This is a genomic window from Sorangium sp. So ce145 (assembly GCF_051525985.1).
In the GTDB taxonomy this organism is placed as follows: Bacteria; Myxococcota_A; Polyangia; order Polyangiales; family Polyangiaceae; genus Sorangium; species Sorangium cellulosum_B.
Window position 1 is genome coordinate 11263570 of sequence record NZ_CP150315.1, and the last position, 115343, is coordinate 11378912.

At 70.3% G+C, this 115343-nt stretch carries 79 protein-coding genes and 1 tRNA gene (2 of these 80 only partly in view); 37 read left to right on the forward strand and 43 right to left on the reverse strand.

What is annotated here, in order from left to right:
* The 8 genes from WMF34_RS41940 to WMF34_RS41975 all read right to left on the reverse strand — a co-directional run.
* Positions 1-1550, reverse strand: the 5' portion of a protein-coding gene (locus tag WMF34_RS41940; RefSeq protein ID WP_437991301.1) for a UvrD-helicase domain-containing protein. It extends 817 nt beyond the left edge of the window; only the first 1550 of its 2367 coding nucleotides appear in the window; the start codon lies at positions 1548-1550; its stop codon lies beyond the left edge, outside the window.
* 69 nt (positions 1551-1619) lie between these two features.
* The gene (locus tag WMF34_RS41945) at positions 1620-1883 is read right to left on the reverse strand and encodes a hypothetical protein (RefSeq protein WP_437991302.1); all 264 of its coding nucleotides are present in this window, start codon (positions 1881-1883) and stop codon (positions 1620-1622) included.
* A gap of 244 nt (positions 1884-2127) precedes the next feature.
* A complete protein-coding gene (locus tag WMF34_RS41950; RefSeq protein WP_437991303.1) occupies positions 2128-4389 on the reverse strand; it encodes a glycosyltransferase family 2 protein in 2262 nt (753 codons plus the stop codon).
* Entirely contained in the window at positions 4386-5420 is a 1035-nt protein-coding gene (locus WMF34_RS41955) for a hypothetical protein (RefSeq protein ID WP_437991304.1), read from the reverse strand. Before WMF34_RS41955 ends, WMF34_RS41950 begins: the two co-directional genes overlap by 4 nt.
* A gap of 89 nt (positions 5421-5509) precedes the next feature.
* On the reverse strand, positions 5510-7081 hold the full coding sequence (locus tag WMF34_RS41960) for a carbamoyltransferase C-terminal domain-containing protein (protein ID WP_437991305.1): 1572 nt from the start codon (positions 7079-7081) through the stop codon (positions 5510-5512).
* Positions 7078-7899, reverse strand: coding sequence for a M20/M25/M40 family metallo-hydrolase (locus tag WMF34_RS41965; protein ID WP_437991306.1), 822 nt, complete (start codon positions 7897-7899; stop codon positions 7078-7080). Before WMF34_RS41965 ends, WMF34_RS41960 begins: the two co-directional genes overlap by 4 nt.
* Positions 7896-8828, reverse strand: coding sequence for a polysaccharide deacetylase family protein (locus WMF34_RS41970; RefSeq protein WP_437991307.1), 933 nt, complete (start codon positions 8826-8828; stop codon positions 7896-7898). The genes WMF34_RS41965 and WMF34_RS41970 overlap by 4 nt, the downstream gene beginning before the upstream one ends.
* Positions 8825-9361 carry a TIGR00725 family protein gene (locus tag WMF34_RS41975; RefSeq protein WP_437991308.1) on the reverse strand — a complete coding sequence of 179 codons (537 nt, stop codon included), beginning with the start codon at positions 9359-9361 and terminating at the stop codon, positions 8825-8827. The genes WMF34_RS41970 and WMF34_RS41975 overlap by 4 nt, the downstream gene beginning before the upstream one ends.
* A gap of 285 nt (positions 9362-9646) precedes the next feature.
* Between WMF34_RS41975 and WMF34_RS41980 the strand changes: the two genes are divergently transcribed.
* Positions 9647-9925 (forward strand): hypothetical protein, encoded by a 279-nt coding sequence (locus WMF34_RS41980; protein WP_437991309.1) that lies wholly within the window; start codon positions 9647-9649, stop codon positions 9923-9925.
* Between the two features lie 2 nt (positions 9926-9927).
* Here the strand turns inward: WMF34_RS41980 and WMF34_RS41985 are convergent, their stop codons facing one another.
* Positions 9928-11700: a DEAD/DEAH box helicase gene (locus WMF34_RS41985; RefSeq protein WP_437991310.1), complete on the reverse strand. Its 1773-nt coding sequence runs from the start codon at positions 11698-11700 to the stop codon at positions 9928-9930.
* A gap of 4 nt (positions 11701-11704) precedes the next feature.
* Positions 11705-15394 carry an AAA family ATPase gene (locus tag WMF34_RS41990; RefSeq protein ID WP_437991311.1) on the reverse strand — a complete coding sequence of 1230 codons (3690 nt, stop codon included), beginning with the start codon at positions 15392-15394 and terminating at the stop codon, positions 11705-11707.
* 399 nt (positions 15395-15793) lie between these two features.
* Between WMF34_RS41990 and WMF34_RS41995 the strand changes: the two genes are divergently transcribed.
* Positions 15794-16240 (forward strand): HNH endonuclease family protein, encoded by a 447-nt coding sequence (locus WMF34_RS41995; RefSeq protein WP_437991312.1) that lies wholly within the window; start codon positions 15794-15796, stop codon positions 16238-16240.
* Here WMF34_RS41995 and WMF34_RS42000 read toward each other — a convergent pair.
* Positions 16221-18170 (reverse strand): ParB/RepB/Spo0J family partition protein, encoded by a 1950-nt coding sequence (locus WMF34_RS42000; RefSeq protein ID WP_437991313.1) that lies wholly within the window; start codon positions 18168-18170, stop codon positions 16221-16223. The two genes, WMF34_RS41995 and WMF34_RS42000, sit on opposite strands and share 20 nt — an antisense overlap.
* 389 nt (positions 18171-18559) lie before the next feature.
* Here WMF34_RS42000 and WMF34_RS42005 point away from each other — a divergent pair.
* Positions 18560-18656: transfer RNA gene (locus WMF34_RS42005), tRNA-Ser, on the forward strand.
* A gap of 143 nt (positions 18657-18799) precedes the next feature.
* On the opposite strand, the gene WMF34_RS42010 is transcribed toward WMF34_RS42005, so the two are convergent.
* From WMF34_RS42010 to WMF34_RS42020, 3 genes are read right to left on the reverse strand one after another with little or no spacing between them, the layout of a single operon-like run.
* Positions 18800-20599, reverse strand: a complete 1800-nt coding sequence (locus tag WMF34_RS42010; protein ID WP_437991314.1) for a hypothetical protein — start codon at positions 20597-20599, stop codon at positions 18800-18802.
* Positions 20600-20609: 10 nt separating this feature from the next.
* Entirely contained in the window at positions 20610-21026 is a 417-nt protein-coding gene (locus WMF34_RS42015; RefSeq protein ID WP_437991315.1) for a PAAR domain-containing protein, read from the reverse strand.
* A 34-nt stretch (positions 21027-21060) separates the two neighbouring features.
* Positions 21061-21858 (reverse strand): hypothetical protein, encoded by a 798-nt coding sequence (locus WMF34_RS42020; RefSeq protein WP_437991316.1) that lies wholly within the window; start codon positions 21856-21858, stop codon positions 21061-21063.
* Between the two features lie 628 nt (positions 21859-22486).
* Here WMF34_RS42020 and WMF34_RS42025 point away from each other — a divergent pair.
* The 8 genes from WMF34_RS42025 to WMF34_RS42060 all read left to right on the forward strand — a co-directional run bounded on the left by WMF34_RS42025 (position 22487) and on the right by WMF34_RS42060 (position 36340).
* Entirely contained in the window at positions 22487-23494 is a 1008-nt protein-coding gene (locus WMF34_RS42025) for a hypothetical protein (RefSeq protein WP_437991317.1), read from the forward strand.
* 465 nt (positions 23495-23959) lie between these two features.
* Positions 23960-26386 (forward strand): DEAD/DEAH box helicase family protein, encoded by a 2427-nt coding sequence (locus WMF34_RS42030; RefSeq protein ID WP_437991318.1) that lies wholly within the window; start codon positions 23960-23962, stop codon positions 26384-26386.
* A gap of 398 nt (positions 26387-26784) precedes the next feature.
* Positions 26785-29427, forward strand: a complete 2643-nt coding sequence (gene tssI / locus WMF34_RS42035; RefSeq protein ID WP_437991319.1) for a type VI secretion system tip protein TssI/VgrG — start codon at positions 26785-26787, stop codon at positions 29425-29427.
* Positions 29428-29438: 11 nt separating this feature from the next.
* Positions 29439-31823, forward strand: coding sequence for a hypothetical protein (locus tag WMF34_RS42040; RefSeq protein ID WP_012240806.1), 2385 nt, complete (start codon positions 29439-29441; stop codon positions 31821-31823).
* Positions 31804-33141 (forward strand): tetratricopeptide repeat protein, encoded by a 1338-nt coding sequence (locus WMF34_RS42045; RefSeq protein WP_157907287.1) that lies wholly within the window; start codon positions 31804-31806, stop codon positions 33139-33141. Before WMF34_RS42040 ends, WMF34_RS42045 begins: the two co-directional genes overlap by 20 nt.
* 39 nt (positions 33142-33180) lie before the next feature.
* Positions 33181-33915, forward strand: coding sequence for a hypothetical protein (locus WMF34_RS42050; RefSeq protein WP_012240808.1), 735 nt, complete (start codon positions 33181-33183; stop codon positions 33913-33915).
* A 197-nt stretch (positions 33916-34112) separates the two neighbouring features.
* Complete coding sequence (locus tag WMF34_RS42055) at positions 34113-34529, forward strand: PAAR domain-containing protein (protein ID WP_044967090.1); 417 nt, start codon at positions 34113-34115, stop codon at positions 34527-34529.
* Between the two features lie 11 nt (positions 34530-34540).
* On the forward strand, positions 34541-36340 hold the full coding sequence (locus WMF34_RS42060) for a hypothetical protein (RefSeq protein ID WP_437991320.1): 1800 nt from the start codon (positions 34541-34543) through the stop codon (positions 36338-36340).
* A 151-nt stretch (positions 36341-36491) separates the two neighbouring features.
* Here the strand turns inward: WMF34_RS42060 and WMF34_RS42065 are convergent, their stop codons facing one another.
* The 9 genes from WMF34_RS42065 to WMF34_RS42105 form a co-directional block, all read right to left on the reverse strand.
* A complete protein-coding gene (locus WMF34_RS42065; RefSeq protein WP_437991321.1) occupies positions 36492-37694 on the reverse strand; it encodes a 5-methylcytosine restriction system specificity protein McrC in 1203 nt (400 codons plus the stop codon).
* Positions 37691-39412: a winged helix-turn-helix domain-containing protein gene (locus WMF34_RS42070; protein ID WP_437991322.1), complete on the reverse strand. Its 1722-nt coding sequence runs from the start codon at positions 39410-39412 to the stop codon at positions 37691-37693. Before WMF34_RS42070 ends, WMF34_RS42065 begins: the two co-directional genes overlap by 4 nt.
* Positions 39413-39415: 3 nt before the next feature.
* Positions 39416-41965: a DEAD/DEAH box helicase family protein gene (locus WMF34_RS42075; protein ID WP_437991323.1), complete on the reverse strand. Its 2550-nt coding sequence runs from the start codon at positions 41963-41965 to the stop codon at positions 39416-39418.
* Between the two features lie 567 nt (positions 41966-42532).
* On the reverse strand, positions 42533-43126 hold the full coding sequence (locus tag WMF34_RS42080; RefSeq protein WP_437991324.1) for a hypothetical protein: 594 nt from the start codon (positions 43124-43126) through the stop codon (positions 42533-42535).
* The gene (locus WMF34_RS42085) at positions 43123-43884 is read right to left on the reverse strand and encodes a hypothetical protein (protein WP_437991325.1); all 762 of its coding nucleotides are present in this window, start codon (positions 43882-43884) and stop codon (positions 43123-43125) included. Before WMF34_RS42085 ends, WMF34_RS42080 begins: the two co-directional genes overlap by 4 nt.
* 128 nt (positions 43885-44012) lie before the next feature.
* Positions 44013-45479, reverse strand: coding sequence for a sigma-54-dependent transcriptional regulator (locus WMF34_RS42090; protein WP_437991326.1), 1467 nt, complete (start codon positions 45477-45479; stop codon positions 44013-44015).
* Positions 45476-46975 carry a phospholipase D-like domain-containing protein gene (locus tag WMF34_RS42095; RefSeq protein WP_437991327.1) on the reverse strand — a complete coding sequence of 500 codons (1500 nt, stop codon included), beginning with the start codon at positions 46973-46975 and terminating at the stop codon, positions 45476-45478. The genes WMF34_RS42090 and WMF34_RS42095 overlap by 4 nt, the downstream gene beginning before the upstream one ends.
* Positions 46975-48150, reverse strand: a complete 1176-nt coding sequence (locus WMF34_RS42100) for a hypothetical protein (RefSeq protein ID WP_437991328.1) — start codon at positions 48148-48150, stop codon at positions 46975-46977. The genes WMF34_RS42095 and WMF34_RS42100 overlap by 1 nt, the downstream gene beginning before the upstream one ends.
* Before the next feature lie 3 nt (positions 48151-48153).
* Positions 48154-51021, reverse strand: a complete 2868-nt coding sequence (locus WMF34_RS42105; protein ID WP_437991329.1) for an AAA domain-containing protein — start codon at positions 51019-51021, stop codon at positions 48154-48156.
* A gap of 561 nt (positions 51022-51582) precedes the next feature.
* Between WMF34_RS42105 and WMF34_RS42110 the strand changes: the two genes are divergently transcribed.
* The gene (locus tag WMF34_RS42110) at positions 51583-52074 is read left to right on the forward strand and encodes an N-acetyltransferase family protein (protein WP_437991330.1); all 492 of its coding nucleotides are present in this window, start codon (positions 51583-51585) and stop codon (positions 52072-52074) included.
* A 64-nt stretch (positions 52075-52138) separates the two neighbouring features.
* Here the strand turns inward: WMF34_RS42110 and WMF34_RS42115 are convergent, their stop codons facing one another.
* Entirely contained in the window at positions 52139-53143 is a 1005-nt protein-coding gene (locus WMF34_RS42115) for an NAD-dependent epimerase/dehydratase family protein (RefSeq protein ID WP_437991331.1), read from the reverse strand.
* Between the two features lie 208 nt (positions 53144-53351).
* Here WMF34_RS42115 and WMF34_RS42120 point away from each other — a divergent pair, with 208 nt between their 5' ends.
* From WMF34_RS42120 to WMF34_RS42135, 4 genes are read left to right on the forward strand one after another with little or no spacing between them, the layout of a single operon-like run.
* Positions 53352-54341: an aldose epimerase family protein gene (locus WMF34_RS42120; RefSeq protein ID WP_437991332.1), complete on the forward strand. Its 990-nt coding sequence runs from the start codon at positions 53352-53354 to the stop codon at positions 54339-54341.
* Positions 54342-54350: 9 nt separating this feature from the next.
* Entirely contained in the window at positions 54351-55157 is an 807-nt protein-coding gene (locus WMF34_RS42125; protein ID WP_437991333.1) for a BtpA/SgcQ family protein, read from the forward strand.
* On the forward strand, positions 55157-56248 hold the full coding sequence (locus WMF34_RS42130; RefSeq protein WP_437991334.1) for an SIS domain-containing protein: 1092 nt from the start codon (positions 55157-55159) through the stop codon (positions 56246-56248). Before WMF34_RS42125 ends, WMF34_RS42130 begins: the two co-directional genes overlap by 1 nt.
* Before the next feature lie 14 nt (positions 56249-56262).
* Positions 56263-56775 (forward strand): hypothetical protein, encoded by a 513-nt coding sequence (locus WMF34_RS42135; protein ID WP_437991335.1) that lies wholly within the window; start codon positions 56263-56265, stop codon positions 56773-56775.
* A gap of 17 nt (positions 56776-56792) precedes the next feature.
* On the opposite strand, the gene WMF34_RS42140 is transcribed toward WMF34_RS42135, so the two are convergent.
* The 3 genes from WMF34_RS42140 to WMF34_RS42150 are packed head-to-tail and all read right to left on the reverse strand — an operon-like array spanning position 56793 to position 59640.
* On the reverse strand, positions 56793-57860 hold the full coding sequence (locus WMF34_RS42140; protein ID WP_437991336.1) for a GNAT family N-acetyltransferase: 1068 nt from the start codon (positions 57858-57860) through the stop codon (positions 56793-56795).
* Positions 57857-58117, reverse strand: coding sequence for an acyl carrier protein (locus tag WMF34_RS42145; RefSeq protein ID WP_437991337.1), 261 nt, complete (start codon positions 58115-58117; stop codon positions 57857-57859). Before WMF34_RS42145 ends, WMF34_RS42140 begins: the two co-directional genes overlap by 4 nt.
* Before the next feature lie 5 nt (positions 58118-58122).
* Positions 58123-59640, reverse strand: a complete 1518-nt coding sequence (locus WMF34_RS42150; protein ID WP_437991338.1) for an amino acid adenylation domain-containing protein — start codon at positions 59638-59640, stop codon at positions 58123-58125.
* A gap of 175 nt (positions 59641-59815) precedes the next feature.
* On the opposite strand from WMF34_RS42150, the gene WMF34_RS42155 reads away from it, so the two are divergent.
* The 4 genes from WMF34_RS42155 to WMF34_RS42170 are packed head-to-tail and all read left to right on the forward strand — an operon-like array spanning position 59816 to position 64665.
* On the forward strand, positions 59816-61471 hold the full coding sequence (locus WMF34_RS42155) for a hypothetical protein (RefSeq protein WP_012240829.1): 1656 nt from the start codon (positions 59816-59818) through the stop codon (positions 61469-61471).
* Positions 61468-63186, forward strand: coding sequence for an HAD-IIIC family phosphatase (locus WMF34_RS42160; RefSeq protein WP_437991339.1), 1719 nt, complete (start codon positions 61468-61470; stop codon positions 63184-63186). Before WMF34_RS42155 ends, WMF34_RS42160 begins: the two co-directional genes overlap by 4 nt.
* Position 63187: 1 nt before the next feature.
* Positions 63188-63442 (forward strand): acyl carrier protein, encoded by a 255-nt coding sequence (locus WMF34_RS42165; RefSeq protein WP_437991340.1) that lies wholly within the window; start codon positions 63188-63190, stop codon positions 63440-63442.
* On the forward strand, positions 63439-64665 hold the full coding sequence (locus WMF34_RS42170) for a beta-eliminating lyase-related protein (protein WP_437991341.1): 1227 nt from the start codon (positions 63439-63441) through the stop codon (positions 64663-64665). The genes WMF34_RS42165 and WMF34_RS42170 overlap by 4 nt, the downstream gene beginning before the upstream one ends.
* Before the next feature lie 23 nt (positions 64666-64688).
* Here the strand turns inward: WMF34_RS42170 and WMF34_RS42175 are convergent, their stop codons facing one another.
* A complete protein-coding gene (locus WMF34_RS42175) occupies positions 64689-65885 on the reverse strand; it encodes a cytochrome P450 (protein ID WP_012240833.1) in 1197 nt (398 codons plus the stop codon).
* Between the two features lie 177 nt (positions 65886-66062).
* Here WMF34_RS42175 and WMF34_RS42180 point away from each other — a divergent pair, with 177 nt between their 5' ends.
* Complete coding sequence (locus WMF34_RS42180) at positions 66063-66830, forward strand: class I SAM-dependent methyltransferase (RefSeq protein ID WP_437991342.1); 768 nt, start codon at positions 66063-66065, stop codon at positions 66828-66830.
* On the opposite strand, the gene WMF34_RS42185 is transcribed toward WMF34_RS42180, so the two are convergent.
* Both WMF34_RS42185 and WMF34_RS42190 read right to left on the reverse strand, forming a co-directional pair.
* The gene (locus WMF34_RS42185) at positions 66831-68441 is read right to left on the reverse strand and encodes a class I adenylate-forming enzyme family protein (RefSeq protein ID WP_437991343.1); all 1611 of its coding nucleotides are present in this window, start codon (positions 68439-68441) and stop codon (positions 66831-66833) included.
* A gap of 4 nt (positions 68442-68445) precedes the next feature.
* Positions 68446-68673 carry a phosphopantetheine-binding protein gene (locus tag WMF34_RS42190; RefSeq protein WP_437991344.1) on the reverse strand — a complete coding sequence of 76 codons (228 nt, stop codon included), beginning with the start codon at positions 68671-68673 and terminating at the stop codon, positions 68446-68448.
* A gap of 195 nt (positions 68674-68868) precedes the next feature.
* Here WMF34_RS42190 and WMF34_RS42195 point away from each other — a divergent pair, with 195 nt between their 5' ends.
* From WMF34_RS42195 to WMF34_RS42235, 9 genes are all read left to right on the forward strand, one after another.
* On the forward strand, positions 68869-70746 hold the full coding sequence (locus WMF34_RS42195) for a hypothetical protein (protein ID WP_437991345.1): 1878 nt from the start codon (positions 68869-68871) through the stop codon (positions 70744-70746).
* Positions 70747-70867: 121 nt separating this feature from the next.
* Positions 70868-71050: a hypothetical protein gene (locus WMF34_RS42200; protein WP_012240838.1), complete on the forward strand. Its 183-nt coding sequence runs from the start codon at positions 70868-70870 to the stop codon at positions 71048-71050.
* Positions 71051-71411: 361 nt separating this feature from the next.
* Positions 71412-73337, forward strand: coding sequence for a methionine--tRNA ligase (locus tag WMF34_RS42205; RefSeq protein ID WP_437991346.1), 1926 nt, complete (start codon positions 71412-71414; stop codon positions 73335-73337).
* 77 nt (positions 73338-73414) lie between these two features.
* Positions 73415-74203: a TauD/TfdA family dioxygenase gene (locus WMF34_RS42210; RefSeq protein WP_437994704.1), complete on the forward strand. Its 789-nt coding sequence runs from the start codon at positions 73415-73417 to the stop codon at positions 74201-74203.
* A 76-nt stretch (positions 74204-74279) separates the two neighbouring features.
* The gene (locus WMF34_RS42215) at positions 74280-75008 is read left to right on the forward strand and encodes a cupin domain-containing protein (RefSeq protein WP_437991347.1); all 729 of its coding nucleotides are present in this window, start codon (positions 74280-74282) and stop codon (positions 75006-75008) included.
* Complete coding sequence (locus tag WMF34_RS42220; RefSeq protein ID WP_080599166.1) at positions 75001-76635, forward strand: pyridoxal phosphate-dependent aminotransferase; 1635 nt, start codon at positions 75001-75003, stop codon at positions 76633-76635. Before WMF34_RS42215 ends, WMF34_RS42220 begins: the two co-directional genes overlap by 8 nt.
* A 297-nt stretch (positions 76636-76932) precedes the next feature.
* Positions 76933-79437, forward strand: coding sequence for a GH25 family lysozyme (locus tag WMF34_RS42225; protein ID WP_437991348.1), 2505 nt, complete (start codon positions 76933-76935; stop codon positions 79435-79437).
* Between the two features lie 88 nt (positions 79438-79525).
* Positions 79526-80425 carry a M20/M25/M40 family metallo-hydrolase gene (locus WMF34_RS42230; protein WP_437991349.1) on the forward strand — a complete coding sequence of 300 codons (900 nt, stop codon included), beginning with the start codon at positions 79526-79528 and terminating at the stop codon, positions 80423-80425.
* A gap of 11 nt (positions 80426-80436) precedes the next feature.
* Positions 80437-81357, forward strand: coding sequence for an SMP-30/gluconolactonase/LRE family protein (locus tag WMF34_RS42235; RefSeq protein WP_012240845.1), 921 nt, complete (start codon positions 80437-80439; stop codon positions 81355-81357).
* Positions 81358-81568: 211 nt separating this feature from the next.
* On the opposite strand, the gene WMF34_RS42240 is transcribed toward WMF34_RS42235, so the two are convergent.
* The 7 genes from WMF34_RS42240 to WMF34_RS42270 all read right to left on the reverse strand — a co-directional run bounded on the left by WMF34_RS42240 (position 81569) and on the right by WMF34_RS42270 (position 91273).
* On the reverse strand, positions 81569-82537 hold the full coding sequence (locus WMF34_RS42240; protein WP_437991350.1) for an ABC transporter permease: 969 nt from the start codon (positions 82535-82537) through the stop codon (positions 81569-81571).
* A gap of 5 nt (positions 82538-82542) precedes the next feature.
* Positions 82543-83598: an ABC transporter permease gene (locus tag WMF34_RS42245; protein WP_437991351.1), complete on the reverse strand. Its 1056-nt coding sequence runs from the start codon at positions 83596-83598 to the stop codon at positions 82543-82545.
* Positions 83595-85163, reverse strand: a complete 1569-nt coding sequence (locus tag WMF34_RS42250) for a sugar ABC transporter ATP-binding protein (RefSeq protein ID WP_437991352.1) — start codon at positions 85161-85163, stop codon at positions 83595-83597. Before WMF34_RS42250 ends, WMF34_RS42245 begins: the two co-directional genes overlap by 4 nt.
* Positions 85164-85262: 99 nt before the next feature.
* Entirely contained in the window at positions 85263-86486 is a 1224-nt protein-coding gene (locus WMF34_RS42255) for a sugar ABC transporter substrate-binding protein (RefSeq protein ID WP_437991353.1), read from the reverse strand.
* Positions 86487-86928: 442 nt separating this feature from the next.
* Positions 86929-88878, reverse strand: a complete 1950-nt coding sequence (locus WMF34_RS42260) for a YjhG/YagF family D-xylonate dehydratase (protein ID WP_437991354.1) — start codon at positions 88876-88878, stop codon at positions 86929-86931.
* Positions 88875-90389: an aldehyde dehydrogenase (NADP(+)) gene (locus tag WMF34_RS42265; protein ID WP_437991355.1), complete on the reverse strand. Its 1515-nt coding sequence runs from the start codon at positions 90387-90389 to the stop codon at positions 88875-88877. Before WMF34_RS42265 ends, WMF34_RS42260 begins: the two co-directional genes overlap by 4 nt.
* A gap of 11 nt (positions 90390-90400) precedes the next feature.
* Positions 90401-91273, reverse strand: a complete 873-nt coding sequence (locus WMF34_RS42270) for a fumarylacetoacetate hydrolase family protein (RefSeq protein WP_437991356.1) — start codon at positions 91271-91273, stop codon at positions 90401-90403.
* A gap of 331 nt (positions 91274-91604) precedes the next feature.
* Here WMF34_RS42270 and WMF34_RS42275 point away from each other — a divergent pair, with 331 nt between their 5' ends.
* Positions 91605-92279: a phosphatase domain-containing protein gene (locus WMF34_RS42275; protein WP_012240853.1), complete on the forward strand. Its 675-nt coding sequence runs from the start codon at positions 91605-91607 to the stop codon at positions 92277-92279.
* 217 nt (positions 92280-92496) lie between these two features.
* Complete coding sequence (gene rpmG, locus WMF34_RS42280; protein ID WP_012240854.1) at positions 92497-92667, forward strand: 50S ribosomal protein L33; 171 nt, start codon at positions 92497-92499, stop codon at positions 92665-92667.
* Between the two features lie 97 nt (positions 92668-92764).
* Here rpmG and zigA read toward each other — a convergent pair whose 3' ends face one another.
* Positions 92765-94009: a zinc metallochaperone GTPase ZigA gene (gene zigA / locus WMF34_RS42285; protein ID WP_437991357.1), complete on the reverse strand. Its 1245-nt coding sequence runs from the start codon at positions 94007-94009 to the stop codon at positions 92765-92767.
* A 297-nt stretch (positions 94010-94306) separates the two neighbouring features.
* Positions 94307-94939 carry a TetR/AcrR family transcriptional regulator gene (locus tag WMF34_RS42290; RefSeq protein WP_437991358.1) on the reverse strand — a complete coding sequence of 211 codons (633 nt, stop codon included), beginning with the start codon at positions 94937-94939 and terminating at the stop codon, positions 94307-94309.
* Positions 94940-95259: 320 nt separating this feature from the next.
* On the opposite strand from WMF34_RS42290, the gene WMF34_RS42295 reads away from it, so the two are divergent.
* Complete coding sequence (locus WMF34_RS42295; RefSeq protein ID WP_044967107.1) at positions 95260-96348, forward strand: efflux RND transporter periplasmic adaptor subunit; 1089 nt, start codon at positions 95260-95262, stop codon at positions 96346-96348.
* A gap of 7 nt (positions 96349-96355) precedes the next feature.
* A complete protein-coding gene (locus WMF34_RS42300; RefSeq protein WP_437991359.1) occupies positions 96356-99541 on the forward strand; it encodes an efflux RND transporter permease subunit in 3186 nt (1061 codons plus the stop codon).
* Positions 99542-99712: 171 nt separating this feature from the next.
* On the opposite strand, the gene WMF34_RS42305 is transcribed toward WMF34_RS42300, so the two are convergent.
* Positions 99713-100882, reverse strand: coding sequence for a hypothetical protein (locus tag WMF34_RS42305; RefSeq protein WP_012240859.1), 1170 nt, complete (start codon positions 100880-100882; stop codon positions 99713-99715).
* Positions 100883-101006: 124 nt separating this feature from the next.
* Here WMF34_RS42305 and WMF34_RS42310 point away from each other — a divergent pair, with 124 nt between their 5' ends.
* From WMF34_RS42310 to WMF34_RS42320, 3 genes are all read left to right on the forward strand, one after another.
* Positions 101007-101681 (forward strand): RNA polymerase sigma factor, encoded by a 675-nt coding sequence (locus tag WMF34_RS42310; protein WP_437991360.1) that lies wholly within the window; start codon positions 101007-101009, stop codon positions 101679-101681.
* A 98-nt stretch (positions 101682-101779) separates the two neighbouring features.
* Positions 101780-102262 (forward strand): nucleoside 2-deoxyribosyltransferase domain-containing protein, encoded by a 483-nt coding sequence (locus tag WMF34_RS42315; RefSeq protein ID WP_437991361.1) that lies wholly within the window; start codon positions 101780-101782, stop codon positions 102260-102262.
* A 262-nt stretch (positions 102263-102524) separates the two neighbouring features.
* Positions 102525-103415 carry a hypothetical protein gene (locus WMF34_RS42320; protein WP_437991362.1) on the forward strand — a complete coding sequence of 297 codons (891 nt, stop codon included), beginning with the start codon at positions 102525-102527 and terminating at the stop codon, positions 103413-103415.
* A 45-nt stretch (positions 103416-103460) separates the two neighbouring features.
* Here WMF34_RS42320 and WMF34_RS42325 read toward each other — a convergent pair whose 3' ends face one another.
* The 3 genes in view from WMF34_RS42325 to WMF34_RS42335 are tightly spaced (at most 10 nt apart) and all read right to left on the reverse strand, a layout consistent with a single transcriptional unit that may run on beyond the window.
* Positions 103461-104915 (reverse strand): diaminobutyrate--2-oxoglutarate transaminase, encoded by a 1455-nt coding sequence (locus WMF34_RS42325; RefSeq protein WP_437991363.1) that lies wholly within the window; start codon positions 104913-104915, stop codon positions 103461-103463.
* A 10-nt stretch (positions 104916-104925) separates the two neighbouring features.
* Positions 104926-108909, reverse strand: a complete 3984-nt coding sequence (locus tag WMF34_RS42330; protein WP_437991364.1) for a non-ribosomal peptide synthetase — start codon at positions 108907-108909, stop codon at positions 104926-104928.
* Positions 108906-115343, reverse strand: the 3' portion of a protein-coding gene (locus tag WMF34_RS42335) for an amino acid adenylation domain-containing protein (protein ID WP_437991365.1). It continues 2610 nt past the right edge of the window; 6438 of the gene's 9048 nt are visible here — the last part of the coding sequence; its start codon lies off the right edge, out of view; the stop codon is at positions 108906-108908. Before WMF34_RS42335 ends, WMF34_RS42330 begins: the two co-directional genes overlap by 4 nt.

Sequence of the window (115343 nt, forward strand, 5' to 3'; positions counted from 1 at the left end):
GTCTGGCGTGCATCCTGGGGGAAGTTTGGTATCCCGCCGAGAATCTGCTGCCCTGAGTCGATACACTCGATCGCAAGGCCGAGAAGTAGGCTCACGTCGGTCACATCACCCAGCGCATGGCCACGCGGGTTGAAGACTTCGACATGCTGTCGTGCCAGTTCGTCACGTAGTAGCCATGGAAGCCGCGGCGCCCCTTTATAGTCTCGTTCGGCTACTTTGTGTGCGAGCAGGACGGCATCGCCGAAGTCGCCATTCTCATTAGATTGAATGACGAACGATGAGTCCCTGCAAATGATTGATTTCCCTCTGCCACGAAAGATCTCGACGAGGAACCCAGCGAGGTCTCGGGCGAGTTCGTCTTTCGTTTCACGGAACATCCCCAGTACAGGAATGTTCGCGCCGGGCACCGTCGCATGAGTTGCTCCCGCCACGATGGTCTGCTTCCCTGGCGCCCGGGCAGGCTGATAAGCGGAATCCATCGTCAAGAACGCATTACACAGGTCAACGATCCGTTTCGTCGACCGATAGTTCGTAGCCAGGTCGAAGCGTGCCGGCGTACGTCTTGTTCCGAGCGCCTGCGCGATGCGCGATGCGAAGTTCGCGAAAATTTCCACCGTCGCCCCTCGGAACCTGTAGATTGACTGGTCGTCATCACCGACGACGGTCAAGGACACGTCGGGGCGGCTCCTGAGGAGCGCGAAGTAGATCTGCTCTTGGAGGTAGTTTGTATCCTGGAACTCGTCGACAAGGAGTGCTTGGAGCGACGAAGTGACTTTCGTGAGCGTTCCTTTATGCAGCCGATTGAGCAGCAACCACTCCAGACGCGCGAAGTCGGCCATGTGCTGCTTCTCAAGATGCGAAAAGTAGTCCATCACGGCCTCGACTAGCTTCGCATGCCCCGTTCCAGCTCGGGAATACGCGTCGAGGTCGATCACATCGTGCCGGACGCGATCTGCAAAGGTGCGCACGACACCCACCTTCGTGGGAAGCGCCTTTACACCCGGAAACCCCGGCGAGAGCGTCCCGAGATGATTCTCGAGGATCGTGTCCCGGAAGCGGGCGGCCTGGAAGAGCGCTTTCTGACGGATGAGCGCGCTCGTGAGTAGCGCTTCGATGGTGACGGGAGTGATAGCACCTGCGATACGCGCCTCGGTCAGGAACTCCTCAGCCAGCGAGTCGAGGGTGCCAATTCGAAGTTGATTTAGGTCGATTGCAGTGAGCGCAGCGCGCTGCGCCTGTTTCGCGCGCCGGCTTGCCTCGCTGTGGACTGCAAAGCCCCAAGAGAGTAGGCGCGACCGGAGTTCTTTCGCGGCTTTGCGGGTGAACGTTGTTACGATGATCCCTGCGGGCATCATCCCGTCGACGAAGACGTGTTTTAAGACGCGGAGCGCAAGGACTGTAGTCTTGCCCGCGCCGGGGCCTGCGACCACGAGGGCTGGCGGGTCGGGAGGGGCTGCAACGACGCGCTCTTGCTCGCGATCAAGCCACTGGGCATGGAAACGTGGCACTGAGGACCGCACTATCTCGAAGAAGTCGGCCTGGGTCAGCATTGCGAACTCCGGAGATTACAGGATCTCAAACGTGGGAACGTAAAGATCCTGAGCAGCCTGATCGGATGATCAGCGAACGACTACTTCAAACCCGAGTCTCTGCAATATGCGTGCCGTGAACTGGCCGCCGCTGAAGGCCTTCACTTCGATCTCCCGCTCGTTGGCGTGACGGTAAGCGTCGCGCAGGACCCGCTTGGCCGGCAGTTCGCGGCCGTCGAAGCGAACGAAGTAGGACCCGCCCCCCGTCGGCGCCCCGCTCGCCATGAGCTCCCGGCATGCCTTCTCCACGTGCTCGCGCCGAACCTTCCCAAATCGCTCTCCGGTCGTCGCCATGTTCACCTCGCAGGGCTTCGGTCGCCGCCAGAATAGTCGTGACAGGAGTCGGTGGACCACCGTCGCCCCTGCCACCTTACGCTCAAGAACAGTACCAGGACGTCGGCGCGTGGTGCTGCGCGGCGTCCGAGGTGCACGCTCGGTCGGTTCGCGGAGAGCTAGGTAAGCGTCTGCTCGTCCGATTGTACGGAATTCTCGAAACCTGCGCCCGTGATCCTGCCTGCAGCCGTAGGGGGGAGCTCCGCTACTGACTCCGAGCATCGCTGATTTCAATCTCGTCCAGCCGCACACCCGTGAGGGCGCCCGCAACGTCGCGCAAGAACGCGAGCAGCCTCGTGCGGGGTTCCCGTGGGAAGGGATGCCCCGGCGTGTCCAGCTGAGCCGTAGCGGCGGCAAGGTTCTCGATCACGGCAGCCAGTCGCCGTCTTGCGCCGCGCCTGGTCGCCTCCTGCTCAGCGCGCCCCAGGGTGCCGAGCGTCTCATAGAGGCCGACCCCCAGGGCATCGCCCACCGCGTCGCGAACCGTGGCCTCGCGCGCCGTTGTGCCCCGTCGTGGCGTCCGATCGTGAAGTAGCGGGATGGACGCGCGCGCGATCATCGCCCCGCTCTTCCGACAGTTGATGCACCACGTGGTGTCGCCTCGCCGTGATCGTACCGAGCCCCACCGAACCTGGACGAACGCCTCCGGTCGCAGCGCCCGCGGCGTCAAGAGCACCGTGTTGCCGCCCGCGACCGTCGCCGCATTGAGGTGCCCCCATGCGGTCGGAGGCATCTCGTCGAGCGACGGCAGCGCCGGCCGCGTCACCGGCAACCCGAGCATGAGCCGTTCGACCACCTCGTCCCACGCCCACGCGCCCGACGCACGCCACCAGGCCACGCGCAGGGGCATCCAGAGCTCTTCGCTCTGATCCGTCGTCAGATCGTAGTAGGGATCACGCCGTCGCAGCCAGGCCGCGAGCCTCCGCCCCGGCTCTGAGGTCTGAACCCCTGGAGCCGGCGTCGACGTCAGATCGAAGAGCTGCCGCCGGAGCAGGCCGAGCGCAGGCACGGGCGCGGCCCCGCTGTTGCCGCCGACGAGCGCATCGATGCCGCTCGATCCGCAACGCAGCGCCAGGAGCTCGAGCCGATGCAGCAGCGCGCCTCCGGAGATGCGCCGGAAGCCGCGCTCGATCGAGGGAACCAGGACCTCGAAGCGGAAATCCTCGTCGAGGGACCATACGGGCGCGTCGGGGGATGGCTTCCATCCGCGTTCGCACGCGGCGCGAAACGCGAAGGCCCTGGCCTCGCACAGGGAGAGCGGGCGGAACGACCTCGGTACATGAACCTCGGCGACCACGATCCTAGGGTCGGTCCACGTCTGCAGCGTGGCACCGTGCTCGTCGTCGACTTCGGGATCGCGGTCGTTGCGAACGAAGAGCACCTCGACGAGTGGCCCCCCTGCGCTGGCCCGCCAGAGTGAACGCTCGAGCGCGTGCTGAAGCGACGCGAGGAGCCCTGCCACGCTCCCGGCCGTGTCCGTCGTGATGACGACGATGCGCAGGGACCGAAGCCTTGGCGCAGCGCCATCTCGCTCGAACGCCTCGCACAGGTGGTCGATGAACGCTTGCCGTTCGTCGACCTCCGTGTCGCTGCGGCACGTCGCCTCGATCAGGGCCGTCTCCGCGGCATGCAGCAGCCCTGGGAAGTGCGCCGCGATGGCGCCCGCGGCGAGCGCCTGTTTCAGCCGCCGCTCCAGCGCCGCCGGGGCCCAGGCGTCTACACCCCAGAGGTCGATCGCGCGCGCACGGAACGCAGCCTCCTGCCGATGATCCATCCTCGGCCCATGCAGCTGCAGGAATCCTTCGAGCCCGGGCGGGATGGCCTGTGCTCCGCGACGGGACAGGCGTTCCCCGTCATGGGCGTGGTACTCGACCAAGGGTGTGAGGATTCGCCGATAACGGCGCGGTTGCGCTGCGACGAGGCGGAGGCCGAAGTCCATGTCGTTGAACGACGGCAGGCTCTCGGAGAAGCCCCCGGCTGCCCAGAAGAGCTCCCGCGTGACGACGAGGTTGCTGCCCCGCAGACCGGGGTTGGCCACCAGGAACACCCCCGCGTCAAACGTCTCCGGGGGAACCTTTTCGGGCCGCACCCCGTCGCGGTTGTGCTTCTCGAAGGCGGTCAGCGCGAGATCGAAGCCCGGTCCGTCTGCGAAGACCGCGGTGAGATAGCCGGGCTTCCAGACATCGTCGTCATCGAGGAAGCACAGGTGGTGGGTGCGCGCCACGCGGGCCCCGTGGTTGCGCGCGGCTCCAGCGCCTCGTGATTCCCCTACCGCCAGGACGGTGCAGGGGAGCCCCGCGATCTGCGCGGCCACACCGGGCACGGCGTCCGCCGCCGCGTCGACGATCACGAGGATCTCGCGTGGTCTGAGGGGCTGAGCGAGCACCGACGCGAGCGCCCTCCGCAGCAAGATGGGCCGGCGCCCAGTGGTGGGCACGATGACGGCGGCGTCGATCAGGTCGCTCAAGGAGCGCGCTCGCGCCAGAAGCCGTGGATGTCGCTCGCGATCGCCGCCCCGCCCGGCGCTCCCAGCGATGACCGGAATCGGCGCCGGGCGGCCTCGCGAGAGGCGACCTCGCGGATCTGCATTGCGACGTGGCGTGCGGCTGCCTCCAGCACCGCGCCGGAGCGCAACGCCGTCCGGAGCGCTGCGAGCACCCGCTCGGTGTAGGCGCCTTCGTCGTCGATCCGTTCGGGCAGGTCCAGCGCGGGGACCAGGCCCGGGAGGTTGATGCCAGGCGGGACGAGCTTCACGGCCTCGTAGCGGGCGAGCTGGAGCACCTGCGTGGCGTTCTGCGGGGGAAGGAACACCACGGGAACGTCAAGCCAGAGCGCCTCGAAGACCGCGTTGAGTCCGGGGGCGGTCAGGAACAGCGCGGCGTCGGCGAGCGCCTGCAGGTATGCCGGCTGCGGCAGGCTCACGGCCTTCGCGCGCGGCGGCAGGATGGGACCAAGCACGGCGCAAGCATCGTTTCCGGCGGCGATGAGGATCGGTCCGGAAGGTAGCAGTGGTTCCACCTCGTGCAGGATGCGGGCGACCCACTCGAGGAACATCGGCGCCCGGCCAGGATCGATGAAGCGCGAGCGCACCCCGCCCAGATTGATCAGGGTGCCCTGCGGCGTCTTCGAACGCGGAGGCAAGGTCCGGATCAAGGGGCCGACCACAACCGGTCGCACGGCTGGCGGCAGGGCTTCGACTCGCTCACGGACACCGGGGAACGCCTGCGCGTAGCCGCGCTGCGCAGCCGTCCACACCGCATGGTCCTTGCGTGCGCTGTACCAGTACAGGATATCCACGAAGAAGATCGGCAGCCCGCGCCGGCGGTAGACCTCGATGCTGGCCAGGTTCGAGACCACGAGCGCCGCGTCGAAGCGCTCTCCTTCGAGCGCTCTCGCCACGGCGTCGGGATCCTTCACGTCGACGGCGATGGTGCGCGCGATCGCCGGGTCGGCGCCGAGCAACTCGGCCGTGACGTCGCGCACCAGCGCGACCGCCACGGCATCGGCGTGCTCCAGGATGGCCAGGAGCGCCGAGCTCGACCCGTAGGCCATCGGGTTGGCGTCGCAGAGCAGGCGCGGTCGCTGGGTCACCGGAGCACTCCTCCTGCGAACCGTTGCATGGTTGCCGCGTCGCGCGGCACCAACCAGCCCTCGATCCAGGCGAAGTCCAGGTGCGTCTCGTCGAGCGCGTCGAGCGCCGCGCTGGCGCGCTGGAGGAGGGGACGACCCTTCGTGTTGAAGGACGTGTTCAGCACGATGGGCGGCTCACCCTGCTGCTCGAGCGCTTCGAGCAACCGCCCCAGGAACGTCTCTGGCGCGACGAGCTGCGCCCGCGCCGTCCCGTCGAGGTGCGCTGCGGCAGGGAAGCGGACGAGCGCCTCGGGGCGCATCTTGACGGCAAAGGACATGTAGGGCGAGGGGGCCGCATCCAGGAGGAACTCTCCTGCTCGCGCCGCCGCGACGGCCGGGGCCAAGGGCCGGTACCACTCCCGCGACTTAATACGGGCGTTGATCCGCTCTTTCACCTCTCGAGAGCCGGGCAACGCCAGCAGCGAGCGGTGACCGAGCGCTCGTGGTCCCAGCTCGGCGCGGCCGTGGGCGACGCCGATCACGGCGCCGCGGCGCAGCAGCGACGCGATCTCCTCGACGCCGGTCCGCACGGCGCCGCGCCGCACGAGCTCGCCCTCGCCCACGTCCATGACGAGCCATGGCCCCACGAACACGTCCGGCGGCGCTGACGGCGGCTCGACGGACCACAGCGCGCCGGTCGCGATGCCGGCATCGTTGGGCGCGGGCGGCACGTGGACCGGGCGGCCGAACATCCGGCGGACGAGCTCGTTGGCCCGCACATTGAGCGCGCACCCGCCCGTGAGCACGATCCCCTCATCCTGCTCCGTGAGATGCTCTCGGAGGATCCGGAGCACGAGCTTCTCGAACACCGCCTGACTCGTCGCCGCGAGATCACGCGCCTCGTCCTCGGCGACCGCGTCGGCCTCGAGCTCCAGGCCGAGCTGCTCGCCGAGCGAGTAGAGGGCCTGCAAGGGCTCCTGGAAGTTCAGGTAGTAGTCCTCGACCGGGCCGAGCCACGCCTCGCGGATGCGCCCCAAGACGGCATAGGCCATCAGCTTGCCAGCGAGGGAGAGGTGCCCCGCGCGCGGCTGAGGGCGCCGTCCCGTGACCTCGGGCATCGCGGTGGCGAGCAACCGGTACGGGGTGCCGAGGTTCAGCGGTACGCGGTGAAGGTGCGTGAGAGCCCGGTCGTGCGCGCGGAACAGGTTGCACGTGCCGTCGTTCCCGCCACCGTCGAAGGACATGACGAGGGCGCGCCGAAAGGGCGCGTCGTGGATCCCGTGCAGGGCATGGGCGCGGTGATGGTCGACGGTTACCCAGCGCTCGGCCGAGACCAACTCGGCGAGGATGCGGCGGAGCGAGGGCATCACCCAGCTCGTCACGGCCATGTCGAAGCGCTCGATCCCCGTCGCTCGTACGGCGACCTCGATCGCCCGCCGCCACTGCGCCCGGAAGACCTTCGTATCCCGCGCGCTCGCGAAGTACCGCTCCTCGAACAACCTCTCCAGCTCGAGTGCGAGCTCAAGCACGCCGTCGCGGGCCACGGCGAGCCCCGCGTCGTGCTGGACATGGAACGCGATGACCTTCATGACTGCCCCCCGGAGGCCATGTGCTCCAGCGTCGCGACGAGCTGGCGCGCCGTCAGCGCGAGCGTGCCGAGCGGCAGCGACTCGTCGGCGCCGTGGACATTCGAGTGCGCGTCGTTGGGTCCGAAGGCCGCATAGGGCCGCTCGCCAAAGAGCGAGCCGACGGACCCGGCAGATGTCGCTGAGGCGCGGTTCAGCGGGCGGGCTTCGAGCACCACCGAGACCGATTCCTCGCGGGAGAGCTCCCGCCAGCGGCGGCAAAGAGCATCGAGGCGCTCGTCCGATCGGAACGCCAGGATGCGCTGCCGTTCCGGGACCTCGAAGTACCCGGTCTCGTCGAGCCACACCGCCACGTCGATCGCTCGCAGGGCGGCAAGGTGCCCGGCGAGCACAGGCGAGCCCGTCTCTTCCTCTCCCTCGATCACCCAGAGCACACCGGGCCAGGATCGCACGTCACGCGCTGCCAGGAGACGCTGTGCAAGCGGCCCGAGGTTGTCCGCGATGCCACGCCCGTAGGCGCGCCCCGCGGCGACCCGGAGCTGCAGCGCGTCGCCGTGCCAGCTTTCGTGCACGGGTTCGATGTCGTAGTGGCCGTAGAGCCCGATCGTCGGGATCCCGATCGGCGCGGGACGTCGCGCGACGAGCAGCGGAGCATGCCCGGGGCGCCGCAGCTCTTCCACGGCGAAGCCGAGAGCGCGCAGCTCAGCGTGAACCTCGGTCGCCACCTCCAGGGCCGACGCGGTTCCGGAAACGGGGTGGAGGGCAACCCAGCGCCCGACGCGGTCGAGCCACTCCGCTTCGCGATGCCATGCGGCGCTCATCCGCGCCTCCCGAGCGCTGGCAGCAGCGTCTGCTCCACCCAGCGAGGCTCGTCCGGCACCACGAACCTGCAGATCCGCAGCGGTTGGTGGGAGGTCACCTGGTTGCCGAGGAGGAGGCCGAGACGGTAGCCATGCGCCGCGACGATTCGTTCGGACCCCTCGCTCCACGCTGCATCGGGATAAGCGAGGGTCGTCGGTTTCGGAAAGCCATGCCGAGCGAAGACCTGGGCCGTCTCGTCGAGCTCGGCCGTGAGTGCTGGAGCATCGAGCACCGAAAACGGCCTATGCGTCGCGCCGTGGGCTCCGATCGACCAGCCTCGCCGCACGAGGCCACGAAGCTCTTCGGCCAGTAGGTACAACCGCCGCGAGGGCTCGGCTGGCGCATCCAGCGTCTCGCCCAGCGTGGCCAGGATCGCATCCCGCTCCTCCTCGGGAGCCTGGAGGCAACGTCGCCGCTCGGGACCATCAACGAGCCGCGCCCGATCCTCGGGACGGTCGAGATCGAACGCCCAGTGGTGCCCACCCACCACGAGCGTGCCCCGGCGCCTCCGTGCGCGAGCGAGCGCCGAGTACCAGCGATCCGCGGGCAGCGCCCGAGGCGGCGTCGCGAGCGTGCACGTGGTGACGAAGACGCTCGCCGCAGCCTCCACCGCTGCGAGCACCGGCGATGCGTGCTCGACGACATCTGCATAGCCGTCGTCGAAGGTGATCCAGGCGGAAGGAACATCGAGCTCCATGCGGCCGTCGGCCCAGGCGGAGACTGCCGCCTCGCCAACGAGCGTGACGTGCTGCATGAGCTGCTCCACCTGGCGCGCGAAGCTGCTGAGCGAGACGGCCGTCCCGCGGGAAAAGTACGGCCACGCATCACCGGTGCGGTCGGCATCCGGCAGCACCCGGTGGTAGCAGAGGACCGCGAGCTGCCCCGTCATACGAACGAGGGCGGAGGAACGATCGCCTCGGCGAGGGTCAGGGCGAGCTGCGCTGCATCGCGAGGTGCCAGGGGGCCGTGCACGCGATCGCCGCGCCGGTCATCTAGCGTCTCGCCGGCGAGACGCGTTGCCCATCCTTCCGAGCTGCCAACGCAGACGATGGGTCGCCCGAGCTCCCATGCGAGCGCGAGCTCTCCCAGCGTACCGGTCCGCCCCCCGACCGCGAGCACCACGTCAGAGGATGCTATCAGCACGGCATTGCGGGCGTGGTTCATCCCCGTGCAGATCGCGACGTCCGCGGCGTCGCTCGCGTCGCCCGCGCGGTACGTGGGTAGGATGGCGATGGTATCTCCGGACTGGTAACGCGCCGACGAGCGCGCGCCCCGGAGCGCCGCGGCCATGACGCCGCCGAGCCCGCCGGTGAGCACCCGGAATCCTTGGTCGACGAGAGCCGCCCCGAGCTCGTGGGCAAGCTCGAGCTGGTCGGCCGTCGCGCGAGTGCTTCCAATCACGGCGGCAACGGGTCGTCGCATCGTCTGCTCCCAGTAGTGTAGGATAAGTCACGGCTGCAAGTCCTGGAAGGGCCTTTTCGCACCTCCTGGGTCAATATTGGCAATGTGTTCCATGTACTCAGCTCTTCGAGACCATGTACGCAAAGCAAGCCGGCGAGGGGTGGCCCAGCTGTGAATCCGACGAAGCCGAGGAGGCGCTCGCGACTGCCACAAGGTTGAAGCAGGGGTGATGGGGCGAAGTAAGCGGCACTGCCGAAGGCGACGATGGGTAATGCCTATAACCGCTTCCGTTGAGGAGTGTAACGAATGAAGGAGTGGATCTATAAAGCAACCAGGAGCAAGGTCGGTTATTACGAGACTCGTCGGCTCGCGGTGGCGAGGCACTTTCTTTGCCGTTCGGCCGTGGAGCGTAATGGCAGCCAGTCGGATCGGGTAAGAGAGGTCGGCCTCGGTGACATCATCCACTTCTACTACGCACGCGGCGACGGCAAGGTGCCAAGCTACGGTAGCTTTGTGGTAGTCCACGGAGGTGGGATGTGTGCCGTGAACCCGAACTCCTTCAGCAGCGCCGGCACTTCAGCGTAATATCAGCCATCCCACAGATGGGCGACGCGGCTGTAGCTCTGGATGCCCTCCGGTAGCCCATCGTCCTGCACGTCGACGACGAGGCACTCTGCCGTCCCCCCGTTCTCTGGGCCGCGCAGGCCGCGACCGACCATCTGCTCATACCGCAACGCGCTCGTCGTCGGTCGCGTGATGCAGACGACGTCTGCACGAGGAGCGTCGAAGCCCGTCGTCAGCACGCCGACGTTGCAGAGGAATCGCAGGCCGTCGCCGTCACGGAAGCGCTCGATGACAGCAGCGCGCTCGGCCCTCGGTGTCTGCCCGGTCACCACCGCGGCGCAGTCGTCGTCAAGGGCGCGGTTCAGGGCGACGGCGAGGACCTCCGCGTGCGCGACGGAGCACGCGAAGACGAGCGCGTGCCGGCGCTTCGGGAGCCGGCCGAGGCGCTTGAGGATCCGGGCGTTGCGGTCGTGCTCGAGCCCGAGCTGCGCGACGTAATCGCCGGGAAGGTCCCTGAACTGCTCGAAGCGGCGAAGCTGAGCGTCCGTCATCGCGCGGGTCCCCTCGACGCGGAGGCGCTCCGCGTTGACCTGAGCGAGGATCCCCCGCCGCTGGAGGGCCTGGATCGGCTTCTGGCCGAGCGAGTCAGGGCGTAGGAGCTGCTTCTGGAAGTACCGCTGGAGCGTCGCGCTCTCCTCGTCGTCCGAGCGCCACGGCGTCGCGGACAAGCCGATGACGGGGGCCGCTCCCTGCAGCGCACGCCATTCACGCTTCGCGCAAAGCCCAAGCGCTACGAGCACTTCGCGCTGCGTGTGCGTGATGAGCGAGTGAGCTTCATCCACGACGGCGCACGCGAGCCGCCGGGTCGGGAAGCTCTCAAAGAAGTCCGGCCTGTTGTCCACCCAGCTCGCGAGTTGATCGATGCCTGCGACCAGCACGGTGGGCTCGTCGCCGATCTCGATCGAATCCGGATCGCGCCCACCCCAGAGCCGCACGATGCTGAGCGGCGGCGTTCTACGGATGATCTTCCCCACGCGCTGCGGCGGCACCTGCCAGACTTGCCGGAAGCACTCCCACGCCTGCCGCTGGAGCTCGTCACTCTGCGCGATCCAGAGCACGACATTGCACCGCTGCCGCTCCTCGGCGAGGTGATCGCAGATCGCCTCCACGGCCACGCGGGTCTTGCCGGCCCCGGTGGGGAGCGACAGCAACGCCGTTTCCCCGGTGCCGCCAAGGAGCATCTTCCGGATGGCGGCGTACACCTCGATCTGGAAGTCGTGCAGCGGTGGCAACGGTTCGACCGGCACGACCTCCTCATCGTCGGGCAGGGGGTTCGATCGGCACTTCGCGAGCAGCTCGGGCAGTCCGGTGATCTCGCAGAAGCGGCGTGCCCAGGTGCTGCCCTGGTGCCAGTAGCCTGCCATCACGCGCGAGCCTGCGCCCTGCTGCGTCATGTTGCCGTGCAGCGGCGCCGCGCGCCGTCCTCCGACCTCGCGGTAGAGGGCCTCGAGCTTCTTGTATCTCGTCGTCGGCAGGTTCTGGAGGATCTTCTCCCGGAGCCACGGCCCGGTCGCGCCGTCGGACAGCAGCCGGTGGCCCAGGAGATCGACGACCTCGGCGATCGGACGCGAGGGTGCTCCGGGCGACAGGTTTCCCGATCCACGGAGCGCCGCCCGCACGGCGTCGAGCCGCTCGCCCACCCGCGCGCCCTCGTCGCTCGCGAGGAACCCGTCCCAGTCCTCGCGCGAGATGCGCGCCAGCACCTGCTCAACCTGCGCTCTCTCTTCCGCATCCATGGCCTTACTCGAGGAGCTTCTTGATGGTGCGCGCTATCTCTTTAAGGGCGAGCGTATCGAGCGCGCCCCGCTCGCCTTCCTGCGACGTGAACAGCGTCTTCCCCAGCACGAACCCGTTTCGCTCGTAGAAGTTGCGCTTCCAGTCCCACCCGCGGCGGTAGTCCTCGCGGTCGAGCATGCCGAGGTGCTCCCAGATCACGAGGTCGCCGTCGGGCATGACGAACGAGAAGTCCGGGCGGACGCGACGTGCCTCGGCCTGGGCGTCGTAGGCGCGCTCGTAGTGGTAGTCGACATCGAGCTCGTACAGGATGTTGGCGATGACGAGCTCGGACTTGCTGCGCACAAGGTGGCCCTTCGCGGCTCGGTGGATGAGGTGCTGGGCGTAGCGCACCTCGTCCGCGCCCTGGCGGACTGCGCCCTGGAAAAGGTTGGTGTTGCGTCGCGCCGTCTCGGAGCGCTCCGGGCGGGTGAGGTCGAACAGCGTCGTCGCGTCGTTCCCCTCGACGAGGAGCACCAGCCGCTCGTGCGAGCGCGTGAGCGCGGTGTAGACGAGCTCGCGCGTGAGAAGACGTGAGCCCTTGGGCAGGACGACGAACACCTTCTTGAACTCGCTGCCCTGGGCCTTGTGGACCGTGAGCGCGTAGGCGAGCTCGAGCGGCGCGCGGCCGTCGCCGAACTGGCTGGGCCAGTAATCGAACGTGACGTTCGGACGGCCGGCGAAGGCCACCTTGAGGTTGTCCTTCACCTTGCTGACGAGCCCCATCTCCCCGTTCGCGATGTCGAGCTCGCAGGCGTTCCGCTCCTTCCAGTCGTACGCCTTGCGCCGCTGGTTCACCGTCTGGATGACCTTGTCCTTCGCCACGATGTTCTCGTCGCCGAGGCTCGGGGCCCACCGCCTCACGGCGGCGTCGAGCTCCTTCGCGCGGAACTGCCGCTGGATCCACCGGTTCAGGTCATGCACCCCGTGGGGGTGCATGCGTACCGGGGAGAGGATCTGCCACCGCTCCGAGCCGTCGGGCTTGTCGAACGGGACCCACCCCTTGTCGTTGAGGCCCAGCGCTCCGTCGAAGCCGGCGACGTCGCTCGCGTCCTTCACGCCGAGGTGTCGCGCGAAGGCCTCGAGCAGCTTCGCCCGCAGCTCGTCGGGCGTCTTCCAGAGCACCACCTCGAGGTCATTGAACGGCGTGCCCGCTTCGAGATCGCCGAGGACGCGGTCGGCGTCGATCGGCTGCGGCTCCCTGGTGAACCACGATGCGAGCCGCAGCGTGTCCGACGGCTCGCTCGACGATGCCAGCGTACGCACCTCCACGGTGAGCCGCGCGAGCGCGTCGCCGAGCGGCGCTCCATCGTCGGCTGCTACGGTCGTCGTCTCCAGGAACGCGACAAGATCCGCGAACGGACGGCCGACACCGATGGGCGGAAGCTGGTTCGGATCGCCCACGAGGACGACCCGCTGCACATGAGCGAGGTCGATCGCTTCGAGCACGGCGAAGAGATCGTCCATCGTGAGCATCGAGCACTCATCAATGACGATCGTCTTCTCCTGGCGGTACTTCTCCTTGCCCTCGAAGCGTGGCCGCTGACGGGCGCCGTCGTAGCGCTTGAGGCGATGGAGGAACTGCGCCACCGTCATTGCCTCGGCGTTCGTGGCTTTGGCGAGGCGGACGCGGGCCTTGCCGGTGGGGGCGAGGAACAAGATCCCGTCCTTGGCGAGCGGCGGGCAGAGCATCAGTGCGCCCAGGACCGACGTCTTCCCTGAGCCCGCGCGCCCGATGAGGACGCTGAGACGACGGGACGTGAGACGCGCGAGCGCGCTAGACTGCTCGGCGATCGCCAGCGCGTGGCGTTCGTTCTTGGGGTCGAAGCTCCCGCCCGCGCCCGTGATTGCCTCGACAAGGAGCGTCTTCCAGTCCGCCTTCACGGGCATGATCGGCTTGCCAGCCCGTTTCGACAGCGTCGACCGCAGACGGTCCTCGCGCCCCTTGAGCTCGGTGAGCTGGAGGGCAGCGGTCGATGTGCCCCTGTCGTCGGTCACGACATCGACGAGCTCGATCACGTTTTGGAGCGCCGAGCGGTTCGCTGCCGGCCAATTGCTCCCGACAACGCACGGGTGTGCGAGATCCACCTTAGCGACCTCCTGGAGCGCGTCTGCGGCACCGAGGAGCGAGTCGCCTTGCTCGGCCGCCCGTCGCAGCACCGCGACCATGGCGGCCCGGATGCGCCGGGGATCGTTGGGTGACTCCACTGCTGAGGGCGCCGGCACCGGATGCTTCGCGGCGATGGTCGCCTCGGGGAGCAAGCCGCGATCGATCATGCCAACGGACACGGGCGAGTCGTCCCAGCTTCCGAGATCGACCTCGCTCATGCGGTAGGGGTTCTCGAGGATCTCTCGGTCGGAGACCTTGGCCGTGGTTCCCCGCGCCCGCTCGGCCACATCGTACCAGCGCTTCGCCTGTGCGGGCGTAAGCGCGAACCGGGAGAGCAGCCGGAGCAGATCCCGCTGCTCGTCGGTGAGATTCGTCCAGGTCTCGCGAACCGCCTCGAGGTCGGGAGCGTAGGCGCGCTGCGGTGGTTTCTTCTTTCCCCGGAGGATCGCGTCGACGGCGGGCCACGGATCCGCGTCCCGCGCCACCGCGTTCGAGGAGAGGAGCTCGAGCGCGAGCGCCGTTCCGAGGCGCAGCCCGAGCGCTTCGAGGGCGGGTCCAAGCCCAGGGAAGGCGCCGCGGTCCTTCCAGGTCGTCGCGATCTGAGCGTTGAGCCACTCCTCGCGGCGCTCCCACGGACCCTTCGCGATGCCGTGCGTCCGGATCCGGCGTACGGCTTCGAGGCATCGAACAAGCGTGGAGAGCGCGATGTCGGCCGGCGCGAGCTCGGCCGCGTACGAAAAGACCCGCAGGTGTGCGGGATCGGCAGGGACGGCGATCTCCCTGAGCTGCGTGAGCCGCCGGGCGTCTTCGCCGGGATCGCCGGTCGGCTCGAGGTAGTCGTGGTACGGCAGCAAGAAGCCGTCGTCGCCGTCAGGGCGGATCGAGTGCTGGATCAACCGGTCCCACATCCCGTACGAGGGCTTCTTCTTCGCGGTATCGTAGGACTTCGGCGGCGCGATGGCCGTGATGCGCCCGACGCCCATGACCAGGCGCGAGATCGTATCGCCGAGCGGCTGCCCCTCCTTGCAGTAGAAGAACACGAGCGACCGCTCGGGAACGAGGCGACCGAAGAAGAGCTGGAGCAGCGCTTCTTGGCGCGACCTCCCGAAGACCCAGGGGCTCGAGAACGGCGCTTCTTCATCGGGCGGCAGCGACTCGGGGAGCTTCGCGTCGATGGCTTCCTGCTCGTTGCTGAGCATCCAGGCGAAGGGCACGACGAAGGTGGAGTACGGCGGCGCCTTGACGAGCGTGGGCACGAGGTGCCCGTGCGTCTCCTCGGCCTTCTTGATGCCGGCGTAAGGATGGGTGAAGCGGCGTGTCCATGCTTCCGGGCTCATGAACGCGCCGGACTCGGCCTGGCAGGGCGGCACGTCGTCGGGCTTGAGGCCGCTCCACGGTATCCCAGCCAGGGCGTCTTCTCGCGCGTCGTCGCGCCCCTCGCGGATCCGGTCGAGCGCGGTGCAGAAGGAATTGCAGGACGGGACGCGGCAGACGCGCCCGTTCCAACGCGAGTCGTGCCAGGCAACGCGAGCGGTGAGGTGGAACATGTCTTGAGGCCCCCCTTCGGATGCGCTGCCGATGGTACGCTGCCGACGCCCATGCGGACCAGCCGTTCCCGGCGCGACGCTTCCAGGAAGCGCAGCCCTTCGATACGGCTGTGTTTGCCGCCATTCGGCCGCCTTGCTCACTGCGGTCGCCGAGCAGCCGCTCCTACGTCACCGTCGTCATGAGGACCGTGCCGACGTCCGAGGCGAGCGCCGCCGGCGGCAGCGCGACGTGCGCTAGGCTCACTGCCTCGACGTTGAACCGCCCCGCGAGGTAGCGGAAGAGCGCCGCCTGCGGCGAGCTGCCCGTTCAACGCAGCCGTCGCGGGCCGGTCGTACATTTTGGCCTCGATCGCGATCAGCGCTCGCCGAAGCCTGACGATGTAGATCAGCACGTCGGGCGTGTCCTTCGTCGTGGAGTCGAACGAGGGCACACTCCACATCTTGGTGGAGCACGAGGAGGTCGCGCGATTGGGCGCGGGCAGCGCCCCGATGTTGCTCGCTGAGCTCAGGGGGCTTCGCGCGGCCGGGATCACCATCGATTACGTGCTTCCTGAGGAGCGCACCTTCGCGCTGAAGGGGCGCGGCTTTGCCGACCGCGACGAGTACGAGGAGCAGATCCATCGGCTCGGGAACCTGAGCCTCGTCGAGGAGCGCATCAACAGCGCCGCGCAGAAGAAGACACCCGAACAGAAAGCATCCGCCGATGACGTCCATAAGGACAGCAAGTTCGTCGCGACACGAGAAATCGGTGTGGCGAGCCAGACGAACAACAAGTTCGGTCGGCACGACGTGGAGGCTCGCACACAGGAACTCGTCGACTTCTGTCTCAAGCGCTGGCCGCCCTAGTCGTGAGCTGCGTCCTCGGCTGGGACAGATTCGGTCGCGCGCTGCGGCGTTCTTCCCGTGGGTCCGTGTCGGCCCGTACCAGCCTTGCGGCAATTGTCAACGCATGCGATGACCCAGGCGCGGCCAGGACCAGTGCCGCGGCCCTCGCGAGATCGCCCATGCGGGGCGTGGTCGGATCCAGCGAATTCGATGCATCGGGACGCGCGAAGATGGCCTTCTGCGGCTGCGCCGTCTGGGCGCTGAGCGGCGAAAGCTCTGCTTCAGCTGGCGCTGCAGAAAGTGCCGTTGTATTCGATGCCGATTGTGGCGCCGCACGTACGGACGCATGCAGCGCGTCGAGCATCGCGAAGAACTTCTCGGACGCTGCTTCCCTCACGTGCGCGGGCCAGTTCTTCCGCCAGATTTCAGCCCGACCTTGGAACGGCAAACGTAGCACGCCGCTCCTGTATCCCTCGATGATCTGCACGACCACCGCTTCGATCTCCTCCTCCATCGGGTTGTGCAGCACCACCTTCGACGGAGCCGGCGCGCTCGTCGCGTTCGCAGGCGGCAGCGGCGTGAGAGTAGATCCCAAGGGCGGAAGCGTACGGCTCGGTCCCGCGGGAGCTGGGGCCGCGCTTCCTGACCCGTTCACATGGCCCAGCGTGGGCCCGGGCCTCGTGCCGGGTACCTCAATGCTGAACGAGTTGACCTCACGGACCAATGTGAACAGATCGCTCGCCAGAAGCGCCTTCGTTGCGCGGACGCTCTCGGGATCGCCTCGGCGCGCCGCCATGTAGTCGGCCAAAGTAAGTGAGCCGTCGAGGAGCCCTCCATGACGTTCTGAGAACCGATTCTTCGCAGCGAGAATCCGGCGGGACAGGTCGTGAAGCGGCGTCGTCGGCGCATGCTCATCGCGGCAGGTCTGGGCTTCGCCGTGTCCCGACGGCTCGGCAGCAGGCTCCGCGACTGAACGCACGAGCGCGCGGATCCTCTCCTCGATCTTCTCGAGCGCGATGCCGATCTCCTGCGCCTCTTGTGCGAGTGCCGGATCCAAGTCGTGGACGAGACGCCCCCATCGCTTCCCCACCTCGTGAAGCGAGCCCGTGATCTCGCGCATGCGTGCGGTGCTCTCGCCGCCTTTCCTGCTCCGTAGGTTCTTCCTCTCGGTCGCTCTCGCATCTCCCTCAAGCATCGCGACCGCTGACTTGACGCTCTTCGTGCGGCCGTCGACGAGCAGCTGCGTGACGGACACCTGTTGCTCTCGAGGCAGCCGGGTGAGCTGCATCAGGAGGACCTTCTCGTCCTCGAGCGGAGTGCCGCAGAGGAGCTTGGCCGCCCTGGGAGCCAGCTCCGTGGCGATCCGGATCTCTTCTCGCACGGACCGCTCCGACGTACCGAGCTTGTCGGCCGCATCCGATGCGAAGGCCGGTGCAACGGAAATAATTTCCGTTGCCGCCTCGGCTGCCGCCTTTGCGTGACCCCCTCGTGCATGCTGGCGTGCCTCGGGATGAACGGCCTCGTACAGCTCCTTCTTACGGGCGAGCAGCCGGCCTCGCTCGAGCACCGAGAAGCGGCGCCGGACGATGTTCTCGTCGATCTCTGCGAGCTCGCGCTCGAGCATCCCCCACGTGGCCGTACGCGCCGGGATGTGCGTTCGGCCAAGCTCCACGAAGGCGGCGATCCGGTTGCGGCCCGTCACCAGCTCACCCTCCGGCGTGAGGATGATCGGGTTCAACAGATCCACCTCGGCGATGGACGCGGCGAGCTGATGGACGGTCGCGGGGTCGGGCTCGCGGTGCGGCGGGATGACGATGTCCTTGATGGCGACCATGCGCACCTCCCTGTGCACGGCTTCGGTCGCGTCCAGCATGGACGGTGTGGCACCGAGGCGTGATCTCGTGGTCCGCTTCGGCTTCGGACTGGGCCTGCTCACTTTCGGGATCATCATGGTCTCCTCAACCGAACAGAGTCGTTCCGGCACGCCAAGTTTGCCCGGAGGACGAGAGCGCATCCACCGCCGTCAAGCGCAACAGGGCCGGCGCGTGGGCGCCAGCATGCTGCCCGGTCCCGAGGGACAGCGCGGAGATGTTCTCGTCGCCGGCCCCCGGGCAACTGAGGACGCGGCGGCGCCACCCGGCCCCGGTTTCCCCTGTTCTCTCGCCGCCGATCGCCCTCCCGCCATTCACATCCCATTCACACGCCATTCACACGCCCACCGTCGCGAGGGGTCGCCCCGGGTCGCGTTCCGTCGCGTTCCATCCCTCCCACCCGAACCCCGCAGGGCTGTCCCAAGCACGCGATCAGGCTAGGTTTTTTGCCTGATCCCGCAGGGTTCGGGCGGAGGCCTCCCGCGACGCCGCCGAGGCCCCCATCGGGTTTTGAAAACCGCCGTTGGGGCAACTCAACCAGGGGTTCGAATCCCTTCTCCTCCGCTGAAACCATTGAAGATTTCGTTGGGGAACGTGGGCGCTCCCTGGTGAGCCTCGCGGGTCCATTCGCACGCCATTCATACGGCTGCGCCGAGGCTACGCCGATCGCCGGGTGAAGACCTGTACGGCATCACGAAGCCGAGAAGGTTCACCGCGGGGGCGCACCTCGCCTGGCGAAGTGCGCGTAGTAGCGCTGGTACATGTCCTGCCACCTCGCGTACTCCGCCGGGTGCTCTCGGAGCCGCTCCCTCCAGGCCGCATCGACCGCTGATCGCATCTCGCTGGAACCCAGGCCGTAGCGCTGGAAGATCGACTCGGCCATGGCGGGGGACAGGGCCAGTTCCGCGCAGAGCGCGGCATACCGCGCGAGCGGCAGGATCGTCTCCAGCGGCTCGGAGGGGGGCGCTGTCCCTCCGTCCCCGGCCGTGCTCGACGGCGCGGAACGAGGCGGTACCTTGGCGGTGTGGGAGGCTGCTCCGGTCACTGGGGCCGGCGAGGACGTGGTTTGTGTCAGCAGCTCGCGGGGAATTGCGAGGTTCAGCGACGTTTCCCGGAGGTCTGCTGTGGCCGGCGGAACGGGTTTCGATGCTGCCAGAGCTCCGGCACGCCTCGTGGGGGCCGCTGCCGTGAAGGGGATCACCGGGCCGCGAGGGGGAGCCTGTAACGGTGACGTCTCTGCGACCTCCGAGGGAGCTCGCGGCTGCTGCGGCCGGGCTGTCGATGTGGACGGCTCCGGAGTCTCCGATGCTCCGGCCGTGAACGGGAGAGCGGGGCCGCGGGGAATGTCAGAGAGCGGTGCGGTTTCCGCGATCACGGGAGGCGGGTGCTTCACCACCTTCGCCGCACCCGATCGAGGGAACGGCAGCTCCGGCGCTCGCGGAATGTCGGGCAGGGGAGCGGTGCCGGTGAGCGACTCCGCAGCGCGAGGAGGCTTCGGCTCTGCCTTCACGGTCGCGGGCTGGGCGTGCGCGGGCACGAAGGGGATCACTGCGCCTCGGGGGACATCCAGCAGGGGCCCCGTGCCCTGCAGCGCCGCCGGGGTCATGAGGGGCGCCCCAGGACCGGCCGTCGCCTCGGAAGCGGGCGCGGCAGGCGCGAACGAGGCGGCAACGGATGCTGGCGAGCGCTCGACGTTGCCGACCTCCCGCGCTCGGGCGAGGAGCATTTCCAGCCGACGCGCGTGATGCGCGTGGAGCCGCTCGAAGTCCTTCGCCAGCGCCGCGTCACGCCCCAGCGCTGCCCGCCATTGCCGATCCAGCGCTCCCCGCATCTCCTCATCGGCCAGACCGTGGCGCCGCAGTACCCGTTCGCGTTGCTGAGGCAGCGCATCGAGCTCCGCGCAGAGCGCGGCGTACTCGGCCAGGCCCAGCCTGGGCTCGCCCAGCGGTCTCGCCGCAGAGTGCTCATCTGCGATCGCCTTCCCCGAGCCCCGCGCCTCGGCCACCCTCGACGGCTGCAGCACCCGGGGGCCGACCCGGAGCGATCCCAGCTTCCCCGGTCTCGCCTGGAGATCCTTGAGGAGTTCGCCGATCTTCGCGTCCTCGTCAACGCGCCGCACCCATCGGCGGCGGAGTCGCGCGACGTCGTTCATGCCCAGATCGTTCTCCTGCAGCAGCTCGAACGGGGCCGGGTGCGCCGCGAAGACAGCAAGGAAGCTCGCCCAGGCGGGCGGGTCGCCCGCGAGCGGCTCGACCCGTCGATCCAGCCAGTCCTCCGCCTGCGCCAGCTCTTGCTCGTAGGCCGCGAGCAGCTCCGGCTCGGCGGCCAGCCGCTGCTTCCAGGCAAGATCGGCCCGCGCGAACGTACGCGGCGTGAGCCCCTCGACCGCGAGCACGTCCGCCAGCGGGAACCCCTCCGTCACCGCCGCCCTGACGGCTGCGTACTGCGCCAGCGAGATCCCTTCGCTCGCTTCCTGCGCCCCTGCTGCGGGCTTCGTGGCTGCCGCCATCCCCCGGACCCTAGTCGCCGACCAGCACGGTCCCGGAGGCGATCACGCTCCCGTTCGGCGCGTCGGCCGGGTCGTTGCAGGTCATCGCCGGATCCCCGAGGTGCGCGGCCGGCTTGTTGTTGATGAGCACCGTCTTGCTGCCCGCCTGGACCCGAGCCTGATTCGACGGCGGGCGCTGGAACGTGCCCCCTGGAGGACCATGCGCGGGCGCATTCGCCGCGGTGCTGCCCTGGATCGCGGCAGGCTTGCCCTCGATCAGGACGTCGCGGCTCAGATCGCCGCTCAACGTCCCGCTGAAGGGAAGCGGCGTTGGCGTGGGCACCGGCCCGCCCGGCGAGGGGATCATCACCACGTGCGTGTCGATGCCGACGACCTTGTCCCCTTGCTTTGCCGCGGGCTTGCCCGCCTTCGGCCCATGTGCTGGCATCCTTGCTTCTCCTTCTCTCGCGGCAACCTCTGGCTCACGGCCCGCAGTAGGGCGCGAGCGAGTTCCAGGTCTTCTCCTCATGATGGGCCACATGGGCCGTCACGCTGAGCGGCTTCTCCGGTTGCCCAGACGGCGCAATGGGCACGAAGGTCATGATCCATAGTGCGTCGGCGATCACGGCTCGGAGCCCTCGATCGTCGACCAGGACACCGAAAAGGCTGTCTACGTTGGGAATCTTGACAAATGGCAGGCCCTTTCTCGCCTGGACGAAGATGCCGTAAAAGTCGTCATGCGCCCAGGAGCATTCATGCTCTTCCGTAGGGTAGAGCCAGGTGGCTGTAACTTCGAGCACCGCGCTTCCGCCACCACCGGGTAGTTCACCGCCGCCTACCGCCTCCATGGTGCGGCACTCCGGCTCTTCGCAACGCTTCTGGGGAATGAGACCTTCAGGTGGAGCACGTTGGGTCAATGTCTCTTTCTTATGCAAGAGGCACCGCTCCGGCGATTCGATCTGCTGAAACGCGACCGACCGCGTCGACCGACCCTGCTCAGGGCACACCCCCTCGAGCACCCGCACGACCCTCGCGATCTGGGGTCCCCAACTCTCGCGCTGGAACAGATACTGCACCGGCATCATCCGGCACGGCGGAACCCCGTCGCCCAGTATCCACACCGGATCGTTGCTAGAGGTGGCACCTCGCGCCCGCGCGCTGGCTTCGTCCAGCGGGACCTCGGAGTCCTCCTGCACGGGCTCTTTGGGCGGACTCTCCACCACCTCGGGCAAGAGCCAGCGCTTGTCATGGGTGCGCTGTTCTTCATTGAACGTGGCCACCCGGGCGCGCTGAATCGGTGGACATAGGCCGACCTGCTCCCTCGACGCTGCGGACGGACGAGGAGCGGCGTGCGCGACGCCGGCTTCGGGCTGGGCTTGTCGCGCCGCTGGCCGGCAGGCAGAGGAGGTCACACCGACTGCAACGAACAGACCAAGGAGAATAAGACGACTCATCTCGCGCCTCATGATACCCGATCGGAACGGCTGGGACACGGCGTCGCCCTACATCGCGGCCGCCTGTTGTGCCTCGGTTTCGGCCTGCTTGGCTGCCGCCAGCGCCGCGTCTGCAGCATCCAGCGCCTTTTGCCTCTTGTTCTCTGGCCTCTTCTCGCTGGCAGCTGCGAACGTGAACGAGGCGGAAGCCCAGCTCCGCCAGCGACGGCCGAGGATTCGGCTAAACGCCGCGCAGCGGCGATTTCTCGAAAGAATGCTGAATCGAATGCAGGCGTGAGCCGCTCGATACGCGGCCGCGGTCGTGCCGAGGTCTGCGGGCTACCCTCGTGGCGCTCAACGTGCAGGACCGTCAAGAGTCACGCGCCCCCGGTGTTTGTCGCAGCAGCGTAGCCGAACCTACCTCAGGGTTCATCAGCTGGAAATCAGGAGGCCGACGGTGTATGCTGCTCGGTGCATGGGCAGTGACATCACGCTCTTCTCCGGCTACGGCCAGAAGGAGAACCGCACGACGAATTACTGCCTTCTTGTCCTGCGGATGATCTACGAGGAGAATCCAAAGTTTCTCGGCGAAGTGCTGAGTAACCTCGTTGATGAAGAGCTCGCGGACGTTGTGGGCGTGCACTTCAGGCAGCAGACGCGCAAGAAGGGAAGCGTACCCGATGGCCTCATCATTCAGAGGCCGTTCACGATATACATCGAGACGAAGAACTTCGACTGGTTCTACGATGCGCAGCTCAAGCAGCACCTCAAGGCGCTCCACGAGGACGGTAGCGGCCTCAAAGCTCTCGTCGCCCTCGGGAACTTCGAGGCGCTGACCGACAACCGCTTCTCGAACATCGTGGCTCTCTGTACTGACGAGTACCAGGGTAGCATCTACTTTGCCGCGGTGAGCTTCGAGGAGTTCCTCGATGCACTCCCGAGGGACAAGGTCTCGAAGAACCTCTCGGACACGCTGGACGACTTCGAAGCCTACCTCAACGAGGTTGGAGTGCTACCGCGCTGGAAGCACCGCCTCGACGTCGTAAACTGCAGCAGGCGTCCTGGCGAAGTCACGAAGGAAAACGTCTACGTGTGCCCGGCGAAGGGCGGCGCGTACAATCATTTGCGGGCGAAGTACTTTGGGATGTATCAAGGCAAGGCCGTCCGATACGTCGCGCTGATCGAGGCGGTGGTGGAGCTAGACGGCGAGGGTGGTGGCACGTTGCGCTGGAAGCACGTCGACACGCCGGACGCTGATCTCATGGCCCGCGCCGAGGCAAAGCGCGTACGGCTTCGCCCTGGCACCGACCCGCTGCGAGTGTTTCTGCTTGGCCCGCTTCATCCGACCGACTTCCGAAAGCCGACCAAGGGCGGGATGCAGAACAGCAAGCAGTACTTCGACATCGAGAGGCTTGCGCCCAGCGATGCGGCCGATCTAGCGGAGAGGCTCCGAGGCCAGACCTGGAGAGACTTCCCGAGGTGAGCAGTAACGTTCGCGTTCATTCAGAACTACGAGAGTGCCTGGAAGACACCGTCTCCACCTCAACGCGTGGAAGAAGACCCAGCAGGGCGCGTGAACGGCGGTGAAGGATTCGAAGCAGTGGAAAAGCTTACAGGCCGCGGAGGACGACTAAGCGCGGCTTGCCGTGGTGGGCCGTGAGCGAGGCATCGGCTGCACTGCCGCCCGTGACCCAGGCGCTGTCTGGATGGAGGAAGTGCCTCAATGCGTCCGCGCTTGCCAGTCGTCCCCCGCGATGATGCTTGTCTACCAGCACCTGCAGTCGTCGATCGACCCCCTCCGGGAGGCGGAGCCGGGCGGGCTCGGAAGGAAGCTCCACGTCGACGTGAACGGTTGCCGGGGTAGCCATGATCGAGCTCCTCGAGAAGCAGCACGTGACGGCGACGAGCAGACACCTCGCGCCCGCTTCGAAGTACCATCCGCCGGCCGGTGACTTCCCCGTTCCTCGAGGCCCCCGAGTCCGCCTGGGTGGCGAGCAACGCGCTCGCCTTTGCGCTGCGCGACCGCTTCCCGGTCAGCCCCGGCCACACGCTCGTCGTCCCGCGCCGCCTCGTCCCGACCTGGTTCGACGCCACTTCCGAGGAGCGCGCCGCGATCTTCGAGCTTGTCGACACGGTCAAGCGGCACCTCGACGCAGAGCTCCACCCGGACGGCTACAACATCGGGATCAACGCCGGCGAGGCCGCAGGGCAGACCGTGATGCACCTGCACGTCCACGTGATCCCACGCTTCCGCGGCGACGTGGACGACCCGCGCGGCGGCGTGCGCCACGTCATCCCGGGCCGGGGGAACTACCTCGCCGGGCGAGCCCCGCCGCTCGCAACGGGGGGCGCCGACGACCCCTTCGTGCGCCACCTCGCGCCGGCCTTCGCGCGCGCGACGGACGTGGCCATCCTCTCGGCCTTCGTCCAGGAGAGCGGCCTCGACGTCCTGGAGAGCCACGTGTTCGCAGCCCTCGGCCGCGGCGCTCGCGTCCGGCTCGTCACCGGCGATTACCTCCACATCACGCAGGCCACGGCGCTCGCCGAGCTGCTCGACTGGGCCGGCAGCAACGCCGCGCTGGCGGGCGCCGGAGGCACCCGGGGCAGCTTCGAGGCGCGCGTGATCGAGGTCGACGCGCTCCCCGGCACGAGCCGCTCGTTCCACCCCAAGTCGTGGCGCTTCGAGGGCGCGGGCTTCGGCGCCGCGTTCGTCGGATCGAGCAATATCTCCCGCGCCGCGCTCGGTCCCGGCATCGAGTGGAACCTCCGCGTCGACCGCCACCGCGATCCGGACGCCTACCGGGCCGTCGCCTGCGCCTTCGAGCGCTGGTGGTCCCGCGCCCGGCCGCTCACCGCCGACTGGGTCGAGAGCTACGCTCGTCGCGCGCGCCAGGTCGCGGTGGGCCTGCCGCCGGGTGAGGAGGACGCCGAGCCCATCGATCCCCCGCCTCCCCCTCACCCCATCCAGCGCCAGGCGCTCGCCGCGCTGCAGCGGAGCCGGGCGGAGGAGGGGCGCCGCCGCGCGCTCGTGGTGCTCGCCACCGGCCTCGGCAAGACGTACCTCGCCGCGCTCGACGTCGAGGCCTGGGCCGAGCACCACGGCCGCCGTCCGCGCGTCCTCGTGCTCGCCCACCGCGAGGAGCTCCTCGTCCAGGCCGCCCGGACCTTCCGCCGCCTCCTGCGGGACCTCACCGCGCGCTTCGGCTGGTGCGCTGGGAGCGCCAATGAGCTGGACGGCGATGTGGTCTTCGCCTCGGTGCAGAAGCTGTCCCGTCCCGAGCACCTCGCGCGCCTCGCCCCGGGGAGCTTCGACTACGCCATCGTGGACGAGGTTCACCACGGCACCGCGCCGAGCTATCGCTCCATCCTGGACCGGCTCGATCCGGGCTTCTTGCTCGGCCTGACCGCCACGCCCGAGCGCGCCGACGGCGCGGATGTCGCCGGGCTGTTCGACGATCACGTCGCCTACCGGGCGGACATCGGCGCCGGAATCGAGCGGAGCTTGCTCGTCCCCTTTGCGTATTTCGGCCTGAGGGACGAGACCGATTACCGCGCTGTCACCTTCCACAACCGGCGGTTCGATCCAGGAGCGCTGGAGAAGGCCATCGACACGGATCGGCGCCTCGAGCAGATGTGGCGCGCGTGGCAGGAGCACCCGGGGGAGCGCACGCTCGTGTTCTGCTGCTCGATCCGGCACGCGCACCATGCCTGCGACTTCCTTGCCGCACGAGGTGTTCGCATCGCCGCGGTCCATTCCGGTCCGGAGTCGGCGCCGCGCGAGGAGGCGCTGGCGGACCTCGTCGCCGGCAAGCTCGACGCGCTGTGCGCTGTCGATCTCTTCAATGAGGGCATCGATCTGCCGAACGTCGATCGCGTGGTGATGCTCCGTCCCACGGAGTCTCCTGTCGTCTTCTTGCAGCAGCTCGGCCGCGGCCTGCGCGTCGCGGACGGGAAGGCGCGCCTCACCGTGCTCGACTTCGTGGGCAATCACCGCGTGTTCATCGACCGCGTGCGGACGCTGGTCTCGCTCGGCTCCGAGCCGTCCGATCTGCGCGACTTCCTCGGCGGCATCCGCGCCGCGCGCCTGCCGCCAGGCTGCACGGTGGACCTCGATCTCGAGGCCAAAGATCTCTTGCTCAGCCTGCTTCCTGCCCGCGGGAAGAGCGAAGTGGAGCGCGCGTACCGCGATCTGCGCGACGCGCGCGGCGAGCGCCCGACGGCCGGCGAGCTGTTCCGGATGGGCTACCGGCCTGCCACGCTGCGGCCGGCTCACCAGGGCTGGTTCGATTTCGTGGCTTCCGAGGGCGATCTGAGCCCGCCGGAGCTCCAGGTCCTTCGCTTCCCGGCGGACCGCGAGAACGACGTCCGAGCGTAGCATGGCGTCGGTGCGCCGCCGTGCACCGACGGCGCTGCGAGCGGATGTAACCAGCGTGCTGGAACCAACCTTCGGCGTCCTTTTCGGTCACCTGCCCGATGGCACGCCCCATGGCCTGGTAGACTTGGCGCGCCGAGCGCGGCGCGGCGGTACGGATGGCCTCCTTGTTTTCCCGCCGCAGCTTTCGACGGGCGACAAGTCGGGCGAATAAGGCAGCAAAAACCAGTACTGTGCGCCTCGCTCCTCCACTGCCGCGCGAGCTCCGGGTGTGCGGTGCGCCCCCAATCCGTCTTTTCTTCCCTCACCTTCGCCGATGCGACCTGCCGTGGGAGGCCGGCGCGTGAGAAAGATGCTGGCGCCGGGAGGACGACTCTCGGTCGTGATATAGGGATCGCTTCATGTCGAATGGGGCGCCTCATCCATCCACCTTCGAGCTTCGCGCTGGCTCTCTCGCCGCGCGAGACCTCACAGTGCTCGCGTTTCGCGGTCGCGAGTCCATCTCGCGCGGCTACCGGGTCGACATCGATGTTGCCGTGCCGTTCGCCGATCCGGCAGCCTTCGAGCCGCAGATCCTCGAGCAGCCGATGCATCTCGCGCTCCAGGGCGAGGGCGCTCCGCTCCGCGTCTTTCACGGCGTCTGCACCCACGTGGCGTGGAGCGCAGCGCTCGACGATGGCCGGAGCGCGTACCGGCTCCGCCTCGCCTCGCGCCTGTCGCTGCTCGGCAGGCGCCGCGCGAGCCGCATCTTCCAGGACAGGACCGTCGACGCGATCGTCGACCTCGTCCTGGAGGAATGGCGCATCCCACGCCGCTTCGCGCGGGTCCGCGCCTCTCCGAAGCGCGCCTATTGCGTGCAGTACCGCGAGACCGACCGCGACTTCGTGACGCGCCTCCTCGCGGAGGAAGGGCTCTTCTACTACTTCGAGCACGACCCCAGCGCCGACGCCGAGCGGATGGTGATCGGCGACGACGCGAGCATCTATCCGCCGATCCCCGGCGCCCCGCGGCTCTTCCACAGGAGCGCGTCGGCAGGGACCGGCGCCCTCACGCCCGGCGAGGACCACGTCCAGCGGTTCGTCGCGGCGCGCTCCGTCCGGCCGACGGCAGCCGTCGTCCGCGACTACGACTTCGAACGTCCGCTGTTCCACCCCTCCTCGTCGGCGAGGACGGCGCAGCTCGATGGTGGCCCGGAGGACGGCCGGTACGAGCACTACGAGCACCATGGCGACTACGAGAAGGTGGAGGTCGCTCGCGAGGACGCGACGATCCGGCTCGAGCAGCTGCGCCGGAAGGCCGTGGTCGCCCGCGGGGAGACCGCGTGCCGGCGGTTCGTGCCCGGCCACCGCTTCTTCCTGGAGGGGCACGACGTCGCGGCGTACGACCGGGGCTGGGTCGTGACGCGCGTCGACCACGAGGGTGAGGCGCCGCAGATCTCGGGCGCTTCGCCCACCTACCGCGCCCGCTTCGCCTGCGCGCCGGACACGGTTTGCGTCCGACCGCGCCCCGCGCCGCGGCGCATCCAGCAGGTCGTCGAGACCGCAACCGTCGTGGGCCCGCCGGGCGAGGAGGTGCATACCGACGCCTTCGGGCGCATCAAGGTCCAGTTTCACTGGGATCGCGAGGGCCAGGGGGACGACCGGAGCTCGTGCTGGATCCGCCACGCCGAGCTCTGGGCGGGGCGCGGCTTCGGCACCCAGTTCGTCCCGCGCGTCGGCATGGAGGTGGTCGTCTCGTTCCTCGGCGGCGACGTCGATCGCCCGATCGTCACCGGCTGCGTCGCCAACGCGGTGAACCGCGCGCCGTTCCAGCTCCCGGATGCCAGGACCCGGAGCGGCGTGAAGACGCGGAGCAGTCCGAACGGCGGCGGCCACAACGAGCTCAGCTTCGAGGATCGAAAGGGCAGCGAGCTCGTCCACCTGCGCGCCGAGCGCGAGCTCGACGTCCACGTCGGGACCGATCAGCGGGTCGGAGTCGGGGGCGACCGCTCTGTCACGGTGGCCAGCCGCGACGCGCTCGACACGGGCGATCGGCTCACGAAGGTTCGTCGCGACGACGACCTCGAGGTCGAGGGCCGGAGGAGCGTCCGCGTCTTCGGCGAGAGCGAGGAGCACGTGCTCGGCGACCGCGCGCTGCGCGTCGACGGGATTGACAAGACCAACCTCCTCGGCGGCTCGGTCCTCACCGTCGAGGGGCCGTCCATCCTCCGCGTCACGGGCGAGTACAGCATCGATGTCGGCACGGGCGACGACGCCGGCGCGGCGCAGATCAACGTCTCGGGCTCGCTGGTGCTCGGCGGCTCGAAGTCGCTGCGCCTCATCACGCAGGGGAGCCTCACCCTCTCCGCGGGCGAGAGCTCCCTCGAGATCAGCCCGGAGGGGATCCGGATCATGGCCGGCAGGGTGGAGATCGCCGGCGCGCAAGCGCTCTCGCTGGCGGGCAAGGGACCGACCCTGTCGCTCGGGGAAGAGGCGGAGCTCGCCGCCAAGAAGATCCGCATGTTCTCCACCGACGCGGCGCTGGAGCTCGACGAGGACGCCGCGCTGTGGGGCAAGCTAGTGAAGCTCAACTGCTCGCGCGACGAGCCGCCGCCCGGCGGCGACGAGGACGAGGAGAAGACGAAGCCGTTCAACGTGCAGCTCACGGACGAGGAGCTCGAGCCGTACGGAGGCAAGCGCTACCAGCTCGTCGCCGAGGGCCGGCGGTTCGAGGGCGAGACGGACGTGGACGGGGCGATCGCGGTGGAGATCCCGGAGACGGCGCAGCTCGTCGAGATCACGATGTGGCCAGGGAAGTACCCGACGGGCCCCAGGAAGAAGTGGACAGTGCGCGTCGCCGCGCTGCCCGAGGCGACGACGGTGGAGGGGGCGCTGCGACGGCTGAAGAACCTCGGTTACTACGAGGGGGCGATCAAGGAGGACCCTCCGGCGGACAAGGGGTTCCGCGCGGCGCTCGCGTGGTTCCAGAAGGACCACGAGCTCGGGGAGTCAGGGGAGCTCGACGCGCAGACGGCGGGCGAGCTCGTGCGCGTACACGGCAGCTGAGGAGCATCGAGATGGCCGACGGGAACCAGGGCGGTGGTGGGCCGGCGCAAGCGCCGGCTGGGGATTTCCTGACGAAGCTCTCCGAGGCGTACCCCTACGGGGACGAACCGCCGCGGCTGACGGTCGCGATCAACGACATGGCCGCGGGGGCGCCGGACGGCGCCGAGTTCGGCGACGACGGGGTACGCCCGGTGCGCCACGAGGTGCCGGAGGGCGCGATCTACCAGCCGGAGACGATCGGCGATGTGCTCGCGTGGATCGACCAGCGGATCCACGCCTTTCCGATGGATCAGGTGTGGCTCACGCAGGCCGGGCCGCTCATGAACTGGTGCGCGGACCCGAAGGAGGAGCAATGGGCCCAGGCGGTCACGGAGATCCTCTTCGGCGCCACGTATGGCAATCTCGGAGGCTCCTACGACATGGGGACGAGGAAGAAAGCGTCTCCGTTCCCGGCGTCCGAGAACTGGGAGTCGTACATCTTCAGCCGGATCCAGCGGCGGTACCGGAGCAAGCTGGCGCGGCCCACGAAGAACCAGAAGCACATCTACGGGTGCTACAATGTTGCTTCCTGGCTGCACCCGGATCCGATTCAGGACGATCTGGGCGAACCTGCGCCTTCGGGTGACGCGTCGCTCAGCCCCTCCGGTGGCTCGGAGGCGCCCGAGGACAAGCCGCCGGTCGTGGGCCCGCTCGTCGGCGGCGAGCTACTCGCGAACCCGGTGGGACCCCGCTGGAAGGAGCAGGAGAACACCGATCCGGCCGTGCCCATCGTCGTCGCCTGCCAGCACCTCGCGACCTACGGAGCCCTGACACGAGGTTTTCGCATCGAGCACCTGGACAGCATCGGCTACGCGGCCCAGTTCGCAACCGGTGGCTTCGCCATCTTCTCGGGAAAGCCAGCGGCGCCCGGTGATGAACCACCTCCGCAGGGCGGGCGCTGGTACACGCTCCAGCCCGCAGCCGGCGATGAAGACAAGGCGAGCGCGGGGCAGGCGAATGGTGGTTCGCCCCCGCCCGTCCCCTACGAGGACCTGCTCCAGGTCGAGCGCGCCAGGCGTCTCTCGCCGCCGCTCGCGCCAGGGACCATCTTCGTGTTCGATCCCGACGCCGGAGCCCAGAAGGTCACGCTCTATCTGAGCAGGTATGAGGACGAATGCATTCGAGAGAAGGTCCTCATGAAACACTTCGCGGCGCGCAAGACGCCCGGCGTACAGGAGGTCGAGAGCGCCTACTCGCAGAAAGGCAGGGTCGCCCCCGATTATCAGCGAGAGCTGGACCTCGCCAAGCCGACGGAAGACGCCGGGCTTCTTAGGGACATCCGGATCCTCGAGAAAGGTGGACAGACGGTGCTTGCGGAGCAAAAGCGCGCTCAGATGCAAGAAAAACTGAAGAAGGACCTCGGCGAATGGGAGCACCAGAAGACGCTGGCGCTCGACACCAGCACGAAGGCCGTCGTGATCGATCTCAAAAAGCAGCTCGACGGATCACACATCCACTACGTCCTCCGGGTACACAAGGACAAGCCGCTCGTGCAGCTCATGGACACCGGCAACGGCTCCAACTTCTGGGCGAAGATCAAGGCGGAGAGCCGAGAGAGCCCTGGGCGCGGAGCGCTCATCGCCTTCATGCAGGCCGGCATCGTCGACGGCAGCGCGCAGAGCAAGGTCGGCCCCGGGCAGATGCTCGGCTTCTGCGGCACGGGCGTCACGCCACCTCCTCCCGAGGACCTCGGCGAGATGGCCGCCTTCATCAAGAAGGCGCGCCCGGTCGGCCTGTTTCGCCTTGTCCTCACGCGGCGGCCCAGCAAGGCGGCCATGACACCGGACGACGTGCTCTATGTGAGCCGACTCGCGCGCATGTACGGAGGCTCGCCGGAGCAGAACTACACGATCGCACAGATGCTCTGGGGAATCCGGAACACCCCCGGCTTCACGAACCTGCAGCCGTGGGTGATCTTCTTCATTCCGCGCGGGGTCCTCGCCCGATCCATGTGGGCGCACGGCGGGCGCGAAATGACGCTGAGCATGTTCATGTCGGACGTGGCCCCCAACTACAAGGACGAGCTCGGCAAGACGGGAGGCCTGAACCTGAACAAGCAGTACTTGCCCGCCGTCGCGATCACGAATAGCGGGATGCCGGACCCGGAGTACGCGGGCAAGTCGCAGCTCCAGTGCCGATGGAAGTACATGTCCGGGGGCTCAGGCAAAGCAGAGCCCGGCGGCGCGTGGCCTCCGGCGATCGAGAACAAGCTCAAAGAGACCGCCTGGAATAAGATCTTTGTGCACCCGAGCTTCGGCAAAGGGCTCGAGGAGCGGATCGACGCGCTCACGCCCTCGATGTTCCTGGACGGCGCGGCCCCACCCAAGGCAGATGACGATGCTCATGCGCTTTCATGAAGGTTCGGCCCTCGCCATGACGGCCCTCTCCGTCCTGCTCGCCGGCTGCGGCGCATCGAGCGGGCGCTCGAAGCCGTCGGAGGTGCGGCAGGTCCTCGTACCACCTCCGGTGGCGCCGCGCGCCGCGCTCCCCGGGCCCGAGAAGGCCCCGGCCATCGAGCTCTTCTCCATGCCGCCGGCAGAGGATCCCGCGCCCGACCTCTCGCGGTGCGAACGGGGGGACCTGGACGGCTGCCGCGCGGCCGGCGCCCTCTTCCTCCACGGCTTCGGCGTCGCGGAGGACGCGTCCCGCGCGGATGCTCTGTATACGAAGGCATGCCAAGGCAAGAACACCAAGGCGTGCATGGATTTCGCGGGCGAGTCCTACCACCTTCACGACTGGCCGATCAAGGCGACGGAAGCGCTGGTGGAGGCCGTTCACCACAAGATGGCCTGCGAGCACGGCGAACAGCAGGGCTGCCTCGCCCTCGCCCTGGATGTGCTCCGCCATCCGGAGGAGCTCAACATCTTTCGGGACACCGTGGGCAAGACCGCGCAAAAGACGGCGGAAGATGCCTGCGCGGCGTCCAACGTCGCTGCGTGCTCCACGTTGATGGGGATCGCTCAGCGGGGCGAAGACAAATCCCGAGCGGAGGCCATCGCGGCGAGGCTCCTCGCGCTGTGCGACGCCGGTGAGATGAGCGCGTGTTGGCCTGTGCTCCGCTATCCCTGGAAGGACAAGTCGCCTGCTGAAAAGAGCCGTATGACGAAAGAGCTCGGCGTCAAGCTGTGCAAATTCTCTCAGGCCGAGTGCCGCGATGGCCATGGGGAGAGGTGCTCGTGGGCCATGGGCTGTGTCGACAAGAACGGCTTCGATCCGCAAGGACCGGAGGCCGTGGCCGAGTTCACCTACCGCGCATGCGTCGTCGGTCGCGAATTCAAGCGATGCGAGGAGCTCGCGGACCTGTTCGAGCGCGGCAACGGCGTGCCGAAGGACCCCGAGAAGGCGGCCTTCTTCGACATGGCCGCCTGCCAGCACGGCCGCGATTTCTCGTGCTGGAACACGGTGAACCGCCTCAGGAAGCAGGGCAGCGGGCCCGAGATCGACAAGAAGATCTTCGAGGTCCTGCAGATAAATTGCCGCATTGACATGCGTGTCGTGGGTTGGCTGAGGAGCTGCGAGCGGCTCGCGGAGATGTACGAGACCGGCCGCGGGACGCAGAAGGACGTCGAGAAGGCGGTGGAGCTCTTCAAGGCGGTGTGCCCCTATCGAGAAGAGTCGTGCGACAACCTGCGCCGCCTGAAGAGGCCCGTCCCGCCCGACGCGGACGCGCCGTGACGAGGGAGGGCAAACGTGAGCGAAAAGGACGGGAGCGTCATGCGGCTTGAGCGGTATGCCGAGGTCCTGGCCCATGTGGTCTATTTCCGCGGCGCGGACCTCTACGAGGTGCTCGCGCGCCTCGGCGTCGCGCCGGAGGACTGGGAGCAGGCCGACGCCGAGCACACGGCGGAGCTCGCGCTCTCGGCGAAGCGCAACCAGGGCATCCAGGCGCTCCGCTTCAGCTCGGCCTTCGCGAGGACCCGGCGCAGCCTCGAGGCGAAGCGGCCGTCGCTCGCGTCGCTCGGGCCGATGCAGCGCCCGGCGGCGGAGGGCGCCGCGCCGGTGCCCGTCCCGCCGCCTCCAGCTCCAGCGCCGCCGGCGCTCGCGCCCCCTCAGGGGCCGGCGTTCGTCTCGTCGCGCTCGCCAACCGAACGCGACGAGGTCTCGCCCTGGGCCGCCAACGCGCACGCCCGGCCCGCCAGCGACGGCAGCCGGCCCCCGGCACCGCCCCGCTCCGAGGGGGTCGCCATGCGGCCAAGCCCGCCAGCGCCCCTCCGGCGCGGCGGCCCGCCGAGCCCATTGGAAGAGGCGGCCATCCCTCAGGGCACGGCCGATATCAAGGAGTTTGTTCCGCGACGCGACATGCCGTTCCAGCCCGGCCAGGCGCGGGCCGCCGGGCAGAGCGCACAGGAGGGAAAGCGGCTCCAGCGGTTCGACCCGCAGACGGGCAGGCCCCTCGATCCACCCCTCGGGGTGGACGCACCGAAGCCGGGTGACGAGGGGAGCGGCTGACGCCGATCGACGCCCGCGCGCCCGACAGGAGCAACATCGCCCGATGACCCGAGCAGCACGACGACGCATGGCGCCTTCACCTGTCCTGAAGGACGCAGACAGCTGCCGGAGTGCCGTCGGTCCGATCGAGTCCACTCGAGCAGGAGACACGCGCGGTGCATCGCCCCGGTAGCCAGCACAGGAGAGCACGGAGGAACATGCGATCGCGATCCCCCAGGCCAGGAAAGCCAGCGGCGAAACAAGGCGACAAGATCGTCGGCATCGACACGCATGTGCTGATGGTCCCGTCGCCGGGAGGGCCTGTGCCCACGCCGACGCCGATGCCGTTCAGCGGGAACCTGTCCGGCGATCTGAGCGCAGACGTTCTCGTCGAGGGCAAGCCAGCAGCGATCCAGGGCAGCACCGCGACGAACACGCCCGCGCATGTGCCCGCGGGGGGCACCTTCCAGCGTCCTCCGTCAAACCAGGCCAGGGTGCATACGGGCAGCAAGACGGTGCTCATCAACAACAAGCCCGCCGCGCACCTCGGAGATCCGGCGCTGACCTGCAACGACCCGGCCGATGCCCCGAATGGGAGCGTGATCGCCGCCGGGACGGTGCTGGTCGGCGACTAGGGACCAAGAGTATGGCGGCAGCCACGAAGCCCGCAGCGGGGGCGCTGGAAGCGAGCGAAGGGATCTCGCTGGCGCAGTATGCGGCCGTCAGGGCGGCGGTGGCGGAGGGGTTCCCTCTCGCAGACGTGCTCACGGTCGAGGGGCTGAAGCCGCGTACGTTTGCGCGGGCCGATCTTGCCTGGAAGCAGCGGCTGGCCGCCGAGCCGGAGCTGCTCGCGGCGTACGAGCAGGAGCTGGCGCAGGCGGAGGACTGGCTGGATCGGCAGGTCGAACCGCTTGCGGAGGACCCGACCGCCTGGGCGAGCTTTCTTGCAGCCTTCGGGGCGCACCCGGCCCCGTTCGATCTGCTGCAGGAGAACGACCTGGGCATGAACGACGTTGCGCGGCTCCGCCGCCGATGGGCGCGGCGCGCCGCAGAGAACGCGAAGGTCGGCGAACTCCTCGAGGAGCTGCACGCGAAGCCCGGGAAGCTAGGGCCGCTCCGGATCGCCCCTCAGGTGCTGCGACCGTCGAGGGTAGCCGAGGTGCGGGGATCGGCGAAGGGGCCTGCAGACGAACATTCTGCGGCGGTACCGCTCGGCGAGCCCGGGCTGGGCCTGGCCGAGTACGCTGCACTCTGCGCGGAGCTCGATGCGCTGCCGGAGCAACGTGAACGGGTGCTGCGACGCCACGGCCTGGCCGATGAGGAGCTGCGCGCCGCGCTGGATCAGCGGTGGCAGGCAGCGCTGGAGCGTGACGCGGCGCTGGCGAAAGACTTCGAGCGGCTCCAGGCGCATCACGCGCGGCGGCTGGAAATGCTCCTCGCCCGAGCGCGGGAGGCTGGCCATGTCGAGCGCTCGCCCGCATCTACCGCCGCCTCATCTGCGCCTGCCGCGCCGTCCTCCGAGGCGATCGTCGGTCCTGCGGCGTCGGCCATGACCCCAGCGGCGCTGCAGCGCACGGGGCCCCTGCTGGATGTCCCCCGAGACGCGGTGGTCCCCTTCGTGCCAGTGCAAGGCGAGCTCACGACCACGACGGCCGAGCCGAAGCCTCCTCGCGCTGAGGAGTCGCTCACCGGCACCGCCGCCGTGCGCGACATTCCGCGAGGGCCGGAGCTGCCGCTCCCTCAATCCGGTGCGGCGATGGCGGTGAAGCGCCCGCTTCCTGTGATCGCGGAAACCGCACCGCTCTCGGACATTCCCCGCGGCCCCGCGCTCCCGTTCGCCACCGGAGCATCGGGGACTCCCGTGCCGTCCACACCGACAGCTCGGTCGCAGCAGCCGCGAGCCCCCCGGGAGGTTGCAGAGACGTCACCGTTGCAGGCTCCCCCTCGCGGCCCGGTGAGCCCCTTCGCGGCAGCAGACCCCACGAGGCGTGCCGGCGCTCTGGCGGCATCGAGGCCCGCTCCTCACGCGGCAGCAAACCTCCGGGAGACGTCGCTGCACGTCGCGATCCCCCGTGAGCTGCTGACGCAAACCGCGTCCTCGCCGGCCCCTGTGACCGGAGCAGCCTCCCAGACCTCCAAGGCATCGCCGCCTTCCACGCCGTCGAGCACGGCCGGGGAGGGCGGTATGGTGCCCCTCCCAGAGCCGCTGGAGACGATCCTGCCGCTCGCGCAGTATGCCGCGCTCTGCGCGGAGCTGGCCCTGTCCCCCGCCATGGCCGAGTCGATCTTCCAGCGCTACGGCCTGGGTTCCAGCGAGGTCCGGTCAGTGGTCGATGCGGCCTGGAAAGAGCGGCTCCGCGGATCCTCGGCGGAGTACGCGAGGTGGCAGGACATGTACCAGCGCTACTATGCGCACTTCGCCAGGCGAGGTGCGCCCGCTCGGTGAACCGTCTCGATCTCGCCATGCCGGGGTTCGACGAAGCGTACCCTGCACGCGGTATGCACCGGCGCCGCCTCGGTCTTGGGAAGCTCGCCGAACGCCAGCGCCTATGGCTCCCGGTTGCTCCGGCCCCTTCTGACCAGCCTCCTCGAGTGGCTCACGCCGTAGCCTCTTCGGGCGTTCGGCCCATGCCAGCCTTCAGCGCCTCCCCGAGGCGCTCCAGCTCCCGTCGACCATTGCTCGCCACCGCGACGAGATCCACCTCGTGGAGGCGCACCTCCCACTCTGGCCCCCCGGGCGCGGACCAGAACCTCTCGCCACGCAGCTCGGCCCCCTTCGGGTACACCAGCGCACCGCGCCGTGCGCCGAGCATCTTCATGTAGGCCAGCACCTGGTACAAGTGGCTCTTGGAGAACGCCTTACTGTACTTGGCGTCGATCACGAGGGCCTCTCCACGAGCGCGCACCAGCACGTCGATGCGGCTCTCCTCGCCCGCAACGTCGGCCTCGTACGGCGGCTGATACTGAATCGCCACCTTGCCGTCCCACGCCTGCGTTCGCGCTGCGGCCTCGACGGTCATCTCGAACAGCCGCGCCAGATCCACGTGGAATGCCAGCGCCCGCTGCGCCCCGCCGTGGGAGAGGCCGAACGCTTCCAGGATGGTGACGGCGAGGCTCCGCGCGGCCTCGAAGTCGGCCTCCAGTCGGGGCAGCGGGCGCGTACGGTCGAGGATCCAGGCCGGCGGCAGGCGCGGGACGTGCCCGAAGATGCCATGGAGTCGATCGAGGGCCATGCCACCGGCCTCGCGGAGGGCACCGTGCGCGGACGCTGCATGGATTGCCGCGGCGAATAGGCGATTGAGCGGCGTGTCGATGTTGCGCTCCCAGTAGCGGCACGGCACTGGGACAGGCGACGTCCGGCGGGCCAACTCCGCCCAGCGGATGGTGCCGCGAAGCACGCTCGCGTCGTCCTCTCGCCGCTGGTAGTCGCGGCGCGGCCCAGCGCGCGAGAGGTCCTCCTCAAGGATCTGGGCGAAAGCACGCACCGCGATCGACGCGACGCCCTCCTGTCCGTCGGCACCCTCGGGCGCGGTCCCTCGCCACTTCACCGGTCGGAAGCGCGGATCGACCGCGCACATCCAGGCGAAGATGTCCGCGCCGTTTCCCTTCTCGGGTTGCACGACCAGCGCCTCTCCAGAAGGCAGGGCCCATAGGCCGGCGACGCGGCGGATGAGCGTGCGAAAGGCCCCGCTGCCCTGCCGTTCGAAGCTTGATGCCTGGCCGAGGAGCGGCCGCAGATAGGCGACGTCGCCCGGCGCCAGGTCGAGGTCGACGGCCACCCCCTCCCGCACCTCCTTCACGACGCCGCGGCCTCCTCTTGCTCTTCGGCCTCTTCGGCGAGTGTCTCGTCCACGTGCTGAACCCAAACCTTGTAAAGGTCCTTCACGCGATCGGCCTGACCATGAAACAGCTCGGTGAGCTGGGGCTCGAGCTCCATCTCCCAGATCAGTGCTAGATCTGCTCGCCCGGCGAGCAGACGGCCAGCCGAGAGGAAGTAGCTGTGCCCGAGCTGGTGATCGGGGTCCGCGACGGCGCAGATCTGCTTGTTGAGCGCCCCCAACGCGCGAGCTGCTGCTCGACCGGCCGGCGTCGGGTGCACGTCGGCTACCAGCTCGGGATCGGGATCGACGCGCAGAAACGCGAACCGACGGCGAAGCGCATAGTCGACGAGCGCGACCGAGCGGTCCACGCTGTTCATGGTGCCGATCACCACCAGGTTCGGTGGCACGACGAGCGTGCCTCCGCTCGCGAGCGCGACCGAGCGGTTCCTGTACTCGAGGGCGTAGAGCAGCTCGCCGAAGATCCGCGCAGGATCGCCGCGATTGATCTCGTCGATGATGAGCACGAAGAAGCGATCCTGCTCTTCGTTCGCGTCCTCGCAGATCTCCAGGAACGGCCCGCGGTGCTCCTTGAACCCCGTGCGCTTGTCGCTCAGGACCGGCCGGATCCCCCAGATGAAGTCCTCGTAGCCATAGCTCGGATGGAACTGGACGAGACGAATCCGCCCCTCCTCGGAGGGCCCCTCCTCGCCCGTCAGCGCGCGGGCTATGGCCTCCGCGAGCCACGTCTTCCCCGTGCCCGGCGGCCCGCTGAAGATGATGTTTCGCGGCACCGCCCGGCTCGGCGCGGCCCCGAGATCCACGCGTAGCACGTGGTGCAGCTTGCGGAGGATCTCGGGGGAGACGACGTCCTTGAGTGCCGTGTCGAACTGCTGGATCTGCTCGTCCCGCGCGGCCGCCTCATCATCCGAGGTCTGGACGCTGTCTGCGCCCGCCACGGAGCCTCCGCCGATCGGCACGCTGGTGCGTGAGCTCTGGTACTTCGGGAGGGAGAAGTGCTTCTTCTCCTCCTCCAGCCGCAGGCGTCCCGCCTCAGTGATTGCCCACTGGCCCCGGCTCGGGTTCTGCGCTTGCCCGCGCTTCTTCAGGACGGAGAGGGCCCACGACACGGTGTACGGCCAGAGCACCTTGCCGTTGAAACCAAGTCGGCGATCACCCGGCGTGAGCTTCTTTCCGTACTGCTTCTCGATGAATGCCTCGATCTTGCTGTGATCGTCAGCGCCGGCGGCCAGCGCCTCGAGGGCAGGTATCTCGAAACCGCTGACGCTGGTCCGGAGGACCGTTTCGCCGGGCACCCTGGTCGGCTCCACCTCTGGACCTCTCTCTCCGCCTTCCGCCGATCCGGGCGGACGCTCCCCACTCAGGTCCACGCTGTCGTTCTCGCATTCGGCGAGCGCTCGACGCCCGAGGTCGGTGAGCTTCCAGATCCCGTGGCCGCCGCTCGTCAGCAACTCCTCGTCCCGCAGAGCCATGCGGGTCCACTCGATCCGGTGGCTCTTGAGGATCCACGTCCAGGTCGCCTCGGGAAGGAGCGCGCGGTGCTCGGCGTGAATGCGCTCGATGACCTCCTTGCGCCGGCCGGCCCCACCGAGCGCCGCGATCGTTCGCAGTATGGGCAGGGCCCACCGCCGGTCCTTCGGGGAGAGCTCGTCGAGGATCTTGGTTCCGTCGTCAGCCATGGCTCATCCCTTGTCCTTCACCACCAGACCCTTCTGCCCCGGCGCCACGATCCGCAGGCTCGCTACCCGCGGCTTCCCGCCTGCCTCGCGCACGGCCTGGATCCGCTCCAAGAGCCCCGCCATGTGCGGTTTCAGCCAGGACTGCGGGTTGTCGCTCCGCAGCGTCACGGTCCAGTTGTAGTAGCCATCGCCCTTCTGCCCGATGGCAACGTTACCAACTGCTGCGCACTGGTAGAAGAAATTGATCGATCGGCGGAGGAACCGCCCCCAGGCTTCCGCGTTCGCGGCGTCCGCCGATGCAGGCGCTCGGGTGTCTGGCAGTGCCGCAGCCGGCTGTCCGAGGGATGTCCGCGCGACCCGGAAGCTGATGCGCTGTTTGGCCTTGAGGATGTTGCACTGCCGGCAGAGCGTTTGGAGGTTGCCTACCTCGTTCGAGCCGCCTACGTAGACTGCGACGACGTGGTCGGCATTCAGGTTTCGCGTGGTCCCGCAGGCCAGGCAGGCGTGCCCGTCACGCGCCAGCACTTCCGCCTTCGTAGCCTCGTCGACCTCGTTGGGCGGCGGCGCCTTCTTCGTGTCGCTGGGATCCGGCGCCGGACCAGCTGGGCCAGCGATGATGCGCTGAAAGCAGCCATCGTAGAAGTTGCGGAACTGCTCGTAGCGGTAGAACAACGTTCGCCAGAACCGATCCTCCCTGGCGAACTCCCGCCGGAGCTCGTCGTTGGCTCCAACCACGTCGATGCGATTCTTGATGTGCCGCGTCGCGATCGCATCCAGGTCGTGGTCTGCACGCACCTCGAACGCGAAGAACTGCGGAGCCGAGCCGCGCTGGGCGATATGACGAGCGAGCTGAAGGATCTCGACTTCCAGGTCCGTGGCGCTGCGGCCCACTTTCCCGAGGAACTTCTCGCGCCAGCCTCGTACGCGCGCCTCATGCGCTTCGAGCGTGGCGCTCTCGTCGGCGAGAGCTTCGGGCACCTCCGCGAGGAGATAGTCGATGAGCTTCTCGAAGCCCGCGCGCTCGTCTTCGTAGACCATGACCAGCAGATCCGCCGGCTCAACGGCGTCGCTCTCGGGCAGTCGAGCGTCGAACATTGTTCGATACCAGCCCACGGGGAGATGCGACTGGAAAGGCACCGACGCCACGTTGCTGCCACCGGCCATCTGGCGAGCTAACCTCTGCACGAGCTCGATCGAGATGAGCTGGAGCGGCGGGCGAGCCTGCCGCTTCCCGGTTTCGCCGGGCCCGGCGCTGCCGTCGCTCAGGTCGAAGCCCGCCCACTGAATCTGCTGGCGCCAGTCGTCCTCGAACGAGACGATGTACGCATCCGCGGTTCCACCGAACTTCGGACCGCGCAGCGCACGTCCAACCATCTGGGTGAGCAGAATACGGCTCGTCGTCTGCCGCGTGATGAAGACCGTCTGGGCGTCGGGAATGTCGGTGCCCTCTGTCAGCATGCGGACGTTGATCAGAACGTCGAGATCGTCGTTGCGGAAGCGAGCGAGCACCTTGGCGTTCTCGTTGGCATCACGCCTCTGCCGCTGTGCGGCCGGTACGCTGGCGTCGACGTGCGAGTACACCGAGCCGGCCTTGACCCCGTGCTTGCGGAGGGCTTCAGCGATGGCCTCGCACTGGTACCAACGGTCGGTGAAGATGATGGTCTTCCTGAACTTCTCCCGGTTGTCGGCATACGTCTGGGCGATGAAGGCATTGCGCTCCTTGCTGTTTGCGAGCTCGTCGACCAGCTGCTCGGGGATGTCCTTGAAGGTCCCGAGCCACTTCTGGTAGTCGCGGGCGTCGAAGCGCGGCGTGAATCTGGTCTTCATCGGAACCGCATGGGGACGGGCGAGGACGCCTGCAGCCATCAGCTCATTGGCGCGGGATTGGGCGATGATCCCGCTGGGGAAGAGCTTCTTCAGCCAGCCTTGCTTGCTCTCGTCGCTGTATATCGGGGTTGCGGTGAGGCCGAGGACGGGCGCGCCCTCCGCCTGCAGTCCCTGGAGGAGCTTCCGGTAGCTTGGAGCAGGCGCGTGGTGCGCCTCATCGAACACGACGAAGAGCTTCTTACCGGCGGCCTTGAGGAACTCTTTCATGTTGGGCAGCCCGTCGCGGACTGCGATGGCGATCGTCTGGAGCGTGCCGATCACCACGTCGTCGGTGGGCTCGACGTACCGCGGGGGGAAATGACCTTCGGTGCCCGAGACGACGCGGAGCCGGAGCTCGCAGCGAGGCTCGCGGATGGCCCCGATCCTCCCGGGACGAAAGCAGTGAAACGCTTGCTCGAGGAGGTGATGCGTATGGGCGAGCCACAGGACCTTGTACCCGTCCGAGAGCGGACCTTCAGCCAGGAACCGGACAGCGGTGAACGTCTTTCCACCGCCCGTCGGGAGCACCAGGATGCCGGCGCCTGCGCTCTTCCCCTGCTTCGCGTACCACTTGCCCAGCTCACCCAACGCCTTGGCCTGATGGGCGGCAGGAGGTTCCTGCGGGTAGTCGCGGCACTCGGGGAGCGACCACTTCTTGTAGAACTCACGCTTGTCCTCGCCCATCATCGCTCCTTGGCACTCGATTACGGCCGACGCTGCCGCGCCCCGCTTTCACCGAGGGTGACTGGAGCGTCTCCAAAGTGGGTCATTCCGCACCTCAGGCCAGCTTGACCGCCAGCCCACGCCACGGTGAGCTGCACGGCACGGCTGTCGTCGGGGATGCTCGCGGCGACGAGGATCGACATGGGCTCGGTCTCGGGGCTCGGCATGCGGGTCGTCGCGTAGGAGGCGGAAGTTGTAACGCTCCGCCAAACGCGTGGGAAGAGCAACCCGTGTGGCTCGGTCGCGCATTGTCGACGGCCGCTTGTTCCGCGGCTCCGGGAGGAGCGTTCCTTGCGCTCGCCAGACGGCGCTCCAGCACCGCCGCTTCGACGAGGAGGACGGGCGAGGAAGGCGCAGCAGACGTTCGCCGACTTGAACGGGTCGCTGTCGCTGCTCTACGACCACTGCGACGAGTTCGTGAACCTGGCGAAGGCGGGGGTGCATAAGGGTGCCGTTCTTCGCGCCCGGCGTTGCGGTCGCGGGCGGCCGGCTGGTGGCTCCGGAACGGCCCTCGCGGGGCAGAAACGCCGCTCACCCTCCGAGAGCCGCAACGAGCGCATCGATCACGCGCTCGACGTCGGATGCCGAACCGATCAGTGAGAGCGGCACGCGCTCGAGCGCCACGCGAATCTCCGGGTGGTCCTCGTTTGGCGCGGCCCTGGACCACGCGAGGCCATCGAGAGCGACGACCGGATCGGGCACGCCGGGCAGCTTGGGCGGGTCGATGAGCCCATAGAACCACGGGAGCTCGGGCTCGAGGGTGCCTTTCGGTGCGTAACCCTCCACCCAACCGAGCCAGAGCTCGGGGATCGGCTCCCGGAGGGCCACACCGACGAATGCGACGCGAGCCGCCTTGGCCGCGCTCACGCCGTACGACTTCCCCTGGAACGCCTTCGCCGGCGCGTAGAATGCATGCATCCAGTCGACCAGCCACGCATCGGCATCCGCCGTGGTGTCGAGGTTCCCGATGTACCGCTCGCCATTGTGGCGGAGGAAGCGCCACGAGGCGCTCTCGAGGCGAGCCGTGGCGTCGCGGAGCATCCGTTCCACGTGCGCCAGGTAGCTGCGAACGAAACTATGGGCCTGGTGGAACGCGTGATGGACCGTCTCGTTCGTTTCGCTCATCGGGTCACCCAGGCAAAAAGGGAGGTTGGGTCCAGAGGACGTCGCCAAGCGGAGGGGGCTGCGGCGGCGAGGCCCGTCCAGTATCTTCGATCGTTCTCTGCGTACCAGGTGGGCGCACGCTCCAGGGCGAGGCTCGGCGCCGTGAGGTTCCAGCCATCGAAGGGCTCTCGAAGCGCCCCGCAGCTCTCGAAGACCCAGCGAAGATCCGCGATGATGGTGCCCTCATGAGGCGCGTCGGTGACGGTGTTGAGCGCAACCGTCGCGAGGCTCGTCCAAGTGAGCACGCCGATCTGACTGGGCTCGGGGACGAGCTCGGGCACCCCGAGCGCTCGGAGGTCCTCCTCCAGCAAATGGAACACCTCGCCCGGCGATACGCGATAGCGCGTCACGATCAGCATCGTGCGAAAAAGCTTGGGCTGCTCTTTGCGCAGCCACAGCCATTCGCGACCGAGCTGCTGGGGACCGAAGGGCGCCTCCCACTTCGCCTCGACGACACACGCAAAAGCGTCGGCGAGCAAGAGAGCGTCCGGCTCGACGTCGCCATCGGGCGGCCAGGCGGAGACCTCGATCGACCGAGAGAGCGGGAGCACCGGCAACGCCGACTGCAACACCCTCGACAGACCACGATCGGCGGGCAGGTAACGAAGGAGCCCGAAGACATACGATGTGATGAGGTCCTCGTTCCACGCGACAATGTCGCGCACGGCTACGTCTTCGTCAGCGCGGCGAAGCTTTCGTCGTCGGTGCGCGAGCAACATCCCCCAACGATAGGGCCGCGACGGAACGCTGGCAACGTTGCGGCGACGCACGGCTCCCCGCGCCGAGGTGCGCCGCGAGGTGCGATGGCGTGCCAGGGTGCATGACGTGTGAGGCTCGAACTATCGGCCTATTCCTTCTCCTTCTTTGCGTGCTGCCGGAGCATCCGCTCGCTGACGCCGAGCACCTTCGCGGCAGCGACGTAGGATCCGTGCTCCCGCCGAGCCGCTCGAGCCAGCCTCCGCTTGAATGCCCGGACGCGGCCGTCCCACGCACCCATCCCGAGACCGTCGGTGGCAGTCGCTCCCTTCTGCTCCGCGGCATGGAACCGCGCCTGCAAGGCCGTCCACTCGAGCAGCCCCTCCTCCGTCCCCGAATCACTTGGCGCCGTGGAGCCGCGCGCCATGAGGATCAGCGCGAGGCGCTGCAGATCCCGCAGGTTGCCCGGCAGCGGGTCACCTTTCAAGGCGCGCTCTATTGCAGCGCTCCAGGGTGCCTCCGGCGAGAGCTCCTCGAGCGAGCGGGCCTCGGCCCATACACGCGTCCAGTCGTCTCGTAGATCCTCGCGGCAATCGCGCAGCGGAGGGATCTCCACAAGGAGCAGGCTCAGGCGATCGAACAGGTCGGGGTCCAGCCGCTTGCGGAGCGCCTCGAACGACAGATGCGAGGCGCACACGACCTCGACGTCAGCGGTTCGCTCTTGTGCCTCTCCCACGCGGCGAAAGCGGCGCTCCGGATCCTGGAGCGTGCGCACGAGCTGCCGCTGCACGGGGCGCTCGAGGTCCTGCACCTCATCGAGAAACAGAACGCCACCGGCCGCCTCCTCGATGAAACCCTTGCGGTTGCGGTCCGCGCCGGTGAACGCGCCTCGCACGTGCCCGAAGAGCATGCTCATGGCCAGGTGAGGATCGAGCGTGCCGCAGGTCACGGTGATCACCTTCGACCGGTTCTTCAGCGGCCCCACGAAGGTCTCGACCAGCCTCGTCTTCCCCGTCCCTCGCTCCCCGAGCACGAGCAGCGGCGCCCGCGGGAGCCGGGCGTAACGGGCGAGGGTATCGAGCGCCTGTCGCCGCCGAGCGGAGCGGGACGCGGGGTCGAAGTGCGCCTCTTTGGGACGGGCCGTGGCGCCACGGCGGATCTCGGCGAGGTACGTGTCGATCGGGAAGTCGACCGGATCGATGCGCGTCTGGCCCGTCCTCAGGCGCTGCGCCGACCACAGCAGCGTGCCCATGGGCAGCGCGCCTCCGGCATGGAGCACGAGCCAGACGGCGTGCATTGCCGGCGTGCCCGAGGACACGTTCACGTGCAACACCCCGTCCAGTGATCGCAGCCGCGGTAGGATGCGATCGCGAACGGCATCGTGGATGACGCGATGATGAGTCGGATCGGCGAGCGGAACGAGGATCCGCTCGAGCGTGACAGCGCCCAGGTCCGACTCCTTCGGCAGCGGCATGTCCTCGGATTGCATCAGGTAGAGCACCCGGGTGATCCGCACTTTCCTCGTGCGGAGCAAGCGCAGCACGTCACCGAGCACCGCCGGTCCGCCGCCGACCGATGCCCAGGTGAGCAGGCTCCCGTTCGTCACGCCGCCGCTCATGTTTCACCCGCTAGCACGATGGCCCCAACGCCGAATGCAGCCATGGCTGCCTGCGCAGCCTCGACGTCGCCGAGACTGGTGATCGCGAAGACACGCCGACCGCCGGGCTCCTCGTGGATGGGGAACGGCGGAGCAGGGCCCTCGGCGTCCTTCGACGCAGGGACGGCGCGCCCGCCCTTCGCGAGCACCGGCAACGCGATCGACCACGTGTGCCTGATGCGGTGATAAAGCCTGCCGGCCGGCGCGCGGGCCGGGGCTGGACGCGTAGCGGTGCGGATCCGGGTACAGCAGTCGACTTTGGTGACGCCGTCATCGACGCGCCCCTCCGGCTCGACGCTGAGCTCGCGGTAGCCCTTGCCGTTCATCACCTGCAACGAGCCGTGGATCTCGCCAAGGCGCACGGAGGCGCGGAGCAGCGATCGTGCCCCCGTCTGCCAGGACGCGAGCATCCGCCCGAGCGCCGCCGCATCGTCGCCCGTGAGCTGCACACCTACCTCGAAGCCCCTGTCGAGCCCGTGCTCCTGGAGGTTCGCCGTCATCACGAGGCCGCGCGTGCCGTCGGCGAGGATCGCCTTGGCGTGGAGAAACTCGCTCGCTCCCAGGACATGCACGTTTGCGTGCACGAGCCGGCGCAGGGTCTCGAACATCGTGGCACGCGGGTGCCGCACCAGGACCGTGACCGCGACGCCCCTCCGGGCGCGATCCGCGAGCGCCTCAATCACCTCTTGGTCGTCGATGCCGAACGTCGCGACGATGAGCATGCGCTGGGTAGCGCGAATGGTTTGGAGCACCGCCTCACGAAGATCCCTCCTCGCTGCCGCTGTCGCCACAATGCTCGCCGAGGGGGCCGGGAGCGACATCCGCCCCGCCGCCGCCACCGGCGGCAAGCTCCCCGCCGCGAGCAGCTCGCGCTGCGCCGACTCCCAGAACGCCCACGTGAACAGCGACGTAAGCGCCCGAACCTCGTCGGGCTCGAGCCGCACGCCAAGCTCGTGGTTGCGCGTCATCGCCTCGCGCGTGAGGTTGGCGGTGAGCAGGATGCCACGCGGCTGGCGCTTCGGATCGGCAATCACGAACTTCGCATGAAAGTGCTCCGCCGAGCGCACGTAGACCCAGCCAGCCAGCCGATCGAGGAGCCTCTTGTGCTCCTCGAGCGTCTTCTGGCCGAAGCTGTCGTCGCTGCGGACCTCCTTGTCGAGCCGCGCCTCCGTGGCGACCAGAAGGTAGACGCGTACGCCACCCTTCGCCGCCTCGAGCAGCGCTCGCTCCGTCGCTGTGTCCGCGAAGAGGAAGCTCGAAACCAGCAGGACCTCGCGAGCGCCCTGGATGACCTCCGTCACGGCTCGCCCCAGCGCGCCGCTCTCCTCCGCCTGGAGGATGCGTCCGATCTCCGGCACGCGCGCCGCGCTGGGGGCGCTCGTCAATATCCATGCATCCTCGATCCTGTCGTCGGACCGATCTTCGATCCAGGATTCGCCCGGTACGGTGCGGCTCATCAGGCGACCCCTCCCTCAAGATCCATCGGTGCCTGAAGGTTCCAGTACGCGGGGCGCGGGCGCTCCGTTCCCCGCAAGCCCTGCGCGAATTCTCTCTGGATCGGCGGGCGAAGGCTGAACCCCGGAAAGAGCGCCTGCAACTCCGCGACGTTGGTCGCGAAGACGTCAGGCCACTGCGTGCGCTCGGAGCGAAGCGCAAGGAGCCAATCGAACCACCGCTGCGCGTCACCCGCGCTTACCGGCTCGATCGGAACCCCGTCCACGGAAGTGTCGTCGAAGCGCCCGAGCCCCGGGATCTCCGGCGTCTTGAAGGGCATCCGCAGCCGGAAGCTCGTGCGAGCATCGTCGCTCAGGGCCTTGAGCGACATGCGCAGCTTCCCCGAGCGCGGGTTCCACCAGTCCTCGGCTCCGTTCGATCGCAGCAGGGAGAGCCAGACGCTGGCGTGATCGTGGCCGCTCGGCGCCGGCAGGGCGCGGTCGATGCCCTTGCCCGCGAGGGTACCCCGCAGCCGCAGCGAGGCCGCGGCGACCTCCGGCTCGAATGACAGCTCCAGCGAGAGCACGCCCTCCACACCGAGGGGCTGCACCTTGCGCTCGATCGCTACGATCCGGATCGGCGCCCCGTCCTTCGCCGCCGGTAGCTCCAGCGGAGGGCGCTCGCCCCGCTCGTCGCATGTCTTCGCGATCACCTCCGGCACCATCTCGAAGCGTCGCTTTCCCTCCCCGTTCCGGGCGCCGCCGGCCTGACGCTCCTCGTGGGCCGACAGCTCCTTGCCCGGCTCGACGCGCAGCAGTGGCTGCGGCAGCAGCGGATCCTCCGACCAGAAGAGCAGCCAAGCGCCGAGCTGGGGGACGAAGACGCGCGGCTCGGTGCTCGCCGCCACGCGCTCTCCCTCGTTCGTGAGCTGGACGATGCGGTTTTTCTCGAGGCGGAGCAGGCCGAGCTCCTCGCAGATGCGGCCGAGCCTCCGGCCCACGACCGGGGACAAGCCGAGCAACGGCCCCTGCGCCGACGCATCGCACAGTTGCTCGGTTTGCGCCTCAAGCCCGGCGCGCAGCCGGTCCGCGGCCCACACCACCGCCGCGTGCTCTGCCACCCGCTTCTCGGCGAACGCCACCTTTCCTTCCACGAGGGCACACCGGACTCGCAAGCTCTTTTGCAAGACGATCTTCATGGCTCATCCCTCCCGATAGCGGTATTCTACGCAGCCGCGGCGCTTCATGTCCTCGACGAGCAAGGCGCACAGCGGGGCCTTCCGGGTCTGCCGGGCGAGAAACGCCGCATGTCCGATGAGCACGAGCTGGTAGCGCGCCCTCGTTATCGCGACGTTCAGCCGGTTGGGGCTGTTGAGGAATCCTGGGGTTTCCGTGCGCACGAACGAGAGGAGGACGATGTCCGCCTCATGGCCCTGGTAGCGATCCACCGTGCAGAGCTCGATGGTCAGAACCGGGGCGTCCCCGTCGCGGAACGTGAAGTACCGACGCTGGCCACGCTGGCCGGTCACGTCGCGAAGAAGGTCGCGGATCCGACGCTCCTGGCCGCGGTAGAAGGTCAGCACTGCGGCGGACCAGGGAGGCCGCCGGAGCGTGCTTTTGGCCCATGCCGAGAGCGCTTGTAGCTCCTCGACGATAACCCGCGCCTCGGCCTCGTTGCTGATCGGGCTCCTCGTCTCCTGCCCACGCACGTCGAGCAGCGCCACGCGCGTGCGGTACCTCGGGCATGGGAACAGTCGCTCTTGTGCCATGTTGTCCGGGGTGTCGAGTAGCTTCCCGCCGTAGATCCGCGCGTGGGGGAAGCTCGCGATGTCCGGGTGCATACGGTGCTGGTAGCGGAGCGGGACGAGGCGCTCGGCTTTCGCGCTGGACGGCAACCCGAGGGCGAGAGCGTTGTCCCAGAAGCGCCGGCCACGACTGTCGCGCCTCGGGTCGAAGCCGACCTGGAGAGACTCGAGGATCGAGGGGAGCGCGACCCGGCGCACGCGATCGATGTCGTCGCGCACTCGCGGGAGCGCAGGCACCTTGCCCTCGCAAGGCTGGAGTGCATCGATCTCCCGCGCGTATGTGCCGGCGCTCGGGAGGCCGTCACCATCGGCGAGCAGCTCGGGCAACAGGCGCAGCTCGTAGTCGCGCACCAGCCGCCAGGCCACGGCCTTCGCCCAGGGCTCCTCGTCCTTCGGGTGGCGCTGCGAGCGCGCATCGTGCCGCCGCCGCGCGGCGAGGAGCTCACCGGTCGGGAGGCGGACGATGCGCGTTGCGAGCGGGAGCGCCCCCTCGACCGCGGCGAGCTGGGCGGGCGTGCCGATGACCGCGCGGGCTGCGCCGAGGAGGAGCGGACTCGGCGTGTCGTCAGCGTCGAGGCGGACGATCGGCTCCTCGGGGAAGAGCCCGGCGAGCTGCGCTGCATAGATATCGCGGAGATCAGCGTTCTCGGAGGCCACGAGCAGCGCGCCATCGCTGCCCCGCCCGATTGTGAAGACATCCGCCAGCGCTTGGCTCGCGTCCTCGCGCGAGACCACCCCGTCCGGGATGGCAGCCTCGATGTTGGTCTCGATCCACCCCTCCTCGACGTACGGCGAGAGCTGGCGCCTGTCGCCGACGATGATCCAGTGCTTCGCGAGCAGCGCCGGCACGAGGAACTCCGCGAAGGGTGTCTTGCTCGCCTCGTCGAGGATGAGCGTGTCGAAGGTGGGCTCCCACGGGCCGCCGCTCCGCACCTGCACGCGGATGTCGGGGTGCTGGAGGATCCCGATCGTCGTGCCGCAGACCACCTCCGCACAGTCGAGCAGTACCCGCTGGAGCGTCGCTTGACCATCCTCGGCGCGCAGCGCTTCGAGCATGTGCGCTTGCGCCCGGTTGCGCCCCTTTGCTCCTTGCAGCGCAGCACGGGTGTTGCGAAGCTCGGTGTCGACCATCCGGTGCAGGCAGTAGCCCTTGATGCCCTCGGCGACGCGCCGTTCGTCCCCGATGCGCACGAGCAGCACCGGGTCCCCGTTGCGCTTCATGTCCTTGAGGCGCTCGACGACGTTGTCGACGGCGACGTGCGTGGAGGCGCAGAGCAGCACGCGGCGATTACGCGCGGCGAGCTGGAGGACGAGCTCCACGATCGCCGTCGTCTTGCCGGAGCCAGGGGGTCCTTCGAGCAGCATGAAGTCCCGCGTCCGGAGCGCGCGGTCGACGAACTCCCGCTGCTCGCTGGTGCCGGGCCGGTCGTCGTCGGTGAGCACCTGCCAGATGAGCGGATCGAGGCGCGGCAGAAGCTGGGGCCAGGTGACTTCGGCTTGATTCTCGAAGAGCCGGATCAGCGGGCGGTGCCCGGCGACCGGCTGGTCTTCGAGCGCCCGGATGGCACGCAGCTCGCAATCGACGACATACGTGTTCGGGCGGACACAGATCGCCTGTGTCTGCGGCAGCCGGTCCAGCAGGAGCGCGAGGCGGTCGCGGTCTTGATCGAGCACACGGAGCCGGCGCGCGGCCGTGTAGTCGTTGCGTTCTCGCACGCCGGGCGAGACCTCGTAAACCGCGCCTAAGTCCTCGTCGAAGAACGCTTCCACGGTGTCATCGCGGCCATCGCCCTCGGGCTCGTCGAGCTCGATCCACACCGGACCGGCCTGACCGAGCGCCTTGCGGATGTCGTCCTGGGAGCCGAGGACGACGGCCACCAAGGGGAGCGCCGGGCCAGCCTCCTTCGCGTGGAGCTCGACCTCGGCACCCGGCGCTGGCGCTGCATCGAGTTGGACGACTCCGGCGCCTGCGTGGGCACCGATCACCTGGATCTCCGGGCCACGCGTCACCTGCAGCCAGAGGTGGCGGGCAGTAAGAAGCTGCCCGAGTTCCGCGCGCCATCGTTTGGCGTCGCGTACATTGCGTGGCGGATCCAGCCGCACCACGGTGCCGAGCGGCGCCCACGCGAGTTCGAAGCGGCTTCGTTCGAGGTAGCGCTTGGCCCGGTCCAGGTACTGGTAGAAGGCCTGCAAGTTGTTGTAGGTCGCCTTCTGCGCGATGTCGGGGCGACGGTCGACGATGTTCTGGAAGAAGAGCTCGGCCACGGTTACGTCCTCCGGGCTGCGGCAGGAGCACGAGGGATGCCAGCTTCGCGGCGACTACGGAAGGCGCCGCTTTTCCTTGGCGACGCGCACCACGGCAAGAGCCAGCCGGCAGGTAGGATCCGATGGACGGAAGAAACGTTCCGTGCGCGCCGCTGGGATCTGCGCGGGACCGCTGCAGGCGCCGGACAGGGGCGGCCGTCACGGAATCCATCAAGGCAGCGCTGATCACGATCGGCCGGCAACTGGCCGGCAACTGATCGCGATCACGACACTCGCGGCGCTGGCGACGATGCGACGCGTCGACAGCTCCTGAACGCGAGCCTTCCTGCGACCGGCGTCGGGCCAGCTCCCGCGCCCGAACGGCTGCGCCAGCCGACGCAGGCGGAGAAGAACGCGAACAAGGCCCAGCGGCAGCCCAGGGGATATACAAGATCCTGCAAGGGGTGAGGCGAGAGCCATCGCGTGAAACCGCCGTATTCCGCAGCCTTTCGAGAGGAGATGGCGCAACGTGCGCCCGGACCGCCCGTTGCCACGGCCGCCGCGGGGTGGCAGCCTCGGCGCATGTCCATCCGTCCCGCCGCCGACGTCGACGCCGCGGCGATCGCCGTCGTGCATGTCGCCGCGTGGAAGGCTGCCTACCGCGGCCTGATGCCCGACACCGTGCTCGACGGGCTCACCGTCGAGGCTCGGACGCAACGCTGGCAACGAAACTTCGCCGAGCCCTTGCCCGGATCACGCACCACCGTGCTCGAGCGCGACGCTCGCGTCGTGGCCTTCGCCAGCGCCGGACCAAGCCGCGACGACCCGCGCCACGGCGAACTCTACGCCCTCTATGCGCACCCCGACGCCTGGGGGACCGGCGCCGGGCGCACGCTCATCGTCGACGCGCTCGCCTGGCTCTCGGCGGGAGGCTTCCCGCGGGCGGAGCTCTGGGTCCTGCGCGGCAACACGCGCGCGATCCGGTTCTACGAGCGCGCGGGCTTCGCGCTCGACGGCGGCGCGAAGACCAGCGACGGCCTCGACGAGCTCCGGATGTCCCGCGCGCTCGCCTGAACGGCTCCCCACGCCTGAACGGCTCCTCACCCGGCTCCGGTGACTCGATGGGCGGGTACGTTCCCTAGGCCCGCCGCTCGAAGTCGTCCTCGCGGGTGTAGTCGACGGAGGGCAGCCCTGCGCGCAGCTCGGCGTGAACGGTCCGCTCCAGGCCCTCCGGCGCCGTGACCGGCTCGATGAAGCCCAGCTCCCGCCGGATCCGGCCGCTGTCGAGGCGTACGTGGTGCTCGAAGCGGGCCTCGGGGGGCAATTCCTCGATGGCGGGGCGCGCCCAGGCCTGCTCGCTCGCCGGAGCCACGGCGACCTCGCCCCCCCAACCGACGACGCGCGCGATCCGCTCGATCCACACGCGCTCCGAGCAGTCCTCGGGCTCGGCCACGTTGTACACGCGCCCGGGCGCGCCCCGCAGGACGACGCACGCGATCGCCTCGGCGACGTTCTCCACGTACGATCTCGAGTTCATCCAGGCCGCGCCGGCCGCGTGCAGCCAGATCGCTCGGCGCCCGTCCACCATCCGCCGCAGGTAGCCGGCGAGCCGCCGGTCCGGATCACCCGGGCCGTAGACCATCGGCAGCCGCACCACGCTCGCCCCGGCGGCGAGGTAGGCCTCCTCGGCCGGGATCTTGTCGTAGTCGTCGAGCCAACAGCGAGGGTCGGAGGCGGGTCGAGGCGAGGCGCCGCGGTAGGGGAACAGGCATGTTCGCAGAGGGGCTTGCTCGTCGCAGAGCGTATGTTCTGGCGGCCCGGCCTCCCGGCCGAGCAGGCGGCCGAAGACCCGGTACACGCTGCCGCTGCTCACCGCCACGAGGCGCGGGGCGACGCTCCTCAGGACATCGAGCACGCCGCGCGCGTCCGCGCCGTTGCGGGGCATCATGTCGAGCGCCACGTCGACCCCGAGTCGCTCGAGCCGATCGCGGTGCCGGGCGATCTCGGCGCGGTCGCCGCGCAACGTAGTCGGTGAGACGCCTCCGGTCTGCCCGCGCTCGTAGGTCCAGACGTCGTGCCCGCGCAGGGCGTGCACGACGCGAGCCCCGATGAAGCCGGTGCCTCCGAGGATCAAGACCCGCACGTTAACCCTCCTGCCGCCTTGGATGACCCCAGAATCCGGATCCCCGAGCGGCCACGCCACATCGATCGTCGAGGTACCCTGGAAGACGCTGAAGACGCCGCCGGAGCGTAGCACGGCGCTCGGCCCCGCTGACCGGTCGTCGGGCCCGCAGGCGGGGCCGGCCCTGGACTTCGGGGCTCGCGACGTCTAGGCTGGCGGCCGATCGGCGATGAACATCCGGCGGACGACGATCGGCACCACCGCGGGGCACGCCGGGCAAGGCCCCACCCGCGTCGATGCGTACTCGCTCGACACGGAGAAGGGGCTCGCCGTGACCGTGTGGACCTACGGGGCGACGCTCGTCGAGCTGCTCGTCCCCGATCGCGACGGCCGGGTCGACAACGTCGTCGTTCGCCTCCCGGACCTCGAGAGCTACGAGGATCGATCGAAGAACCCTTACATCGGGTCCACGCTCGGCCGCTTCGCGCGCGCCGTCGCGGGGGGGCGGTTCGAGCTCGACGGGGTCGAGCACCAGCTCGATCGCAACTACGGCCGGCATCACTTCCACGGGGGAAGCATCGGGTTCGATCGATTCGTGTGGAGCGCCGACGCCGAGCGCCGCCAGGGCGAGCTCGCGCTCCGGCTCCGGCTCGAGCGCCCCGACGGCGACCAGGGTTACCCCGGCGCGCTGTCGGCCGAGGTCACCTATCGAGTCGACGGCGACGGTCGGCTCACGCTCGACTATCGGGCGACCACCACGGCGAGCACCATCGTGGCGTTCACCAATCACGCCTTCTGGAACCTCGCCGGCTCGGGCACCATCGACGATCACCGGCTCGCGCTCAACGCGGCGCGCGTCCTCGCGTGCGACGAAGAGCTCATCCCGCGGGGCCCTCCCGCCGGCGTCGCCGGTACGCGGCTCGATTACCGGGCGCCGCGGCAGATCGGCGATGCGCGGATCGACGACTGCTTCGTGCTCGACGATCCGACGTGGGCCGCGGAGCTCTTCGAGCCCTCGACCGGCCGGCGAATGCGGGTCGTCACCGATCAGCCGGGGCTCGCGGTCTACTCGGGCGACGGCCTCGCCCGGCCGCGCGCGGGGCTGTGCCTGCAGACAGGCGCCTTCCCCGACGCGCCCAACCGCGTTGATTTCCCCTCGGCGCGGCTCGATCCCGGGATGACCCATCGCCACTCCACGACCCACGCGTTCTCGAGGTGAACGGCCATCATGCGGACCTTCGCGACCCTCGGACGACGGAAGGCCGTGCTGGGCATGATCCACCTGGCCCCGCTGCCCGGCACCCCCTTCCACGAGAAAGGCAGCTTCGAGCGGACGCTCGATGTCGCGGTCCAGTCGGCCATCGCCCTGAGCGAGGGCGGCGCGGACGGGTGCCTGGTGCAGACCGTCGAGCGCGTCTACGGCGTCAAGGACGAGTCCGATCCGGCGCGCACGACCGCGATGGGGCTGATCGTCGACGCGATCGGGCGCGCCACGGGCGACGATTTCCAGATCGGCGTGCAGCTGATGCGGAACGCGATCCGGGCGTCGCTCGCGGTGGCGAAGGTGGCCCGGGGGAGCTTCGTCCGCGCCGGAGCGCTGGTGGGCGCCACGCTCACCGAGCACGGCCTTGTCGAGTCGAGCCCGCTCGAGGTGATGGAGTACCGCGACAAGATCGACGCGTGGGGCGTGAAGATCATCGCCGACGTCGCGTCGACGCAGTTCACGTGGCTCGGCGGGGCGAAGCCCGTTGCAGAGGTGGCGAGGCGCGCGAAGCACGTCGGCGCGGACGCCGTGTCGCTGGGCGACCCGGACGAGGCGAAGACGCTCGCGATGATCGCGTCCGTGCGGGCGGCCGCGCCCGATCTGCCGATCCTCCTCGCGGGCCACACGAACCACGCGAACGCGGCGAGGTTGATGGCGGCGGCCGACGGGGCCTTCGTGGGGGCCTGCCTCGAGCAGGGCGGGTGGGGCGGCCGGATCGATCGGGACCGGGTCGCGGCGTACGTGGAGATCGTCCGCGGGCTGGAGCGTTGATGGGAACGGCGGCGCAGGCGACGATGAGGGAGATCGAGCCGGCCGTGATGGCCCGCGAGATCCAGGCGCTGGCGAGCGATCTGCGCGCCCTCGCGGGCCCGCTCGAAGAGCAGGTGCGCGCCCTGCTCTCGCCCCCGGCGTGGGCGTCGATCGACGAGGTTTACCTCGTGGGGAGCGGGGACTCCCACCACGCCGCGTGCGCTGCCGAGATGGCCTTCGAGGAGATCGGCGGGGTCGCCTGCGCGGCGATGAGCTCGCAGCGCTTCCTGGAGTACGGCGGCGCGCGGATGCGCCGGCGCTCGCCGCAGAGAGCGCTGGTGATCGCGACCTCCGCCTCGGGGGGCACCCCGCGCGTGATCCAGGCCGTGGAGCGCGCCAGGGAGGGCGGGGCGGCGACGATCGCGCTGACCTGCACGGCGGACAGCGCCGTGACCCGGGCCGCCGATCGCGCCGTCGTGGCCACGTTGCCGGAAAAGGAGCGCTCGCCGGGGATTCGCACGTACCAGGCCAGCCTGCTCGGGATGCTGCTTGTCGCGATCCGGCTGTCCGAGGCGCGGGGCGCCGCCGACGCGGGCGCCCTCCGCCAGGAGATCGTCGCGCTTGCCGACGCCGTGGACGCCACGCGTCGCGCCGTCGAAGGACGATGTCGCGAGGCCGCCGAGAGGGTCGCCGACGCCCCTGCCATGGTGATGCTGGGAAGCGGGCCGAGCCACGGTACCGCGCGCTTCGGCGCCGCGAAGATGGTGGAGGCGACCGGCCTCCTCACCGTCGGGGAAGACGTGGAGGAGTGGTGGCACGTCGAGCGGTTTGCCTATCCCGTCGACATGCCCCTCTTCGTCATCGCCCCTCCGGGGCGCGCCCACCGCCGGGCGAGCGAGATCGCGGAGGCGGCGCGAGGCCTCGGGAGGCGGGTGTTCGCGGTCGTGCACGAGGCCGACACCGAGGTGTCGAGGCACGCGATCCTCACGTTGCCCGTGGCGGGCGAGGTGCGCGAGGCGTTCTCGCCGCTGCTCTATCACCTCTTTGCCGGCTACGTGGCCTCCCATGTCGCGGAGCGGCTGGGTCGATTGCCGTTCCAGAAGAAGCGGTGAACGAGGGACATGCAGTGACCGAGAACGCGTCTCCGCAGGGATCGTGGGAGGTCGCCTCGAACGCGGAGGAGGTCCACGCGCTCCTCTGCGCCAGCGACGCCCACCACGCGACGCCCGAGAACCCGGCGCCCGCGCGGCGCGTGGAGACGACGCGGCGGCGCGTGCAGGCAGGCTCGGTGCACCTCCTGCGGAAGGGGGCGGAGGCGATCGCCATGTTCACGCTGACGTGGGAGCCGCCGTTCGAGGCCGACCTCGCGATCTTCCCGCCCGCGGGGAAGCCCGCGTATCTATCGCGCCTCGTCGTCCACCCCGCGGGGCTGGCGAAAGGCTCCCTCGCCGGCGCCCGCTGCCTCCGGAGGGCGGTCGAGCTGGCGGCGGCGGGCGGGGCCGACGTGCTGCGCTCGGAGGCGAACCCGGATCTGACGCAGGTGCGGGCGTTGCTCGGCATGTTCGGCTTCGAGGAGCACGGCCGGGCGCAGTCGGAGGACGGGCGGCGCCGCGTGTACCTGCAAAAGGTCCTGCGCTGAGCGGGCGCGCCCCGCGCTCAACGCCAGCTCCGCCCGCACACCGCCCGCAGATCCCAGGCCGCCGGTGAGTCGAGCGCGGCGAGCGGCGACGAAGGACCCAGGACCCCGGTCGAGCGCAGGATGAGGCTCGGCAACTGCCAGTCACGAGTGACCTGTCCCGTGGGCTCTTTCACCTCGAAGCCGACCGAGCCCAGTCCGCCGCGGCGCCCGGGGGAGATGTCGCGCGCCCACAGGAGCACCGTGGATCCCGGCAGGTGGGTCAACGCCGTCTCCAGCAGATCCAGCCAGATCTCGTCGCTCCTCGCCTCGCAGTCGAGGATCGTCGTCGGGGTCGGGTGGTCGTCCGGGTCCAGCGAGCGGTGGCCGACCAGATACCCGCACGGCGCCCCCTCCGCCTCCGCGGTGAGGTAGAAATAGCGAGCCAAGGGGTTCTGGTGCCACCACGTGATGTACTCCAGATCGCGCACATGACGCCGCACGCCGTCCGGTAACGGGACCTCCGCCGCGAGCGCGGCGATCGTCGGCGGGTGAGGCGCGCGGCTGGCGCGGATGGAGACGCCGGACCGCGAACCCTGGAGGCCGCCCCCCTCCGCTTCCGGCCAGGAGCGAGCGTCGACGACGCGCCCTCCTCGCCTGGCGCTCGCGAGCGGCCACGGGCCGATGGCCTTCCACCCCTGCATCAGCAGGGCAGGGACCGCGAGGCCGTTCCCGAAATCCAGGAGCCACGGGATCCCGTCGGCGCGGAGCCGCGCGACCAGCTCATCGAGCATGCGCCCGAACAGGGGCCCGCCTCGCTGGTCGGGCGCCACCACGGCGTCGGCGAGGCAGGGCAGCACCACGCGATCGCCGCCGTTCGCCTCCCAGCAGGCCCCGAAGGCGCCGACCATCCCGGCCAGCTCGTCGCCGTCCCAGGCAAGCATGAGATAGCGATGATCGAGGTAGGGATTGCGGCCGTACTTCCAGTCCAGGTAGGCGGCGTTGAGGCTCGGCCCCCCGTTCCAGAGCAGCCGCTGGAAGTGGACGACGGCATCCCGGTCGCCCGGGCGATAGGCCGTGATCCGGCAGGGGCTCCGAGCGCCGCTCATCGCCCCGGAGGACCCGCCTGCTTGCCCGCCACGAACGCCGCCATCCGGGCGGCCGTGCGGAAGTGCTCGAGATCCATGTCGCCGGCCTCGATCCTGATCCCGAAGCGATCTTCCAGGAGGACGAAGAGATCCATGAAAGCGGCGGAGTCGATCAGGCCGCTCTCGACGAGATCGACGTCCTCGCCCACCGGCCCGAGGTGAAGCGACTCGCGGAGGATCTGCTGGACGGAGGCGATCGGCGGGGTTCGTTCCGACATGCGCGCTACCTCTCCTCGAGAAACCGCCGCTCGAGCGCCCGATGATCGATCTTTCCGTTCGGGTTCTTGGGCAGCCCGTCGAGCGCGAGCCAGCGCGCCGGCAGCATGTACGGGGGCAGGCAGCTCGAGAGCTCCGCGCGGAGCTCCGCCGGGCTGCGCGTGGCCCCGGGCATCGGGACGTACGCGGCGCAGATCCGCGCGCCCTCGAAGCCGTCGACGGCGACGGCGACGACCGCGCTCTCCGCGAGCCCGGCGATGCGCCCCAGCGCGACGGCGATCTCGTCGAGCTCGATGCGGCACCCGCGCGACTTGATCTGCCGGTCGGCGCGGCCGTGGAAGTGGACGATCCCCGCCTCGTCGATCCTCGCGAGATCGCCTGTCCGGTAGAGGCGCTCGCCGGAGCCGGGGGGCGCCTCGACGAACGCCGATGCGGTCTTGTCCGGATCGCGGAAGTAGCCCGGGCTCAGGCCGACGCCGCCGATGTAGAGATCGCCGATCACCCCGGGCGCCACGGGGCGGCGATCCGCGTCGAGCACCGAGAGCCGCTTGCCGGGGACCGCCTCGCCGATGGGGATGGGCGCGTCGTCGTCGGGGACGCGCGGCACCGTGTAATGGCTGGCGGTGATCGTCGTCTCGGTGGGGCCGTACGTGTTCGTGAACGTCACGTGGGGCAGGCGCTCCATCCAGTAGCGAAGGGCCTTGGTCGGGAACACCTCACCATACCAGATCAGCCTTCGAAGCTCGGGGAAGTCGCCGTGGGCCACCACGTCTCTGCTCGCCATGCCGACAAGGACCGAAGGCACCGAGTCCCACTGCGTCAGCCTCGCGTCGCGGATGAACTCCGCCAGCGATCGCGGCAGGAGGTTGGCGCGCGCAGGGACGAGATGCAGCTCCGCGCCCGCGTGGAACGCGCGGAAGATGTCCCAGAGCGCGGCGTCGAAATGCAGTGGTGAATGGCAGGAGACGCGATCGTCGGAGCCGACTCCGAAATGGGCAGTGGACCACGAGACGAAGTGGAGCACCGCCTCGTGGGTGAGGGGGACACCCTTCGGCTCCCCGGTCGAGCCCGACGTGAAGAGGATGACCGCCAGATCGTCCGGAGCAGCCCCCGGCGCCGGCCGCTCGGCGCGCGCAGCCGCGATGTCCTCGCCGAGGCGGATGACCTCGGAGACGGAGGCGTCCCCGAGCTCGTCGAGGCACCGCGCGGCGAGCCCGCCGCTCTCGGGGTGGATCACGAGCCGACAGGGCGCGAGCGTCCGGAGCATCCGGACCAGACGAGGGGCAGGGCTCGTCACGTCGAGCGGCGCGCAGACGGCCGCGGCCTTCAGGGTGCCGACGAGGGCGACGATCGCCTCGGCCGACTTGGGCGCGAGGAGCGCCACGCGGTCGCCCGGCCGCACGCCGCGGGCCACGAGCGCGCGCGCGAGCTCGTCGCTCCGGCGATCGAGCTCTCCATACGAGAGCCGCGCCGAGCCGTCGACGAGCGCAGTGGCGTCGGGGTGGTGCAGGTCCTCTTTCGACACCAGCTCTTCGAGACGTCGGATCGCGCCATTGGCCACCACGGCGCGATTCAATCAGGTCCAAAAGTGGCCGTCAACGCCGGGCAACAGCCCCGGATCAGCGGCGCGGGGCCCGGGGCGCGAGCGTTGACGACCCCCAGGGGATGTGCTCCACTCAGCGCGCGAAGGGCGAGGGGCCATGATCCTTCTCATGGGAAACTGCGGTGCTTTCCGCGTCGCGCCGGCGCTCCGCCAGCTCACCGGCGCCGAGGTGAAGGTCCTCGGGTGGACGCAGGTGGACGCGGCTCTCCGCCTCGATCCGACGCTCGTTTACGTCGATCTCTTCGGCTTCGACGTGATCGCGCCGATCTGCGTCGCCGCGATCGCCGGCCGCCCCATTCCCCGCTTCGATCTCGACCCGCTCCGGGCGGTCGTCGCCGCGCTGAGCGAGACACCCGTCGTCTACAGGGGAGTGCGCCGCCCCTCCGCAGGTGCGTTTGGGCTGCTCGGCGGAGACGCGGAGATCGACGCTGCCTTCGACGAGCTCGCGTCGGTGATACGCGGGCACCGCGTCCTCGACGTGCAGGGCCTCTGGGCCCGCCACGGGATCCCGATGGATGACGTCCTCGGCGGCCTCGGCCACGGCGAGGCCCTGGGGGCGGGCGCGGGCAAGGAGGCCGGCCCGAACGCCGTCGCCGAGGCGGTGTTCCACGAGGCGCAGTGGATCGCGAGCCTGTGGGCCGCCCGCGCGCTCCCGCCCATCGAGTGCGTCGTCGTGGATCTCGACCTGTTGATCCGGGGAGATCTCCTCGCGGACGACTTCCACGCTCGCAACCCCGCCTGGCTCCCGCCGGATCGAGCGCCCGCGGCCACCGTCCTCGAGGCGTGGTGGTCCATGGAGCGAGGCCTCCACGAGGCGCTCCGGATCGTCGCGAGGCGGGGAGTCGCGCTCGCGCTGACGACACGCAACGATCGCGACGCGACCCTGCGCCGGTTCCGGAAGCGCGCTCCGGTCGCCGACGGCGATCCGGGGCCGTTCGCGTGGATGTACGAGGGGATCCCGGAGCAGGTACGGAGCTCGATCTTCTCCGCGCACCCTGCCTTGGTGGACGGCCTCGCGCTCGACGTCGCCGACTTCGCGGCGGTCGAGGCCGACCCTCGACGCCCCGCGTCCGAGGCGTGCCGGCGCGTCGCCGAGCGCCTGGGGCTCGAGCTCCATGCGCTGGCGTTCCTCGGCGCCACCGAGGCCGATCGCGAGGAGGTCCGAGCGAACGCGCCCGAGATCACCGTGCCGGAGGGGCCGGCGCATCGATACCGAGAGCTCCTCCTCCACGGTCCTCGGCTGGTCCGCTGGGAGAGCCCGGCCCCGAGGCCCGCGTCGATCGCCGGCTCCCCTCCGGCGGTCGCGCCGGCGGGATCGGGCGCCGCCGCCGAGCGCGTCGAGGCCTTTTTGCGCGGATTGAACATCGTCGTCGACGTCCGGGCGGCCACGCCCGCGGAGTATCCGCGCGTGGAGGAGCTGCTCGTCCTGTGCACCGAGATGAACCTGACCGGCGATCGGCCCGAGCTCGACACGCTCGACGCCATCTACGTGGGGAGATGCCGCGCCTCGACCAGCGATTACGGGATCGTGGCGGCGGGTCTGGTCAAGGACGGGCGGCTCGTGAACTGGGTTTGCTCCTGCCAGGTTTTGCCGTACCGGGTCGCCGGCACGCTCCTGCACCTGACCCTCCAGACGACCCCGGGGATGGAGACGGAGTTCGTCGACGTCGGGAGCAACGCCGCGGCCCTCGACGTCATCCGGGAGGCGCGCTCCGGCTGCGCGAGCTGGGTCTCGGTGGGCGCCTGCGCGTGAAGACGTTCGACGAGCTCCGGAGGCTGGCGAAGAGGCCCTCTCCGGAGTTCCGCCGAGTCCACATGGCCGTCCTCGCCGACTCCGCGGCTCAGCTCTACGCCCTGGCGCTCCGGGGCGAGGCCGCCGATCGCCGCCTCTCGCTCGCGGTGCTCGAGGGCGAGTTCGATCAGATCGATCAGGCGATCCTCGATCCCTCCTCCGAGCTGCGCCGCTCTCGACCGGAGTTCGTCGTCGTCTGGCGATCCGCCGAGCGGCTGCTCTCGGCGTTCCGAGCGCTGCCCTCGGCGGAGCGCGCCTCCTTCGCGGATCGGCACGTCGCGCACGTGCGGCGCCTCGCGGACGCGCTCGCGGAGAGCACCTCGGCCCGGATCCTCCACGTCAACGTCCCGGAGATCGACGACGGGGTGTTCGGCAGCTTCGCCAACAAGATCCCTTCGTCCTGGGTCCATCAGCTCCGCCGGATCAACGTCCTTCTCATGGAGCTCGCGAGCTCGCGCGACGATTTCTTCCTCCTCGATCTCGCCCTCCTCTTCGCGGAGCACGGCAGGGCGGCCGCGGAGGACCGGCGGCTCGCCGTCACCGCGAGGATGGCGCTCGGCGTCGATTTCCTCCCGGTCTTCGCCGAGAGGACGCTGGACGTCGTGGACGCGATCCTCGGGCGCGCCCGGAAGTGCCTGGTCCTCGATCTCGACAACACGCTCTGGGGCGGGATCGCGGCGGAGGACGGCCTGCCGGGCATCGAGCTCGGCGAGCTCGGCCTCGGGCCCGCGTTCACGGAGATCCAGTGTTGGGCGAAGGAGCTCGAGCGGCGCGGCGTCGTCCTCGCGGTGTCCAGCAAGAACGAAGAGCGCGTCGCGAGGGAGGTGTTCGACCGCCACCCGGACATGGTGCTGCGGCTCGAGGACATCGCGGTCTTCTGCGCCGGCTGGGAGAGCAAGGTCGACCACCTCCGGCACATCCAGAGCGTCATCGGGATCGGGTTCGACGGCATGGTCTTCCTCGACGACAGCGCCGTCGAGCGGGCGGCCGTGCGCGCGGCGCTGCCCGAGGTGTGCGTGCCCGAGCTGCCCGCCGATCCTGTCGAGGTGATGCCCTTCCTCCGGCGGCTGAACCTCTTCGAGGCGGCGTCCTTCACCGGCGAGGACGCGCGGCGCACCGCGTATTACCGGGAGGAGAGCCAGAGGCGCGCCCTCCAGGGCCCGTCCGGAGCTCCGGAGGACTTCCTCCGGGGCCTCGAGATGACGGCGAAGGTCGAGGGCTTCACGCCCTTCAACCTCCCCCGCGTCGCGCAGCTCACGCAGCGATCCAACCAGTTCAACCTGCGGACGGTGCGCCACGCGGAGGGTGAGCTGCGGCGGATCAGCGGCTCGGCGGGGCACCTCCCGTTCGCGTTCAGCCTGGAGGATCGGTTCGGCGCCTACGGTCTTGTGAGCGTGGTCATCCTCGAGGCGCAAGGAGAGGCCATGTTCGTCGACACCTGGCTGATGAGCTGCCGGGTGCTGAAGCGCGGGCTGGAGAACTTCGTGCTCGACGTGCTCGTCGAGGCGGCGCGCGGGCGAGGGGCGCGCGGGATCATCGGCGAGCACCTGCCCACGCCGAAGAATGCGCTCGTGAGGGACCACTACGCGACGCTCGGCTTCGAGCGCCGCGGCGACCTCTGGTATCTCGATCTGGAGACCTACCGGCCTCGCGAGCATTTCATCCGGAGGGCATGACATGGAAGGGGACGACATCCTCGCCCAGCTGACCAGGATCGTCGCCGGCATCCTGGACGCGGACAGCCTCGATCTCCGCGAGGAGACGGTCGCGCGAGACGTGCCCGGGTGGGACTCGCTCTCGAACGTGCAAATCCTCCTGGCCATCGAGAAGCACTTCCGGGTCCGGTTCACGACCCGGGAGATTCGAGGTCTGGAGAACGTCGGGGCGATCTGCGCTCTGCTCCGGGCGCGGCGGGAGGGGCAGGCGCGATGATCCGGAGGGACGACGAGATCGAGGGGGCGCTGCGGGTGATCGCCGATCACTTCGGGGCGCCTCCGTGGCTGCTCCGCCGCGTGCTGGAGGGGTACGGCCGCTCCTCCGCGGGCGACTCCGTGGCAGGCGCCGCCGAGCCCGGGAAGATCGCGCTCCGGACGGCGCTGGCCGGATCGAGCCTCCGCGCGCTGTCGGAGCAGCTGATTCGCCGGGATCTCGGGCCCTACGCCAGGGATCGAATCACGAAGCGCCTCTCCGAGACGCTCGCTCCCTTCTTCGGGCCGGGCGTGTGGCTCCCTTGCCCCTCGGCGACCGCGGCGGGCGCCGTCGCGGCGCGCTTCCTCGCGGGGAGCGCGCCGGGCGCGCTGTTCGCCGAGGACGTCGGACATGCGATGATCCTCGAGGCGGGCGCCGTCACGGTCATGAGCGGCGGGCAGCTCTTCCCCGTCGCGATCCGGACGGACGCCCGGGGGACGATACGCCTCGAAGACCTCGAAGACGCGCTCCTCGCCCATTGCCCACGAGCGGCGGAGACGACCCTCGGGCGGGATCACTTCCCCACGCCCCGTGTGCTCCTCCTCTCGTGGCCGTCGCTGTTCGGCTTCGCGCCGTCCATCGACGAGCTCCGGGCCCTCCGCGCCGCCTGCGACAGGGAGGGGATGAAGCTCGCGCTCGATCTCGTCTGGGGCCCGCACAAGCTCGCGGAGGACTCCGATCCTCACCCTCGGCTCCTCGATCTGATGGGGCTCGCCGACGCGGTGACGTTCTCGCTCCCCAAGATCGACTGTGGGCCGGGCGCGTTCGTCTTCTTCCCCCGCGCGGAGGAGGGGAGCCTCGACCGACTCCGGGCCTCGGTGAAGCCCATCGGGCTCGCGGAGTTCGAGGCCTGGGAGACGTCGGCGCGGTGGGAGGCGGCGTGGACGTCGCACCGCGCCTTGCTCTGGGAGACGCTCCGGAGCCACGTCGATCGCGCCGCGCGCATCCGCGCCGAGCTCGGATCACGAGGCTTCGTGATGAGCCCGGAGAGCGCCGGCAACGTGGTGTTTCTCTCCACGCCGCCCGAGACGGCGGAGGTCTTCCTGCGCCATGGAGCGGGCCGATGGCCCCTCCGGTGCGCGGATCGAGGCCACGTGATGCTGCGGTTGATGATCGCCTCGTGGTACCCCCCCGGGTGGGAGGACCGGCTCTTCGACGGGCTCGCGGGGCTGCCCGTCGGGCCGTGATCCGGCGGCGCGGCAGGCGCTCGTCAGCGCGGGCGCACGCGGCATCGGAGCGGGATCACCCGCGGGCCGGGCGACCCCTCGCGCGCCGTCCGCACCACGACCGGGCTGGCGAGCGCCGCCTCCGTGAGGCGCCGGGTCAGGATCGGCACCGCCTCCTGCAGCTCGGCGCGCGCCAGGTAGGCGCCCAGGCAGTGGTGGGGGCCGGCGCCCAGCGAGAGCGGGGCGGCGCCTCGCCGGGTGATATCGAACGTCTCCGGCGCCTCGAACACCCTGGGATCGCGGTTCGCCGCGCCCGTCGCGGCGATCACCATCTCGCCGGCCCGGATCGGGACTCCGTGGAGCTCGAGATCGCAGGTAGCGACCCGGACCGCGACGCGCGTCCCCGGGGCGTAGCGGAGGATCTCCTCCGCCGCCGGCTCCGCCAGATCGGGCCGCTCCTGCAGGAGCCGCCGCTGGTCCGGGTGCTCCAGCATCACCAGGAATGCCTTGCCGATCGTGCGCCGGGTGGTGTCGAGGCCGCCGAAGAGGAGCGCCACGATCTGACACACGAGCTCCTCCTCGCTGAACCGATCCCCGTTCTGCTCGGCGGCGGCGAGCGTCGAGATCAGGTCGCCCCTCGGCTCGGCCCTGCGCGCCGCGATCGTCGGCTCGATGTACCCGCGGAGGCCCTCGAACGCGGCCTCGAGCCGGGGCAGGTGCTTCTTCACCTCGAGCCCGACGATGTAGCCGAGATCCGAGCACCACCGCCGGAAATCGGGATCTTCGAAGGAGACCGGCAGCCCGAGCAGCTCGATGATGACCTGGCCGGGAAACCGCTCGGCGACCGCGGTGACGAAATCGAACTCGGTTCGATCGCCGATCTCGTCCAGCAGCGCATGCATCCTCTCCCGCATCCGCGGGCGGAGCGCGTCGACGGCGTCGGGCGTGAAACCCTTCTTGAGCAGGCCCCGGAGGCGCGCGTGCGCGGCGCCCTCCGTGCTCAGGAGGAACCCCTCGTACATCCGCCGGACGAGGCCCTCGGTGACTCCTTGTCTCGTGAGCACGTCGGTGCCCATGTTACGGAACCGAGCGTCGCGGAGGAGATCGTGGACCTCGCGATACCGCAGCACCGCCTTCCCCATCGAGGTCTCGGCATACCAGCAGGCCTCCTGCGCGCGCCGGACGACGTCGCCGCCTTCTTCCATGAGATCGTCCGGCTGCAGCGTGTGAGGAGTCGACATGGGGAGCGTCTCCGTGCTATCGCGTGGATGGAAAAGACGGTATCTCGGGAGCGGGGATGAGAGCGACGATCGCACCCTCGTGGCGGGCTGTCAACCAGCGCTCCACGGCGGGAGTCGCGCGCTCGCGTCGACGCCGAAGAGACCTCGAACTAGGTGAGGCAGCGCGGCGGTCATGAGATGACGACTTTGTACACGGCCACATTCGCGACCTTCTACGATCGTTATTACACGGGTTGGGTCCGCGAGTTCGCCCCCCGGCTCGCGGCGTACCTGACCGAGACCGGGGTCGTCGATCGCTCGATCGTCGACCTGTGCTGTGGGACGGGCGTGTCCGCCGCGATCTTCTGCGACGCGGGCTTCCAGGTCACCGGCGTGGATCTGTCGGCCGGCATGCTCGCCCTCGCGAGGGAGCGGCTCGCGGCCAGGATCGACGCCGGCGCGGTCCGCCTCGTCGAGGCCGACGCCACCGACTTCGCCCTTCCGGCCCCCGCGGGCGCCTGCGTCTCCCTGGACGGCGCGCTGAACCACCTGGACTCGACCGCGGAGCTCGAGCGCTGCTTCCACGCGGTGAGCGCCGCGCTCCTCGAAGGGGGGCAGTTCATCTTCGATCTCTTCGAGCCGGCCCACTTCCGCCACTGGCACCACGTCACCGTGATCGACGAGCCCGACGCGGTGATCGCGAAGCGCGGCGTGTGGGACGAGGGCACGCGGCGAGGGATGCTGCGCGTCTCGGGGGCGTTCGGCGGCGGCCCCACGTGCTCGCGCGTGGAGCAGACCCTCGTCAGCCGCGCGTTCGCGCCGCAGGAGGTCACGGCGGCGCTCGCGTCGGCGGGGCTCACGCCCGTCGCGTGCGACCTCGACCCCACGACGGCCGGCATGCGGCCGGAGGCGCTGCGCGTGGGCGGCCCGAACAGGACCGTGTACCGGGCGCTGAAGCGCGGCTGATCAGCGCTCCGGAGCGGCCCCGACGAGCGCGGCGAGCCTCCGCGCGAGATCCGCGCGGAGGAGCTTCCCCGTCGGCGTCCGCGGGATCGCCTCGAGCCTCACCAGGCGGCGGGGCAGCACCGCCGGGGCGAAGACGGCGCGGAGGTGGGCCAGGATCTCCGCGTCGCCGACGGCGGCCTGCGAGCCCGCGATCGCGGCGACGATCTCCTCTCCCAGCAGGGGGTGCTGGAGCGCGACGCACGCGGCGTCCTCGACGCGCGGGAGCGCGCGGAGGACGCGGTCCATCTCGTCGAGAGACACCGACTCTCCCCGCACCTTCGCGATGTTCTTGCTCCGCCCCGTGATGGTGAAATAGCGCCGGCCGTCCCTTCGATCGTCGATCTCGTAGCCCAGATCCCCGGAGTGGAACCACCCGCCCCGGAAGGCCTCGGCCGTCGCCTCGTCGTTGCCGGCGTAGCGCGTCATCACGTTGTGCCCGCGCATGCAGATCTCCCCGATCTCGCCGGGCGCCGCGCGCTCGCCGCCGCGGTCGAGCACCGCCACCTCGTTGCCGTACAGGGCCGCGCCGATCGAGGGGATCTCCACGTCGAGCATGTGCGCCCGATACGCGTCCTCGGAGAGGTCCGCCGGCATCGTCGTCGAGAAATTGGTGGTCTCCGTGAGCCCGTAGCCCTGGAGGATCCGCGCGCCGAGCTTCTCGCGGACGGCGCGGGCCGTGCGCGCGGTCAGCGGCGCGGCGGCCGAGACGAAGTACTCGAAATCGCCCGGCAGCGCGGGCTGCCGCCACACCCCGAGCAGCGCCTCGAGGATGCTGGGCACGACGCTGGCGATGCGCGGGCGGAACCGCTCGACGAGCCGCGGGTAGCCGAACGGATCGAAGGCGTGCGCGAGGACGGCGTGCGCGCCCGCGGCGAGCGTCGCGAAGATGGTGAAATGAAGGCAGTTCACGTGATGAATGGGGAGGCAGCCGAGGAGGCGGTCCCCGCGCTTCAGCCCGTGGTGACGGCGGAGCGCCTCCGCGTTCACGGCCGCGGCGTAGTGCGACTGCGCGACGAGCTTCGACGTCGCGGTCGACCCCGACGTCCCGAAGAACAGGGCGTCTGCCCGGGGCTCGACGGCGGGATCGGGATCGGAGGCCGCGCCGTCCTCGAGCGAGGCGGCCTCGGGGACCGGGATCGCCTCCGGGAGGACGTCGGCCGCGACGTCGGGGGAGCGGAGGACCGCCTTCGCCCCGAGCGCCTCGGCGAGCTGTCGGAGCCGCCCGGCGGGGTCCGCCGGGCTGAGGAGGAGGAGCGCGCAGCCGGCGCGCAACGCGCCGAAGAGGGTGACGACCGAGCTCGCCTCGTTCGTCGGGACGAGCGCCAGGACGTCGCCGGAGCCGGCCCCGAGCCGCCGGCGGACCCACGACGACACCCGGCGGCTCAGGGCCTCGAGATCACGGTAGGTGAGCGTCACGACCCCACCGTCGGCCCGCGCCGCCGTGAGGAAGGGATCGTCGCCTTGCGACAGCGCGCGAGCGGCGATGTGCGCGAGGATCGTCGGCTCGATCGGGAGCGTTCGATCGAAGGGGACGCCGCCGTAGCTGTGGGCGAGATCGAAGTCGGTCGACATGGGGTCACCCGGGCCCGCGCAGCGCGCGCACGTGGCCGGCGATGGTCCGCGCGTCGCGGAACGTGGCGGGATCGATGAGGTCCGCGGGGAACTGGACCGCGAGGCCCCGCTCGAGATCGAGGATGAAGCCGACCATCTCGAGCGACGCGAGCCCGAGCGCCGAGAGATCCGTGTCGGGGCCCATGGCGGAGGCCCTCTCCGCGTCGACGTGGCGCGCCGCGATGTCCAACACCGCTCGTAGGAGGTCATCCATCGTCCGGAGACTACCTCTCCGACGAGGGGTGGAGCTGCACGTTTTTTCTCCCTGCCCGAGCTGCCGGCGAAGGGGCGCCGACGCGACGGAGAGCCGTCGACGAGTGCACCGAGACAGCCGCGGCGGCCGCCGATTGATCCCCTGAGAGGTCCTTGATAGGCTCCGCGTGAGCCGATGGAGCGACTGCTCGCCTTGCCGGTGGCGCAGGCCGGGGACGATCCGCTGTTGAGCGACGAGCAGGGAGCTCCGGTGTGGCCCTACGCCGGCCCCGACGAGAGGGCGTTGCTCGCGCGGGTCGCGACGCTGTTCGGGCGGGAGATCACCGACGTCCAGCCGGCCTCGCGGGGCCCACGCGACCGCGGCGAACGGCTCGTCGCGGGGTACGACGAGGGCGCCGAGAGGGCAGGCCGCCTGTATGCCCATCTCACCGGGCGCCGCTACGTTCATGTGGGCTCGCCGCGGGAGGCGACGGCGATGGACGCGGTCGACGTCGTCGCCTGCGTCGCCCCGTCGGCGCCGCACGATCTCCTCGACGAGATCACGCGCGCGCGCAGGAATGCTCGTCTGGGGATCCTCTGGGCGGCCGACGCGGGCTCCCTCTCGCGACAGGCCCGGATCCGCGCCGCCGCCGCGCGGCTCGATCCCGCGCCGCTCGATCGGGCCACCGTGCTGAGCCCGATGACAGGGCACTTCGAGCCCGTCCGCGTCGGCGCCGTCGAGCTCCGGGGGGCGCTGGAGACGCCCGGCGATCTCGAGGCGGGGCCGCACGCCGTCATGGCGCTGACGACGCACTCCGACGGGATCGACGCCTTGCTCGGCGAGCGGGCGACGCTCTGCGCCCTCGTGGACCTCGACCCGAGCTCCGTCCCCGGAGGTCCGTCGCCGAAGTGCGTGATCACCGGCCAATGCCACCGGCAGAAGATGCCGGTGGCGGAGGCGCTGGCGTCCGGCCGGCTCGTGCCGGCGCGCGCGCTGTCGAGCCGGGTCCTCATGTGGAACAGCTGCTTCGGGATCATGGGGCGGCGCTGGAGCGTGGTCGACGCCTGGGGGCTCATGCCCCAGCTCCTCGGCTCGGCCGAGGTCGGTTGCCTCGTCGCGCTGCGCGCGATCGTGAACACCGGGCCGGTGCAGGTCATCCCCCTCGTCGCCACGCTGCATGAAGGGGTGAGCGTGGGTGACGCGCTCGCGGCGTGGCGAGAGACGCTCGGGAGACAGGCCCACGCGATGATCCGAGATCGCCTCTTCCTGTTCGGCGATCCCGCGGTCGTCGCAAACCCAGCGCGCGAGGCAGCCCTCGACGAGGCCGCCCCCGACGAGGCCGCCCTCGACGAGGCAGCCCCCGACGAGGCCGCCCTCGACATGACGGTGCCCTCGCCCTCGGCCCCCGTCGAGGCCACCGAGGCGCCGCTCATCCTGCGCTTCCTCGAGAACGTGAGGGCGTGGCAGCCCGACCTCTCCCCGGCGGTCGATGCGTGTCGGGCGGCGGTCGAGGCGAGCGAGCTCGCGCGCTCGAGCACGGCGCCGGGGCCGCGCGCCGAGCTGGAGGCCGCGTTGCGACGAACGCTCCTCGGGGTGCTGACGAGGACGATGTGGTCGAGCTGGCTGGACTCGTGGCTTCCGACGGCCACTCTCCGCGAGGAGCTGGCCGGCAGGACGTGCGGCGACTGCGGCGCCGACCTCTGGGCGGGAGTCTACGACGTGAGCGCGCCCGGCGGCGCCCCCCGCTATTTCGCCAGCTGCGCCAGCTGCGGCGCCGTCGACGACCGCCCGGCGAGCTGCGAGGCCGTGATCGAGCGCGCCGAGCACGGCCTCGGGCTCTCGCGGGGGGGGCCCAAGGGCGATTGGATCGGCGCCCTCGTGTCGGCGCCGATCGGCCCCGATCTCGTGTCGACCGAGTGGCCGCGAGGTGAAGACGATCTGCCCCTACCGGAATGCCGCCTGACGGGAACATCGCAGGTGGGCCCGATATTCAGGCTGGCGATGTTCATCGAAGCTTCGCGTGTGTCGATTCATATGCGGCGCGCATTCCTCGCGACCTCCGATACGCCATGACGCAGCGCTCGCGAGAAATCGCCCGAGGCACGGTCCCCCATCGCCCTTGACAGTCCGCCGATCGATCCCATAGCCTCTTCGATTGCTGCGATCCATCGCAGGTAATTGGGAGGAATCAGCCATGGCGGAACGTGATCTCAAGGATCTCGCGCACAACCTCAATCAAGATCAGCTGAAGCTCTACAGCGAAAAGCTGAAGGCGCTCGCGGAGTACCGTAAGGCGCAGGCGCGCCTCAACGAGGTGAACCTCGAGCTCATCAAGGCCGGCCTGCGGGTCAACCCGGGCTCCGTCGCCTGCTGGTAGTCGAGGCGGCTCGCTCTTAGGAGGGCTCGCGACACGAGCCCTCGACTCCACGCCCCTCCACGCCCCCGCGAAGCCTCCCGACATTCAGCGCGGCCCGACATTCAGCGCGGATCACCGGCGCCTCGCCCCCGACTCCCTCCGCCCCACGACACCGCGCCGCCGCTGGCCAGCGCTCACCACGTGGCGAACGAGCAGCATCGTCCGCGGCTCCCTCTGGAGCGATCGACCTGCGAGTCCGCGCCGATCCGGCCGTGGAAATCCGGTCAAAACGGGTGACGCGCGCTCTCGCCGCTCCGGCGGGTCCGCCCTTTGCGGTTGTCAGGGGAGGGGCTTCGGGCTAAAGGAAACCCTGGATTTACCAATGGAAACGCGTAAAGGCCCTCCCTCCGACGTCGCTTCGATCATCGGGCAGCTCCGCAGGCCCAAGCGGATGGTGGTGACCGCGGGCATGCCGTACGCGAATGGCCCGTTGCACCTCGGGCACCTCGCTGGAGCCCAGCTGCCCGCCGACATCTACGCTCGGTGGTGTCGAATGCTCATCGGGGCAGAGAACGTGCTGTACGTGTGCGGCACCGACGAGCACGGGTCGACCAGCGAGATCGCCGCGGTCCAGGCCGGGCTCCCCATCCGCGAGTACATCGATCGCATCCAGCAGGCGCAGAAGAAGACGCTCGAGCGGTATTGCATCAGCCTGGACGCCTTCACGGGCACCTCGCAGCCGGAGACCTTTCCGCTCCAGCGAGAGCTCGCGCACGAGTTCCTGACGCGGTTCTCGAGGAACGGCCTCCTCGAGAAGCGCGCCACGCGCCAGTGGTTCGATCCGAAGATGGGGCGATTCCTCCCCGACCGCTACGTGCGCGGTCGCTGCCCCAACCCGCAGTGCGACAACGAGGACGCCTACAGCGACGAGTGCGACCGCTGCGGCCAGCAGCACGCCCCCGCCGCGCTCCTCAACCCGCGCAGCACGCTGAGCGACGCGGTTCCCGAGCTCCGCGAGACGGTTCACTGGTGGCTCGACATGTGGTCCGTGTCCGAGACGCTGCGCGAGTGGATCAGCGGCAAAGAGAAGACGTGGCGGCGCGCCATGCTGTCCGAGGTCCTGGAGACGGTGATGCCCTCGGTGCGCCTCGACCGGGCGCACGAGGCCACCTACAAGGAGATCAAGGCGAGCCTCCCCAAGCACAAGAGCAAGCTCGCCCGCGGGAAGGAGCTCGTTGTCCAGTTCGGCAACAAGGCCGATCTGGAGAGCGGCCGCGCGATCCTCGAGCAGCACGGCGTCCGCGTCGAGCTCGTCGACGAGTGGGCGCACCGGTCGATCACGCGCGACATCGCCTGGGGGATCCCGATCACCGAGGATCCGGACCTCGCGGGCAAGACGCTCTATGTCTGGCCCGACTCGCTCATCGCGCCCATCTCGTTCTCGAAGGTGGCCCTCCGCGACAAGGGGGTCGATCCGGCGCGTTATGCGGACTTCTGGCGCGATCCCGAGGCCCGCGTGGTCCAGTTCCTGGGGCAGGACAACGTCTATTTCTACGTGCTCATGCAGGGGGCCATGTGGCTCGGGACGCAGGAGGACCCGCGCCGGCTGCCGGCGGCGGGCGAGCTCCAGCTCACCGACGTCTTCGGCTGCTTCCACCTCCTCGTCGGCGGCGAGAAGATGAGCAAGAGCCGCGGCAACTTCTTCACCGGCGATCAGCTCCTCGACGAGAAGGGCTACTCCGTCGATCAGATCCGGTATTACCTCGCGCTCCTCTCGCTCGCGGAAAAACCCTCGGATTTCGACTTCGAGAAGCTCGACGAGCGCAACAAGTTCCTCGCCGGGCCGATGAACGCCGCGTTCGAGCGCCCCATCTCGGCGGTGCACTCCAAGTTCGGCGGCAAGGTCCCCGAGGGCGCCCTGCTCGACAAGGTGGTCGCCGACACGGTGCGCATCGTCCAGCGCTACGTGCGCGCCATGGATCGGGCCGACTACCCGAACCTCCTCTTCGAGATCGAGAACTACGCCCGCACGATCAACAGCCTCTTCACGCAGTACAAACCGCACGACGATCGGCACCCGGAGCAGGGGCGCCGCGACGCCCTCTACACGTCGTTCTACGTGCTGAAGACCCTGATGATCATGCTTTACCCGTTCGTCCCCGAGACGATGGATCGCCTCCGCGCGTCGCTCCGGCTGCCGCCCGAGGTGTTCCGCCTGGAAGAGCTCGGCACGCCCATCCCGGCGGGCCACGAGATCGGCGCCAAGCAGCCGTATTTCCCGGCGCCGTCGAGGGAGGGCGAGACCTGATCGAGGGCGCCTTCACCGAGCGCGCGGGCGACGCCCACGTCGGGCGGAGGCGAGATCTGCTCGAGGGCGGCGCCGCCCTGCCGCCGTGCGGAGACGTCCTCCGCGCGTCGGCCGCGGAGTTCCCGGACGCGGTCCGCGAGCGCCTCCTCCGCGAGCTCGGCCAGCGCGGCCTCGCCGCCGTCCAGCTCGACGAGCCGCTCTCGAACGATCGATTCACCACCCTGGGATCGCTCCTCGGGATCGCCTCGCCGGAGACGGATCCAGCGGTGCTCCCGTACGTGGAGAGGGGCGTGATCCTCAACCTCGTGGCCGAGCACGGGCGCACGGAGGACGTCTCTCTCCAGCCCTTCGCGACGAACCCGCTGACGCTCCACAGCGAGGGCAGCGGCCGGCGGGCCGAGGAGCAGCCTCGGTACATCGTCCTGATGTGCCGCGATCCCGGCGACGAAGGGACCGCGGCCCAGACCGTCCTCGTCCCGATGGCGGCCGTCGCAGAGGGGCTGTCGCCAGACGCGCTGGCGACGCTGGAGCAGACGCGATATCGAAGGAGCCCCGACGGTCCATGGATAGCGCGGCGCGTCGACGGTCGGTGGGTGTTCTCGTTCCGCGACTTCCTCTCGCAGCCGCTCGAGTGGACACACGCGGGGCACGCCCCCTCCGCGGACGCCATCAACGGCGCGCTTCGCGACCTGCTGGCCTCGATGTACGCTCCCGGCGCTGCAATCCGCGTCCATTGGACGCGCGGAAAGCTCGTCATCATCGACAACACGTTCTTTTTCCATGGGCGGACGGCCGGGCGAAGCGCCGGATCGAGCCGGCGCCGCCATCTCCAGCGCCTGCGGATCCTCGCCGGCCCCTCCGCCTGAGGGGCCAAGGCGGCCGGGGAGCTCCACGACGTCACGAGAGGCGACAATCGACCAGGACGCCTGGTAGGCTGAGCCCATGGCGGGGATGGATCCAGCGACGGATTTTACGGTTCACCGGATCGGGTGCGGCAGCCTGAAGAGGCTCCCGCACCCGACGTGGCCTTGCGAGCTCTGGAGCTATCGCCCGGGGCCGTGGCAACCTCCTGCGGAGGGGACTCACTACGGCGCCGTCTTCTCGGGGAGGCTGACCCTCCGTTGCCGCTCGGGGGTCTTCGAGATCGGCGCGGGGATGGTGTTCTGCGTCCCGGGAGAGCTGGCGTTGCACGGCGAGGGGGAGGCGTTCGGGATCACCCACCTTCGGAGCAAAGGGTTCTTCCAGATCGCCGGGCCGATCGAGGCGTCCGGGCGGCTCCGCTACATCGACGGTTGCACCGACTCCCTGCTCATCGCCCCTCAGGTCCGGGGCGATCCGTGCCTCAACCACCTGCATTTCCCCCCTCGTACGGACCAGACGCTCCACACCCATCCTTCGCTCCGCGCGGGGCTCATCGCGCGAGGGCGCGGCGTCTGCAGGCTGGGCGACCGGCGGGTGCCGCTCTCGCCCGGGCTGGTGTTCCACCTGCCGCCGGGCTCGAAGCACGCGTTCCAGACCGAGGCGGAGAGCATGGATGTCGTCGCCTTCCACCCCGACAGCGATTTCGGCCCCGTTCACGACGATCACCCGATGATCAACCGGACCATCGTGGACGGCATCTCCGCGCGGCACGTGGAGCGGATTCGCACGGCCGAGCAGCCCAATGAGTGAGGAGCGAACCAGGGCTCAGCGGCCCCTGGCGCCGGCGGAGCTCGCCGGGCAAGCGCCCCAGCTCTTCGCCAGGGCCCCGCGCGCGCGCGCCTTCGATCTGCCCGACGAGGCGCACGAGGCCGCGCGGCGCGCCCGCTCCCTCGGGGATTTCGACGATACGTTCGTGCCGACCGTCGACGAGCGCATGCTCGACGTGTACGCGCGGGCGAAGAACCCCGATGATCCGATCGAGCTGCGGGACCTCTGGCTCGGGCGCGTCGAGCACGAGCTCGGCAGGCACGCGCACCGGCCATCGCTCGCCGAGCGCTGGCGCGCCGCGACGCTGCGGAGGCAGGTCCACCCGAGCGAGGTGCTCACCTCGCGCGCGACCGTGCGCTTCATCAAGGAGCTCTTCAACTGGTTCTTCCGCGACGACCTCTACGGGGAGCTCCGGTCCGACGATCACATCATCCTCTCGAGCGGGTCCGTCGACGAGCAGGCGTGGGGCCTCCCGGAGGCGTTGAAGGACTGCGTCCGCTTCGCGCTCGAGCGGGACTGGTACGGCTACTCCGACTCGTGCGGGCGCCGCCCGGCGCGCGAGGCCGTCGCCATGTACGAGAACGCTCGGATCGACGGGGCGGTCTACACGGCCGACAACGTCGCGCTGACGATGGGCGGGACGTTCGCGATCAGCGCGCTCGCGGACTTCATCCTCTCGGGCGCGCCGAGGGAGGGGGCGCCCGTGCTGTGCGGGATCCCCAACTATCCCCCGCTCGTGGAGTCGATAGCCCGCCGGCGCAACGTCGAGCTCGTCCCCCTCCCGTCGAGGGCCGGCCACACGTCGCTCGAGCCGCTGATCGCCGCGCTCACGCCGCGCACCCCGCTCGTCCTCCTGCAGACGGTCGCGAACCCGACGGGGGCGGCGGTCTCCGACGCCGATCTCGGGCGGCTGATCAACGCCGCGTCTCCGTCGACGATGATCGTGCTCGACGAGTGCCACGAGTGGCTCGGCCCGCTCGGGCGGTGCTCGCAGCGGCGCGCGGCCACCAACGTGATCCGCGTCTTCAGCGCCTCGAAGACATGGTCGGCGCCGGGGCTGAAGATAGGTTGGTTCCTCGCCGACGCCGGGTTCATGGCCGACTACTACGAATACGCCTCGACGACCTTCGGTGGGCCGCCCTCCTTCTTCTACACGCTGGTGGAGGTGCTGGCGCGGATGGAGCGCTGGCTCATCACCGGCGTCACGGAGCCGGGGGCGGCCGAGGTCGACGAGTTCGAGCGCTCCTACGGGCTTGATCGCGCGCAGCTCTCGACAGCTTATGACAGATATCGCACCGAGCGGCGCGCGCGGCAGGACGCGTTGCAGACGCTGCGCGACGCCTCCATCGGCGGGCTCGCGCGGGCGTCCGCGCGCGTCATCTCGCCGCGCTGCTCGATCAACCTCGCCTTCGAGCTGCCGGGGTGGAACGACTCGTATCGGTGCTTCCGCGATCTCCTGCGGCAGAGCCGCGTGGCGGTCTTTCCAGGCATCCTGACGTTCTGCTTCTCGGGCGGGATCGTCAGGGTCACGACGGCGCGCCAATGGCACGATCTCTCGTCGGCGATCGCGCGGCTGGAGGCCCAGCTCGGCCTCCCGCGGGGCCGCTGATCGGAAGGCGCTGCCGCCGTGCTTCACGAGCGTGAAGGCGTCTCGCATCTTCTGTTGCACGGTGCCATCGGCCTCCAACACACACGCTGATCGCCGCCTCCAGAGCCGCGATGACCGCGGGGACGGATGCTCGACGGCGTCGACCCGACTCGACGGACGCGCCGCCCTGCGATAGCAATTGAGCTACCCCGGGGATCACGTCGCCCGGGCGGCGCGACATGAGCGTAAGGCGCGCACGCAGGGCACGGCTCTTGGACACGAGGCCGCGCTCCGCGCGCGCGGGGGAGGTGGGAGCCTATGTTGAGCGGTGCTGATGTTTCCGTCCACCAGGGAAATATCCAGTGGGACGCGTTCGCCTCACGGCTCGATTTCGTCTTCATCCGGGCGACGTACGGGATCGAGGGGGTCGACAGGAAGTTCGCGACCAACCGCGCCGAGGCCGCGCGCTGCGGGCTCCTCCGGGGGTATTACCATTACGCGTTACCGCGCCTGGACGCCGCCGAGCAGGCGCGGAGGCTCTGCAGCGCGGTCGGCGACCTCGAGCCGGGGGAGCTCGACATGGTGCTCGACCTCGAGGAGACGCAGCACGCGGGCGACAACGGCCATGTCTGGACGTCGCAGGACACCCTTGCTCTCCAGGTGTGGACCCGCCGTTTCGTCCAGGAGGTGAAGGCGCGCTACCCGGGCCGCTCCGTCATCCTCTATACCCGCCACAACTTCTGGCACGATCACCTCGGCGGCAGCTCCGAGTTCGTCGACTGCCCGCTCTGGATCGCGAACTACACCTATGGCCTCGACCCGGTGCGGGCGAGGCCCCCGGCCAACCCGAAGGACTGGGCGGACTGGGCGCGCAGAAAGCCGCTCAGGGCCTGGGACCCCTGGTCTGGGTGGTCGTTCTGGCAGATCACCGCCAAGGCCGTGATGCCGGGCGTCCGGACCAACACGGTGGACGCCAACCTGTTCAATGGAACGGTGAGCGATCTGCGGCGCCTCGCCCGGCTCGAGGCCGGGTCCGTGACGTCCGAGCCGCTGCCCACGGCCGACGCGCTCTGCCAGAAGCTGCTCTCGCAGGCGGATGACAGATACATCTTCGGGCACGAGGTGCGCCTGACGGACCCCAACCCCTCCGCGTTCGATTGCTCCGAGCTCATCGAGTGGGGCTGCGCCCAGCTCGCCGTCGAGCCCACGATGCCTGACGGCTCCTGGATGCAGGCGCGCCACGTGAAGGCGGCGCGGCTGCTCATGCCGGTGGACACGGCGATCGCGACCCGCGGCGCCCTCCTGTTCCGCTTCTCGGCGGATCCGTTCACGGGCGGGCGCCCCGAGCACGCCCACGTGGCGATGAGCCTGGGCGACGGCCGCACGATCGAGGCGCGCGACACAGCGCATGGAGTCGGCGTCTTCCCGGCGCTGGACCGCGGCTGGACACACGCGGGCCGGATCCCGGGCCTCGACTACGGCGCCGCGCCGCCCGGCGGCGGGCTCGCGCGCGGCGCCAAGGGGCCCGAGGTGAAGGCCTGGCAACAGCACCTGTTGACGTGGCGCGCCGGGCTCCTGCCGCGGTTCGGCGCGGACGGCGAGTTCGGCGCGGAGACCGAGGCGGCCACGCGGATCTTCCAGCAGGAGATGGGGTTGCCCGTGACCGGCGCGGTCGGGCCCGAGACGCGCGAGGCCATGCAGCGCGCGCTGCCGCGCCCGCCCTGCGCGCTCGAGCTGCCGCGCGCGCTGGGCCGCGCGCTCATGGGCATCGTCGGCCAGGGGGCGGCCGCCGGAGGCGCGGCGCGCGCGGCGGGGCCGCAGGCAGAGCTCCAGGGAGCGGCGAGCGGGTCGATGGCCGTGGCGACGCCGGGCCACGACGCGGCCGGCGTCCGCAGCTACACGTTCGCGGAGAGCGGCTTCCGGTTCACGGTGACCGCCACCCCCGAGCCGGTCGCGGCGGCCCGGGCGAACGACGCCGGGGGCGCCGTGGCGTTCTTCGCGTCGAGCCAGGCGCAGCCCGGGTCCGCGCGTCTGGCGCCCGTGTTCGACGGGACGGGCCTCGACTGGCTGCCGCCGCGCGATCCGGGCGCGCTCACCGGCACGAGGTTCTACGAGCAGGTCCGGGGCCTGTCGCTCGCGGCGCGGGAGGAGCTCTTCCTCCAGGAGGTGCTGCGGGGGAACGTGCCCAGCTTCCTGCGCCGCTTCCATCGCGTCACGGTCGAGGCGCCCGACGGAAAGCGGGGCGTCGCGTACGTGTGCGCCGACTACCTGGCGATCGGCGCGGACACCGATTTCCTGCGCATGCCGCTCACCGGCGTCACCGCCCAGCGCGTCGCGGATGCGTGCGGCTGCGTGCTGCCGACGAAGAAGCTCGTGAAGGACATCTATGCCGCCTCGCGGAAGCAGACGGCCATCCCGTTCGATCCCCAGGACGGCACCAAGGTGGAGCGCTTTCGTGACCACCACCTGGCCATCGAGCAGCACCGGGTCGGCGAGCTCGGCGAGCTGCTCGCGGGGCACAAGAAGGACGTCGTGGTGACCAACCGGCTGCACCACCACGCGCGCCGGCTGGCGATCTTCGGCTTCTACAAGGCGGACGGCAAGCCGTGGCAGCCGCTGGACACGTCGCTGCGGCGGCGGCTGCCGCACGAGGACACCTACGCCGACTACAGCCACGGGGTGCGGCTGATCGGCGGCCTGATGGCCCTCGGGTCGGAGCAGCGCTGCGTGGCCGACGTCCTGCTCGACCCGGCGCTGTGCGGCCTCGTGAGCGACGAGGGGATCATCAGCGTTCCGAGGTACGAAGTGCACCCGCTCGGGTGATCCATGCGGTCGGTTTGCCGCGGCCGAACCGGTGAGGGGAGGGGTGGAGCTCGGCTACACTCCGCCGGTAGCAGGAGGAGCCCCCGCGATGGAGCTGAGACGCACGAAGGCCATGGGCGATCACGGCAGCCTGATCGACGCGCTCGCGTCGGTCAGCGAGGCGGAGCTGCTCGACGCGATCGTCGCGCTCGCGAGGCCGCGGCACATGTTCCGCCAGCGCGCGGAGAACCGCCGCGCGGCGCGGTACGTCGCCGCCGCGCTGGAGGAGCGGGGCTACGCCGTCGAGATCGAGGGCGAGCTCGGAAACGTGGTCGCGACGCCCAGGGCCGCTGTCGATCGCCCGATGATCCTCGTCGGGGCGCACTACGACAGCGTGCCCGACACGCCCGGCGCCGACGACAACGCGAGCGGGATCGCCGCGATGCTCGCCAGCGCGCGGGCGCTCTCGCGCTTCGAGCCGGCCCTGCCGGTGGGCTTCGTGGCCTGGAACGGCGAGGAGGACGGGCTGCTCGGCAGCGTCGAGTTCGTGGCGCGCCATCGATCGCAGGGCGGAGCGCCGATCGCCGCCGTGCACGTGCTGGAGATGGTCGGCTACGCGAGCCACGAGCCGGGATCCCAGCGGATGCCGGTCCCGGTCCCCGGCGCGCCGGACGTCGGCGACTTCATCGGGCTGCTCACGAACCACCGCTCGAACCACCTCGTGGAGCTCGCCGCGAAGCAGGCAGAGGCGCTGGTGCCCGAGCTGCCGGTCGTGGGCCTCAAGGTCTACCTCGGCCTCGAAGAGTGGCTCCCCGTGCTCCACCGGAGCGATCACGCGCCGTTCTGGAAGGCGAAGATCCCCGCCATGCTCTGGACCGACACGGCGGAGTTCCGCAACCCGAACTACCACCGCCCGACGGACACCCCCGAGACGCTCGACTATGGCTTCATGCGCCGCGTGACGCAGCTCGTCCTCGCGACGGTGACGCGGCAGGTCCGGACCGGCTAGAAGGAGAACCCATGGTCATCGAGCTGACCCCGAGCTTCAAGGTGATTGACGCGCGCTTCCGCAAGCTCGCGTTCCCGCACGTGCACGTCGAGAAGCTGTACACGGGCTGCCGCTGGGCGGAGGGGCCGGCGTGGTTCCCGGCCGGGCGCTACCTCGTCTGGTCGGACATCCCGAACGACCGCATGCTGCGCTGGGACGAGACCGACGGCTCGGTCTCGGTGTTCCGCCAGCCCGCGATGAACACCAACGGCCACACGGTCGACCTGCAGGGCCGCCTCGTGTCCTGCGAGCACCGCGGCCGCTGCGTCTCGCGCACCGAGCACGACGGCTCGCGCACGGTGCTCGCGTCGCACTTCGAGGGAAAGCGGCTGAACTCGCCGAACGACGTGGTCGTGAAGTCCGACGGCAGCGTCTGGTTCAGCGATCCGAGCTACGGCATCGACAGCGACTACGAAGGCGACGCGTCGCCGAGCGAGCAGGGCGCGCAGCGCGTCTACCGCCTCGACCCGGCCTCCGGTGCGCTGACGGTCGCCGCGGACGACTTCGTGCAGCCCAACGGCCTCGCCTTCTCGCCGGACGAGTCGCTGCTGTACATCGCCGACACCGGCGTGACGCACGTGAAGGACGGCCCGCGCCACGTGCGCAAGTTCCGCGTCGACGCGAAGGGCACGCTGACCGGCGGCGAGGTGTTCGCGACCTGCCCCGCGGGCGTGTACGACGGCTTCCGCGTCGACGTGCACGGCAACCTGTGGCTGTCGGCGGGCGACGGCGTGCACTGCCACGCGAGCGACGGCGCCCTTCTCGGAAAGGTGCTGATCCCGGAGACGGTGTCCAACGTCTGCTTCGGCGGCGCCAAGCGCAACCGCCTGTTCATCTGCGGCACGACCTCGCTGTACGCCGTGTACCTGAACACCCGCGGCGCCGGGCGCTAGCTGTTGCCTGCAAAGCGCAGAATTTCGAACCGCCAAGACACCAAGGACGCCAAGAAGAGAATCTTATCTTGGCGTCCTTGGTGTCTTGGCGGTTTATTTCTCGCTTGATCGACGTGATCGCGATTCCAGGGCGACGCGTGTGACGATTCGCCGCTGGATGCGCCTGGCGCCCCGCCCGGAGGCGTCTTGGCTGGAGGCGTCTTGGAACGGGTCAGCGTCCCTCTTGATGCTGTCGGCCGTAGACCAGCAGCATGGCGATGATCACGGCGCCGTAGATGATCTGGCGGCCGGCCTCGGGCATCTGGAGCACGCTGAGCATGCTCTGGAGCAGCACGATCAGGATGGTGCCGAGGACGGTGCCGAGGTACGTCCCGCGCCCGCCCATGATGTTGGTTCCGCCGATCACCACCGCGGCGATGGCCGGCATGAGGTAGTCGTTGCCCATGGCCTGGTAGGCCTTGTGCGAGAAACCCGCCAGCAGCATACCGGTCATGGCGGAGCACACGCCGCACATCACGAAGGCGCCGATCAGCACAAGGTGCGTTCTGACGCCGGAGAGATAGACGGCCTGCTCCTGGTTGCCCACGGCATAGATGTAGCGACCGAGCGCCGTCTTCTTCAGCACGAAGGTGGCGACGCCGCCGACCAGGATCCACACGACCAGCGAGTTCGGGATGGAGAGCGTCCTGCCCACGGCCAGGACCTCCATCCACTCCGGCGCCTCGCTGCGCGGAGCGAAGCCGCCGGTGTAGAGCACCATCAGCCCCTGAAGCACGGTGTTCGTGCCCAGCGTGAAGATCATCGAGGGCACGCGCAGATAGGCGACGCCAAGGCCGTTCACCAGACCCGCGGCGGCGCCGACGGCCAGGCCGCAGGGCAACGCGGCCCAGCCGCCGATCCCCGCGGCCAGCATGGCGCTCGAGGTGAGCACCCACGGCAGCGAGAGATCGATGTGACCGAGCAGGATCACGATCATCATGCCCGTGGCGGCCACGCCCAGGAAGGCCGCGATCTGCAGCTGTTGCAGGATGTAGTACGGGCTCAGGAAGCTCAGCGTGCCCTGGGTGACCAGCGTGCCGATCGAGCCGCTCACGAGGACGACGCCGATCGACAGCAGCGCGTACCAGGTCGGCTTGTCGATCTCGCCGAGACGGCTCTTGAGGGAGAGGGGCTGTTGCATCGAGCTCACCTGAAGATCTGCAGCCGGTTCTTGACGCGGATGACCCAGAGCGCGCCGAGGCAGACGGCCGCGAGCAGGATGAGGCCCTCGAACAGCGGCTGGTAGAGCGGGTTGGCGAGGAGGCCGAGCGCCGAGCCCTCGTCGAAGACGCGGAAGTTGAAGGCGACGGAGCGGAGCACCAGCGCGCCGAAGAGCGATCCGATGGCGCCGCCGATCCCCCCGTACAGCGAGGTGCCCCCGATCACGACGCTGGCGATGGAGTTCAGCGTGTAGGAGCCGGCCTGCGGGATGTCGGCGTTGCCCGACGTCGTCTGCAGCGCGAGGTAGAGGCCGCCGACGCTGGCGAAGAACCCCGACAGCGTGTACGCGGCCAGCTTGACGCGCTTGATGCGGACCCCCGACATGTACGCCGCCTCCTGGGACGCGCCGACGGCGTAAGCGCCGAGGCCGTAGCGGGTGCGGCGGTAGTAGGCCCAGAGCAGCGCGAGCAGCGCCATCCAGATCGCGGGCGACGGGATCTGGCCGACGAAGCCCAGCGCGCCGTCGAGGGGTGCGGCGCCCGCGGCCTGCAGCAGCTCGTTCAGATCGAAGGTGGCCGCAAACGCCAGATCGCCGTCGACCTGGCCGCCGGGCGTCGGTCTCAGGAACAGCGCGACGCCGAGGAAGATCGTGCCCGAGGCCAGCGTGGCGATGATCGGTTGCAGGCGGCCATAGACCACGAGGCAGCCGTTGACCAGGCCCGCCGCCATGCCCACGGCCAGGCACAGCAGGATGCCCAGGAACATCGTGAGCGCGCTGCCGGCAAGGACGTGCGAGGCCACGCAGTTGACGAGCGTGATCACCGCGCCCACGGACAGATCCAGGCCGCCGGTCAGCACGGGGATCGTCTGGGCCATGGCCGCCGCCACCAGCACGAACGACTCGTTGGCGTTCTGCCCCACCAGCGACGCGCTGAAGCCCTTGGGGTGGGACAGCGAGTAGAGCCCGTAGAACACGATGCACAGACCGACGGCCACGAGCAGGCCCTGGTTCTGGCGCAGGCGGAGCTTCCAGTCCTTCATCGTGCCTCCGATGGCGCGTGTTCGTCTTCGCGCCTCGCGCGCTCAGGCCCGCCGCGCAGACCGAGGGCCAGGTCCAGGATGTTCTTCTCGGTGATGTCGGGCCCCACGAGCTCGCCCTGCACGCGGTTCCGATAAAGGACGAGCACGCGATCGCAGCAGCCGATCAGCTCGTCGTAGTCCGTGGTGTAGAAGAGGATGGACGTGCCGGTGTCCGCCAGCTCGCGGAGCAGCTGGTAGATCTCCTGCTTCGTGCCGACGTCGATGCCGCGGGTGGGATCGTTGAGCATCAGCAGCCGCGGCTCCGTCATCAGCCACTTGGCCAGCACGACCTTCTGCTGGTTGCCCCCGGACAGCGACGAGACCGGGTGGTCGAGCGAGCCGATCTTGATCTGGATGCGGCGCACCATCTCGTCGATGCGCGCGGCCTCGCGCCGGCGGTCGAGCACCACGCCGCTCGTGAACTTGTCGAGCGACGCCAGCGACAGGTTCGTGGCGATGGACATCGGCAACATCAGGCCTTCGGTCTTCCTGTCCTCGGGCACGAGGGCGATGCCGTGCGCGCGGTCCTTGGCCTTTCGCGGGCTCGCCAGCTTGACCGGCTTGCCGTCGATCTTGATCTCGCCGCGCACATCCCTGAGCACACCGAACAGGCCGAGCAACAGCTCGCGCTGGCCCTGGCCGTCGAGCCCGCCGATGCCGAGGATCTCGCCCTTGCCGAGCTTGAACGACACGTCCTCGAGCTGCCGCTCCCAGCTCAGGCCGCTCACCTCGAGCAGCGTCGCCGGGAAGCCGCGGGCCGCCGGCTTCGGCGGGAAGACGTGACCCATGTCACGGCCGATCATGAGCTCCACGATCTGGTCGTCGCTGCGCCGGCCCTTGGCGAAGGTCTCGATGTGCCGGCCGTTGCGGAAGACCGACATCACGTCGGCGAGCTCCTTGATCTCGTGCATGCGGTGCGAGATGTAGAGCATGCCGACGCCCTGAGCCTTGAGCTCGGCCAGGAGCTCGTAGACCTTCTTGACGTCGCTGTTGGTCAGCGCGGAAGTGGCCTCGTCCAGGATCAGCAGCCGCGGGTTCTTGCCGAGCGCCTTCGCGATCTCGACCATCTGGCGGCGCGAGAGCGGCAGGTCGCTCACCCAGGCGTTCGGGTTCACGCCCTCGCAGCCGACGCGCGCCAGGAGCTCCTCGGCCCTTCGGACCTGCGCCTTGCGATCGAAGAGCCCCAGGCGGTTCGTCGGCATGGTGATGCCGATGTTCTCGGCCACGGTCAGCGTCGGCATCAGGGACAGCTCCTGAAAGACGCAGACGATGCCGGCGGCGTTCGCCTCGATCGGGTGGTCGAACCGGACCGGCTTGCCCTGGAGCAAGAGCTCCCCGGCGCTCGGCTTGACCACGCCGCCGATGATCTTGATGAGGGTGCTCTTGCCCGCGCCGTTCTCGCCGAGGATGGCGTGCACCTTCCCCGGCTCGCAGGCGAAGTCGACGCCGCTGAGGGCGGTGACTCCGCCATAGTGCTTGGAGACGGCCCGGAGCTCGAGGAGCGGAGGGCTCACCGGTTCGATCATGATGCTGGGGCGCCCGCGGGGCGCTACTTCACGTCTACTTCACGCCTACTTCACGTTTCACGCCTACTTCACGTTTCACGTCTGCTTCACGTTTCACGTCTACTTCACGTCGGATTCCGACTCGTTCATGATCTTCACACCCGAGATGTTGACCCCGCAGGGCGGGAACTCGTTGGGCGTGAAGAAGTTGTCGGAGAGCTGGGAGAAGAAGCTCTCGCCGTCCTTCAGCGTCGTGTGATCGGCGGCGGGGATCGGCACGGAGATCATCTGCGGCATCACCTTGCCTTGCAGGCCCTCGAGCGCCGCCTTCATCGCGATGGCCGCGAGCCCCGGCGACTGGCCGAGCGACAGGCCCTTCATGCCCTGTTCGTGGTGCTTCGCGATCAGCTTGCGCACGCCGTTCTCGGCCTCCGTGGCGACCGGGATCGGCTTGTGTCCGGCGTCGAGCAGCGCGCGGACGGCGCCCGTCGAGCCGCCCTGCGCGAAGAGCGCGTCGAACTGGCGGTGCACGGCCAGCGCGTCGGCCACCGCCTTCTGCGCCTTGCCGTCGTCCCAGCTGCCCACCACCTCGACGATGGTGTAGCTCTTCCCCGGCGCTTCCATGACCTGGCGGAAGCCGACGTGGCGGTCGCGATCGACGGAGTTGCCCTGCAGGCCGCGGACCTCGAGCACCTTGCCCTTGCCGCCGAGCTGCTTGTCGAGGAACTCGCCCCACTGGCGCCCCATCGCCAGCTGGTCCTCGTTGACCTGCATCACCTTGTCCGTGTCGAGCACGTTGTCGAACGGAACCAGGATGACGTCCTTCTTGTCAGCGAGCCGGATCACGCGATCGAAGCCGTCGGGGCTGACGGCGAGCGTGACGATGCCGTCGAAGCCCTGGTTGATGAAGTCCTCGATCGCGCCGAGCTGGGCCGCGACGTCGGTGCCTGTCGACACCACCTTGAACTCCTTGATCAGCGGCGCGATGGCCGGATCCTTGGCGAAGGCCTTGGCCGTCTTGACCATCTGGATGCGCCAGGCGTTGCCGACGTAGCCGTTGACGAGCGCGAGGCGGAACGGCGGCTTTCGCGCCGTCCACTGCAGATACTTGGTGTCCTGCTTCCACGGCGCGAAGCACTCGGGGTTATGGCCGGGCCCTGGCACGACCTTGGGCCCTTGTCCGCTCGGCGCCTGCGCCTGCTCGGCCGCGGCGCTGGCGGAGCCCGCTGCGGCCGGAGCGCTGTCGGGCTTGTCTTTGCAAGCAGACAGACCAGACAGACCCAAGAGCCCGAGCGCGCAGCTCAACACCGCCGCTGCGCGCCGCGCCGATCCACGTGACTTCAACTGGCCAATCGACATCGTGCCGCTACCTTTCGAGCAAAGAGACGTGGTCGGACAGAGGCCTCCACGGCCCATCCCACATCGTCACGTTCTCGCCCTCACGAACCACGAGGGCAATGTCTGCGTGCCGCCGCGTTGCTCACGGCAAAAGCACTGGGGTACAAACGACTCACGTTTGGCGAGCGACGGTGTCGCGCGTCATTCCCGGGGCACCACGCGGATTTCGCGGGCGCCCCCACAATTCAATGACGCGATCGGCGACGCTCGTGGGGCCTACCACGAGAGATCTTCTAGTTTCGGGGCTTAGGAAATCCAAACGCGATCCGGAAGTCAAGCTCTTCGTTGTGACCGTTCACATCGTACAGCCACGCTGCACACGTTGGCTGAATGATGAAACCTCGCACGATGCGCCTTCCTCCTGGAAAAATAACGCTACATCAAAAGCCTATGTGCCAGAGGAGCTCCGCTCCGCGGCGATGGCGCGACCGAGGAGCCCGATGATGCGCTCCGCATCATAGACGCAACCACCCCAGCTGCCGCCGCTGGCATCCTGAAGCGCAGCCCACAACCGCGTATCCGGGTTCACCCGGCCGTCCGGTTGAAGGGCTGGATTGGGCGAGCGGGCGGCAAGACCGCCGTCCTCCACACCCACGACGTCCACCGTCCCCTCCAGCCTGCGCGTGTCGATCCGCAGCCTGATGCGGTCGCCGTCGCGCACGCGGCCGATGGGCCCACCCGCCCACGCCTCCGGGCTGACGTGGCCGATGCACGCCCCGGTGGACACGCCGGAGAAACGACCGTCCGTGACCAGGGCGATACGGTGCCCCTCCTTCACGTGCTTGAGCGCAGAGGTGATCTGGTACGTCTCCGGCATCCCGATACCGGGACCGATGCCGATCAGCACCATCACGTCGCCCGGCTGCACGGCGCCCGCCTTGATCGCCTCGATCGCCGCGTCCTCGCTGCCGAACACGCGCGCAGGCCCTTCGTGCAGATAAACGCCGTCCGGTCCGATCACCTGGGGAGCGATCGCGGTGCTCTTCACGAGCGCTCCCTCCGGCGCGAGGTTGCCGCGCAGGAAGGTCACCGTGCTGGTGAGGCCGCGCTCGCGCGCCTTTCCGGCGGACATGATCACGTCGTCCGGGTCGATGCCGTCCAGCTGCCGTAGCTTGTCGCGCAGGCGCCGGCGCCGCTCGCTGCGCTCCCACCACTCGAGGTTCTCGCCCAGGGTCCGGCCGCTGACGGTGCGCGCGGCGAGCCGCAGCAGGCCGAGCTCGCGCAGGTGGAGCATGACCTCCGGGACGCCCCCCGCGAGGAAGACCTGAACCGTGGCGTGGTGTTTCGGCCCGTTGGGCAGCACGTCCACGAGCCGCGGAACGAGGGCGTTGACGCGCGCCCAGTCGTCCACCGTGGGGCGCCGGAGCCCGGCCGCGTGGGCGATCGCCGGCACATGGAGCACCAGGTTGGTCGACCCGCCGACGGCGGCATGCAGCACCATGGCGTTGTGGACCGAGTCGTCGGTGACGATGTCCCGCGTGGTCACGCCACGTCGCTCGAGGGCCATGAGCGCGTGCGCGGAGCGGCGGGCGAGGTCGCGCCAGATCTCGGCGCCCGACGGGCTGAGCGCGCCGTGCGGGAGGGCGAGGCCGAGCGCCTCCGCCACCACCTGGCTCGTCGCGGCCGTGCCCATGAACTGGCAGCCGCCGCCGGGGGAACCGCAGGCGCGGCAGCCCATCTCGGCGGCGTAATCGAGGCTCACCTCCCCGCGCGCGTAACGCGCCGCGAGGGTCTGGACCTTGGCGGTGTCCTCGGCCTCCTCCGCGAGGAGCGTGACGCCTCCCGGCACGAGCACCGCAGGGAGGTCGAGGGTGCCGGCGAGCGCCATCAACATCGCCGGCAGGCCCTTGTCGCAGGTGGCGACGCCGAGCACGCCTCGGCGGGTGGGCAGCGAGCGTATCAGCCGACGAAAGACGATGGCGGCGTCGTTGCGGTAAGCGAGGCTGTCGAGCATGCCGACGGTGCCATTGGTCCGCCCGTCGCACGGATCGCTGACATAGCCGGCGAACGGGATGGCCCCGCCGGCCGTGAACGTGCGAGCTGCCTCCTCCATGAGCAGCCCCACCTCCCAGTGCCCCGTGTGGTACCCGAGCGCGATCGGCGTGCCGTCGGGCGCGCGGATCCCCCCCTGCGTGCTGAGCACGAGGAACTGCTTCCCGTTCAGGCGCGCAGGATCCCACCCCATCCCGGCATTCTGGGTCCAGCCGAACAGCTCGCCGCTCGACATGGCGCGCAGCTGCTCGGCCCCGAGCGGGAGGCGCCCCGACGGTCCGGGCGCGGTCGTGCGCAGCGTGTAGATCGCCTCGCTGCCGGACTCGAATACCGGATCGTGGCTCATGCGCGGGGTGCGCCAGGTGCGATGGCGTCGCGGGTGGCCCGGCCGTCGACGAGACGCGATATCCCGAGCGGGTTCTCGTCGCGCAGCTCCGGCGGGAGCAGCGCGGGCGGACACGACTGGTAGCAAACGGGGCGCGCGAAGCGGAGGATGGCCGCGGTCCCAACCGACGTGAAGCGCGCGTCGCTGCTCGCTGGATACGGCCCGCCGTGGTGCATGGCGTGCGACACCTCCACGCCCGTCGGGTAGCCGCCGAAGACGAGGCGGCCCGCGACGCGGCCGAGGACATCGACGAGGTCCTGGGCGGCGGCGAGGTCGTCGGCGGTCCCGTGAAGCGTGGCGGTGAGCTGGCCGTCGAGCGCGCCGAGGAGCTGGAGCAGCTCGCCGCGGGTCGAAGCGGTGACGAGCAGCGTGTACGGTCCGAAGATCTCGTGCGCGAGGTGCGGCTCCCGCGCGAAGTCGGCGGCGGAGACGCGAGCGACGCGCGCGCCGGTGTCGGTCAGCCACTCGACGCCTCTCAGCTCCCGCACGGAGCGGTCGAACGACGCCTGGATACCGGCGTGCAGCATCACACCGGGCGTGATGGCGCGGGCCCGGTCGGCGACCGACCGCGCGAACGCATCCCACTCGGGGGAGGCCAGCCCCAGGACGAGGCCGGGCTTGGTGCAGAACTGGCCGACGCCGAGCGTGCACGAGTTGATGAGCCCCTCGGCGATCGCGTCGCGGCGCTCGCGCAGCGCGCCGGGCAGCACGACCAGCGGGTTGATGCTGCTCATCTCGGCAAAGACGGGGATGGGCCGCGGGCGGGCCGCGGCGGCGTCACAGAGGGCGCGCCCCGCGCGGGTGGACCCGGTGAAGCCCACCGCCTGGATGGCCTCGTGGCGCACCAGCGCGAGCGAGACCTCGGGCGAGGCGCCGTGCACCATGCCGAACACACCCGCGGGAAGGCCCGCCTTCTGCACGGCGGAGCGCAGGGCCGAGGCCGCGAGCTCGGAGGTACCGGGGTGCGCCGGGTGGGCCTTGACCACGACCGGGTTGCCCGCGGCGAGGGCAGAGGCGGTGTCGCCGCCGGCAACGGAGAACGCGAGGGGAAAATTGCTCGCGCCGAAGACGGCGACCGGACCGAGCGGCCGCAGCATGCGGCGCAGGTCGGGGCGCGGGAGCGGCTTGCGGTCGGGCAGCGCGGGATCGATCCGGGCATCGACCCAGGAGCCCTCGCGCACGACGGCGGCGAAGAGGCGCAGCTGGCCGGTGGTGCGGCCGCGTTCGCCTTCGAGGCGGGCGACGGGCAGCCCGGTTTCCCTGTGCGCGGTCTGGATCAGGGGGTCGCCGAGCGCCAGGATCTCGTCGGCGGCGGTCTCGAGGAGCCGGGCGCGCAGCTCCGGCGCGAGGCCGGCGAGGGCCGGCGCCGCGGCGACGGCGGCGCGGGCGGCGGCGTCGATCTCGTCGGCGGTGGCGTCACGGTAGGCGCCGAGTTTTTCCCCGGTCGCGGCGTTGTGGGCGAGAAATTCCATGGGGCGCCTTGTCAACGTGGAGATACGGGGTTCGCCAGCGTGCCGACGCCGTGGATCGTGATCTCCACGAGGTCGTCGGGTTCCAGGGTGAACGAGTCGGGCGGGACGATGCCGGTCCCGGTCATGAGGACGACGCCCGCCGGGAAGCTCAGCTCGCGCGTGAGGTAGGCGACGAGCTCCTCGGGCGAGCGCCGCATGCTCGCGGTCGAGGTCTTCCCCGTGAACACCGCCTCGCCCCTGCGCCGGATCGCGAGATCGATGGAGAGCGCGCGCAGGTTCAGCCCGGGCTCGTCCGCGAGCACGATGGCGGGGCCGAGCGCGCAGCAGCCGTCGTAGACCTTCGCCTGCGGCAGGTAGAGGGGGTTGTCGCCCTCGATGGACCGCGACGAGACGTCGTTGCCGGCCGTGTAGCCGACGATGCGGCCCGCCGCGGAGACGACGAGCGAGAGCTCGGGCTCGGGCACGTTCCAGCTCGAGTCGCGGCGGATGCGCACCGGCGCGCCCGGGCCGACGACCAGGCGGGGCGTCGCCTTGAAGAACAGCTCGGGGCGCTCGGCCTCGTACACGCGGTCATAGAAGTCGCCGCCGCCGGCGCTCTCCTCTTTGCGCGCGGCGCGCGAGCGCTCGTAGGTGACGCCCGCCGCCCAGACCTCCTGCCCGTCGATCGGGGCGAGCAGCGGGACGTCGGGCGGGAGGGGGTGGGCTTCGACGTGCGCGCGCGCGCGCACGTCGCGCACCGCGCCGAGGGGATCCGGCAAGGCGAGCCACGAGGCGACGGACGCGAACGCCTCCGGGGATGCCGCCGTGAGGTCGTGGCGCGCTCCCCGCTCGTCCTCGAGCCCGAGCCGAGGACCGCCACCGCTCGCAAACCGAAACAGCTTCATGTCTGAACCTCCCTCCAGGGTCGCCCTGTCGATCGCGATGCCAGGGCCGCGCCGCCCTGCGCGTCCACCCACGCACTCTCGATGCAATCCTGGAATCGCGTCAACACTTCTCTCGTCGCTGCCTCCTCCGCGGGAACGCCCCGGGGCACCGCGGGTGCCGTGTTGAAGGCCATCCCGCAGTCGCGCAGCGTCGACCGCATGATTCACCATTCGCGCGCTCTGTAAAGCCACTATCCGCTCCATGATGCGCCGCGTGGCGCAGCGCGTCCTCGCGACGGTGATGCGGCAGGCTCGCGCCGGCTGAGCCCGGGCTGTACGATCGGGCCGCTCGATGCGCTACGGCTCCTTGTTCATCGCGCTGAGCGCGTCGATCCTGTGGCTCGCCGTCGTGGCCGGCGGCGCCGGGCTCGCCCTGCTCTGGCCGGCGCTGAGCTTCGCCCTCGTCGGCGCGGCCTACCTGGCGCGCAAGCCCGCCCTGCTAGGAAAGCGGGTCGACGGCACGCTGGCGTGGTGGGCCTGCCTGCTGTTCGCGCCGTACTTCTTGCTCACGTGGTCGATATGGCACGGCGAGCGCCTGCTCGGGCGCGAGGACTGCGCGAACGAGGTCGTGCCGGGGCTCTGGGTCGGCCGGCGCCCCCGCGGCCAGGAGCTACCGGAGGGCGTGCGGATGATCGTGGACCTGACGGCGGAGTTTCCCGCCGCCGCCGCGATGCGCCGCCATCCAGGTTACCTGTGCGTGCCGGTGCTCGACGGCGCGGCTCCCGAAGCGGGCGCGCTGCGTGAGCTGATCCATCGACTGCACGGCAGGGAGGCGATCTACCTGCATTGCGCGTCCGGCCATGGTCGCTCGGCGACGATCGCGGCAGCGCTGCTGTTGAACCGAGGGCTCGCCGCGAGCGTGAGCGAGGCAGAGGCCCAGCTCCGGCTCCGGCGGCCGGGGATCCGGCTGAACGCCGCGCAGCGGCGATCTCTGGAGGGAATGCCGACTCGACGTGAAGGCGGGTGACCGTGTTCGCAGGGGCGCCTCGCTCCGGGGAGCCCGGTGCAATCGAAGCGCTGCCGCGATGAAGACCCATGGGACGAGATGCCATGAGTCTTCGTCGTTAATGCAATTTATTTGCATTATCAGCGGGGCCGAAGTAATGGTATTGCATCCAGCAGGTCAGGCGATCCGCTGCCGCGGAGCGCGGCCTGAGGCCGAACGGCGACAAGGAGGGCACCTCATGCGCGATGTCATCAAGCTCGTCTCGTCTGCGGGGACGGGTCACTGCTACTACACGACGAAGAACAAGCGGACGATGACGGAGAAGATGCAGATGAAGAAGTACGATCCGATCGCCCGCAAACACGTGATCTTCACGGAAGGGAAGATCTCGAAGGGAGGAGGCAAGTAGTCGCGACTCCACAGCTCGCGGCCATGCAGCCAGCGTGGGCGCGCCGCGCGGCAGCGCGCCCCGCCGAGGTTGCGTCAGCCGGCCTGCATGGAGCGCTTCACGATCGGAGCAGCTGCGCCGGCCCGGCCGCGCTCTCCTGTTCATCCGGCTCACTCGCGTCCTCCCACGCCGGGAACGGATCCTCGAACCGGCTCCAGGCGGCAGGCCCCGCGGCCATCTCGTCCGGCGTGAGCAAGCAGGCGTCGAGCCCGCGCGTGAGCTCCTCCCGGACCATGTCGACGCCGATGAACACGATCTCCTGCCGCCGGTCGCCCCAGACCGGATGCCACGCGGCGCACGGCCGGTCGTCCTCCGGCCGCTCCTCCGGCAAGGCGGCGTACCAGAGCCCGGCCGCCTCGAACGAGGCGGCGCCGCCCGCCTGCGACCAGGCGCCTGTGATGTCCATGCGCGTCGCCAGCCAGAAGAACCCCTTCGAGCGGAGCACTCCATCCCAGGCGGCCGCCCCGTGGAGGAAGGCCCAGAGACGCTCCGGGTGCATCGGGCGCTCGGCGCGGTAGACGAAGCTCTCGATCCCGTACGCCTCGGTCTCGGGGACGTGCTCCCCGCGCAGCTCCCGCATCCAGCCGGGCGAGCGCGCCGCCTCCTCGAAATCGAAGCGCCCGGTGCCGAGGATCTCGCGAGGATCGACCCGGCCGCGGCACGCCCTGACGATCCGGGCGCCGGGGTTCAGGTGCAGCAGCATCGCCGTGAGCCGCTCCACCTCGTCATCGCTCACGAGATCCGTCTTGTTGAGCACGAGCACGTTCGCGAACTCGATCTGCTCGACGAGCAGATCCGCGACCGTGCGCTCGTCGTCGCCGTCCAGCGCGGCCTCGCGCGCGCGGAGATCGTCGGCGCTCGTCCAGTCGGCGAGGAACCGCTGCGCGTCGACGACGGTGACCAGCGTGTCGAGCCGGGCGACCTCCGAGAGGCGCTTGCCCGTCGCCGGATCGTCGAAGGTGAACGTCTCGGCGACAGGGAGCGGCTCCGAGATGCCCGTCGACTCGATCAGCAGGTAGTCGAAGCGCCCCTCGGCCGCCAGGCGGGCCACCTCGACCAGGAGATCCTCCCGGAGCGTGCAGCAGATGCAGCCGTTCGACATCTCGACGAGCCGCTCCTCCACGCGGCGCAGCGCCGCGCCCCCGCCCCGCACGAGCGCGGCGTCGACGTTGACCTCGCTCATGTCGTTGACGATCACCGCGACGCGCAGCGAATCGCGGTTCGCGAGGACATGGTTCAGCAGCGTGGTCTTGCCGGCGCCCAGGAAGCCGGACAGCACGGTCACAGGGAGCTTTTGCGTCACGTGGAGATCCTCTCTCGCCAGCGCCGGCGCGCTCCTGCGCGGGTCCGCGGCGCGCCTGCCGCGCGCGGCGCGGGGTGAACGAGGTGCATCCGCGGCCGCGGCGCGATCGGCCGGGCCAAGTCTGGCGTGGGCTCGAGATAGTGCAATCAAGTTGCATGTGCAATAAAATAACCTCTGTCGCCGAGAGGTACGCCGGACACCTCGCGCGCGGGCCGGCGCGCCGCGGACCCGCGCGCCGAGGCCTCGGTGATCGCCGCGCCTGGCGCAGGCCGCCGCGCCGCCCCGCGCCCCCGCGGCTCAGGCCCGCTTCCGCCTGTCCGGGCGCAGCACGCCGAGGAGGATCACGTCGACGACGTGCGCGAGCTGGGCCTCGTCCACGATCGTGCGGTCCGCGAGCATCTTGTGCCGGAGATAGGCCGCGAGCAGCTCGCACGGCAGCATCGGATCCGCGCTCGGCGCGAGCTCGCCGCGCGCGACCGCGGCCTCGATGATGGCTCGCAGCCCCGCCTCCTGGACCGCGCGCAGCGAGCGGGCGATGGTCATGAGCTCCGAGTCGGGCCCCTCGGACAGGCACACGTGAAAGAGGCTCTGCCCCACCGGAGACGCCTGGATCTCGATGATCGCGCGCCCGAGCGCGACGAGATCCCCGCGGAGCGAGCCCGTGTTCGGCGGGATGATCTTCTCGTCCGTGACCGAAAGGAGCGCGGCCCGCACGAGGTCCTCCTTCGTCGGCCAGCGCCGGTAGACGGTGGTCTTGTTGACCCCCGCGCGCGTGGCCACGTCCTCGATCCGGAGCGCGCGGTACCCCGCGCTGGCGAGCTCCTCCAGCGTGGCGGCGAGGATGCCCCGCACGACAGGCTCGCCGCGCACGAGCGCGCGCGCCTTCGCGGAGCCTCGCTTCGCCGTGCGCTTCGCCGTCGTCGCCTGCATCAACCGTCATTGAAGTTCCGCCGCGCGGCACACGCCAGCCCAATTTCACGGCGTGGCCGGCTATCGCACCCTTTCGTTGCGATCATCGCAACCAGCGGTTGCGGTCAGCTTCGGCCGTGTTATACCCACCGCAACTGTCGGTTGCGATCGCCTGGGCGCCGGCGCGCCCGAGCGGTGGGGCCGGAGGCTGGGCGACGGGGGAACGAGCGGACGGCGCAGCGCACCGGTGCGTGCGCCGCCGCGCGCGGCGCCGTGCTCCGCCGAGGCCGCGCTCCGCCCGCATCAGGCCGCTCCGCGACCGACGCTGCCCCGAGGGACCCTTGAGCCACACGACGACGAAAGGCCGCGCCCAAAGCCTCTTCCTTCTCCTCGCGCTCGCCGCCGCAGCGGCGGGCTGCGGGACCAGGGCCAGCGCCTCCACCGCCGCCGAGACGAACGGGCCCAGGGCCCGCGTCGAGACCGCGGAGGTGCGCGAGCAGCCCATGCCGCGCAGCATCGCGCTCACCGGCACGCTGCGCGGGGATCGGGAGACCGATCTCGCCGCGAACGCGGTCGGCCGCGTGGTGGAGACGTTCGTCGAGCGCGGCGCCGAGGTGAAGAAGGGCGACCTGCTCGCCCGCCTCGACGTCCGCGCCGCCGCGCTCTCCGCCGCGGAGGCGCAGGCGAACGCCGCGCTGACGCGCGCCCAGGAAGAGACGGCGAAGCGCGAGTGCGAGCGCTACAGGGCGCTGCTCGAGAGCGGCGCGATCTCCGGGGTCGAGCACGACCGGATCGCCGACCAGTGCCGGAGCGCCCCGCTCTCGGTCGCGGCCGCCTCCGCCCGCGCCCGCGCCGCCGCGCAGAGCGTCGGCGACGGCCAGATCCGCGCGCCGTTCGACGGGGTGGTCGCCGAGCGCTTCGTCGACGTCGGCGAGTACGTCCGCCAGGACTCCCGGGTCGTCGCGCTCGTCTCGAAGGGCGCGCCGCGCCTCCGGTTCACCGTGCCCGAGGCGAGCCTCGCGGCCGTCAAGACAGGCGGCGCGCTGACGTTCACCGTGCCGGCGTACCCGGGGCGGTCGTTCGCGGGCACGGTGCGCTGGGTAGGCGCCGCGGTCCGCGAGGCGACGCGCGACCTCGTCGCCGAGGCCGAGGTGCAGGACCCCGACGGCGCGCTGCGGCCGGGCATGTTCGCGTCCGTCGCGCTCGCCACGGCCGAGGCGCCTAGCCCGGTGGTGCCGAGATCCGCCATCGTCCCGCGGGACGGGCGCGCGCACCTGTTCGCCGTCGTCGACCACAGGCTCGAGGAGCGCGTCGTGCAGACCGGCGTGGAGAAGGGCGACGTCGTGGCCGTCCTCCGCGGCGTCCGCGCAGGGGAAGCGATCGTCATCAACCCGTCCGAGGCGCTCCAGAACGGCCAAGCCGTGGAGTGAGGTCGTCATGCAGTGGCTCGCTCGCGTCTGCGTCAAGAGGCCCGTCTTTGCGTCGGTCCTCATGCTCGTCATCGTGGTCCTCGGCGTCGCCGGCTACACGCGGCTCGGCCTCGACCAGTTCCCCGACATCGACGTCCCTTACGTCGTCGTCACGACGCGCCTCGACGGCGCGGCGCCCGAGGAGGTCGAGGCCGAGATCTCCGACCGGATCGAGGGCGCGGTGAACACCATCAGCGGGATCGAGGAGCTGCGCTCGACGTCGACCCAGGGCGTGAGCCAGGTCGTCGTCGGCTTCGTGCTGGAGAAGGACGCCGACGTCGCGGCCCAGGAGGTGCGCGACAAGATAAACGCCGTCCTGCCCAGCCTGCCCAAGGGCATCGATCCGCCGATCGTGAGCAGGATCGACCTTGGCGCGGCCCCGGTGATGCTCGTCTCCGTGGCGTCCGATCAGCCGATCCGCGAGCTCAGCGAGATCGCCGACAAGCGGGTGCGCCGGCAGATCGAGGGCATCTCCGGCGTCGGCCAGGTCAGCCTGATCGGCGCGCAAAGCCGGCAGATCAACGTCTGGCTCGATCCGTTCGCCCTGCGGGCGCAGGGGATCACCGCGGCCGAGGTGCAGCGGGCGATCGCGGCGCAGAACCTGATGACGCCGGGCGGCAGCGTCGAGACCGGCCCCGAGGACCTCACGCTCCGCGTGATGGGGCGCGTCGAGTCGCCCGAGGCCCTCGGCCGGATCGTCCTCCGGGAGCAGGACGGCCACGCCGTGCGCCTCTCGGACGTCGCCCGCGTCGAGGACGGCCGCGCGGAGGAGAAGACCTGGGCCCAGCTCGACGAGCGGCGCACCGTCCTCCTGTCGGTGGTCAAGCAGTCGGGCCAGAACACCGTCGCCGTCGTCGACGCCGTGAAGGCGCGCCTCGACGAGGTGCAGCGCTCGTTGCCCGAGGGGACGAAGATCGAGGTCGTGCGCGACGGCTCGCGCGTGATCCGCACGGGCATCGCGGCCGTGAAGGAGCACCTCGTCCTCGGCGCCCTGCTCGCCGCGGCGGTGGTGCTCCTCTTCCTCGGCAACGCCCGCAGCACGCTCATCGCGGCGCTCGCGATCCCGATCTCGGTCGTCGGCACGTTCGCGGTGATGTGGATCGCCGGGTTCACGCTGAATTTCCTCACGCTGCTCGCGCTCGCGCTCGCCGTGGGCATCGTCATCGACGACGCCATCGTCGTGCTCGAGAACATCGTCCGGTACATCGACGAGAAGGGCATGAAGCCGTTCCCGGCCGCCGTGCTCGCGACGAAGGAGATCGGGCTCGCGGTGCTCGCCACCACGCTGTCGCTCATGGCGGTCTTCATCCCGGTCGCGTTCATGCCCGGGATCGTGGGGCGCTTCCTCAAGAGCTTCGGCCTCACGATGGCGTTCGCGATCGGGGTCTCGCTGATCGTCAGCTTCTCCCTCACGCCGTCGCTCGCGGCGCGGTGGCTCTCGGGGCACGCGCGCCGCGGGCGTGACGCGCACGACGGCGCGCCCGCGAAGCCCTCGGTCCTCGAGCGCGCCGTCGACGTCTTCTACCGGCCGATCGAGCGCGCCTACATGGCCGCGCTCTCGTGGGTGATGAAGCGCCGCTGGGTGATCGTCGTCGCCTCGGCGGTCGCGCTCGGCTCGTGCGCGCCCATCGCGAAGACGCTGCCCGCCGGCTTCCTCCCGGAGGACGATCAGGCGCAGTTCGAGATCAACATGCGCGCGCCCGAGGGGACGAGCCTCACCTCGACCCGCCTCATCGCCGAGCGGATCGCCGGCGACGTGCGCCGGCTCCCGGGCGTCACCCGGACGCTCCTGACCGTGGGGGAGGGCGAGCAGCAGGCCGCGAACGTCGCCAAGATCTACGTGATGCTCGTCGACCCGGAGCAGCGCGCGCTCGGGCAGCTCGCCATCATGCAGCGGGTGCGCGAGGAGATCCTCGCGAAGCTGCCGAAGGAGCTGCGCGTCACGGCCGGCGAGGTGCAGGCGGTCTCGTCCGGCGGCCAGTCGTCGGCGAGGATCCAGGTGGCGATCCAGGGGCCGGATCTCGACCGGCTGGGCGAGTACGCGGCGCGCATCACCGAGGAGCTGCGGAACGTCCCCGGCGCCGTGGACGTCGACAACAGCCTGGTCGTGGGCAAGCCCGAGCTCCGCGCGACCATCGACCGCGACCGCGCCGCGGATCTCGGCGTCCAGGTGGCCGACGTGGCCGGCGCGCTCCAGCTCTTCGTCGGCGGGCTCAAGGTGTCGACGTACTCGGAGGCGGGCGAGCAGTACGACGTCCGCGTGCGCGCCGACGCGAAGCACCGCGCCGACGCCGAGAGCCTCGCGTTCCTCACGGTGCCCTCGTCCAAGCACGGCGCCGTCCCGCTCCACAGCGTGGTCGCGATGGAGCCCGACAGCGGCCCCTCGTCGATCGGCCGCCTCGGCCGGCGCCGGCAGATCACGATCAGCGCGAACGCCGCCCCCGGCGTCGGCGACTCGGCGGTGCAGGCGGCGCTCGACAGGATCATCGCCGAGCAGCGGATGCCGGCGGGCTACTCCGCGCAGCCGGTGGGCAGCTCCAAGAACACGGCGAGCACGGCGGCGAGCTTCGTCGTCGTCATCGGGCTCGCGTTCGTGTTCATGTACCTCATCCTCGCGGCGCAGTTCGAGTCGTGGCTCCACCCGATCACGATCCTGCTCTCGCTGCCGCTCACGGTGCCGTTCGCGCTGCTGTCGCTCAAGCTCTTCGGCCAGTCGCTGAACCTCTTCTCGGGGCTCGGGCTGCTCGTCCTCTTCGGCGTGGTGAAGAAGAACGCGATCCTCCAGATCGATCACACGAACCACCTGCGCGCGGAGGGGATGCCGCGGCTCCAGGCGATCCTGCAGGCGAACAAGGACCGGCTCCGCCCGATCCTCATGACGACGATCGCCTTCGTGGCCGGCATGATCCCGCTCGTGCTCTCGCACGGGGTCGGCTCGGGCCAGAACCGGACGACGGGGGCCATCGTGCTCGGCGGCCAGTCGCTCTCCCTGATCCTCACGCTGCTCGCGGTCCCGGTCGCCTACTCGCTCTTCGACGACGCGGCCGAGTGGATCCGCCGCCGCCGGCGCAGGGCGGCGGAGGACAAGGGCGAGGCCGAGCTGGACGCGCTGCTCGGCGGGCCGGAAGCGAGCGCGCCGGCGGGCGGCGAGTGATGGGCTAGAGCGACAAACGGGTTGAAACTGCCTGAAAAGCACAGAATTTCGAACCGCCAAGTCGCCAAGGACGCCAAAAACGGAGAATTATCTTGGCGTCCTTGGTGTCTTGGCGGTTCATTTCTCGCTCGATCAACGTGATCGGTGTCCTGGGGGCGCCGCGCGGCCGCCTCAGAGGATGGGATCGATGCGGTAGACCCGGCTCGTCAGCGTGTCGACGAGGTAGAGCTTGCCGTCGGGCCCGAAGGTGATCCCCGCGAGCGAGCCCGCGGGCAGGCCCGTGTCCAGGGTGCGCACCACCTGCCCCGCCGTGTCGAAGGCGTAGATCCTGCTGGTCGCGTGATCCGTGACGTAGACTAGGCCCTCGTGGACCTCGAGGCCGCTCGGCGCCTCGAGCGTCCCCGGGGGGACGAACTCGATGAGCGTGGCGCCGTCCATGTGCCTGCGCACCTTGACCGGCTCTTGCCCGTCGAAGCTCGCGCCGGGGATGCCGCTCGTCGGATCCAGCTTGAGCAGCCGCTTGTGGCCCGTGTCGGCGACATAGAGGCGCTCTTCCCTGGCGCTGTAGAAGAGATGGCTCGGCGTGGCCTCGACCCCGAGCACCTCGCCGGCGGCATAGCGGTAGATCTCGCCGTCGGAGTGGTCGTCGTGGCCGGGGCCGTGATCGTGGGCGAAGTCGTATCGGTCGAGCGCCTTGTCGTTGCCGTTGAAGACCCAGTAGACGTTGGCCTGCTCGTGCGCGATGCCCTTGCAGAAGGAGCTCGAGTGGAGCATGTCGAGGTGCGACCCGAGGCCGTCGGGCGTCTCCGTGGCGAAGATCGAGAGATCCGAGGAGAAGAGCGACGGGCCCATGAAGTAGTTGCCGCCGTTGTCGTTGTCGCCGCAGACCCCGAACGTGCCTGGGTGGCCGAAGGCGATCGCGGGCGGCTGGTCCATGAAGTGCGCCGCGGCGGGGTCGCGGAGGCGGACCCACGAGCCGTCCGGCGCGCCGGGCTTCGTGATGATGATCACGCTGTCGTCCTTGCGGTTGACGACCCAGAGCTCCTCGGGCCGCTCCGGGTTGAAGGCGAGGTCGGTCGGCTCGCGCTGCCGGTTCGGCTCGAAGACCGACACGAGCGCGACCGAGGACGGACTGCCATCCTTCACGCCGATCGCAGATCCCGGCGGCAGCTCGACGCACGCGCCGAGCGCCTGGTCGCACAGCGGCGTGTCGGGCGTGGCGGCGCACTCCGGCGATGCGCTGCAGCGCGGCGCGGACGACAGCGGGGCATCGGCGTCTGCCCCCGAGCAGGCCGGCAGGAGCCCCACGCTGGCCAGGACGAGCACCCTCTGAAGCGTCATTCAAGCCTCCCGGTGAAGACGGTGAAGAAGAGGAGGACATTCTGACCCGACCGGTCACGCCGGCCATCGCTTTGTGCCGTGGCGCGGTGGCGGAGGGCGGCCCTCGTGGGTAGCCTGGTGCGTCATGAGCGAGCGCGAGCCAGAGCGACGCCCGGAGGGCGCGGAGCAGGCGAGGGGAGGCCCCGAGGACGCGCGGGCGGCGGGGGCGGTCGCGGCTCTCGTCGAGAGCCACCGCGAGTTTCTGCGCTTCCTGGAACGGAAGGTGGGCAATCGCGCCATCGCCGAGGACATCCTGCAGGACGCCTTCGTGCGGGGCATAGGGCGCATCGACAGCTTGCGCGACGAGGAGTCGGCCACGGCGTGGTTCTATCGGACCCTCCGGAACGCCGTGGTCGACCATTTCCGGCGAAAGGGCGCGTCGGAGCGGGCGATGGCCGCGCTGGCCGCCGAGCTCGACGAGGCGACCCAGCCCGAGGTGGAGCACCGCGCCGTCTGCCAGTGCGTCCGGGTGCTGGCCGGCACGCTGAAGCCCGAGTACGCCGCCGCGATCCAGCGCGTGGAGGTCGACGGCCTCTCGGTGCAGGCGTTCGCCGAGGAGGCGTCGATCACCGCGAACAACGCGGCGGTGCGCCTCTTCCGCGCCCGCGAGGCCCTCCGCAAGCAGGTGGTCGCGTCGTGCGGGAGCTGCGCGGAGCACGGGTGCCTCGACTGCACGTGCGCCCCGGTGCCCCCGCCGCCGGCGAAGGGCGAGCCCCAGCCGAAGCGAGGCTGCGGGCACGGGCACGGTGGAGCGGGCTGATCCGTCACGGGTTACGGGTTACGGGTCAAGGGGCGCGGGAGGGGAGCGGCCCGCATGGCGAGCGTCGTCCACGTGTTTTCCTTCGCGAGGTGTTCCCCATGATCGAGGTGCTGGCGCCGCGGCCGTTCGATGGATTGGCGGGTCCGAAGCTGTTCCTCGCCGGCTCCATCGACAACGGCCAGGCCGAGCTGTGGCAGGCGCGCGTCGCGGAGGAGCTCGCGGATCTCGAGGTGGTGATCCTCAACCCGCGGCGGGAGCGGTGGGAGCCGGGCTGGGCGCAGAGCCTCGAGAACCCGAGCTTCGTGGAGCAGGTGTTATGGGAGCTCCGCGGGCTCGAGGAGGCGGACGTCATCTTGATGTACTTCGCGCCGGGCTCGAAGGCGCCGATCAGCTTGCTGGAGCTCGGCCTGTTCGGGCGCTCCGGGAAGATGCACGTCGTCTGTCCAGAGGGGTTCTGGCGCAAGGGCAACGTGGATGTCGTGTGCGAGCGGTACGCGATCCCGCGCTATGGGAGCTTGCCCGAGGGGCTGCGGGCGGTGCGCGGCGTGCTCCTGCGCGGCTGCGGCGATTCAACTCGGTAGCCGCGGCGTGAGCGCCAATCATCATCGGTAGTGTCTTGAAGCGGTCGAAGGGTCGAGCTCGCTCGTGTACGCGCGAACCCTCTCGTGGAGCCCACATGCCCTGACCGTCGGAGCACACGCAGGGCACTCGGCGTGACGAATCCGAGGAGCTGCCCGGAATTCATGAGTGGGAGGTGGCTGCTCGGCTCCTGCGGGCCCCACCGCATGGCCCTGGCGCGCCACGCAAATCCAGCATGACTGCAACCACTCGTGAGACCACTCCATGCCCTCAGTGACCCATGAAGCCCTGGTCGAGCTGTTCAAAAACCGGCCGACGCTGGCCGCTGAGATGCTGCACGACGCGCTCGGACATCCGGTTCCGACCTTCACGGAGGCACGCGTCGAGTCCTCTGATTTCACCGAGATCGTGCCGTCCGATCGCCGGGCGGACGTCGTCGTGCTGCTGGTCGGCGAGCAGCAGCCCGCGATGGCCATCGTGGTCGAGGTCCAGCTCGGCGTGGACCCGGACAAGCCCTACGTGTGGCCGGTGTACGTCACCCAGACGCGGGCCCGGCACCGCTGCCCGACCGGGCTGCTGGTCGTCACCATCAACGCGGCGATGGCGCGGTGGAGCGCGCGGCCGATCGACACTGGCCACCCCGGCTGGGCGCTGACACCGCTGGTGCTCGGGCCCCAGGGCGTCCCGGTCGTCACCGACGCCGAGCAGGCGAAGGCGGCGCCCGAGGTGGCCGTGCTCTCGGCCATGGCGCATGGACAGAGCGAGGCGGCGGAGGCGATCGGCGTGGCTTTCTTGGCTGCGGCGGACGAGCTCGATGAGGAGCGCCGAGCCGTCTACGGGGACTTGGTGCTATCCTCGCTGAACGCAGCGGCGAGGCGGAAGTTGGAGGCGATGATGAAGAGCGGTTACCAGTTTCAGAGCGAATTCGCGCGCAGCTACGTGGCGAAGGGGCGAGAAGAAGGGATACGCGAGGGCACCCTGAAGACCAAGGCGCAGGCGGTCCTCGCCATCCTCGAGGCCCGCGGGATCGAGGTCCCCGCCGAGGTGCGGGAGCGCGTCCTCGCGAGCACCGACATCGACGAGCTGGACCGCTGGATCCGCCGCGCTGCCGTGATCAGCGACGCCAGGGAGCTCCTCGCCACGACCGGCTCCTGAACACGGCGCCTCCGTGTCCCCGAGATCCCTCCCCCCGAGCGACAGCTACAGAGAAGCCGCCGCCAGCGCCTGACCGAAGATCCTCGCCGCCTCGTCGATCTGCGCCGCCGTGATGACGAGCGGCGGCAGGAAGCGCACCACGCTGCCGTGGCGGCCGCCGAGCTCCACGATCATCCCCCGCCGCAGGCACTCGCGCTGCACCCGCCCGGCGAGGTCGCGGTGGGCAGGGCGCGCCCCGAGCGCGTCGGGCGCGGCCGCCGCGTCCACGAGCTCCACGCCGACCATCAGGCCGCGCCCGCGCACGTCGCCGATGCACGCGTGATCCCTGGCGAGCGCGGCGAGCTGCGCCGTGAGCCGCGCGCCGAGCTCCGCGGCCGCCGCGTCCAGGCGCTCGGCGCGCAGCACCGACAGCGTGACCGAGCCCGCCGCCATCGCGAGCTGGTTGCCGCGGAACGTGCCAGCATGGGCGCCCGGACGCCAGGTGTCGAAGCGCTCGTGATACACCACCACCGAGAGCGGCAGTCCGCCGCCAAGCGCCTTCGACAGGACAAGCACGTCCGGCTCGATGCCGGCGTGCTCGAACGCGAACATGCGCCCGGTGCGGCCAAAGCCCGTCTGCACCTCGTCGAGGATCAGCGGGATATCGTGGCGCGTCGCCAGCTCCCGCAGCCCCTTCAGCCAGGCGACCGGCGCCGGGATCATGCCCCCCTCGCCCTGCACCGCCTCGACGATGATCGCAGCAGGCTTGGGCACGCCGCTCTCCGGATCGGACAGCAGGTTGTCGATGTACGCGAGCGAGGCCGCGATGCCGGCGCTGCCGCCGAGCCCGAACGGGCAGCGGTACTCGTAGGGATACGGCAGGAACTGCACGCCGTTCAGGCTGGAGCCGAGCGCCGCCTTGGGCCCCAGATTGCCCATCAGGGTGAGCGCGCCCTGCGTCATGCCGTGGTACGCGCCCTGAAAGGCCAGCACCGTGCCGCGCCCCGTCGCGAGCTTGACCAGCTTCAGCGCGGCTTCCACGGCGTCCGCCCCCGTGGGGCCGCAGAACTGGACGCGCGCATGGCGGGCAAAGGCCGCCGGCAGCACGCCGAGCACGTCCTGCGTGAAGCGATCTTTGACAGGCGTGGTGAGGTCGAGCGTGTGGAGCGGTAGACCGGAGTGCAGCGTCCGCACCAGGACGTCGGTGACCGCCGGGTGGTTGTGCCCGAGCGCCAGGGTGCCGGCCCCGGCCAGACAATCGAGGAACACGCGCCCCTCGACGTCTTCCACGTACACGCCCTGCGCGCGCGAGAGCGCCAGCGGCAGCCGCCGCGGGTACGAGCGGGCGTTCGACTCGCGCTGCCGCTGCCGCTCGAGCAAGGGGTGATCCCCGAGGTCGTACAGCGCGCGCCGCCGGTGGCGCTCGCCGAGCTCCGCGGCGAGGCCCGCGTGAAGGGGGGATCTGGAGGCCGACGGCATCTGGTCCGACACGGGCAAACTGGAAGCTGCGGATAGCGTCATGGGGTATTCCCTAGTGAGAGGGGTTGTTCCGCTCCGGGCGCTCCATGGCGCGCTCATCGAGGTCCAGGACCTCCAGGGCCGCGCGCACGTGCACATGCACGTCGGGCCCCTGCACGGCGGCGAGGTGATCGCCGGGAAGAATCGCCGAGCGCGCTGCTCCCGCCGTGAACTGCTGCCAGTCCATGGGCGGGCCGCCGTGGAGCTCGATCGTCTCGGTGCTCCACCACGCGTGGATCGGCGCGGCGACGGATCGCGGCGGCAGATCCTTCGCGAGCAGGGCCGCGCCTCGGAGCAGCGCGTACCGGTGGTGGTAGGCGGCGGGCGGGATGTCGCTCGACGCGAAGCCGCGGGCCTGCGCCCAGCGCACGGCCTCCGCCACGCGCTCGCCGTCGCTCAGCCCCGCGAGCCGCTCCCGCAGCGCGTCGCGCTCCGCCGGCGTGAGCGCGAGCAGCTCCGCGCTCCGGCCCTGATCGATGTACGCCGCCAGCTCCTCGACGACATCCGGCTCGCCCGCCGCGTAGAGCTGCGTGCGCGGCTGCGCGTCCAGCATGCCGAGGAAGGCGACCCGCTCGCCCTGCTGCTCCAGCGCCCGGGCGACGGCGAGCGCCAGCACGCCGCCCACGGACCACCCGAGGAGGCGGTACGGCCCGCGCGGCTGCCGCTCCCGGATCTCGCGCGACAGCCGCTCGACGATCCGAGGGAGCGAGAGCGCTGTGGCCTCACCCGCGAGCGACGGGCCCAGATCGAGCCCGAGCACCGGCTGCTCCTCGCTCATGGCCGCGGCGAGGCCGCGGTACGCCGTGACGTGCAGGCCCGTGGGATCCACGCAGAAGAGCGGCGGGCGCGACCCGCCGGCGCGGAGCTCGACGACGCTCGACGCAGGACCCCCGGCGTCGAGGAGCCGGGCCAGCCCCGCCACGGTCGGCGCCTCGAAGATCGCCATCAACGACAGCGCGCCGCCGAGCGCCTGCTGGATCCGGTGCATCAGCGGGATCGCCATCAGCGAGTGCCCGCCGAGGTCGAAGAAGTCGTCCTCGACGCCGACCTGCGGGCGCCCCAGGACGTCGGCCCAGATCGCCGCGAGCGCCTCCTCGACCGGCGTCCGCGGCGCGACGTACTCGCGCCGCCGGCGCGCGGCAGGGCTGGGCAGCGCCTTGCGATCCACCTTGCCGTTCGCGGTGAGCGGCAGCGCGTGCAGCACCACGAGGTCGCTCGGGTGCATGTACTCGGGCAGCCGGTCCTTGAGGAACCCGCGCAGCGCCGCCTCGTCGACCGCGCCCTCCCGGGGGACGACGTAGGCGACGATCGCGCGCCCGCCGGCGCCGTCCTCCCGTGCGACGACGACGGCCTGCCCGACCGCGGGGTGCTCGCGGACCCGCGCCTCGATCTCCCCGAGCTCCACGCGGAAGCCGCGGATCTTCACCTGGTGATCGCGCCGGCCCATGAACTCGATGGCGCCGTCGGGCCGGTACCGCGCCCGATCGCCCGTCCGGTAGAGCCGCGCGCCCACGCCGAAGGGGTGCGGCACGAACCGCTCCGCGGTCAGATCCGGCTGGCCGAGGTAGCCGCGCGCGAGGCCGGCCCCGCCCAGGTACAGCTCGCCCACCGTGCCCGCAGGCGCCGGCTCCAGGCGCTCGTCGAGGACGTACGCCTCCGCGCTGGCGAGCGGGCGGCCGATCGGCACCGACGCGCAGCCGCGCCTGTCGCGCAGCGCGCGCAGCGGCAAGACCAGCGCGCCCACCGTCGTCTCGGTCGGCCCGTAGTGGTTCGCCACGGCGCAGCCGCTCGAGAGCGCCGCGATCCGCTCGGCGAGCGCGAGCGGCAGCGCCTCGCCGCCCAGCACCAGGAGCCGCCGCGGCAGCACCGCCGACCCCTCGCCCGTGTCGAGCAGCGCGCTCAGGTGCGAGGGCACGATCTTCAGCACGTCGATCGGCCAGCGCCGGTAGTACTCCGAGAAGAGCCGGCCGTCGGTCGCCGTCTCGTAGCCGATCACGTGGAGGCACCCGCCCGAGGCGAGCGCGCCGAAGATGCTCGTGTTGCCGAGATCGGCGCTCAGCGTCGAGACGGTCGCGAAGTGCAGCCCGGCCTCGGTGATCCCGAGCGCTTCGCACACCGAGCGGGTGTAGCTGGCGATCCCGCGGTGCGTGACGCCGACGCCCTTGGGCTCGCCGGTCGAGCCCGACGTGAAGACGACGGACGCGAGATCGTCGGGCAGCACCGGCACGGCCGGGTCGCCCTCGGGCTCGCCGTCGAGCAGCGCCGCGTCGTCCAGGGAGAGGACGGCGCAATCGGTGTCCGACAGGTCCGGCAGCCGGGCGCGGACGGGCGCGTTCGTGAGCAGGACGGAGAAGCCCGCGCGCCGGATCTGCTGGGCGAGCCGCTGCACCGGGGCGTGCGGGTCGAGCGGCACGTAGGCGCCGCCGGCCTTCAGGACGCCGAGGAGGCCCGCGATCATGTCCGCGGATCGCTCGCCGCAGAGGCCGACAGGGCTGCCGCCGCCGACGCCGCGGCGGCGGAGGTGGTGGGCGAGCCGGTTGGCCTGCTGGTTGAGCTCGCGGTAGGTCAGCCGCCGGTCGCCCGCGACAACGGCCAGCGCGTCCGGCTGCCGCGCGGCGTGCTCCTCGAACGCCTCGTGCAGGCACCGCGGGGGCGCGGCGTCGTGCGCCGCCCCCCGGCCCTCGGAGAGCCGCCGCGCCCGCTCCGCGGGGCCGAGCAGGCCGAGGCGCGAGGCGGGCGCCGACCAGGCCTCGGCCGCGCTGCCGAGCAGCGCCCGGTACTGCTCGGCCATCGCGAGCACGCCCTGCGCCCCGCAGCGGCGCGCGTCGTGCCAGAGCGAGAGGCGCACGCGGCCCCGCCCGCGCTGGGCCGAGAGCGCGAGCTTGAGCCCGCCCGCGCCCGTGCACCGGCGCTCGACGTGCCACGCGACGCCGCCCGCCACCCTCGGCTCGGGGAGCGAGGAGAACTCGAAGCCGACGGTGCTCCCGGGCCCCCCGCCGTCCGCCGGCAGGTCGGGGTTCCAGTGCTCCTCCTCCTCAGTCGCCTCCTCGACGCCGGCCTGCGCCCGGCGCACCAGCTCGGCGAACCGCTGCGCCTCGTCCACGCGGCACGAGACCGGGAGCCACTTGGCCACCGGGCCCATGACCTCCTGGACGTCCTCGATCCGCCGCATGGCCGAGGCGACCGCGACGACGAGCTCCCGCGCGCCGGTGAGGCGCGCGAGGTGAACCTGGAAGGCCGCGAGCAGGACCGACGAGAGCGAGGCGCCCTCGCCGCGGGCCAGCGACTCGAGCCGGCCGAGCAGCGCCGCGTCGACCTCGATCTCGACCACCTCGCCGGAGGCGCCGCCCTCCTCGGCCGCGCCCTCGAACGGGAGGACGACGGGCACCCCCGAGGGGGCCGGCGCGCTCTCCGCCGCGTCGACGAGCTCGTTCTGCCACTCGGCGAACTGGGCGTACTGCACCGGCTCCGCCCCGGCCTCCCGCCGATCGCCGGCGCCGGCGTAGGCCTCGGCCAGCTCGCGGAACAGGAGGTCCAGCGTCCACGCGTCGGCGGAGAGCGCGGGCGCCGCGACGAGCAGGTCGTGCAGCCGCTCGGCGCGGCGCACCAGCCACACGTGGAGCAGCGGCCCGCGCTCGAGGTCGACCTCGATCCGCGCGGCCTCGCGCCAGAGCGCCTCGACGTGCGCCTCCTGCTCGCCGGCCGCGCGGCCGCCCAGATCCACCCGGCGCCACGCGGGCGCCGCCCCGCCGACGGCCAGCAGCGGGAACTTGAGGCGCGGATCCCGGCGGAACGTCGTCCTCGGCATCTCGTGGCGCGCGACGACCTGGCCGAGGGCGCTGGCCAGCCGCGCGGCGTCGAGGTCTCCCTCCAGGCGGATCAACCCGCGCGCGAACACCGTGGTTCCGCTCCGGTGGAGCGCCCACAGGCGCCGCTGCTGCGGCGACAGGCGCACGCCCTGCACGCTCGGCCCGAGCTCGGTGGCCTGCGTCGTCATGACGCCACCGCGCCGTCCGACGCCCGCGACGCCTGCTCCGCCCGCTCGGCCGTGATCATCTCGCCCATGGCCACCACGATCTTCCGCGGGCCCGAGAACGGGTCGCGGCCGTGGGCCACGAGCATGTTGTCGAGCAGGATGATGTCGCCCTCCTGCCACGGGAACCGCACGGCGCAGCGCTCGTACGCCTCGCCGAGCGCGCGCGTCGTCTCGACCTCGATCGGCGCGCCGTCGCCGTAGGTCACGTTGCGGGGCAGCCACTGCTCGCCGACCATGGCCAGGAGCGACTCGCGCACCGGCGCCTCCAGGTACGCCGGGTGGTGCAGCTGGATCTGGTTGAAGAACACCCGCTCTCCCGTCTTCGGGTGCGAGAGCACGGCCGGCCCGCGCTGGCTGATCCGCAGCCGGCCGCCCGCGAGCCACTCGCACCGCATGCCGCCGGCGCGGCAGCGCTCCTCCACGACCGCGGGATCGGCGGTATGGAAGAAGTCTTGCCAATCCACGTCGAAGCCCGGCGTGAAGTTCCGCACGTAGAGCAGCCCCGACCGCCGGAAGCGCTCGCGGACGTCGGGCGCGAGGGCCTCGTGGAGCCTCCGGCAGTCCACGATCGGCGTCGCGCCGCCCTCCGGCGCGGCCTGCACGCAGAAGAACCACTGCTTGAGCGGCCAGCGCGGCAGGTGCGAGCTCTCGTTGTGGAACAGGATCGCCTTGTCGGCCGGGTAGGGCGTCGAGCTGTAGATGTGCTGTCCGGTCTTCTCCCGGGGAAGATCGCCGTACTCGCCGAACAGCTCGCCGCAGATGGCCTGCGCGACCTGCTCGAACTCCGGGGCCGACCGGATCGGGAAGCCGCGGAACAGCACGGCCCCGTGCCGCAGCAGCTGCGCCTCGACGAACACCCGCTCCTCGCGGGCCCAGGCCGCGAGATCCACGTCGGCCACCGCCGGCTTCACGACGAGCGGCAGCGGCCCGTCGCCCAGCGTGCTGGTCGCGACAAGCGCGCTCGGGCCCACGTCCACCTTGCGGGGGGTGATGCGCTTGAGGCTCCGGAGCCGGCCCTCGTCGCGCGCGCGTCCTTCCACGGTGCGTTCCTTCCTCTCCGCTGCCGCGAGCGCCGTCACGCGGCGGTCGGGGTCGTCCACGATGGCCCGCAGCACGGCCATGAAGTGGGCCGCCATCGCCTCGATGGTGGGCGGCTCGAACAGATCGGCGCGGTACTTCCACGTGCACGCGAGCCCCTCGTCCGTCTCCTCGACGAACACGCCGAGGTCGAACCGCGACACCTCGCGGTCGAGCTCCATGGCGCTGAAGCGCACGCCGGGCAGCGAGATCTCGGACGCCGGCACGTTCTGCAGGACGAACAGCGTCTGCACGAGGGGGTGGCGGCCGGGCTCGCGGGCCGGCCGCACGGCGTCGACCACCTGCTCGAACGGCAGATCCTGGTGCGCGTACGCGTCGAGCGTGACCTCCCGGACGCGCTGAAGGAGCTCCCGGAACGTGGGCAGGCCGCCGAGGTCCGTGCGCAGGACGAGCAGGTTGACGAAGAACCCGATGAGCCCCTCGGTCTCGGCGCGGTTGCGGCCCGCGACGTCGGTCCCGACGAGGACGTCGCTCTGGCCCGTGCGCCCGAGGAGCACGACCTTGAACGCCGCGAGCAGCGTCATGAAGAGCGTGGCGCCCTCGCGCCGGCCGAGCGCGCGCAGCGCCTCGGAGAGCGCGCGGTCCACCGCGATCGTGCGGCGCCCGCCGCGGTAGGTCGACGCGGCGGACCGGGGGTGATCCGGGCGCAGATCGAGCGCCGGCGGAGGCCCGGCGAGCCGGTCGCGCCAGGCGCCGAGCAGCGCCTCGCGGACCGGCCCCTGGATCCACCGCCGCTGCCAGACCGCGAAGTCCGCGTACTGGACCGGCAGCGGCCGCAGCGCCGGCGGCCGCCCGGCCCTCGCCGCGGCGTACAGCTCGGCCAGGTCCGCGACCAGCACGTTCATGGTCCAGCCGTCCGCCACGATGTGGTGCACGACGACGACCAGCACGAGCTCGTCGCGGCGCAGCCGGATCGCGGTCAGCCGCAGGAGCGGCCCGCGACCGAGATCGAAGGGCCGCTCCGCGCGGTCCGTCGCCAGGCGCTGGACCGCCGCGCCGCGCTCCGCGTCGGGCGTCGCCGACAGGTCCACCACCTCGAACCCCGGCGCGCCCTCGGGGGCGATCACCTGCACCGGCTCGCCCGAGACCACGCCGAACGTGGTCCGCAGCGACTCGTGGCGCCGGACGAGCGCAGCGAGGCTCTCCTTCAGCACCGCGAGGTCGAGCTCCCCCTCGACGCGCACGGCCGCTGTCATGTTGTACCCGGCGCTGTCGGGCTCGAGCTGGGCCAAGAACCACAGGCGCTGCTGCGCGAACGAGAGCGGCAGCGGCCCCTGCCGCGGCACCGCCACGAGCGGCGGCGCCCCGGCCGCGGGCGCGCCGCCGGCCGGATCGCGCCGTCGATCGACGTCGCGGGCGAGCTCGGCCACCGTGGGGTGGTCGAACACGCTCCGGAGCGGCAGCTCGACGCCGAGCGCCTTGCGCACGCGCGACACCACCTGCGTGGCCAGCAGCGAGTGCCCGCCGAGCTCGAAGAAGCCCGCGTGGACAGGCGCCCGCTCGATCCCCAGCACCTCCGCCCAGATGCCCGCGAGGGCCTCCTCGGTCGGCGTCGTGGGGGCGCCGGCCGACGCGCCGTCCGGATCGGCCGCGGGCGCTTCCGGCGCGGGCAGCGCCTTGCGGTCCACCTTGCCGTTCGGGGTGAGCGGCAGCGCGGGCAGGGCGACGAAGACGGGCGGCACCATGTAGTCGGGCAGCGCCTCCTTCAGGAACTCGCGCAGGCGCTCGGGCGCGGGCGTCGCGCCGCCCTCGCCGACGACATAGGCCACGAGCCGCTTGCCCGAGGTGCGCTCCTCCCGGACCGTGACAACGGCCTCCCGGACCTCCGGGTGCCGCGCGAGGCGCGCCTCGATCTCCCCGAGCTCGATGCGGAAGCCGCGGATCTTCACCTGGTGATCCCGCCGCCCCGAGAACTCGAGGGTGCCGTCCGCGAGGCGCCGGCCGAGATCGCCGGTGCGGTACATGCGCGCGCCGGGCGCGCCGCCGAACGGGTCGGGCACGAAGACCTCCGCGGTCCGCGCGGGGTCGTTCAGGTAGCCGCGCCCCACGCCGACGCCAGCGACGCAGATCTCGCCGGTCACGCCGACGGGCGCGAGGTCGCCGCCCGTCACGACGTGGAGCCTCACGTTGGGCACGGGCCGGCCGATGGGCATGTGGACGACCTCGGGCCCCGGGGCCGCCGTGATCGTGTGCAGCGCCACGTCGTCGGCGCACTCGGCCGGGCCGTAGGCGTTCATCAGGGGGACGCGGGGGTACCGCGCGAACCACCGGCGGCAGAGGTCGGGCGTCAGCGCCTCGCCGGTGGGCAGCATCCACCGGAGGCGCGAGAGGCGCGGCGCGTCGGCGTCCGCCGAGACGAGCTCCGCGAGCAGCGACGGGACCAGCTCGAGGACCGTGATCCCCTGCGCCTCGGCCTCCTCCAGCAGGCGCCGCGGATCGCCCACGATCTCGTCGGGGACGATGTGGACGCGGCCGCCGCAGAGCAGCGCCGAGAGGAGCTGCCACACCGAGATGTCGAAGCACTGGGACGCGGTCTGGCCGATCACGTCCGAGGGGCCGAGCTCCAGCGCGGGGATCTTCCCCCGCACGTTGTTGAGCATCCCCGCGTGCTCGACCATCGCGCCCTTCGGCACGCCGGTCGATCCGCTCGTGTAGATGACGTACGCGAGGTGGCCCGGGCCGGCGAGCCGCGGCGGGTTTTCGACGGGCTCGGGCGCGGGCCCGCGCTGCGCGGCGAGGCGCTCGCGCGTCACGAACCGGGGCCGCGCGGGCTCCGGCAGGTGCGCGAGCGCCTTCGCGAGCCGCGGGACCCACGCCTCCGAGGTCACGACCACCGGCGCGCGGCTCGCCTCGACGACGCCGGCGATGCGCTGCTCGGGCTGGTGGGGATCGAGCGGGAGGTACGCGCCGCCGGCCTTGAGCACGCCGAGCAGCGCGACGACCAGCTCGATGTCGCGCGACTCCAGCACGGCGACGATCGTGTCCGGGCCGACCCCCTGCGCCCGCAGCGCGTGGGCCACGTGGTTCGCGGCGCGGTTCAGGGCCGCGTAGCTGAGCCGGCGCCCGCCGCACGTCACCGCGTCCGCGTCCGGCGTCCTCCGCGCCTGGGCCTCGAAGAGCGCCACATAACCCGGCGCGGCGGGGTCCGCGCTCCCGGTGGCGTTCCACTCCAGGAGGAGCTTCCGGCGCTCGCGCTCGCCGAGGAGCGAGAGGTCGCCGAGCCGCGCCCCAGGGCGGCTGGCCATCTCTTCCAGGAGCTGGACCAGGTGGCCCAGCATCCGCTGGACGGCGTCGCGCTCGAACCAGCGCAGGTCGTACGAGAGCCGGATCCCCAGCCGCTCGCCCGGGTACGCCACGACCGTCATCGGGTAGTTCGTGTGGACGCGGTCCTGCTCGGTGGAGAGCTGGACCTGGCTCACCTGCTTGCCGAGGTCGGGATCCTGCGGCGCGTTCTCGAAGACGAGGAGGCTGTTGAACAGCGCCTGCCCCTTCGGGAGCTCGCTCCACCGCTGGACGTTCACGAGCGGCGGATACTCGAACTCGCGGATCCGGTAGTTGTGCGAGAGGAGGCCCTCGAGCCACGCGACGAGCGGCTGCTCGGGCGACACGCGCACCCGGAGCGGCAGGCTGTTGATGAAGAGGCCGACGATCGTCTCCACGCCCGGCAGATCGGTCGGGCGGCCCGCCACGGTCACGCCGAACACGACGTCGCGCTGGCCGCTGTAGCGGCTCAGGAGCAGCGCCCACGCCCCCTGCACGAAGGTGTTGGGCGTCAGCGCGTGCTGGTGCGCGAGGCGGACGAGCGCCTCGGTGAGGGCCAGGGGGAGGAGGACCAGCTCGTCGCTCATCCCCGTCCCCGCGAGCGGCGCCGCGCCGTCGGGGGCGGGCCGCTCCACGCCGAGGGGCGTCGGCTCCTCGAAGCCGCGGAGCTCCTCGCGCCAGAACCGCTCGGCCGCCGCGAGGTCCTGCCGCGCGAGCCACGCGATGTAGTCCCGGTACGGGCGCGGCTCGGGCAGCTCCAGCGCGCGGCCCTCGCCCAGGGCCGCGTAGTACGACAGGCACTCGGTCATCATCACGGCGAAGCACCAGTCGTCCGTGAGGATGTGGTGGAAGCTCCGCACGATGCGGTAGTCGTCGTCCGCCATGCGGATCAGCCGGATCCGCATCAGCGGCGCGCGGGTCATGTCGAGCCCCGCGGCGAGCTCGTCCTTGAGCACCTCGGTCAGGCGCTGCTCTTGCTCGGCCGCTGTCTGGCCGCGCCAGTCGAGGACGTGGAGGATCTCGGAGAGATCGACCTGCCGGTGGACGATCTGGAGCGGCCGCTCGAGATCCTTCCACGCGAAGGACGTCCTCAGCATGGGGTGCCGCGCCACCACCCGCCGCCAGGCCTCGATGATGCGGCCGGTGTCGAGCGGGCCGTGCCACGCGTAGTGCTGCTGCATCAGGTAGATGCCGGAGCCCGGGTTCAGGAGGGTGTGGAAGAGCATGCCCTCCTGCATCGGCGAGAGCGGGTAGACGTCGTCGAGCCCCGACGGATCCGGCAGGTGGCGCGCGATCTCGTCCTGCGTGAGGCCGCTGAGCGGGAACAGGGACGCCGGCGGCGGCGTCGCGCCGGGCGGCTCTGCCCGCGGCGCCCCGGCCTGGTCCGGGCCCGCAGCGGAGGCGGCGGAGGCGGGGCCCGCGGCCGGGGTCGCCGGCGAGGAGACCGCGACCGCCGCGGCGCCGGCCACCGTCGGGTGGTCGAACAGAGCCTTCGGGCTCAGCTTGACGCCGCGCTGGTTGGCGCGCGCGATGACCTGGAGGCTCCGGATCGAGTCGCCGCCGAGGGCGAAGAAGTTGTCGTGGATGCCGACCCGCTCCACGCGCAGGATGTCGGCCCAGATCTTGGCCAGGATGGCCTCCACCTCGCTCCGGGGCGCGACGAAGCCGCCGGCCTCCGGCGCGCCCGCCCGCTCGGGCTCCGGCAGCGCCGCGCGGTCGATCTTGCCGTTCGCGGTGAGCGGCAGCGCCGGCAGCGCCACGATCACGGCGGGCACCATGAAGTCGGGCAGCTGCTCCGCGAGCCGCGCGCGTAGCGCCGCTGCGTCGAGCGCCGCCTCGCGGGCCACGACGTAGGCCACGAGGCGCGCGGCCCCGCCGTCGTCCCGCGCCGCCACGACCGCCTCGCGGACCTCGGGCTGCTCGCGCAGGCGCGCCTCGATCTCGCCCAGCTCCACGCGGTGGCCGCGCAGCTTGATCTGGTGGTCGGTGCGCCCGAGGAACTCGATCGCGCCGTCGGCCAGGACGCGCGCCCGATC

Bases quoted from the DNA above. Each gene is read 5' to 3' on its own strand.
- WMF34_RS41945 (WP_437991302.1), bottom strand. From the start codon at position 1,883: ATGGCGACGACCGGAGAGCGATTTGGGAAGGTTCGGCGCGAGCACGTG.
- WMF34_RS41960 (WP_437991305.1), bottom strand. From the start codon at position 7,081: ATGAAGGTCATCGCGTTCCATGTCCAGCACGACGCGGGGCTCGCCGTG.
- WMF34_RS41965 (WP_437991306.1), bottom strand. From the start codon at position 7,899: ATGAGCGCCGCATGGCATCGCGAAGCGGAGTGGCTCGACCGCGTCGGG.
- WMF34_RS41970 (WP_437991307.1), bottom strand. From the start codon at position 8,828: ATGACGGGGCAGCTCGCGGTCCTCTGCTACCACCGGGTGCTGCCGGAT.
- WMF34_RS41975 (WP_437991308.1), bottom strand. From the start codon at position 9,361: ATGCGACGACCCGTTGCCGCCGTGATTGGAAGCACTCGCGCGACGGCC.
- WMF34_RS41980 (WP_437991309.1), top strand. From the start codon at position 9,647: ATGAAGGAGTGGATCTATAAAGCAACCAGGAGCAAGGTCGGTTATTAC.
- WMF34_RS41985 (WP_437991310.1), bottom strand. From the start codon at position 11,700: ATGGATGCGGAAGAGAGAGCGCAGGTTGAGCAGGTGCTGGCGCGCATC.
- WMF34_RS41990 (WP_437991311.1), bottom strand. From the start codon at position 15,394: ATGTTCCACCTCACCGCTCGCGTTGCCTGGCACGACTCGCGTTGGAAC.
- WMF34_RS42000 (WP_437991313.1), bottom strand. From the start codon at position 18,170: ATGATGATCCCGAAAGTGAGCAGGCCCAGTCCGAAGCCGAAGCGGACC.
- WMF34_RS42010 (WP_437991314.1), bottom strand. From the start codon at position 20,599: ATGGCGGCAGCCACGAAGCCCGCAGCAGGGGCGCAGGAAGCGAGCGAA.
- WMF34_RS42015 (WP_437991315.1), bottom strand. From the start codon at position 21,026: ATGCCAGCACATGGGCCGAAGGCGGGCAAGCCCGCGGCAAAGCAAGGG.
- WMF34_RS42025 (WP_437991317.1), top strand. From the start codon at position 22,487: ATGGGCAGTGACATCACGCTCTTCTCCGGCTACGGCCAGAAGGAGAAC.
- tssI (WP_437991319.1), top strand. From the start codon at position 26,785: ATGTCGAATGGGGCGCCTCATCCATCCACCTTCGAGCTTCGCGCTGGC.
- WMF34_RS42040 (WP_012240806.1), top strand. From the start codon at position 29,439: ATGGCCGACGGGAACCAGGGCGGTGGTGGGCCGGCGCAAGCGCCGGCT.
- WMF34_RS42045 (WP_157907287.1), top strand. From the start codon at position 31,804: ATGCTCATGCGCTTTCATGAAGGTTCGGCCCTCGCCATGACGGCCCTC.
- WMF34_RS42050 (WP_012240808.1), top strand. From the start codon at position 33,181: ATGCGGCTTGAGCGGTATGCCGAGGTCCTGGCCCATGTGGTCTATTTC.
- WMF34_RS42055 (WP_044967090.1), top strand. From the start codon at position 34,113: ATGCGATCGCGATCCCCCAGGCCAGGAAAGCCAGCGGCGAAACAAGGC.
- WMF34_RS42060 (WP_437991320.1), top strand. From the start codon at position 34,541: ATGGCGGCAGCCACGAAGCCCGCAGCGGGGGCGCTGGAAGCGAGCGAA.
- WMF34_RS42070 (WP_437991322.1), bottom strand. From the start codon at position 39,412: ATGGCTGACGACGGAACCAAGATCCTCGACGAGCTCTCCCCGAAGGAC.
- WMF34_RS42075 (WP_437991323.1), bottom strand. From the start codon at position 41,965: ATGATGGGCGAGGACAAGCGTGAGTTCTACAAGAAGTGGTCGCTCCCC.
- WMF34_RS42080 (WP_437991324.1), bottom strand. From the start codon at position 43,126: ATGAGCGAAACGAACGAGACGGTCCATCACGCGTTCCACCAGGCCCAT.
- WMF34_RS42085 (WP_437991325.1), bottom strand. From the start codon at position 43,884: ATGTTGCTCGCGCACCGACGACGAAAGCTTCGCCGCGCTGACGAAGAC.
- WMF34_RS42090 (WP_437991326.1), bottom strand. From the start codon at position 45,479: ATGAGCGGCGGCGTGACGAACGGGAGCCTGCTCACCTGGGCATCGGTC.
- WMF34_RS42095 (WP_437991327.1), bottom strand. From the start codon at position 46,975: ATGAGCCGCACCGTACCGGGCGAATCCTGGATCGAAGATCGGTCCGAC.
- WMF34_RS42100 (WP_437991328.1), bottom strand. From the start codon at position 48,150: ATGAAGATCGTCTTGCAAAAGAGCTTGCGAGTCCGGTGTGCCCTCGTG.
- WMF34_RS42110 (WP_437991330.1), top strand. From the start codon at position 51,583: ATGTCCATCCGTCCCGCCGCCGACGTCGACGCCGCGGCGATCGCCGTC.
- WMF34_RS42120 (WP_437991332.1), top strand. From the start codon at position 53,352: ATGAACATCCGGCGGACGACGATCGGCACCACCGCGGGGCACGCCGGG.
- WMF34_RS42125 (WP_437991333.1), top strand. From the start codon at position 54,351: ATGCGGACCTTCGCGACCCTCGGACGACGGAAGGCCGTGCTGGGCATG.
- WMF34_RS42130 (WP_437991334.1), top strand. From the start codon at position 55,157: ATGGGAACGGCGGCGCAGGCGACGATGAGGGAGATCGAGCCGGCCGTG.
- WMF34_RS42140 (WP_437991336.1), bottom strand. From the start codon at position 57,860: ATGAGCGGCGCTCGGAGCCCCTGCCGGATCACGGCCTATCGCCCGGGC.
- WMF34_RS42145 (WP_437991337.1), bottom strand. From the start codon at position 58,117: ATGTCGGAACGAACCCCGCCGATCGCCTCCGTCCAGCAGATCCTCCGC.
- WMF34_RS42155 (WP_012240829.1), top strand. From the start codon at position 59,816: ATGATCCTTCTCATGGGAAACTGCGGTGCTTTCCGCGTCGCGCCGGCG.
- WMF34_RS42165 (WP_437991340.1), top strand. From the start codon at position 63,188: ATGGAAGGGGACGACATCCTCGCCCAGCTGACCAGGATCGTCGCCGGC.
- WMF34_RS42170 (WP_437991341.1), top strand. From the start codon at position 63,439: ATGATCCGGAGGGACGACGAGATCGAGGGGGCGCTGCGGGTGATCGCC.
- WMF34_RS42175 (WP_012240833.1), bottom strand. From the start codon at position 65,885: ATGTCGACTCCTCACACGCTGCAGCCGGACGATCTCATGGAAGAAGGC.
- WMF34_RS42180 (WP_437991342.1), top strand. From the start codon at position 66,063: ATGACGACTTTGTACACGGCCACATTCGCGACCTTCTACGATCGTTAT.
- WMF34_RS42185 (WP_437991343.1), bottom strand. From the start codon at position 68,441: ATGTCGACCGACTTCGATCTCGCCCACAGCTACGGCGGCGTCCCCTTC.
- WMF34_RS42195 (WP_437991345.1), top strand. From the start codon at position 68,869: ATGGAGCGACTGCTCGCCTTGCCGGTGGCGCAGGCCGGGGACGATCCG.
- WMF34_RS42200 (WP_012240838.1), top strand. From the start codon at position 70,868: ATGGCGGAACGTGATCTCAAGGATCTCGCGCACAACCTCAATCAAGAT.
- WMF34_RS42205 (WP_437991346.1), top strand. From the start codon at position 71,412: ATGGAAACGCGTAAAGGCCCTCCCTCCGACGTCGCTTCGATCATCGGG.
- WMF34_RS42215 (WP_437991347.1), top strand. From the start codon at position 74,280: ATGGCGGGGATGGATCCAGCGACGGATTTTACGGTTCACCGGATCGGG.
- WMF34_RS42220 (WP_080599166.1), top strand. From the start codon at position 75,001: ATGAGTGAGGAGCGAACCAGGGCTCAGCGGCCCCTGGCGCCGGCGGAG.
- WMF34_RS42225 (WP_437991348.1), top strand. From the start codon at position 76,933: ATGTTGAGCGGTGCTGATGTTTCCGTCCACCAGGGAAATATCCAGTGG.
- WMF34_RS42230 (WP_437991349.1), top strand. From the start codon at position 79,526: ATGGAGCTGAGACGCACGAAGGCCATGGGCGATCACGGCAGCCTGATC.
- WMF34_RS42235 (WP_012240845.1), top strand. From the start codon at position 80,437: ATGGTCATCGAGCTGACCCCGAGCTTCAAGGTGATTGACGCGCGCTTC.
- WMF34_RS42240 (WP_437991350.1), bottom strand. From the start codon at position 82,537: ATGCAACAGCCCCTCTCCCTCAAGAGCCGTCTCGGCGAGATCGACAAG.
- WMF34_RS42245 (WP_437991351.1), bottom strand. From the start codon at position 83,598: ATGAAGGACTGGAAGCTCCGCCTGCGCCAGAACCAGGGCCTGCTCGTG.
- WMF34_RS42250 (WP_437991352.1), bottom strand. From the start codon at position 85,163: ATGATCGAACCGGTGAGCCCTCCGCTCCTCGAGCTCCGGGCCGTCTCC.
- WMF34_RS42260 (WP_437991354.1), bottom strand. From the start codon at position 88,878: ATGAGCCACGATCCGGTATTCGAGTCCGGCAGCGAGGCGATCTACACG.
- WMF34_RS42265 (WP_437991355.1), bottom strand. From the start codon at position 90,389: ATGGAATTTCTCGCCCACAACGCCGCGACCGGGGAAAAACTCGGCGCC.
- WMF34_RS42270 (WP_437991356.1), bottom strand. From the start codon at position 91,273: ATGAAGCTGTTTCGGTTTGCGAGCGGTGGCGGTCCTCGGCTCGGGCTC.
- WMF34_RS42275 (WP_012240853.1), top strand. From the start codon at position 91,605: ATGCGCTACGGCTCCTTGTTCATCGCGCTGAGCGCGTCGATCCTGTGG.
- rpmG (WP_012240854.1), top strand. From the start codon at position 92,497: ATGCGCGATGTCATCAAGCTCGTCTCGTCTGCGGGGACGGGTCACTGC.
- WMF34_RS42290 (WP_437991358.1), bottom strand. From the start codon at position 94,939: ATGCAGGCGACGACGGCGAAGCGCACGGCGAAGCGAGGCTCCGCGAAG.
- WMF34_RS42300 (WP_437991359.1), top strand. From the start codon at position 96,356: ATGCAGTGGCTCGCTCGCGTCTGCGTCAAGAGGCCCGTCTTTGCGTCG.
- WMF34_RS42305 (WP_012240859.1), bottom strand. From the start codon at position 100,882: ATGACGCTTCAGAGGGTGCTCGTCCTGGCCAGCGTGGGGCTCCTGCCG.
- WMF34_RS42310 (WP_437991360.1), top strand. From the start codon at position 101,007: ATGAGCGAGCGCGAGCCAGAGCGACGCCCGGAGGGCGCGGAGCAGGCG.
- WMF34_RS42315 (WP_437991361.1), top strand. From the start codon at position 101,780: ATGATCGAGGTGCTGGCGCCGCGGCCGTTCGATGGATTGGCGGGTCCG.
- WMF34_RS42320 (WP_437991362.1), top strand. From the start codon at position 102,525: ATGCCCTCAGTGACCCATGAAGCCCTGGTCGAGCTGTTCAAAAACCGG.
- WMF34_RS42325 (WP_437991363.1), bottom strand. From the start codon at position 104,915: ATGACGCTATCCGCAGCTTCCAGTTTGCCCGTGTCGGACCAGATGCCG.
- WMF34_RS42330 (WP_437991364.1), bottom strand. From the start codon at position 108,909: ATGACGACGCAGGCCACCGAGCTCGGGCCGAGCGTGCAGGGCGTGCGC.